This is a genomic window from Variovorax sp. efr-133-TYG-130 (assembly GCF_030208835.1).
Taxonomy (GTDB): Bacteria; Pseudomonadota; Gammaproteobacteria; order Burkholderiales; family Burkholderiaceae_C; genus Variovorax.
This window is the reverse complement of record NZ_JARVTD010000002.1, coordinates 112,024-223,161: the sequence shown is the minus strand read 5'-3', so window position 1 is coordinate 223,161 and position 111,138 is coordinate 112,024. Positions and strand designations below refer to the sequence as shown.

General features: G+C 67.5%; 108 protein-coding genes, 3 tRNA genes and 4 pseudogenes (2 of these 115 cut by a window edge). 57 read left to right on the top strand and 58 right to left on the bottom strand.

Going from position 1 to position 111,138, the window contains the following annotated elements; all coding sequences use genetic code 11:
• The 6 genes in view from QRN67_RS01965 to secA are tightly spaced (at most 30 nt apart) and all read right to left on the bottom strand, a layout consistent with a single transcriptional unit that may run on beyond the window.
• Positions 1-907, bottom strand: the start of a protein-coding gene (locus QRN67_RS01965) for an acyltransferase family protein (protein WP_285410118.1). It extends 1,061 nt beyond the left edge of the window; 907 of the gene's 1,968 nt are visible here — the first part of the coding sequence; it begins with the start codon at positions 905-907; its stop codon lies beyond the left edge, outside the window.
• A 17-nt stretch (positions 908-924) separates the two neighbouring features.
• A complete protein-coding gene (locus tag QRN67_RS01960) occupies positions 925-2,895 on the bottom strand; it encodes an acyltransferase family protein (protein ID WP_285410116.1) in 1,971 nt (656 codons plus the stop codon).
• Positions 2,896-2,898: 3 nt separating this feature from the next.
• Positions 2,899-3,345, bottom strand: a complete 447-nt coding sequence (locus QRN67_RS01955; RefSeq protein ID WP_081267921.1) for an NUDIX domain-containing protein — start codon at positions 3,343-3,345, stop codon at positions 2,899-2,901.
• On the bottom strand, positions 3,342-4,217 hold the full coding sequence (locus QRN67_RS01950; protein WP_285410113.1) for an ATP-binding protein: 876 nt from the start codon (positions 4,215-4,217) through the stop codon (positions 3,342-3,344). Before QRN67_RS01950 ends, QRN67_RS01955 begins: the two co-directional genes overlap by 4 nt.
• On the bottom strand, positions 4,214-5,443 hold the full coding sequence (argJ, locus tag QRN67_RS01945; RefSeq protein WP_081267919.1) for a bifunctional glutamate N-acetyltransferase/amino-acid acetyltransferase ArgJ: 1,230 nt from the start codon (positions 5,441-5,443) through the stop codon (positions 4,214-4,216). The genes QRN67_RS01950 and argJ overlap by 4 nt, the downstream gene beginning before the upstream one ends.
• A gap of 30 nt (positions 5,444-5,473) precedes the next feature.
• Positions 5,474-8,260 carry a preprotein translocase subunit SecA gene (secA, locus tag QRN67_RS01940; protein WP_106937020.1) on the bottom strand — a complete coding sequence of 929 codons (2,787 nt, stop codon included), beginning with the start codon at positions 8,258-8,260 and terminating at the stop codon, positions 5,474-5,476.
• A gap of 169 nt (positions 8,261-8,429) precedes the next feature.
• Between secA and QRN67_RS01935 the strand changes: the two genes are divergently transcribed.
• The gene (locus tag QRN67_RS01935; RefSeq protein WP_081267917.1) at positions 8,430-8,738 is read left to right on the top strand and encodes a hypothetical protein; all 309 of its coding nucleotides are present in this window, start codon (positions 8,430-8,432) and stop codon (positions 8,736-8,738) included.
• A gap of 51 nt (positions 8,739-8,789) precedes the next feature.
• Positions 8,790-9,776: an ornithine cyclodeaminase family protein gene (locus QRN67_RS01930; RefSeq protein ID WP_285410111.1), complete on the top strand. Its 987-nt coding sequence runs from the start codon at positions 8,790-8,792 to the stop codon at positions 9,774-9,776.
• Between the two features lie 22 nt (positions 9,777-9,798).
• Here the strand turns inward: QRN67_RS01930 and QRN67_RS01925 are convergent, their stop codons facing one another.
• Positions 9,799-10,944: a threonine synthase gene (locus QRN67_RS01925; protein ID WP_285410109.1), complete on the bottom strand. Its 1,146-nt coding sequence runs from the start codon at positions 10,942-10,944 to the stop codon at positions 9,799-9,801.
• Positions 10,945-11,038: 94 nt separating this feature from the next.
• On the opposite strand from QRN67_RS01925, the gene QRN67_RS01920 reads away from it, so the two are divergent.
• Positions 11,039-11,665: a helix-turn-helix transcriptional regulator gene (locus QRN67_RS01920; RefSeq protein WP_285410107.1), complete on the top strand. Its 627-nt coding sequence runs from the start codon at positions 11,039-11,041 to the stop codon at positions 11,663-11,665.
• A gap of 51 nt (positions 11,666-11,716) precedes the next feature.
• On the opposite strand, the gene QRN67_RS01915 is transcribed toward QRN67_RS01920, so the two are convergent.
• On the bottom strand, positions 11,717-12,961 hold the full coding sequence (locus tag QRN67_RS01915) for a pyridoxal-phosphate dependent enzyme (RefSeq protein WP_285410105.1): 1,245 nt from the start codon (positions 12,959-12,961) through the stop codon (positions 11,717-11,719).
• A 93-nt stretch (positions 12,962-13,054) separates the two neighbouring features.
• Here QRN67_RS01915 and QRN67_RS01910 point away from each other — a divergent pair, with 93 nt between their 5' ends.
• A complete protein-coding gene (locus QRN67_RS01910; protein ID WP_285410104.1) occupies positions 13,055-13,975 on the top strand; it encodes a LysR substrate-binding domain-containing protein in 921 nt (306 codons plus the stop codon).
• A 7-nt stretch (positions 13,976-13,982) separates the two neighbouring features.
• Here the strand turns inward: QRN67_RS01910 and QRN67_RS01905 are convergent, their stop codons facing one another.
• The 3 genes from QRN67_RS01905 to QRN67_RS01895 form a co-directional block, all read right to left on the bottom strand.
• Positions 13,983-14,693, bottom strand: coding sequence for a PA4824 family protein (locus QRN67_RS01905; RefSeq protein WP_285410103.1), 711 nt, complete (start codon positions 14,691-14,693; stop codon positions 13,983-13,985).
• A gap of 86 nt (positions 14,694-14,779) precedes the next feature.
• Entirely contained in the window at positions 14,780-15,817 is a 1,038-nt protein-coding gene (locus tag QRN67_RS01900) for a response regulator (protein ID WP_409196158.1), read from the bottom strand.
• Entirely contained in the window at positions 15,814-19,431 is a 3,618-nt protein-coding gene (locus QRN67_RS01895; protein ID WP_285410101.1) for a hybrid sensor histidine kinase/response regulator, read from the bottom strand. Before QRN67_RS01895 ends, QRN67_RS01900 begins: the two co-directional genes overlap by 4 nt.
• Positions 19,432-19,535: 104 nt before the next feature.
• Between QRN67_RS01895 and QRN67_RS01890 the strand changes: the two genes are divergently transcribed.
• From QRN67_RS01890 to ureC, 4 genes are read left to right on the top strand one after another with little or no spacing between them, the layout of a single operon-like run.
• Complete coding sequence (locus tag QRN67_RS01890; RefSeq protein WP_056512745.1) at positions 19,536-19,838, top strand: urease subunit gamma; 303 nt, start codon at positions 19,536-19,538, stop codon at positions 19,836-19,838.
• Between the two features lie 25 nt (positions 19,839-19,863).
• Positions 19,864-20,463 (top strand): HupE/UreJ family protein, encoded by a 600-nt coding sequence (locus QRN67_RS01885; protein WP_285410097.1) that lies wholly within the window; start codon positions 19,864-19,866, stop codon positions 20,461-20,463.
• 13 nt (positions 20,464-20,476) lie between these two features.
• On the top strand, positions 20,477-20,782 hold the full coding sequence (locus QRN67_RS01880) for an urease subunit beta (protein WP_081267911.1): 306 nt from the start codon (positions 20,477-20,479) through the stop codon (positions 20,780-20,782).
• Complete coding sequence (gene ureC / locus QRN67_RS01875; protein WP_285410094.1) at positions 20,782-22,500, top strand: urease subunit alpha; 1,719 nt, start codon at positions 20,782-20,784, stop codon at positions 22,498-22,500. Before QRN67_RS01880 ends, ureC begins: the two co-directional genes overlap by 1 nt.
• A 3-nt stretch (positions 22,501-22,503) precedes the next feature.
• Here the strand turns inward: ureC and QRN67_RS01870 are convergent, their stop codons facing one another.
• A complete protein-coding gene (locus QRN67_RS01870; RefSeq protein WP_285410092.1) occupies positions 22,504-22,908 on the bottom strand; it encodes a type II toxin-antitoxin system death-on-curing family toxin in 405 nt (134 codons plus the stop codon).
• On the bottom strand, positions 22,905-23,132 hold the full coding sequence (locus tag QRN67_RS01865; RefSeq protein ID WP_081267908.1) for an AbrB/MazE/SpoVT family DNA-binding domain-containing protein: 228 nt from the start codon (positions 23,130-23,132) through the stop codon (positions 22,905-22,907). Before QRN67_RS01865 ends, QRN67_RS01870 begins: the two co-directional genes overlap by 4 nt.
• A 71-nt stretch (positions 23,133-23,203) precedes the next feature.
• Between QRN67_RS01865 and ureE the strand changes: the two genes are divergently transcribed.
• The 3 genes from ureE to ureG all read left to right on the top strand — a co-directional run bounded on the left by ureE (position 23,204) and on the right by ureG (position 25,488).
• The gene (ureE, locus tag QRN67_RS01860; RefSeq protein ID WP_285410089.1) at positions 23,204-23,824 is read left to right on the top strand and encodes an urease accessory protein UreE; all 621 of its coding nucleotides are present in this window, start codon (positions 23,204-23,206) and stop codon (positions 23,822-23,824) included.
• Positions 23,825-24,150: 326 nt separating this feature from the next.
• The gene (locus QRN67_RS01855) at positions 24,151-24,822 is read left to right on the top strand and encodes an urease accessory protein UreF (RefSeq protein WP_285410087.1); all 672 of its coding nucleotides are present in this window, start codon (positions 24,151-24,153) and stop codon (positions 24,820-24,822) included.
• Between the two features lie 15 nt (positions 24,823-24,837).
• Positions 24,838-25,488, top strand: a complete 651-nt coding sequence (ureG, locus tag QRN67_RS01850; RefSeq protein WP_106937010.1) for an urease accessory protein UreG — start codon at positions 24,838-24,840, stop codon at positions 25,486-25,488.
• Positions 25,489-25,503: 15 nt separating this feature from the next.
• Here the strand turns inward: ureG and QRN67_RS01845 are convergent, their stop codons facing one another.
• The gene (locus QRN67_RS01845; protein WP_081267904.1) at positions 25,504-25,683 is read right to left on the bottom strand and encodes a DUF3606 domain-containing protein; all 180 of its coding nucleotides are present in this window, start codon (positions 25,681-25,683) and stop codon (positions 25,504-25,506) included.
• Between the two features lie 231 nt (positions 25,684-25,914).
• Between QRN67_RS01845 and QRN67_RS01840 the strand changes: the two genes are divergently transcribed.
• Both QRN67_RS01840 and QRN67_RS01835 read left to right on the top strand, forming a co-directional pair.
• Positions 25,915-27,396, top strand: a complete 1,482-nt coding sequence (locus QRN67_RS01840) for a DUF7125 family protein (protein ID WP_285410086.1) — start codon at positions 25,915-25,917, stop codon at positions 27,394-27,396.
• Positions 27,397-27,452: 56 nt separating this feature from the next.
• Positions 27,453-28,973 (top strand): hybrid sensor histidine kinase/response regulator, encoded by a 1,521-nt coding sequence (locus tag QRN67_RS01835; RefSeq protein ID WP_285410084.1) that lies wholly within the window; start codon positions 27,453-27,455, stop codon positions 28,971-28,973.
• Positions 28,974-28,992: 19 nt separating this feature from the next.
• On the opposite strand, the gene QRN67_RS01830 is transcribed toward QRN67_RS01835, so the two are convergent.
• The 8 genes from QRN67_RS01830 to QRN67_RS01795 form a co-directional block, all read right to left on the bottom strand.
• A complete protein-coding gene (locus tag QRN67_RS01830) occupies positions 28,993-29,520 on the bottom strand; it encodes a hypothetical protein (RefSeq protein ID WP_285410081.1) in 528 nt (175 codons plus the stop codon).
• A gap of 80 nt (positions 29,521-29,600) precedes the next feature.
• Positions 29,601-31,112, bottom strand: coding sequence for a tripartite tricarboxylate transporter permease (locus QRN67_RS01825; RefSeq protein WP_081267901.1), 1,512 nt, complete (start codon positions 31,110-31,112; stop codon positions 29,601-29,603).
• Positions 31,113-31,139: 27 nt separating this feature from the next.
• The gene (locus QRN67_RS01820) at positions 31,140-31,628 is read right to left on the bottom strand and encodes a tripartite tricarboxylate transporter TctB family protein (protein WP_081267967.1); all 489 of its coding nucleotides are present in this window, start codon (positions 31,626-31,628) and stop codon (positions 31,140-31,142) included.
• A gap of 135 nt (positions 31,629-31,763) precedes the next feature.
• On the bottom strand, positions 31,764-33,134 hold the full coding sequence (locus QRN67_RS01815) for a sensor histidine kinase (RefSeq protein WP_285410077.1): 1,371 nt from the start codon (positions 33,132-33,134) through the stop codon (positions 31,764-31,766).
• Complete coding sequence (locus QRN67_RS01810) at positions 33,131-33,814, bottom strand: response regulator transcription factor (protein WP_285410075.1); 684 nt, start codon at positions 33,812-33,814, stop codon at positions 33,131-33,133. The genes QRN67_RS01815 and QRN67_RS01810 overlap by 4 nt, the downstream gene beginning before the upstream one ends.
• A gap of 214 nt (positions 33,815-34,028) precedes the next feature.
• Entirely contained in the window at positions 34,029-34,640 is a 612-nt protein-coding gene (locus QRN67_RS01805; protein WP_285410074.1) for a sensor histidine kinase, read from the bottom strand.
• Positions 34,637-34,855 carry a hypothetical protein gene (locus QRN67_RS01800; protein WP_285410073.1) on the bottom strand — a complete coding sequence of 73 codons (219 nt, stop codon included), beginning with the start codon at positions 34,853-34,855 and terminating at the stop codon, positions 34,637-34,639. The genes QRN67_RS01805 and QRN67_RS01800 overlap by 4 nt, the downstream gene beginning before the upstream one ends.
• An 85-nt stretch (positions 34,856-34,940) precedes the next feature.
• Positions 34,941-36,101, bottom strand: a complete 1,161-nt coding sequence (locus tag QRN67_RS01795) for a porin (RefSeq protein WP_106937007.1) — start codon at positions 36,099-36,101, stop codon at positions 34,941-34,943.
• A gap of 202 nt (positions 36,102-36,303) precedes the next feature.
• Here QRN67_RS01795 and QRN67_RS01790 point away from each other — a divergent pair, with 202 nt between their 5' ends.
• Both QRN67_RS01790 and bamA read left to right on the top strand, forming a co-directional pair.
• Complete coding sequence (locus QRN67_RS01790) at positions 36,304-36,912, top strand: nuclease-related domain-containing protein (protein WP_285410071.1); 609 nt, start codon at positions 36,304-36,306, stop codon at positions 36,910-36,912.
• Positions 36,913-36,987: 75 nt separating this feature from the next.
• Complete coding sequence (gene bamA / locus QRN67_RS01785; protein WP_285410069.1) at positions 36,988-39,390, top strand: outer membrane protein assembly factor BamA; 2,403 nt, start codon at positions 36,988-36,990, stop codon at positions 39,388-39,390.
• Between the two features lie 70 nt (positions 39,391-39,460).
• On the opposite strand, the gene QRN67_RS01780 is transcribed toward bamA, so the two are convergent.
• Positions 39,461-40,312: an intradiol ring-cleavage dioxygenase gene (locus QRN67_RS01780; RefSeq protein ID WP_285410068.1), complete on the bottom strand. Its 852-nt coding sequence runs from the start codon at positions 40,310-40,312 to the stop codon at positions 39,461-39,463.
• The gene (locus QRN67_RS01775; protein ID WP_155742487.1) at positions 40,309-40,470 is read right to left on the bottom strand and encodes a hypothetical protein; all 162 of its coding nucleotides are present in this window, start codon (positions 40,468-40,470) and stop codon (positions 40,309-40,311) included. The genes QRN67_RS01780 and QRN67_RS01775 overlap by 4 nt, the downstream gene beginning before the upstream one ends.
• A gap of 159 nt (positions 40,471-40,629) precedes the next feature.
• Here QRN67_RS01775 and QRN67_RS01770 point away from each other — a divergent pair, with 159 nt between their 5' ends.
• Complete coding sequence (locus tag QRN67_RS01770; RefSeq protein WP_285410066.1) at positions 40,630-42,192, top strand: ATP-binding protein; 1,563 nt, start codon at positions 40,630-40,632, stop codon at positions 42,190-42,192.
• Complete coding sequence (locus QRN67_RS01765) at positions 42,189-42,887, top strand: response regulator (protein ID WP_106937002.1); 699 nt, start codon at positions 42,189-42,191, stop codon at positions 42,885-42,887. The genes QRN67_RS01770 and QRN67_RS01765 overlap by 4 nt, the downstream gene beginning before the upstream one ends.
• 33 nt (positions 42,888-42,920) lie before the next feature.
• Here the strand turns inward: QRN67_RS01765 and QRN67_RS01760 are convergent, their stop codons facing one another.
• Positions 42,921-44,138, bottom strand: a complete 1,218-nt coding sequence (locus QRN67_RS01760; protein WP_106937001.1) for an acyl-CoA dehydrogenase family protein — start codon at positions 44,136-44,138, stop codon at positions 42,921-42,923.
• Positions 44,139-44,268: 130 nt separating this feature from the next.
• Between QRN67_RS01760 and QRN67_RS01755 the strand changes: the two genes are divergently transcribed.
• From QRN67_RS01755 to QRN67_RS01725, 7 genes are all read left to right on the top strand, one after another.
• On the top strand, positions 44,269-45,585 hold the full coding sequence (locus tag QRN67_RS01755) for an NUDIX domain-containing protein (RefSeq protein WP_285410065.1): 1,317 nt from the start codon (positions 44,269-44,271) through the stop codon (positions 45,583-45,585).
• A 34-nt stretch (positions 45,586-45,619) separates the two neighbouring features.
• Entirely contained in the window at positions 45,620-47,842 is a 2,223-nt protein-coding gene (gene yccS / locus QRN67_RS01750; protein WP_106937694.1) for a YccS family putative transporter, read from the top strand.
• Between the two features lie 79 nt (positions 47,843-47,921).
• Entirely contained in the window at positions 47,922-48,326 is a 405-nt protein-coding gene (locus QRN67_RS01745; protein ID WP_253819846.1) for a hypothetical protein, read from the top strand.
• A 189-nt stretch (positions 48,327-48,515) separates the two neighbouring features.
• Complete coding sequence (locus tag QRN67_RS01740; RefSeq protein WP_285410063.1) at positions 48,516-49,211, top strand: Bax inhibitor-1/YccA family protein; 696 nt, start codon at positions 48,516-48,518, stop codon at positions 49,209-49,211.
• Between the two features lie 28 nt (positions 49,212-49,239).
• Positions 49,240-49,782 (top strand): Rrf2 family transcriptional regulator, encoded by a 543-nt coding sequence (locus QRN67_RS01735; protein ID WP_285410062.1) that lies wholly within the window; start codon positions 49,240-49,242, stop codon positions 49,780-49,782.
• A gap of 236 nt (positions 49,783-50,018) precedes the next feature.
• Positions 50,019-51,173: an efflux RND transporter periplasmic adaptor subunit gene (locus tag QRN67_RS01730; protein ID WP_285410061.1), complete on the top strand. Its 1,155-nt coding sequence runs from the start codon at positions 50,019-50,021 to the stop codon at positions 51,171-51,173.
• 13 nt (positions 51,174-51,186) lie between these two features.
• A complete protein-coding gene (locus QRN67_RS01725; RefSeq protein WP_503010843.1) occupies positions 51,187-54,312 on the top strand; it encodes an efflux RND transporter permease subunit in 3,126 nt (1,041 codons plus the stop codon).
• A 12-nt stretch (positions 54,313-54,324) separates the two neighbouring features.
• Here QRN67_RS01725 and QRN67_RS01720 read toward each other — a convergent pair whose 3' ends face one another.
• Positions 54,325-55,236 (bottom strand): LysR family transcriptional regulator, encoded by a 912-nt coding sequence (locus QRN67_RS01720; RefSeq protein ID WP_285410058.1) that lies wholly within the window; start codon positions 55,234-55,236, stop codon positions 54,325-54,327.
• A gap of 92 nt (positions 55,237-55,328) precedes the next feature.
• Here QRN67_RS01720 and tam point away from each other — a divergent pair, with 92 nt between their 5' ends.
• A complete protein-coding gene (gene tam / locus QRN67_RS01715; RefSeq protein WP_285410057.1) occupies positions 55,329-56,093 on the top strand; it encodes a trans-aconitate 2-methyltransferase in 765 nt (254 codons plus the stop codon).
• A gap of 19 nt (positions 56,094-56,112) precedes the next feature.
• Here tam and QRN67_RS01710 read toward each other — a convergent pair whose 3' ends face one another.
• From QRN67_RS01710 to QRN67_RS01700, 3 genes are all read right to left on the bottom strand, one after another.
• On the bottom strand, positions 56,113-56,283 hold the full coding sequence (locus QRN67_RS01710) for a hypothetical protein (protein WP_285410056.1): 171 nt from the start codon (positions 56,281-56,283) through the stop codon (positions 56,113-56,115).
• 6 nt (positions 56,284-56,289) lie between these two features.
• Complete coding sequence (locus tag QRN67_RS01705) at positions 56,290-56,493, bottom strand: HAD family hydrolase (protein WP_285410054.1); 204 nt, start codon at positions 56,491-56,493, stop codon at positions 56,290-56,292.
• Positions 56,494-56,569: 76 nt separating this feature from the next.
• Positions 56,570-57,412 (bottom strand): oxidoreductase, encoded by an 843-nt coding sequence (locus QRN67_RS01700; protein WP_285410053.1) that lies wholly within the window; start codon positions 57,410-57,412, stop codon positions 56,570-56,572.
• 157 nt (positions 57,413-57,569) lie between these two features.
• Here QRN67_RS01700 and QRN67_RS01695 point away from each other — a divergent pair, with 157 nt between their 5' ends.
• Entirely contained in the window at positions 57,570-58,520 is a 951-nt protein-coding gene (locus tag QRN67_RS01695; RefSeq protein ID WP_285410051.1) for an AraC family transcriptional regulator, read from the top strand.
• 10 nt (positions 58,521-58,530) lie between these two features.
• Here the strand turns inward: QRN67_RS01695 and QRN67_RS01690 are convergent, their stop codons facing one another.
• A complete protein-coding gene (locus QRN67_RS01690) occupies positions 58,531-59,511 on the bottom strand; it encodes a tripartite tricarboxylate transporter substrate-binding protein (RefSeq protein ID WP_081267964.1) in 981 nt (326 codons plus the stop codon).
• Between the two features lie 195 nt (positions 59,512-59,706).
• On the opposite strand from QRN67_RS01690, the gene QRN67_RS01685 reads away from it, so the two are divergent.
• On the top strand, positions 59,707-60,264 hold the full coding sequence (locus tag QRN67_RS01685) for a MarR family winged helix-turn-helix transcriptional regulator (protein WP_285410049.1): 558 nt from the start codon (positions 59,707-59,709) through the stop codon (positions 60,262-60,264).
• Between the two features lie 14 nt (positions 60,265-60,278).
• Here the strand turns inward: QRN67_RS01685 and QRN67_RS01680 are convergent, their stop codons facing one another.
• Together QRN67_RS01680 and QRN67_RS01675 are read right to left on the bottom strand one after the other, a co-directional pair.
• Positions 60,279-60,638, bottom strand: a complete 360-nt coding sequence (locus tag QRN67_RS01680; protein ID WP_285410047.1) for a FlxA-like family protein — start codon at positions 60,636-60,638, stop codon at positions 60,279-60,281.
• 72 nt (positions 60,639-60,710) lie between these two features.
• Complete coding sequence (locus tag QRN67_RS01675; protein ID WP_285410046.1) at positions 60,711-61,313, bottom strand: DJ-1/PfpI family protein; 603 nt, start codon at positions 61,311-61,313, stop codon at positions 60,711-60,713.
• 90 nt (positions 61,314-61,403) lie between these two features.
• Here QRN67_RS01675 and QRN67_RS01670 point away from each other — a divergent pair, with 90 nt between their 5' ends.
• Together QRN67_RS01670 and QRN67_RS01665 are read left to right on the top strand one after the other, a co-directional pair.
• Positions 61,404-62,744, top strand: coding sequence for an aminotransferase-like domain-containing protein (locus QRN67_RS01670; protein WP_285410044.1), 1,341 nt, complete (start codon positions 61,404-61,406; stop codon positions 62,742-62,744).
• A 22-nt stretch (positions 62,745-62,766) separates the two neighbouring features.
• On the top strand, positions 62,767-63,513 hold the full coding sequence (locus tag QRN67_RS01665; protein WP_285410043.1) for a hypothetical protein: 747 nt from the start codon (positions 62,767-62,769) through the stop codon (positions 63,511-63,513).
• Here the strand turns inward: QRN67_RS01665 and QRN67_RS01660 are convergent.
• The 3 genes and pseudogenes from QRN67_RS01660 to QRN67_RS01650 form a co-directional block, all read right to left on the bottom strand.
• A pseudogene (locus tag QRN67_RS01660) lies at positions 63,396-64,277 on the bottom strand (cytochrome c biogenesis CcdA family protein); the annotation flags it as partial. The gene QRN67_RS01665 and the pseudogene QRN67_RS01660 sit on opposite strands and share 118 nt — an antisense overlap.
• Before the next feature lie 43 nt (positions 64,278-64,320).
• Positions 64,321-64,830, bottom strand: coding sequence for a peptide-methionine (R)-S-oxide reductase MsrB (msrB, locus tag QRN67_RS01655; protein ID WP_285410041.1), 510 nt, complete (start codon positions 64,828-64,830; stop codon positions 64,321-64,323).
• A gap of 105 nt (positions 64,831-64,935) precedes the next feature.
• Positions 64,936-65,316, bottom strand: coding sequence for an STN domain-containing protein (locus QRN67_RS01650; RefSeq protein WP_285410039.1), 381 nt, complete (start codon positions 65,314-65,316; stop codon positions 64,936-64,938).
• Between the two features lie 228 nt (positions 65,317-65,544).
• On the opposite strand from QRN67_RS01650, the gene QRN67_RS01645 reads away from it, so the two are divergent.
• The 16 genes and pseudogenes from QRN67_RS01645 (at position 65,545) to QRN67_RS01570 (ending at position 83,981) form a co-directional block, all read left to right on the top strand.
• The gene (locus tag QRN67_RS01645) at positions 65,545-66,102 is read left to right on the top strand and encodes an RNA polymerase sigma factor (protein ID WP_234382352.1); all 558 of its coding nucleotides are present in this window, start codon (positions 65,545-65,547) and stop codon (positions 66,100-66,102) included.
• Positions 66,099-67,151 carry a FecR family protein gene (locus QRN67_RS01640; protein ID WP_285410035.1) on the top strand — a complete coding sequence of 351 codons (1,053 nt, stop codon included), beginning with the start codon at positions 66,099-66,101 and terminating at the stop codon, positions 67,149-67,151. Before QRN67_RS01645 ends, QRN67_RS01640 begins: the two co-directional genes overlap by 4 nt.
• 72 nt (positions 67,152-67,223) lie before the next feature.
• The gene (locus tag QRN67_RS01635; protein ID WP_285410033.1) at positions 67,224-69,758 is read left to right on the top strand and encodes a TonB-dependent receptor; all 2,535 of its coding nucleotides are present in this window, start codon (positions 67,224-67,226) and stop codon (positions 69,756-69,758) included.
• 1 nt (position 69,759) lies between these two features.
• Positions 69,760-71,193: an MFS transporter gene (locus QRN67_RS01630; protein WP_285410032.1), complete on the top strand. Its 1,434-nt coding sequence runs from the start codon at positions 69,760-69,762 to the stop codon at positions 71,191-71,193.
• 48 nt (positions 71,194-71,241) lie between these two features.
• Entirely contained in the window at positions 71,242-72,936 is a 1,695-nt protein-coding gene (locus QRN67_RS01625) for a serine hydrolase domain-containing protein (RefSeq protein ID WP_285410031.1), read from the top strand.
• Positions 72,933-74,372 (top strand): annotated as a pseudogene (locus QRN67_RS01620) (M81 family metallopeptidase); the annotation flags it as partial. The gene QRN67_RS01625 and the pseudogene QRN67_RS01620, both read left to right, overlap by 4 nt.
• Before the next feature lie 63 nt (positions 74,373-74,435).
• Positions 74,436-75,329: an alpha/beta hydrolase gene (locus tag QRN67_RS01615; RefSeq protein ID WP_350226804.1), complete on the top strand. Its 894-nt coding sequence runs from the start codon at positions 74,436-74,438 to the stop codon at positions 75,327-75,329.
• Positions 75,326-76,510, top strand: coding sequence for an alanine racemase (locus tag QRN67_RS01610; protein ID WP_285410030.1), 1,185 nt, complete (start codon positions 75,326-75,328; stop codon positions 76,508-76,510). Before QRN67_RS01615 ends, QRN67_RS01610 begins: the two co-directional genes overlap by 4 nt.
• Before the next feature lie 44 nt (positions 76,511-76,554).
• Entirely contained in the window at positions 76,555-77,400 is an 846-nt protein-coding gene (locus tag QRN67_RS01605; RefSeq protein ID WP_285410028.1) for a MotA/TolQ/ExbB proton channel family protein, read from the top strand.
• 37 nt (positions 77,401-77,437) lie between these two features.
• Complete coding sequence (locus QRN67_RS01600) at positions 77,438-77,866, top strand: ExbD/TolR family protein (protein WP_081267865.1); 429 nt, start codon at positions 77,438-77,440, stop codon at positions 77,864-77,866.
• A 16-nt stretch (positions 77,867-77,882) separates the two neighbouring features.
• Positions 77,883-78,317, top strand: coding sequence for an ExbD/TolR family protein (locus QRN67_RS01595; protein WP_106936979.1), 435 nt, complete (start codon positions 77,883-77,885; stop codon positions 78,315-78,317).
• Complete coding sequence (locus QRN67_RS01590) at positions 78,314-78,970, top strand: energy transducer TonB (protein ID WP_285410024.1); 657 nt, start codon at positions 78,314-78,316, stop codon at positions 78,968-78,970. Before QRN67_RS01595 ends, QRN67_RS01590 begins: the two co-directional genes overlap by 4 nt.
• A 164-nt stretch (positions 78,971-79,134) precedes the next feature.
• Positions 79,135-79,614, top strand: coding sequence for a hypothetical protein (locus QRN67_RS01585; RefSeq protein ID WP_285410023.1), 480 nt, complete (start codon positions 79,135-79,137; stop codon positions 79,612-79,614).
• 63 nt (positions 79,615-79,677) lie between these two features.
• On the top strand, positions 79,678-81,471 hold the full coding sequence (locus QRN67_RS01580) for an ATP-binding protein (protein WP_285410022.1): 1,794 nt from the start codon (positions 79,678-79,680) through the stop codon (positions 81,469-81,471).
• A gap of 259 nt (positions 81,472-81,730) precedes the next feature.
• The gene (locus tag QRN67_RS01575; protein WP_285410020.1) at positions 81,731-83,245 is read left to right on the top strand and encodes a deoxyguanosinetriphosphate triphosphohydrolase family protein; all 1,515 of its coding nucleotides are present in this window, start codon (positions 81,731-81,733) and stop codon (positions 83,243-83,245) included.
• Positions 83,229-83,981 (top strand): hypothetical protein, encoded by a 753-nt coding sequence (locus QRN67_RS01570; RefSeq protein ID WP_285410019.1) that lies wholly within the window; start codon positions 83,229-83,231, stop codon positions 83,979-83,981. Before QRN67_RS01575 ends, QRN67_RS01570 begins: the two co-directional genes overlap by 17 nt.
• Before the next feature lie 447 nt (positions 83,982-84,428).
• On the opposite strand, the pseudogene QRN67_RS01565 reads toward QRN67_RS01570, so the two are convergent.
• From QRN67_RS01565 to QRN67_RS01535, 7 genes and pseudogenes are all read right to left on the bottom strand, one after another.
• Positions 84,429-85,108 (bottom strand): annotated as a pseudogene (locus QRN67_RS01565) (phage portal protein); the annotation flags it as partial.
• Positions 85,109-85,315: 207 nt separating this feature from the next.
• Positions 85,316-85,403 (bottom strand) — tRNA-Ser (locus tag QRN67_RS01560).
• 32 nt (positions 85,404-85,435) lie between these two features.
• The gene (gene hemW, locus QRN67_RS01555; RefSeq protein ID WP_285410018.1) at positions 85,436-86,698 is read right to left on the bottom strand and encodes a radical SAM family heme chaperone HemW; all 1,263 of its coding nucleotides are present in this window, start codon (positions 86,696-86,698) and stop codon (positions 85,436-85,438) included.
• Entirely contained in the window at positions 86,698-87,303 is a 606-nt protein-coding gene (rdgB, locus tag QRN67_RS01550) for an RdgB/HAM1 family non-canonical purine NTP pyrophosphatase (RefSeq protein WP_106936935.1), read from the bottom strand. The genes hemW and rdgB overlap by 1 nt, the downstream gene beginning before the upstream one ends.
• 59 nt (positions 87,304-87,362) lie before the next feature.
• On the bottom strand, positions 87,363-88,097 hold the full coding sequence (gene rph, locus QRN67_RS01545; protein ID WP_285410017.1) for a ribonuclease PH: 735 nt from the start codon (positions 88,095-88,097) through the stop codon (positions 87,363-87,365).
• Positions 88,098-88,139: 42 nt separating this feature from the next.
• Entirely contained in the window at positions 88,140-89,048 is a 909-nt protein-coding gene (locus tag QRN67_RS01540) for a PP2C family protein-serine/threonine phosphatase (RefSeq protein ID WP_081269836.1), read from the bottom strand.
• A gap of 7 nt (positions 89,049-89,055) precedes the next feature.
• The gene (locus QRN67_RS01535) at positions 89,056-90,063 is read right to left on the bottom strand and encodes a serine/threonine protein kinase (protein ID WP_081269837.1); all 1,008 of its coding nucleotides are present in this window, start codon (positions 90,061-90,063) and stop codon (positions 89,056-89,058) included.
• 91 nt (positions 90,064-90,154) lie between these two features.
• Between QRN67_RS01535 and QRN67_RS01530 the strand changes: the two genes are divergently transcribed.
• From QRN67_RS01530 to QRN67_RS01515, 4 genes are all read left to right on the top strand, one after another.
• On the top strand, positions 90,155-91,078 hold the full coding sequence (locus tag QRN67_RS01530; RefSeq protein WP_285410016.1) for a YicC/YloC family endoribonuclease: 924 nt from the start codon (positions 90,155-90,157) through the stop codon (positions 91,076-91,078).
• A gap of 11 nt (positions 91,079-91,089) precedes the next feature.
• Positions 91,090-91,710, top strand: coding sequence for a guanylate kinase (gene gmk / locus QRN67_RS01525; RefSeq protein ID WP_081269990.1), 621 nt, complete (start codon positions 91,090-91,092; stop codon positions 91,708-91,710).
• Between the two features lie 40 nt (positions 91,711-91,750).
• Positions 91,751-91,954 (top strand): DNA-directed RNA polymerase subunit omega, encoded by a 204-nt coding sequence (gene rpoZ / locus QRN67_RS01520; protein WP_007835875.1) that lies wholly within the window; start codon positions 91,751-91,753, stop codon positions 91,952-91,954.
• 93 nt (positions 91,955-92,047) lie between these two features.
• Complete coding sequence (locus QRN67_RS01515) at positions 92,048-94,303, top strand: RelA/SpoT family protein (protein ID WP_081269839.1); 2,256 nt, start codon at positions 92,048-92,050, stop codon at positions 94,301-94,303.
• Between the two features lie 30 nt (positions 94,304-94,333).
• On the opposite strand, the gene greB is transcribed toward QRN67_RS01515, so the two are convergent.
• The 4 genes from greB to QRN67_RS01495 form a co-directional block, all read right to left on the bottom strand.
• A complete protein-coding gene (gene greB / locus QRN67_RS01510; RefSeq protein ID WP_285410008.1) occupies positions 94,334-94,909 on the bottom strand; it encodes a transcription elongation factor GreB in 576 nt (191 codons plus the stop codon).
• A gap of 55 nt (positions 94,910-94,964) precedes the next feature.
• A tRNA-Arg gene (locus QRN67_RS01505) sits at positions 94,965-95,041 on the bottom strand.
• 116 nt (positions 95,042-95,157) lie between these two features.
• Positions 95,158-95,234: transfer RNA gene (locus QRN67_RS01500), tRNA-Arg, on the bottom strand.
• A 35-nt stretch (positions 95,235-95,269) separates the two neighbouring features.
• The gene (locus QRN67_RS01495; protein ID WP_285410007.1) at positions 95,270-96,172 is read right to left on the bottom strand and encodes a LysR family transcriptional regulator; all 903 of its coding nucleotides are present in this window, start codon (positions 96,170-96,172) and stop codon (positions 95,270-95,272) included.
• Positions 96,173-96,247: 75 nt separating this feature from the next.
• Here QRN67_RS01495 and QRN67_RS01490 point away from each other — a divergent pair, with 75 nt between their 5' ends.
• The 6 genes from QRN67_RS01490 (at position 96,248) to QRN67_RS01465 (ending at position 103,250) form a co-directional block, all read left to right on the top strand.
• Entirely contained in the window at positions 96,248-97,117 is an 870-nt protein-coding gene (locus QRN67_RS01490) for an HpcH/HpaI aldolase/citrate lyase family protein (RefSeq protein WP_285410006.1), read from the top strand.
• Positions 97,118-97,182: 65 nt separating this feature from the next.
• Positions 97,183-98,175 (top strand): tripartite tricarboxylate transporter substrate binding protein, encoded by a 993-nt coding sequence (locus tag QRN67_RS01485; protein WP_285410005.1) that lies wholly within the window; start codon positions 97,183-97,185, stop codon positions 98,173-98,175.
• Between the two features lie 15 nt (positions 98,176-98,190).
• Positions 98,191-99,393, top strand: coding sequence for a CaiB/BaiF CoA transferase family protein (locus QRN67_RS01480; RefSeq protein WP_285410003.1), 1,203 nt, complete (start codon positions 98,191-98,193; stop codon positions 99,391-99,393).
• A 3-nt stretch (positions 99,394-99,396) separates the two neighbouring features.
• On the top strand, positions 99,397-100,272 hold the full coding sequence (locus QRN67_RS01475) for an amidohydrolase family protein (protein ID WP_285410001.1): 876 nt from the start codon (positions 99,397-99,399) through the stop codon (positions 100,270-100,272).
• A gap of 23 nt (positions 100,273-100,295) precedes the next feature.
• Positions 100,296-101,261, top strand: coding sequence for a Bug family tripartite tricarboxylate transporter substrate binding protein (locus QRN67_RS01470; RefSeq protein ID WP_285409999.1), 966 nt, complete (start codon positions 100,296-100,298; stop codon positions 101,259-101,261).
• Between the two features lie 141 nt (positions 101,262-101,402).
• Positions 101,403-103,250, top strand: coding sequence for a diguanylate cyclase (locus QRN67_RS01465; protein WP_285409997.1), 1,848 nt, complete (start codon positions 101,403-101,405; stop codon positions 103,248-103,250).
• Between the two features lie 39 nt (positions 103,251-103,289).
• Here QRN67_RS01465 and QRN67_RS01460 read toward each other — a convergent pair whose 3' ends face one another.
• Positions 103,290-103,508, bottom strand: a complete 219-nt coding sequence (locus QRN67_RS01460; protein ID WP_285409995.1) for a hypothetical protein — start codon at positions 103,506-103,508, stop codon at positions 103,290-103,292.
• A gap of 116 nt (positions 103,509-103,624) precedes the next feature.
• A complete protein-coding gene (locus QRN67_RS01455; RefSeq protein WP_159053693.1) occupies positions 103,625-103,828 on the bottom strand; it encodes a hypothetical protein in 204 nt (67 codons plus the stop codon).
• A 481-nt stretch (positions 103,829-104,309) separates the two neighbouring features.
• Here QRN67_RS01455 and QRN67_RS01450 point away from each other — a divergent pair, with 481 nt between their 5' ends.
• A complete protein-coding gene (locus QRN67_RS01450) occupies positions 104,310-105,629 on the top strand; it encodes a tyrosine-type recombinase/integrase (protein ID WP_285409993.1) in 1,320 nt (439 codons plus the stop codon).
• Between the two features lie 261 nt (positions 105,630-105,890).
• Here QRN67_RS01450 and tnpB read toward each other — a convergent pair whose 3' ends face one another.
• The 6 genes and pseudogenes from tnpB to QRN67_RS01420 form a co-directional block, all read right to left on the bottom strand.
• Positions 105,891-106,229 carry an IS66 family insertion sequence element accessory protein TnpB gene (gene tnpB, locus QRN67_RS01445; RefSeq protein WP_285409992.1) on the bottom strand — a complete coding sequence of 113 codons (339 nt, stop codon included), beginning with the start codon at positions 106,227-106,229 and terminating at the stop codon, positions 105,891-105,893.
• Positions 106,226-106,627: an IS66-like element accessory protein TnpA gene (tnpA, locus tag QRN67_RS01440; RefSeq protein ID WP_285409991.1), complete on the bottom strand. Its 402-nt coding sequence runs from the start codon at positions 106,625-106,627 to the stop codon at positions 106,226-106,228. Before tnpA ends, tnpB begins: the two co-directional genes overlap by 4 nt.
• A 54-nt stretch (positions 106,628-106,681) precedes the next feature.
• On the bottom strand, positions 106,682-107,059 hold the full coding sequence (locus QRN67_RS01435; protein ID WP_285409990.1) for an ATP-binding cassette domain-containing protein: 378 nt from the start codon (positions 107,057-107,059) through the stop codon (positions 106,682-106,684).
• Positions 107,049-107,294, bottom strand: a complete 246-nt coding sequence (locus QRN67_RS01430; RefSeq protein ID WP_285409988.1) for a hypothetical protein — start codon at positions 107,292-107,294, stop codon at positions 107,049-107,051. The genes QRN67_RS01435 and QRN67_RS01430 overlap by 11 nt, the downstream gene beginning before the upstream one ends.
• Positions 107,295-107,415: 121 nt before the next feature.
• Positions 107,416-108,096 carry a Crp/Fnr family transcriptional regulator gene (locus QRN67_RS01425; protein ID WP_285409987.1) on the bottom strand — a complete coding sequence of 227 codons (681 nt, stop codon included), beginning with the start codon at positions 108,094-108,096 and terminating at the stop codon, positions 107,416-107,418.
• Positions 108,097-108,158: 62 nt separating this feature from the next.
• A pseudogene (locus QRN67_RS01420) lies at positions 108,159-108,383 on the bottom strand (MFS transporter); the annotation flags it as partial.
• Positions 108,384-108,782: 399 nt separating this feature from the next.
• Between QRN67_RS01420 and QRN67_RS01415 the strand changes: the two are divergent.
• A complete protein-coding gene (locus QRN67_RS01415; RefSeq protein WP_285409986.1) occupies positions 108,783-109,001 on the top strand; it encodes a hypothetical protein in 219 nt (72 codons plus the stop codon).
• Between the two features lie 63 nt (positions 109,002-109,064).
• On the opposite strand, the gene QRN67_RS01410 is transcribed toward QRN67_RS01415, so the two are convergent.
• The 4 genes from QRN67_RS01410 to QRN67_RS01395 all read right to left on the bottom strand — a co-directional run.
• Positions 109,065-109,277 (bottom strand): aldehyde dehydrogenase family protein, encoded by a 213-nt coding sequence (locus QRN67_RS01410; RefSeq protein WP_285409984.1) that lies wholly within the window; start codon positions 109,275-109,277, stop codon positions 109,065-109,067.
• 38 nt (positions 109,278-109,315) lie between these two features.
• On the bottom strand, positions 109,316-110,311 hold the full coding sequence (locus QRN67_RS01405; RefSeq protein ID WP_285409983.1) for a Bug family tripartite tricarboxylate transporter substrate binding protein: 996 nt from the start codon (positions 110,309-110,311) through the stop codon (positions 109,316-109,318).
• A 63-nt stretch (positions 110,312-110,374) separates the two neighbouring features.
• Positions 110,375-111,130, bottom strand: a complete 756-nt coding sequence (locus tag QRN67_RS01400; RefSeq protein ID WP_285409982.1) for an amino acid ABC transporter ATP-binding protein — start codon at positions 111,128-111,130, stop codon at positions 110,375-110,377.
• Positions 111,127-111,138, bottom strand: partial view of an amino acid ABC transporter permease gene (locus QRN67_RS01395; RefSeq protein ID WP_285409981.1) — the 3' end only. Its footprint extends 750 nt past the window's final position; 12 of the gene's 762 nt are visible here — the last part of the coding sequence; the start codon falls outside the window, past its right edge; it ends in the stop codon at positions 111,127-111,129. The genes QRN67_RS01400 and QRN67_RS01395 overlap by 4 nt, the downstream gene beginning before the upstream one ends.

Sequence of the window (111,138 nt, the reverse complement as noted above, 5' to 3'; positions counted from 1 at the left end):
AGAGCAGCGGCCAGTGCCACAGGTACAGCGGGTAGCTGATCAGGCCGATCCACACCATGAGCCTGTTCGACAGCAGGTAGCGGTTCAGCACGCCGCCCGGGCCCGCCGCAATGCAGCTGACCGCACCGAGCACCGGCACCAGGGCCCACCAGCCCGGAAACGCCCTCGTGCTGTGAACCGCGAAGAGTCCCCAGGCGATCAGCCCGATGCCGACGACGGACTGCGCATGCCGCAGCATCGCGGTGCGTGAACTGTCCGAAGCCACGGCCGGCCGCAGCCGCATGGCCGCCAGCAGGCCGCCGGCCATCAGCTCCCAGGCCCGCGAGAGCGGAGAGTAGAAGGCGGCCGCGCGGTGCGGCTGCACCGTGAGCACATTGACCAGGAACGAAACCACGGCCACGGCCAGGGTCACCTTCAGGATCGGCCAGCGCTTTCGCCAGGCCAGCCCCAGCAGCAGGGGCCAGAAGATGTAGAACTGCTCCTCGATGCCCAGCGACCACAGGTGCAGCAGCGGCTTGGTCTCCGCCGACGCGTCGAAGTAGCCCGCCTCGCCGAGGAACACAAGGTTGGCAAAGAAGGCCGCGCCGCCGGTGGTCTGCTTGCCCAGCTGCGAGAACTCGCCCGGCAGCAGCACATACCAGCCGAACGCCAGCGTGGCGAGCAGCACGAGCACCAGCGCTGGAAAGATGCGCCGGATGCGCCGCGCATAGAAGTCGCGGTAGCTGAAGTCGCCCGCCGCCAGGCTCTGCAGAAGGATGGTCGTGATCAGGAAACCCGAGATCACGAAGAAGATGTCGACCCCTATGAAGCCGCCCGGCAGCAGACTCGGGAACGCGTGATAGACCAGCACCGAGCCGACCGCGATGGCACGCAGGCCGTCAATGTCCGGGCGGTACTTGGGATGCATCGTGCGCGGCGCCTCGCTCAACGCGGCTGCGCTGCGGCCGCGGCCGGCGCGGTGCGGACGGTGCGGTCGAAATAGCTCGCCTCTTCACGGGTGTAGCGCGGCCGAAGGTGATCGGCGTCCTTGTAGGCGGGCGATCCGTCGGGCATCGTGCGCAGGCACTGGTCGTTCTTGCAAAGCACGGCCATCGCGTCGATGGGCTCCGCGCCGCTTGCTTCGGCAATCGCACGCAGCCGGTCGTTGAGCTGCTTCTGGTCGGCCGGCAACGGGGCCGTCGGCGTCGAGCTCATCGCTTCCATGCGCGTCAGGCGGCTGCCTTCGATCAGGCGCTTGGGCGTGAATTCCTCGCCGCCCGGGTTGTCGAGCAGCAGGTACACCTTCTTGTGCCGCGCCAGCTCTCGCAGCGTGGCTTCCAGCGACGCGAGGGAGCGTTCGATGCCGTCGCCGCCCTGGAACGGATGGACCTTGTTGTCGGCATCGCGGAAATAGTATTCCAGCGCGCCGTGGCCGACGAAGTAGCAGTTCCAGCAGCCGCCGATGACCACCGAGTCGACCTCGGGGACCATCGCATAGGCCAGCATGGCGTCGCGCCGCTCGGCGCAGCCGATGTTCTTGTCGGCCTGAACGCCGGGCACCGCCGGGCACGCCCCCTGGGTGACGAACCAGGCCGACTTGTCCGGCATCGCCAGCGTGCGCGACAGCTCCATCACCCGCGGCGCGTACTGCTGCACGTGGCTGTCGCCCACGAACAGCACGCGCTTCGGCCCGTTGCCGGTCTTGTAGACCAGCTGCTCGCCGATCTGGTCGAGCTTGAAGCCCGCGTAGTAGTCGGCGTCCAGCGTGGCATTGGCGACGATCTGCAGCCTTTCGCTGTCATTGCGGGGCCCGGGCACGCCCAGGAAGATCGCGACGCCTGCCGCTGCCACCAGCACCATGCCCGCACCCAGCACCTTGATGGTGCCGGGGCCGGGGCGATTCCTGGCGAAGCGTTCGATGAAACGGTAGGTGCCCCAGGCCAGCAGCACGCTCGCCACCATCGCACCGGCGCGATATACCGGCGACGGATGCAGCGGATCGGCCTCCACGATGCGCACGAACGCCAGCAGCGGCCAGTGCCACAGGTACAGCGGATAGCTGATGAGGCCGATCCACACCATCACCCGGTTCGACAGCAGGTACTTGTTCAGCACGCCGTTAGGCCCGGCTGCGATGCAGCTCACCGCGCCCAGCGTGGGCAACAGCGCCCACCAGCCCGGGAACGACTTGTTGCTGCGGATCATGACCAGCCCGAGAACGATCAGCCCCACGCCCAGCACCGACTGCGCATGGCTGCGCCAGGCATTCGGCGCAGGCGGCTTCAGCCGCATGCAGGCCAGGATGCCGCCCACCATGAGCTCCCAGAAACGGGAAGCCGGCGAGTAGAACGACGCCGCCGGCAGCGGATGGACCGTGGTCACGTTGACCAGCAGCGACACCGCCGCCACCGCCAGCACCACGCGCACGATCGGCCAGCGCCTGCGCCATGCCAGCCCCAGCAGCAGCGGCCAGAAAATGTAGAACTGCTCCTCGATGCCCAGCGACCACAGGTGCAGCAGCGGCTTGGTCTCGGCGGCCGTGTCGAAGTAGCCCGATTCGCTCCAGAACACCAGGTTGGCCACGAACGCCGAGCCGCCCACCGTCTGCTTGCCGAGCTCGGCAAACTCGTCGGACAGCAGCAGGTACCAGCCGGCGCACAGCGTTGCCAGCAGCACCACGATCAGCGCCGGGAAGATCCGCCGGATGCGCCGCTCGTAGAAGTCGCGGTAGCTGAAATCACCCGCCGCCAGGCTCTGGAGAATGATGGTCGTGATCAGGAAGCCCGAGATCACGAAGAAAATGTCGACCCCGATGAAGCCGCCCATCAGCGCCTTGGGGAAGGCGTGGTACACGACCACGGAGGCCACCGCGATCGCGCGCAGCCCGTCGATATCCGGACGGTACTTGGGGTGCATCAATCAGTCGGCCGGCGCGGCGGCCGGCTGCGGCGCGAACGGCAGCCCACGCTCCTCGGACAGCCACTGCAGCACGGGCAGCGCGCCCGGCAACACCGGCGTCACGTCCAGCGGCAACTGCTGCCAGGCCATCTGCTGGCCTTCGCGCATCTCGAATTCACCGGTCCAGGCCGTCACCTTGCACCAGTGCAGGCGCACCAGCGCATGCGGATAGTCGTGCTCGGTGATCTTCCAGACCTCGGCGCCGCCGATGGTGATGCCGAGCTCTTCCTGCAGCTCGCGCCGCAGCGCCTGCTCGACCGTTTCGCCCGCCTCGATCTTGCCGCCGGGAAATTCCCAGTAGCCCGCGTAGGCCTTGCCTTCGGGCCGGGTCGAGAGCAGCAGTGCGTCGTCCGACAGGCGGATCAGCACGCCGACGGCGACCTCCGTGTGCTTGCGCGGCTCGCTCACGCGTTGCTCCGACCCGCGTAGTCCCGCGCGAACTGGTAGGCCACGCGTCCGCTGCGCGAACCGCGCTCCAGCGCCCAGACCAGCGCCTCGGGCCGCGCCGCGGCAATGGCGGCCTCGTCCACGCCGAACGACGAGAGCCACTGGCCCACGATCGTCAGGTACTCGTTCTGGCTGAAGGGATAGAAGCTCACCCAGAGGCCGAAGCGCTCCGACAGCGAGATCTTTTCCTCGATCGCCTCGCCCGGATGGACTTCGCCGTCTTCCGTGTGGGTGTACGAGAGGTTGTCCTTCATGTACTCGGGCAGCAGGTGGCGCCGGTTGCTGGTCGCGTAGATCAGCACATTGGGCGTCGACGCCGCGATCGAGCCGTCGAGGATCGACTTCAGCGCCTTGTAGCCCGGCTCGCCCTCGTCGAAGCTCAGGTCGTCGCTGAACACGATGAATTTCTCGGGCCGCTGCGAGACCACCTCGACGATGTCCGGCAGGTCGGTCAGCTCGGCCTTGTCGACCTCGATCAGGCGCAACCCCTGCGGCGCATAGGCCTGCAGGCAGGCACGGATGAGCGACGACTTGCCGGTGCCGCGCGCGCCCGTCAGCAGCACGTTGTTGGCGGGCTTGCCTTCGACGAACTGCTGCGTGTTGCGCGCGATCTTCTCCTTCTGGACGTCGATTTCCTTGAGCGAGTCGAGCGACATCGCGGCCACGTGCTTCACCGGCTCGAGCACGCCGTGGCCCGAGCTGCGGCGGCGGTAGCGCCAGGCGATAGATGCGTTCCAGTCGGCCGGCTCCGCCAGCGGTTGCGGCAGGATCGATTCGATGCGGTTGATCAGCTGCTCGGCGCGCTCGATCAGCCTCTGGAACTGCTCGTTCATGACCGGTAGTCGGCGTTGATGGTCACGTATTCGTGGCTGAAGTCGCAGGTCCACACGGTTTCGCTGGCGTCGCCGCGGCCCAGGCCGATGCGCACCGTGATCTCGCTCTGCTTCATCACGCGCTGGCCGTCTTCCTCGCGGTACGACGGATTGCGCCCGCCCTTGACCGCCACGTGCACGTCGTCGAGGAACAGGTCGATGCCCGTCTGGTCGAGGTCGTCGATGCCCGCGTAGCCCACAGCCGCCAGGATGCGACCCAGGTTCGGGTCGCTGGCGTAGAAGGCCGTCTTGACCAGCGGCGAATGCGCCACGGCGTAGGCCACCTGCCTGCACTCCGCGGCATTGCGGCCGCCATCGACCTGCACGGTGATGAACTTGGTCGCGCCTTCGCCGTCGCGCACGATGGCCTGCGCCAGCTGGCGCGCCACGTCCTGCATGGCGGCCACCAGCGCCTTGCCGTCGGCCGAGTCGAGCGAGGTGATGGCGGCGTTGGCCGCCTTCTGCGTCGCGATGACCACGAACGAGTCGTTCGTCGAGGTGTCGCCGTCGATGGTCACGCGGTTGAACGAGGCATCGGCCAGCAGCTTGGCCAGCGGCTGGATCAGCGAGGGATCGATCTTCGCGTCGGTCGCCATGAAGCCGAGCATGGTCGCCATGTTCGGGCGGATCATGCCGGCGCCCTTGCTGATGCCGGTGATGGTGACCGTCGCACCGCCGACCTGGGCCCGCTGGCTGAAGGCCTTCGGGATGGTGTCGGTGGTCATGATGCCCTCGGCCGCGCGCGCCCAGTGGTCCGCGGAAGCATCGGCCAGCGCGGCCGGCAGGCCGGCTTCGATGCGATCGACCGGCAGCGGCTCCATGATCACGCCGGTGGAGAACGGCAGGATCTGCTCGGGCGAGATTTCCAGCTTGCGCGCCAGCGCGATGCAGGTGGAGCGCGTGCGCATCAGCCCGTCTTCGCCCGTGCCGGCGTTCGCGTTGCCGGTGTTGATCACCATCGCGCGGATGCCGTGGTTCGCGGCCAGGTGCTCGCGGCAGACCTGCACCGGCGCGGCGCAGAAACGGTTCTGGGTGAACACGCCGCCGACGGCGGAGCCTTCGTCGATCAGCACGACGGTCAGGTCCTTGCGATTGGCCTTGCGCACGCCCGCTTCGGCCACGCCGATGCGGACACCAGGCACCGCGAACAGCGCGGCGGGATCGGGAGCAGACAGGTTCACGGGCATGGGATGTCTCTTCTTAGGTTCCGGGTCTGGTCAGGTCAGCTTGCCGTGGCATTGCTTGTACTTCTTGCCGCTGCCGCAGGGGCACGGGTCGTTGCGTCCGACGCGGGCGAAGGCCAGGGCCTCGGCGCTCAGGGCGCCCGCACCCGCGGCCGCCGCGCGGCGCTGGCTTTCCTCGTCGACGCGCACCTCGACCTCGCCCGTTTCCGTCGGCGCGGTGTAGGTGATGTTGGTGACGTTCTCGCCGCGGCTCTCGAGCGCCTCGGCGGCTTCCTCGAGCTGCTCGCCCGATTGCACGCGCACCGTCATCAGCTGGCGCGTGACTTCGTTCTTGACCGAGTCGAGCAGCTGGCCGAAGAGCTCGAAGGCTTCGCGCTTGTATTCCTGCTTGGGCTGCTTCTGCGCATAGCCGCGCAGGTGGATGCCCTGGCGCAGGTAGTCGAGCGAGGCCAGGTGCTCGCGCCAGTGCGTGTCGATGCTCTGCAGCAGCACCATGCGTTCGAACTGGGTGAAGTTCTCCTGGCCGATCAGCGCCACCTTCGCGTCGAAGGTCTCGTTGGCGTGCTTGAGCACCTTCTCGACGATGTCCTCGTCGGCGATGGCCTCCGAGGCCTCGACTTCCTTCTTGAGCGGCATGTCGATGCCCCACTCGGCGAAGAGCGTCTTCTCGAGGCCTTCCAGGTCCCACTGCTCCTCGACCGATTCGCTCGGCACGTACTGGCGCACGAGGTCGGTGAAGCAGCCTTCGCGCAGTCCGGCGATCTGCGCCGTGAGGTCGCCCGCGTCGAGGATGTCGTTGCGCTGCTGGTAGATCACCTTGCGCTGGTCGTTCGACACGTCGTCGTACTCGAGCAGTTGCTTGCGGATGTCGAAGTTGCGCGCCTCGACCTTGCGCTGCGCGCTCTCGATGCTGCGCGTGACGATGCCGGCCTCGATGGCTTCGCCGTCGGGCATCTTGAGGCGGTCCATGATCGCCTTGACGCGGTCGCCCGCGAAGATGCGCATCAGCGGATCGTCCAGGCTCAGGTAGAAGCGCGAGGAGCCCGGGTCGCCCTGGCGGCCCGAACGGCCGCGCAGCTGGTTGTCGATGCGGCGCGATTCGTGGCGTTCGGTCGCGATGATGCGCAGGCCGCCGAGCGACTTCACGAACTCGTGGTCCTTGGTCCATTCGGCGCGCACGTGCTCGATGTCGGCCTTCTTGGTGGCTTCGTCGCGGCCTTCGTCGTTCTCGATGGCCTCGATCATCTTCTCGATGTTGCCGCCCAGCACGATGTCGGTGCCGCGGCCGGCCATGTTGGTCGCGATGGTGATCATCTTCGTGCGGCCGGCCTGCGCCACGATGTCGGCCTCACGGGCGTGCTGCTTGGCGTTCAGCACCTGGTGCGGCAGGCCCGCCTGGGTCAGCAGGCCGTCGATGATTTCGGAGTTCTCGATGGACGAGGTGCCCACCAGCACCGGCTGGCCGCGCTCGTAGCACTCGCGGATGTCCTGGATGGCCGCTTCGTATTTCTCGCGCGTGGTCTTGTAGACCCGGTCGAGCTGGTCGTCGCGCTTGCTGACGCGGTTCGGCGGAATGATCATGGTCTCCAGACCATAGATTTCCTGGAACTCGTAGGCTTCGGTGTCGGCCGTGCCGGTCATGCCGGCGAGCTTGCCGTACAGGCGGAAATAGTTCTGGAAGGTGATCGAGGCCAGCGTCTGGTTCTCGGCCTGGATTTCCACGCCTTCCTTGGCTTCCACGGCCTGGTGCAGGCCGTCGCTCCAGCGGCGGCCGGTCATGAGGCGGCCGGTGAATTCGTCGACGATGACCACTTCGCCCTGCTGCACCACGTAATGCTGGTCGCGGTGGTACAGGTGACGCGCGCGCAGCGCCGCGTTCAGGTGGTGCATCAGCGTGATGTTGGCCGGGTCGTAGAGCGACGCGCCCTCGGGCAGCAGCTTGAACTCGCCCAGGATGCGCTCGGCGTTCTCGTGGCCGTCCTCGGTCAGGAACACCTGGTGGGTCTTCTCGTCGACCGTGAAGTCGCCGGGCACCGTGACGCCTTCGCCGGTGCGCGGATCGGCCTCGCCTTCCTGCTTGGTCAGCAGGGGCACCACCTTGTTGATGGCCAGGTAGAGGTCGGTGTGGTCTTCGGCCTGGCCGCTGATGATCAGCGGCGTGCGGGCCTCGTCGATCAGGATCGAGTCCACTTCGTCGACGATGGCGTAGTTCAGCCCGCGCTGGACCCGGTCGCCGGGCTCGTAGACCATGTTGTCGCGCAGGTAGTCGAAGCCGTACTCGTTGTTGGTGCCGTACGTGATGTCGCTGCCGTAGGCCTGCTGCTTCTCCTCGCGCGGCATCTGCGGCAGGTTGATGCCGACGGTGAGGCCGAGGAAGTTGTAGAGGCGGCCCATCCAGGTCGCGTCGCGGTTGGCCAGGTAGTCGTTCACCGTGACCACGTGCACGCCCTTGCCGGACAGCGCGTTCAGGTACACCGGCAGCGTGGCGGTCAGCGTCTTGCCTTCGCCGGTGCGCATTTCGGAAATCTTGCCGTTGTGCAGCGCCATGCCGCCCAGCAGCTGCACGTCGAAGTGGCGCATCTTCATGACGCGCTTGGAGCCTTCGCGCACCGTGGCAAAAGCCTCCGGCAGCAGGGCGTCGAGGGTCTCGCCCTTGGCGATGCGGTCCTTGAACTCCTGCGTCTTGGCGCGCAGTGCGTCGTCGCTGAGCTTTTCGAACTCGGGTTCGAGCGCATTGATGCGTTCCACCGTCTTGCGATACTGCTTGAGCAGCCGATCGTTGCGACTGCCGAAAATCTGGGTCAGGAAGTTGGTTGCCATGGGTGGAGATGGGCGGGCGCCTGACGCGACAGGCACTTCGACCGGATTCCCTAAGATATGGTGAAAGCAGTTGGGCGCGCTTTCAATGAAAGCAAGCGGCCCTTTTTCCGGCGCGAACGTCGGCAAACCGGGCATTTTAGCTGTCTTGTTTCTAACCCCTGGATTACCCATGTATCGCCGCACTCCCCCCGCCATTTCGCTGCAGCAAGCTGCCGAAGGCTCGCCCACGCTGGGAAGCCTGATGGCGCGCGCCCGCGACACGGCGGAGCGGCTGAAAGCCGTGGAAGGCCTGATTCCACCCGCCATGCGCGGGGCTATACAGGCCGGGCCGGCCGAAGGCGACGTGTGGTGCCTGCTGGTGCAAGGCAGCGCCGCCGCCGCCAAGCTGCGCCAACTGGCGCCGATGCTGGTGACGCGGCTCAAGAACCGGGGCTGGGACGTCGCGAGCATCCGCATCAAGGTGCATACGGGGCGCTGACTTCGGCGGCTGAGCCTATATTTTTCGTCTGAAAATAGATAATATTTCCAGATGACGCCATCTCCAGCCCCCGCCGACGCCCGGCTCCTCCTGCTCGACAAGAACCATGTCGACGCCCTCCTTTCTCCCGATGACGTGCTGCGGGCCGTCCGCGAGGCCTTCGTCCTGCACAGCGAGCGAGAGGGCCGGGTGTTCCCGGTCGTGCGCGAACCGCTGAAGACCGGCGGCGTCTTCGGCATCAAGTCGGGCGACGTGCAGGCCAAGGGCCTGCTCGGCTTCAAGGCGGCCGGCTTCTGGCCCGCCAACCGGCAGCGCGGCGGCGAGCCGCACCAGGCCACGATCCTGCTGATCGACCCCGCCACCGGCCGCCCCCTGTGCGTGATCGACGGCAACGCGGTCACGACCGTGCGCACCGGCGCGGCGGGCGGGCTCGGCCTGCAACAACTTGCGCGGCCCGACAGCACGCGCCTGTGCCTGTTCGGCACCGGCGTGCAGGCGCGCATCCAGCTCGACTTTGCGCTGCGCCTGCTGCCCTCGCTGAGCGACGTTCTCTATATGAGCGCCGACGGCCAGCGCAAGCCGGCATTCGAAGCTGCATTCGCGGGGCGCTGCAACATCGCCCCCGCCAGCGACCGCAATGCGGCCGTCGCACGCAGCGACGTGGTGATCACCGCCACCCCGGGCGGCGGCGCCCTCTTCGACCTGGAGGCCGTGCAGAGCGGCACGCACCTGAACTGCGTCGGCGCCGACACCCGCGGCAAACGCGAACTGCCCCAAGGCCTGCTGCCGCGCACGCGGCTGTTCGTCGATGACGCCACCCAGGCGCGGCAGATCGGCGAGACCCAATGGGCGCCCGACACGCAAGGCACCGAACTCGGCGACCTGCTGAGTGGAAAAACGCCCTTCCATCGAGGGCCCGGAGACATCACGGTCTTCGATATGACCGGCCTCGCGCTGCAGGACCTGACCGTCGCGCGCCTGCTGCAGGCGCGGGCGGACGAAACAGGATCGGGCACGCGCATCGCGTGGCCGTGGTGAGCCGGGCCGTGGCGGCGCGCTGTTAGGAAGCGCCTCCGAACAACCCGGTCATGAACTGGGTGGACTTCAGGCCCGTGCCGGTCAGCAGCGCAACCGTCGTCTCGCCGGCGCGGATGTCGCCGCGCTGCGCCAGCACCTCGATGGCCGCCGCGGCCGAGGCGGATGTCGGCTCCGCGTAGAGACCGATCGCGGCCAGCTGGCGCACCGCCGCCGCTATCTGCTCTTCGGTCAGCGCCACTGTCTTGCCGTTGGTCTCGCGCAGGGCCTGAATGATTTCCGGCAGGCGCACGGGCCGCTTGATTGCCGTGCCTTCGGCAATGGTCGGCTGCACGACACGCTCCACCAGCGTGTCCGTGCCTGCCGTGAAGCTCGCATCGATGGGCGAGCAGTTCAGCGGCTGCGCCACAAAGATGCGCGGCAGCTTGCCGATCCGACCCGCAGCCAGCAGCTCCTTGAAGCCGATCCAGCACCCCAGCACGTTGCTGCCCGCCCCGGTCGGAATCACCACGTTGTCGGGCGCGGCGAAGCCCAGGTCTTCCCACAGCTCATAGGCCAGCGTCTTCGTGCCCTGCAGGAAGAAGGGGTGCCAGTTGTGGCTCGCATAGAAAATCGATTCCGATTGGCGCACCGCCTCGTACTCGGACGCCTCGCGCGGCCCCGGCACCAGTTGCACCTCGGCCCCGAAGGCGCGGATCTGCGCCACCTTGGGCGCCGGCGTGTAGCTCGGCGCCAGCACCTTCACGCGCATGCCCGCCGCCGCGCCAGCCGCGGCAATGGCCGCGCCGCCGTTGCCCGAGCTGTCTTCCAGCACCGCATCGACGCCGATCTGGCGCAGGAACGACATCATCACGGCCGCGCCGCGGTCCTTGAAGCTGCAGGTCGGATTGAACCATTCGAGCTTGAAGTACGGCGCGAGCCCGCCCCAGCGCTTTTGCACCAGCGGCGTAAACCCCTCGCCCATGCTCGCCGGGTTCTCGATGGCCACCGGCAGCGACGCGCGGTAGCGCCAGAGCGAACGCGCGCGCGAATCGATGTCGTCGCGCGAGATGCCGGGCAGCGGCGTGACGAGCATCGGGTTGCCGTCGTCGGAGCGCCAGCGGCGCTCCGACAGTTCGTGGTGCCTGCCGGTGCGCGGATCGACGTAGCGCGCGCGTTCTTTCGAGGTCATTCGCGACTCCATGGACAAAACTGGATAATACATCCAACTCTATACTTTTTGTATAAGTTGGATTATTAGTCCAGCGCTGGATACATTCCATGCGATGAAAAAGAAGTCGAACAAGCAGGTGCTCGAGATGCTGCGCAGCATGGCCGAAGGCCTGGGCGAAACCTTCGCGCCCTTCTGCGAAGTGGTGGTGCACGACCTGAGCAATCCGAAGAACGCGATCTACGCCATCGAAAACAGCCTGAGCGGCCGCGAAGTGGGCGAGTCGGTCACCGAGCTGGGCCTGGCGCGCATCCGCGACCCGGAGTTCCCGGCGGTGATCTCGAACTACGCCAACACTTTTCCGGACGGGCGCAAGGTCAAGAGCACCTCGATCGGCATCAAGGACGAGAGCGGCGAGTACGTGGCGGCGCTGTGCCTGAACGTCGACCTCACGCTGTTCCAGAGCTTCCAGGGCGCGATCTCGCAGTTCATCCGCATCGACGACAAGGAAGTGCACGAGCACATCGAGGCCGGCGGCAACCACACGGACCGCATCCATGCGCGCATCGACGAATTCGCGGCCGCGCGCGCGACCACCTCGCGCTCGCTCAAGCCGGCGGACCGCAAGCAGCTGGTGCAGGAACTGAAGAAGGCGGGCCTGCTGGAAGTCCGCCGCGGCGCCGAGATTGCCGCGGCGCACATGGGCGTGTCGCGCGCCACCGTCTACAGCGACGCCAGATAGCCGCGCCGGCGGCCCGCCGCTGGAACCGATGGCGCGAAATCGGGCCGCGGGTCAGGCCACTGGATCAGGCCAGCTCGGGTCGCTCGACGCGCTGGCGGTCAGCATCAGCACCACACGTGCGTCGGCCGCGACGGCGTTGCTCTCGCGCAGCTTCTTCAGCGCGGCAAGGCCACCTGCGGAACACAGCTCGGCGCTCACGCCGGCCGCGGTGAGCAGGCGGCGCGCCTCGCGGGCTTCTTCGTCGCCCACCACCACCGCGCCGCCGCGGGTGGCGGTCGCGGCCTGCCATTGCAGGTAGGTCACGGTGGCGCCGGCGGTCGAGAACTGCGCGGTGTGGCCGGGGTAGCTGCCGTTGATCGCGCCGCCCGCCAGCACCCGCGACAGCCGCGCGAAGGGCTCCACGAGCCACAGTTGCGGCAGGCGTGCAATGCGCCCAGCCGCCAGCAGGTCGCGAAAGCCCGCGTAGATGCCCCAGGCCAGGTCGCCCCGTGCGGTGGGAATGACGATGTGATCGGGCAGGCCGCCTTCGGTCACGCATTCGAGGGCGATGGGCTTGTAGCCCTCGATCGCCAGCGGTGCGCTGCCCAGCGCGGGCAACCGGTAGTTGGTCAGCGCGAAGTAGCCCGGGTGCTGCGAGCGCTCGCGCACGAAGGCCCAGCGGCCCGCGTTGTCGGCGAACACATAGCGCCGCGCGCCCAGCGCATCGAGTTGGCGCGCGTAGGTGGCGGGCAAGCCCTCGTAGGTGGCCACCTCGCAGCCCAGGCCCGCGGCCCAGGCATAGTGCGCCGCCGACACGGCCGCGTTGCCCGAAGAGGCCAGCACCAGCGTGTGCGCATCGAAGTCGAAGGCCTGCGCCACCCCTACCGCGGTCATGCGGTCCTTGTGAGAGCCGGTCGGATTGCACGACTCGTCCTTGAGCGCCAGGCCCGCGATGCCGAATTGCCTTGCCAGTTCAGGCATCTCCTGCAGCGGCGTGTTGCCCTCGCCCAGCGTGAAGCCCTGCCCATAGGGCATGGGCAGGGTATCGGCCGGGCCGTCGGGCAGGTAGCTGGCGCGCAGCGCGACGTGAACGCCCTCGCGCTTGCAGGCCGGGCAGCCGTCGTGCGTCAGCGTGACCGGGTAGAGCGCGTCGCATCGCAGGCACTGCAGGCCACGCAGGCGTGGGTTGCGCAGGGGCTTGGGGGTGCGGTCCCGGACCATGCCCGGCGAAGCGCCCGAATGGGGGGCTGAATGGGGGGCCGAAGGATCCGCTGGCGGTGCTGCGAACTTGAAGTCCAGAACTGGCGATGTCGTCACGAGCGTCTTGCGTTGTAGGTTGTGCCCAAATCTTATGCAATAAGAAATAAAATTACGCAGCCCCAGATACTCAACCGATAACAAAACTTATCGATGCGCTTCGCCGAAATCGAGACCTTCCGGGCCCTGATGCGCGGCGGTTCCACGCGCAAGGCGGCCGCCCTGCTGCAGCTGACGCAGCCTGCCATCAGCCAGTCGCTCAAGCGTTTCGAAGCACAGGCGGGCATGCTGCTTTTCGAGCGAACGGGCGGCCGCCTGGTGCCCACGCCCGAGGCGCGCGCCCTGTGGATCGAGGTCGAACGGGTGTTCATCGGCATGGACGCCATCGAGCACCGGGTGCGCAGCCTGCGCGACTTCGGCGTGAGCCAGCTCGAGCTGAGCTGCTTCCCGGCCTACGGCCTGGGCTTCATGCCGCGCGCACTGGCACGGCTGAAGGCGCACCGCGGCGCAAGCCCCTGGCCGCAGGTGTCGCTGCAGGTGCTGAGCTCCAAGGACGTGCGCGACCGCGTGGCCATGGGCATCTCCGACTTCGGCCTGATGGCCGACGAGTTGTCTCTCGAGGGCATCGACCATTCGACATTTGCGCGCTTTCCCGGCGTGGTGGTGATGCCGCCGGACCACGCGCTCGCGCGCTTCAAGACCATCAAGCCGGAGCAACTCGCCGAAGCCCCCTTCATCGCGCTGAACCCGGAAGACCCTTCGCACCAGCGGCTCGAGGCCGCACTGGCGCCCCACGGCGTGGCGCTGCGCGTGCTGGTGCAGACGCCCTACGCGGCAAGCGTGTGCGAAATGGCCCTGCGCGGCCTGGGGGTGGGCATGGTCAACCCGATCACCGCACTCGACTATGCGGAGCACGGCCTGGTGGTGCGCAAATTCTCGGTCGACGTGTACTTCACCTGCCTGCTGGCCATGCCCGCGGGCAAGGTGCTGTCGGCCACCGCGCGCGACTTCATCTCGCTGATGCGCCAGCAACTGGCCGAAGACGAAAAGCGGATCCTGCGCTACCTGCGCTGACGGCGCCTCACTTCCAGGTGAACTCGTGGTTGAGCCCGACCACGAAGCCGCGCACGCCCTGCGAGCCGGTGCGCGAGGTGCTCACATCCACGCTGATGAGCGGCGTGAGGCTGAAGCGCCCGCCGATGCGCGAGCTCCACTCGCCCGCCGCGCGGTTGCGCTCCGCGATGAGCGACACGGTGTCGTTCAGCGCCCATTCGACGGCGGCGCCGCCGCGGGGTGTGCGAACGCCGGTGCCCGGCGCCCAGTCGGCACCTAGGTTCACATGCACCTGCAGGCTGCTGGCGGGCCGCCAGGTCATCGGCACGACGAACTGCCCGCCGGTGCGGCCGCCGCGCTTCAGGTCGGAAACGGTGCTCGCGGACAAGGCCGCGCTGAACGGCGCGTCCGGCGCCTGTCCGAGGAAGTTCCATTTGAGCTGCAATCCCCCGGTGAGCGAATGCACGCCCGCCACCGAACTGCGGTCGAAGTTCAGGCCCAGTTCGACCGGTCCGACCCGGCAGGCCGGCCCGAAGTGAAAGCCCGTGACCGGCTCCGCGCCGGCGCGGCCCCACCAGGTTTCGTATTGGCATTGGCCCGGGTCGAGCATGCCTGCGTCGTCGACATCGAAATGCCCGGACGCCTGCGCGCCCAGGCTCGCGAATGCGAGGCAGGAAGCGGCAAGCGCTGCGCCGCGGTGCGGCGGTGGAGTCGTGGTTCTTTGCCTGTTGTTCTTCATGGAGCGCATGCCTGTGGCCCTCGAACCATTCTAGGGACGCCGAAAGTCGACGCCATGACGCGGCGCAACCGGCCCCGCCGAAGCGCTCAGATCTCGAACTGCGGCTGCAGCTCCCGAATGCGCTTGATGGCCACGCCCGCGGCGGCCGTGCGCGTCTCGACGCCGAGCTTCACGTACACCCGCTCCAGGTGCTTCTTGGCGGTGGCCGGGCTGCTGCCCAGGATTTCGCCGATGTCCTTGTTGGTCTTGCCCTTGACCACCCAGTAGAGCACCTCGGCCTCGCGCGCCGTGAGCTTAAGGCTCAGGCTCATGGCCTCGATCACGCCGGTGCCGGACACCTCCCGCATGATGATCATCCACTCGTCGCCGTCGTCGTCGCTGCCGGTCTGCTGGTGCAGCCGCAGCGTGAGGCTGCCGGCGCCCTGCGCAATCGACAGCGGAGGCGGCTCGATGCCGCGCTGCCGCGCATCGGGCGCATGCCTGCGCAGCCACTCGAGCACGGCGGGCGGCGTCTCCGGCGCGCGGGTCTCGCAGTAGCGCTCCAGCAGGTCGCGCGCCAGCGCCGTCTGCCAGATCAACCGGCCCTCGGGCAGCCTCACCGTGATGCTGGCGTAGCCGAAGGCGTCGAGCGCATTGCGCGCCTGGCCGGCCTGCTGCGCGTCCTGCCGGGCGCGTCGCGCGCCCTGCAGGTGCACGTTCATGCGCGCCAGCACCTCCTTCGGCTTGATGGGCTTGGTGACGTAGTCGACACCGCCCGCCTCCAGCGCGGCCACCAGGTGCTCGGTCTCGGTCAGGCCGGTCATGAACACGATGGGGATGTGCGCCGTGGCGGCATCGGCCTTGAGCCGGCGCGCCACCTCGAAGCCGTCGATGCCCGGCATCATCGCGTCGAGCAGCACGATGTCGGGCCGGGCCTGCGCGGCGCGCTGCAGGGCCTGCTCCCCGTTGGTGGCGATCAGCACCGTGTAGCCCGATTCGTCGAGCGCGTCGTGCAGCACCGCGAGGTTGTCGGGCACGTCGTCCACGATCAGCACGAGGTCGCTGTTGGCGCCCTGCTGCTCGCGCAGCGTGCGGGCAAGCGGCGATGTTTCCATGGTCGGGTTCGAAGGGTTGGTCGTGGTCATGGCGCGCTCACTGCCGCCTCGGCCAGCGCGCGGCTCATGGCCTCGAACTGGAACTGCCGGGCCAGCACGCGCTGGGCTTCGGTCCACGCCATGCATTCTGGCTGCGCGGCGTCGATGTCGTCGAGCTGGTTCATGATGCCGCGGAAGTAGCCGAGGCTCACCGCTTCCTCCAGCGCTCGCAGGCGGGGCAGCGACGGCGCCTGCAAGGCGCGCGGCGGCACCGCGGCGGCCGGCGTGGCGGCGGCGGTGTCGGTCCATTGCAGCCCCAGCCTGCGCTCCAGCCAGTCGAGCAGTTCGGTATGCCGCACCGGCTTGACGAAGAAATCCTCGGGCGCGATGCCGACGTCGTTGTCGAGCCCCTTGTCGAAGGCGTTGGCGGAAACGATGGCCACCGACGCCCCGGTCAGCCCCAGCTTGCGCGCGCGGCGGATGGTCTCCCAGCCGTCGATGCCGGGCATCGCGAGGTCGACGAACATCGCGTCGGGCCGGTAGCCGGCGGCAATCAGGTCCAGCGCGTCGTGCCCGCTGGCCGCGCTGCGCAGCTCGAAGCCGAGCGGCGCGAGCACATGGCCCAGCAGGTCGCGGTCGGCCTCCTCGTTGTCGACCACCAGCAGGCGGCGGCGCGGTCCCTGGTAGCCGCGCCGCGCGCGCTGCACCGGCACCGGCCGCCCGGTGCCGGCCGCCGTGTCATGCACGCGCGGCAGGAACAGGCGCACGCAGAACAGCGAGCCCTCGCCCGGCGTGCTTCGCACCTTCATCTCGCCGCCCATCAGGTCGGTCAGCATCTTCGCGATGGTGAGCCCCAGCCCGGCGCCCGGCGCGGCCGCGGCGCCCACCGCGTTGCCGCGCGCAAAGGGCTCGAAGATGCGCTCGATGTCCTCGGGCGGCATGCCGGGGCCCGTGTCCTCGATCTCGACCGAGGCGAATTCGCGCGCATAGGCCAGCCGCAGCGTGACCTGCCCCGCCGCCGTGAACTTGATCGCGTTGCCCAGCAGGTTGATGAGGATCTGCAGCACGCGCTTTTCGTCGGCGCGCACCACCTCCGGCAAGGGGCCCGCCGCCTCGAAGCGGAACTGCAGCCCCTTCTCCGCCGCCTGCAGCTCGAACATGTCGGCCAGTTCGCGCAGCGTGTCGGCAAAGCGCATCGGCCGCGCATGCAGCGTGAGCTTGCCGGCCTCGATGTGCGCAATGGCCAGCGTGCCTTCGATCAGCGACAGCAGATGCTCCCCGCCGCGCTTGATGACCGCCACCGCCTGCTGCCGGTGCGGCGGCACCGACTGGTCCTCGCCCATCAGCTGCGCATAGCCCAGGATGCTGTTGAGCGGCGTGCGCAGCTCGTGGCTGATGGCGCTGATGTAGCGGCTCTTGGCCTGGTTGGCCTGGTCGGCGGCCTGCTTGGCGAGTTCGGCCGCGAGCTTGGCGTGCTCCGCCACTTCGCGCGCCTCGTCGGCCGCCTGCTTGGCCGCCTGCAGCGCGCGGTCGGTCTCGCGGTGCAGCTCGATCTCGCGCACCAGCAGGTGCGTCTGGCGGTTCGACTCTTCCTGCGCCACCTTGCGGCTCTGGTGCGCGAGCACCAGCCACCACGCCACGATGCCCGCGATGACCAGCAGCGCCATGTAGGCCTTCAGGAAGCCCGAGCGCAGGGACAGCTTCTGCGCGCCCGCCAGCGCCGCGGCCACGTCGGCCTGCGAGGCCAGCTCCAGCGCGCCTTCGCCGAACGCGCGCAGCTCCTGCTGGTAGAGCACGCCGAATACCACCGCCAGCAGCGGCACGATGATGAGCATCAGCAGCAGGAAATGCCCGAGCCCGGTGTCCAGGTAGCGCCAGCTGCGCCGCGGCAGCAGCCAGCGCAGCACCGCCGACCACTGCGCCGACAGGCTCGCATGCGGCTTGCACAGGTCGCCGCAGCGGGCGTCGAGCGTGCAGCACAGCGAGCAGATGGCGCCCTGGTAGGCCGGGCAGTGCGCCATGTCGGGCCCTTCGTACTCGCGCTCGCAGATCACGCAGTGCTGCACCTTCAGGCGGCGATAGCTGTCGTCGTGCGCCACCTTCGCCCAGCGCACCGCGCGCGGGCCCGGCGCGGGCGCGAAGGCCACGGCGCCGTTCGCCCACGAGCCGCGCGCCAGGTAGTACTTGCCGCCCGTGGCCCACGCCAGCAGCGGCGACGCCACCAGCGCCGTGCCGAGCGCGATCAGCGCCGAGAACGCCTGCGCCAGCGGCCCGAACACGCCCAGGTGCGCGGTGATCGACAGCACGGAGGCCAGAGCCATCGCGCCCACGCCCACCGGGTTGATGTCCCACAGGTGCGCCCGCTTGAACTCGATGCCCGGCGGCGACAGCCCCAGCGGCTTGTTGATGACGAGGTCGGCCACCACGGCCATCATCCAGGCGATGGCGATGTTGGCGAACAGGCCCAGCACGTCGCCCAGCGCCTCGAACACGTTCATCTCCATCAGCATGAAGGCGATCAGCGCGTTGAACACCACCCACACCACGCGCCCCGGGTGGCTGTGCGCCACGCGCGAGAAGAAGTTGCTCCAGGCCAGCGAGCCCGCATAGGCGTTGGTCACGTTGATCTTGAGCTGGGAGATCACCACGAACAGCGCCGTGGCCGCCACCGCCCATCCGTAGTTCGGAAACACGTACTCGTAGGCCGCGAGGTACATCTGATTCGGGTCGACCGCGCGATCGGCCGGCACCATGTGCGTGATCGCCAGGTAGGCCAGCAGCGCCCCGCCCAGCATCTTGAGCACGCCCAGCACCACCCAGCCCGGACCGCCGGCCAGCACCCCGGCCCACCAGCGGCGCGCCGTGGCCGCGGTGCGCGCAGGCATGAAGCGAAGGTAGTCGGCCTGCTCGCCCATCTGCGTGATCAGCGCGATGCCGACGGTGAGTGCGGCGCCAAAAAGGTGCAGATTGAAGCCCTGCGTGCCCGACCTGACACCGTTGTAGTGCACAATGCCCGCAAAAGCACCAGGATCGCGCATCAGCACATAGCCGAAAGGCACCACCAGCATCAGCAGCCACAGCGGTTGCGTCCACAGCTGCAGCCGGCTGATGGCCGACACCCCGTGCGTGACCAGCGGAATCACCACCAGCGCGCACACCAGGTAGCCCCATACCGGCGGAATGCCCAGCGCCAGCTCCAGCGCATAGGCCATCACCGCCGCCTCGAGCGCGAAGAAGATGAAGGTGAAGCTCGCGTAGATCAGCGAAGTGAGCGTGGAGCCGATATAGCCGAAGCCGGCGCCTCGCGTGAGCAGGTCCATGTCGACGCCGTAGCGCGCCGCGTACACGCTGATCGGCAGGCCGGCCAGGAAGATGATGAGCCCCGTCGCCAGGATCGCCCAGAAGGCGTTGGCAAAGCCGTACTGCACCAGCAGCGTGGCGCCCACCGCCTCCAGGATCAGGAACGACGCCGCCCCGAAGGCCGTGTTGGCCACCCGCCATTCGGACCACTTGCGAAAGCGCTGCGGGGTGTAGCGCAGGGCGTAGTCTTCCAGCGTTTCGCTGGCGACCCAGCTGTTGTAGTCGCGCCGCACCTTGACGATGCGCTGGGGGGCGTCGTCGGGAGTGGTGGGTACGGCATCAGGGTTCACACCGTTTCGGTGCATCTTCCGTGCCATCCGTACGGCTTTTGGCGAACAGGGCACGACTGTTGCAAAGAAGCCAGCTTGCCCATAATGGCCGCCTCTCCCCGCCACCCGATGCCAATCCCATGGAACTGACCCCGCGCGAAAAAGACAAGCTGCTGATCTTCACCGCGGCGCTGCTCGCCGAACGCCGCAAGGCGCGCGGCCTGAAGCTGAACTACCCCGAAGCCATCGCCCTGATCTCCGCCGCCGTGATGGAAGGCGCGCGCGACGGCAAGAGCGTCGCCGAACTCATGAGCGACGGGCGCAGCGTGCTGACCCGCGCCGACGTGATGGACGGCATCGCCGAGATGATCCCGGACATCCAGATCGAAGCCACCTTCCCGGACGGCACCAAGCTCGTGACTGTCCACCAGCCCATCGTCTGAAACTCGAAGAACAAAAGGACTTTCCATGCGCCACAACATTTCCAGAACACTTGCCCTCGCCGCCTTGCTGCTGCCGCTAGCGGCCGGCGCCCACACCGGCGTCGACGGCGGCATGCATCACGGCTTCACCACCGGCTTCCTGCACCCGCTGACCGGCGCCGACCACCTGGCCGCGATGGTCGCGGTCGGCTTCTGGAGCGCGCTGGCCGCGCGCCGCGCCTGGCCCGACCTGCTCTGGGCGCCGCTGGCCTTCGCCGGCATGCTGCTGGTGGGCGCGCTGATGGGCCTGGCCGGCGTGCAGCTGCCGGCGGTCGAGCCGATGATCGCGGCCTCGCTGCTGGTGCTGGGCCTGCTGGTGGCCACGCGCGTGCGCCTGCCGGCGGTGGTGGCCATGGGCGTGGTCGGCGTGTTCGCCGTCTTCCACGGCGTGGCCCACGGCTACGAACTGGCGAGCGAAGAAGGCGCCGCCCTCACGCTGGCCGGCATGGTCAGCGCCACGGTGCTGCTGCATGTGGCGGGCATCGCGGCGGGCTGGGCGCTGCGCCATGCCAACGCATGGCTGCCGCGCGTGGCAGGCGCCGCGGTGCTCGGCCTGGGCGCGACGCTGCTGGCGCAAGCCATCTGAGGCAAGGCTGGCCATGACCCCCGGCGAACTCCTCACCGACGACGGCGAGCACACGCTCAACCCCGGCCGACGCACCCTCACGCTGGTGGTGCAGAACACCGCCGACCGGCCGATCCAGGTCGGCTCGCACTATCACTTCGCCGAGACCAACGGCGCGCTCGGCTTCGACCGCGAGGCCGCGCGCGGCATGCGGCTGAACATCGCCTCGGGCGCCGCGGTGCGCTTCGAGCCGGGGCAGCAGCGCACGGTCGAACTGGTCGATTTTTCGGGCGATCGCATCGTCTACGGCTTTCGCGGCCTGGTTCAAGGGAAACTCTGATGGCGACCATTGGAAGGCGTGCCTACGCCGAAATCTTCGGCCCCACCGTGGGCGACCGCGTCCGTCTTGCAGACACCGAACTGCTGATCGAAGTCGAGGCCGACTACACGCTGCGCGCGGGCGGCTACGGCGAAGAGGTGAAGTTCGGCGGCGGCAAGACCATTCGCGACGGCATGGCGCAGTCGCAGCGCACCAGGGCACAGGGCGCCGTCGACACGGTGCTCACCAACGCGCTCATCCTCGACCACTGGGGCATCGTCAAGGCCGACATCGGCCTGAAGGACGGCCGCATCGCCGCCATCGGCAAGGCCGGCAACCCCGACGTGCAGCCGGGCGTGGACATCGTCATCGGCCCGGGCACCGAGATCATCAGCTGCGAAGGCAACATCGTCACCGCCGGCGGCATCGACAGCCACATCCACTTCATCTGCCCGCAGCAGATCGAAGAAGCGCTGTCTTCCGGCGTGACCACCATGCTCGGCGGCGGCACCGGCCCCGCCACCGGCACCTTCGCGACCACCTCCACGCCCGGCCCCTGGCACATCGAGCGCATGCTGCAGGCGGCCGACGCCTTTCCGATGAACCTGGGCTTCCTCGGCAAGGGCAACGCCAGCCTGCCGGGCGCGCTGCATGAGCAGATCGAGGCCGGCGTCATCGGCCTGAAGCTGCATGAAGACTGGGGCACCACGCCCGCGGCCATCAGCAACTGCCTGGACGTGGCCGACGCCACCGACACGCAGGTGGCCATCCACAGCGACACGCTCAACGAATCGGGCTTCGTCGAGAACACCATCGCCGCCGTGGGCGGGCGCGCCATCTGCGCATTCCACACCGAAGGCGCGGGCGGCGGCCATGCGCCTGACATCCTGCGCGTGGTGGGCGAGGCCAACTTCCTGCCCTCTTCCACCAACCCCACGATGCCCTACACCGTGAACACGCTCGACGAACACGTCGACATGCTCATGGTGTGCCACCACCTCGACGCCGGCATCGCCGAGGACCTGGCCTTTGCCGAGTCGCGCATCCGCAAGGAGACCATCGCCGCCGAGGACGTGTTGCACGACCTGGGCGCCATCAGCATGTTCAGCTCCGACAGCCAGGCCATGGGCCGCGTCGGCGAGGTCATCATCCGCACCTGGCAGACCGCGCACAAGATGAAGCTGCAGCGCGGCAGCCTGCCGGAAGACAGCGAGCGCAACGACAACTTCCGCGCGAAGCGCTACGTCGCCAAGTACACGATCAACCCCGCCGTCGCGCACGGCATCGCGCACGAGGTGGGTTCGCTCGAAGTCGGCAAGTGGGCAGACATCGTGGTCTGGAAGCCGGCCTTCTTCGGCGTGAAGCCCTTCACCATCCTGAAGGGCGGCACCATCGCGATGGCCGCGATGGGCGACCCGAACGCATCCATTCCCACGCCGCAGCCGGTGCACTTCCGCCCGATGTTCGGCGCCTACGGCGGCTCGCTCGCCGGGAGCTCGCTCACTTTCGTCTCGCAGGCCGGGCTGGCCTCGGGCATCAAGGAGCGCTACGGCCTGAGCAAGCACCTGAGCGCGGTGAAGAACATCCGCAACGTGCGCAAGCAGGACTTGATCCACAACGGCTACACGCCGAAGATGGAGATCGACGCGCAGACCTACGCGGTGCGCGCCGACGGGCATCTGCTGACCTGCGAGCCGGCGAAGCTGCTGCCCATGGCGCAGCGGTATTTCCTGTTCTGAATGTCAGGCGCTGCGCTGTGCGAGGTGCTCGCGAATCCACTGGGCAAAGGAGTCTTCATCGATCTCCCCCGCCGCGAGGCCGAGCGTCTTCAGTACGCAGTCTTCGTCGGACGCGAGGAGCTCGAAGCCGTTGAGACCGAGAAAGGTCTCCATCGCGACGAACGCGGTTCTCTTGTTGCCGTCGACGAACGGGTGGTTGCGTGCGATGCCGAATGCGTAGCTCGCGGCCAGCGTGGCCGCGTCGGGAGACTCGTACATCGCGCGGTTCTGCGGCCGACCCATGGCGGACGCGAGCATTCCCTCGTCACGCACGCCAGCCGGGCCGCCGTGCTCGGCGAGCTGCTCTTCATGGACAAGCTGAATCACGGCCAGGCTCAGCCAGACCCATTGCTGGTTGGCCGCGCTCACTTGGCAAGCTCGCGCAGGACGTTGCGCCGCTTTTTCATGACGCGGCGCGCCGCTTCCATCTGCCGCTCGAACTCGTCGTCGTACGGCGAGATCGTCACGCCGCCGTTGGCGGCCTGCGTGAGATAGACGGTATCGCCCTTGCCCACATTCATGCTCGCCAATACCTCCTTGGGCAAGATGACGCCGACGGAGTTACCGATCTGGGTCAGTTTGAGGGCGGCCATGGAACGCTCCGTTGAACAGAAGTTATAACAAGCGTTATATTAATCCGCCTCATTTGGAGCCGCAAGCCACCATGCTCACCGCCAACAAACTCATGCCCCAGGGCCGCGGCCTCGCGCCCGTGCTGCTCAAGCGCGCCGCCACCATCGAGCTCGACTGGGACGTCCGCCAGAAGAGCCGCTTCGACGCCACCGATTCGCAGGGCCGCCAGATCGGCGTGTTCCTGCCGCGCGGCACGGCGGTGCGGGGCGGCGATGTGCTGGTGGCCGAAGACGGCTCCCTGGTTCGCGTGATCGCGGCGCCGCAGCCGGTGCTGCGCATCACGCACTGCACCGCCCACGGCACGCCCTTCGACCTGACGCGCGCGGCCTATCACCTGGGCAACCGGCATGTGCCGATCGAGCTCAAGCCCGATCACCTGAAGATCGAGCCCGACCATGTGCTGGCCGACATGCTGCGGTCGATGCACCTGATCGTCGTGGCGGTCGAGGAGGCGTTCGAGCCCGAGGGCGGCGCCTATGGCTCGCACGAGCATTCGCATGGCGGCGGTCATAGCCATGACCATGATCACGGGCACGCTCATGGCAGCAGCAAAGGCCCGAAGCCGCTGGTGCTCGCGCCGGAGCTGCTCGACGACCACTCGCACGATGATCATGACCACGGCCATCATGGCCACCACGGCCACTCGCACTGACATGCGGGCCTGCTTTTCGATTCGTCGCGCTGGATGTTCGGGGCGCGCTCACGCCGACGGGGTACCTTGCTCCGCGAATGTCCCCCGCCCTTCGGGCTCCTCCTTTATTTCGCTGCGCAAGGCACCCCATCAGCGCGAGCGCCGGACAGAGCAGTCGTCGATCGGCCGAGCACCAGCGGCGTGCCCCGTGCACAGGCCGCCGGGTGCTCCCCGCAGCGAAATAAAGGAGGAGGCCGCAGGCCGGGGGACATTCGCGGAGGGGAGTACCCGGCGGCCTGTGCACACGCCCCGAACAGCAGCGCCCCGAACAGCCGCGAGCCACTGAAATGACGGCCCCCAACAGCCTCCTGCAGCTGATCTGGCTCGCCTCCCCCGCCCTGCCGGTAGGCGGCTTCTCCTACTCCGAAGGCGTGGAAGCGGCTGTCGAATGGGCCGGCATCGACTCCGAGCCTCAAGCCGCCGAATGGCTCGCCGACCAGTTGCACCTGAGCTTCGCGCGCGGTGACCTGGCAGTCTTCGCACAGGCTGTGGAAGCCTGGCGCAACAAAGACGCACAACGCGTGCGCCAGCTCAACCAATGGGTGCTGGCCACCCGTGAATCCGCCGAATTCTTCCTGCAGACCGAGCAGATGGGCCGCTCCTTCGTCGAGTGGCTCAAGCTGCACCACGCCGACACGGCTGAAGCCTTCGCCGACCTGCCCGCCAGCTACCCCATCGCCTTCGCCTTCGCGGCCAGCCGCACCGACGCCGCGGTGCACGACTGCTGCCTCGCCTTCGCCTTCGGCTGGGCCGAGAACATGGTCGCCGCCGCCGTCAAGGCCGTGCCGCTGGGCCAGAGCGCGGGCCAGCGCATCCTCGGACGGCTGGCCAACGAAATCCCCGATGCAGTGACCCGCGCCATCGCCCTGGGCGACGACGAACGCCAGGCCTTCGCGCCCCTGCTGGCGGTGCTGTCGGCCCGCCATGAAACACAATATTCCCGCCTATTCCGAAGCTGAACCGGACACCTCCCCATGACCTCCGCCCTGCACCACATTCCCCACCGCACCAAGAAACTGCCGCCGCTGCGCGTGGGCATCGGCGGCCCGGTCGGCTCAGGCAAGACCACGCTGCTGGAAATGCTCTGCAAGGCGATGCGCGACAAGTACGACCTCGTCGCCATCACCAACGACATCTACACCAAGGAAGACCAGCGCCTGCTCACGGTGGCCGGCGCGCTGCCGGCCGAGCGCATCATGGGCGTGGAAACCGGCGGCTGCCCGCACACCGCCATCCGCGAAGACGCCTCGATCAACCTCGAGGCCATCGACCGCATGCTCGAGGACTTCCCGAATGCCGACGTGGTGTTCGTCGAATCGGGCGGCGACAACCTCGCGGCCACCTTCAGCCCCGAGCTGTCGGACCTCACCATCTACGTGATCGACGTGGCCGCCGGCGAGAAGATTCCGCGCAAGGGCGGCCCCGGCATCACCAAGAGCGACCTGTTCGTCATCAACAAGACCGACCTCGCACCGTACGTGGGAGCCAATCTCGACGTGATGGAGCAGGACACGCAGCGCATGCGCCGCCAGCGCCCCTACGTGATGACCAACCTCAAGACGCTCACCGGCGTGGCCGAGGTGGTGGCATTCATCGAAGAGCGCGGCATGCTCGCCGCGGGCTGAGGCGGCCCGCAAGCATCAAGGCAGGCCGAGGTAGACCCGCAGGTCGTCCTTGACGGTGCCCGCCGACGCCACGGCGGTGCGCAGGCGCTCCTCGCTCACGCCGAACCACTGGGTCCAATAGTCGACCTCCTTGAGGTCAGTGACGTCGATCCGTTCATCGTCCTGGGGAATGCGGATCTCTGTGTCTTCGCGCATCGTCTTCTCCTGAAGAACAAATTAAGAAGGAAAGAAGGGCGGCCGCGGCCGGAAGGGCAGTTTCTCCAGCCGCCCCAGGCGGCCAGCCGGACGAATCCGCTGCCCCGTGCAGGACATTTCCCATAGTCGCTCCCGCGGCCCGCCACGCGGCGCCGTCCTGCACGAGCCGCCAGGGCTTCGATGCTTGAATGCGGCATTGACCTCATTCACTCATGGAATGGAGAAGCCACCATGGAGCCTGACCATCAGCGACTGCTGAGCCTGGGCGTACCCGGACTGAACGACGTGCTCGGCGGCGGCCTCGAGCCCAACCGGCTCTACCTGCTCGAAGGCACGCCCGGCGCTGGCAAGACGACCATCGCGATGCAGTTCCTGCTCGAAGGCGCGGCGCGCGGCGAGTCGGTGCTTTACGTGACGCTGTCCGAGACCGAGCACGAGTTGCGCGGCGTGGCTGTCTCCCACGGCTGGGACATCGACAACGTGCACGTGCGCGAGATGCTGCCCACGCAGGACAGCCTGCAGCCCGAAGAGCAATACACCATGTTCCATCCCTCCGAGGTGGAACTGAGCGAAACCACGCTGCGCATCCTGAGCGACGTGGAGGCCATCAAGCCCTCGCGCATCGTGTTCGATTCGCTGTCCGAGCTGCGGCTGCTCTCGGGCACCTCGCTGCGCTACCGCCGGCAGATCCTGGCGCTCAAGCAGTTCTTCGCGGGGCGCCAGTGCACGGTGCTGCTGCTGGACGACATGACCGCCACCGAGCACGACCTGCAGGTGCAGAGCATTGCGCACGCGGTGGTGCGGCTGGAGCAGTCGAACTCCGACTACGGTTCCGCGCGCCGCCGCCTGCTGGTCGTGAAATACCGGGGCCAGTCGTTTCGCGGCGGCTACCACGACTACAAGATCCATCGCGGCGGCCTTCAGGTGTTTCCGCGGCTGGTTGCGGCCGAGCACGTCAGCGACACCGCGTTGACCAAGCTGCCCAGCGGCATCGAGGCTCTGGACGCGCTGCTGGGCGGCGGGCTCGAGAAGGGCACCAGCACCCTGCTCGTCGGCGCGCCGGGCACGGGCAAGTCGTCGGTGGCGGTGCAGTTCGCCATCGCCGCGGCCGAGCGCGGCGAGGCTGCGGCGCTCTTCGTCTTCGACGAGAGCGTCACCACCCTGCGCACGCGCAGCGCCGGCCTGGGCATGAAGCTGGAGCCGCATATCCAATCGGGCCGCATCCGCATCAAGCAGGTCGACCCGGCGGAACTTTCCCCCGGCGAGCTGGTGCACGAGATCCGCCAGGCCGTGACGCTGCACGGCGCGAAGGTGGTCGTCATCGACAGCCTGAACGGCTACCTCAACGCGATGCCGGACGAACGCTTCCTGATCGTGCAGCTGCACGAGCTGCTCACCTACCTCGGGCAATCCGGCGTGGCCACGCTGCTGGTCGGCGCGCAGCACGGGCTGATCGGCATGCAGATGCAGACCCCCGTGGACGCGAGCTACCTGGCCGACGCCGTGGTGCTGCTGCGCTACTACGAGGCCGAGGGCGAAGTGCGCCAGGCCATCTCGGTGCTCAAGAAGCGCGGCGGCACGCATGAGCGCTCCATCCGTGCGTTCTCGATGGACGGGCGAGGCCTGATCGTGGGCGAGCCGCTGCGCCATTTCCGCGGCATCCTCACCGGCGTGCCCGTGCCGATCGACGGCGTTGCCACGCCCCCGACGTGACGGACGGCCACACTATCCAGCCGCCGCTGCCGCGAGATCCGCAGCTGCGCGTCCTGATGAGAACGGCCACCGCGAAGGACGCCGTGATGGCCACCGCCGTGCTGCAGCAGGCGGGCATAGAAACACACGTGTGCGCCAATCTCCCGGAGCTGCTGCGCGAGACGGAACGCGGCGCCGGCGCGCTGCTGATCTCCGAGGAAATGCTCGCGGGCAGCGGCGCCACCGAACTCGCCGCGGCCGTGGCGGTGCAGCCACCATGGTCCGACCTGCCGGTGCTGATACTCGCGCGGCAAGGCGCCGACTCGCGCGCCATCACCAACGCCATGGAAGGCATGGCCAACGTCACCGTGCTGGAGCGCCCGATCCGCGTGGCCTCGCTGGTGAGCGCATTGCGCAGCGCGCTGCGTGCACGGCGGCGGCAGTACGAGCTGCGCCGCATCCTGGAAGACCTCAACGAGGCCGACCGGCGCAAGACCGAATTCCTGGCCACCCTGGCGCACGAGCTGCGCAACCCCATGGCGCCGCTGAGCACCGCACTGGCCATCCTCAAGCGCAAGCCGCTCACGTCGGAAGCCGCCCGGCCCTACTACGACCTCATGGGCCGCCAGCTGGACCACATGGTGCGGCTGGTGAGCGACCTGATGGAGGTATCGCGCATCACGCGCGGCAAGATCGAGCTGCAGCTCGACGAGCTGGTGCTGGAACAGGTGATACGCGGCGCGGTGGAACTCAGCCGCCCGCTGATGGACGCTGGCCGCCATGCGCTCGAAGTGCACGTCGCCGATGGCTCGCTGGCCGTGAAGGGCGACAGCGTGCGCCTCACGCAGGTGTTCGCGAACCTGCTGAACAACGCCGCCAAGTACACGCCCGAGGGCGGACGCATCGACGTGTTCGTCGAGAACGATGGCCAGGGCCATGCGGTGGTGCGCGTGAAGGACACCGGCGCAGGCATTCCAGCCGGCATGCTGGGCGCGATCTTCGACATGTTCGTGCAGGTGAGCGGCACCGCGCGCGCCGCGCAGGGCGGCCTGGGGATCGGCCTCACGCTGGTGAAGAGCATGGTGGAGCTGCACGGCGGCACGGTCACCGCAAGCAGCGAGGGCGCGAACCGGGGCAGCGAGTTCACGGTGTCCCTGCCGCTGCTCGACCACGGTGTGCAGACCGGCGCGAAAGCCGACGCCTCGCAGGCCACGATGGCCGTGCAGCACCGCATCCTGGTGGTGGACGACAACCGCGACGCGGCCGAGTCGCTCGCTGCGCTGCTGGGCCTGCTCGGTGCGCAGGCCACCGTGGCGTTCAGCGGCCTGGATGCGCTGGCGAAGGCCGAGCACTTCCATCCGTCGGTCGGCATCCTGGACATCGGCATGCCCGGCATGGATGGCTGCGAGCTGGCGCGCCGGCTGCGGGCGCATCCGCGGCTGCATGGCATCGGGCTGATCGCGCTGACGGGCTGGGGCCAGCCCGACGACCGGCTGCGCATTGCGCAGGCCGGCTTCGACCACCACCTGTTGAAGCCGGTCGATGTGGAAGAGCTCGCAGTGGCGCTGCAGAAGCTCGAGCGGCGCGGCCCGGCCTGACGCAGGCCGGGCCGCCCGTTCAGAGTTCGCTGCCGTCGCGCAGCTGCCGCGCCTTGTAGACCAGCCGCACGCTCGCACGGCGCGGGTCGCTGACCTGCTGCACGTAGACGTCGGTGTCGTTGCTCACCCATGCGGCATAGGCGCTGCCCGGGTCGCGCGAGGCCAGCTCGTTGCCGAATGCGCCGCGGCCCCATTGCACCAGCGCGGCGAAGGCAGCCGCGCCGCTGTCGGGGGTGCCTTGCGCCGCCGCCACGTACTCGACGCGGCGCAGCTCGGAAGCGGCAAAGAAGAAGGTGGGCTCGAACAGCAGGCCGGCCATCTGCACGGGTTCCCCGCGCCAGCTGCCGAGCAGCCCGCCGCCCAGGCGCTGGGGCCGCTGCACGCGCTCGGCGGCGGGCAGCGCGGCCTGGAGTTCGTCGGCCGTCATGCCGAGCCGCACGCCCGGCGGCAGGGCCTGCGCATGCAGGGCGCCGGCGGCGAGGAAAAGGGCGCTCGCGGCGAGCGCCCGCAGAAGGGTCAGGGAGGCTGTGGATCGCACGTTTGGCATCGGGGGAAGGCAGCGGCACCGTGGGACCGCGAGTATGACGCGGAGTTCCGCACCGGGCGCTGCCTCGCTGCCTCGGTGCTTCAGTCCTCGACGAAGGCTTCTTCGCGCTTGGCCTTCACCGAAGGCAGCAGCACCACCACCAGCAGCAGCGCGGCGGCGGCCAGCAGGCCTGCCGACAGCGGCCGCATCACGAACACGCTCCAGTCGCCGCGCGACAGCAGCAGCGCGCGGCGCAGGTTCTCTTCCATCATCGGCCCCAGGATGAAGCCCAGCAGCAGCGGCGCGGGCTCGCACTTGAGCTTGAGGAAAAGGTAGCCCACGATGCCGAAGATCGCCACCATCCACACGTCGAAGGTGTTGTTGTTCTCCGAGTACACGCCCACCGCGCAGAACAGCACGATCGACGGGAAGAGCCACTTGTAGGGAATGGTCAGCAGCTTGATCCAGATGCCGATCATCGGCAGGTTCAGCACGATCAGCATCAGGTTGCCGATCCACATCGAGGCGATCAGCCCCCAGAACAGCTCGGGGTTGCTGGTCATGACCTGCGGACCTGGCTGGATGTTGTGGATGGTCATGGCGCCCACCATCAGCGCCATCACCGCGTTGGGCGGAATGCCCAGCGTCAGCAGCGGGATGAAGGAGGTCTGTGCACCGGCGTTGTTGGCCGATTCGGGGCCGGCCACGCCGCGGATGTTGCCCTTGCCGAAGGCGGTCTCGCCCTGCTTGAGCTTGATCTTCTTCTCGATGGTGTAGGCCGCAAAGGCCGACAGCAGCGCACCGCCGCCCGGCAGGATGCCCAGGGCCGAACCCAGCGCCGTGCCGCGCAGCACGGCGGGCGTCATGTCCTTGAAGTCCTGCTTGGTGGGCCACAGGCCCTTCACCTTGGCGGTGAACACTTCGCGCTCATGCTCGGGCACGGCCAGGTTGGCAATGATTTCGCCGTAGCCGAACACGCCCATGGCGATGGCGATGAAGCCGATGCCGTCGGTCAGCTCGGGAATGTCGAAGCTGTAGCGCGCCACGCCGGAGTTCACGTCGGTGCCGACCAAACCCAGCGCCAGGCCGAGCAGGATCATCGTGATGGCCTTGAGCAGCGAGCCGGAGGCCAGCACCACGGCGCCGATCAGGCCCAGGATCATCAGCGAGAAATATTCGGCAGGCCCGAACTTGAAGGCCAGCTCGGTCAGCGGCGGTGCGAACGCAGCCAGGATCAGCGTGCCCACGCAGCCCGCGAAGAACGAGCCCAGCCCCGCGGCCGCGAGCGCAGGCCCGGCCCTGCCCTTTCGCGCCATCTGGTAGCCGTCGATCACGGTCACCACCGAAGAAGACTCGCCCGGCAGGTTCACCAGGATGGCGGTGGTGGAGCCGCCGTATTGCGCGCCGTAGTAGATGCCGGCCAGCATGATCAGCGCCGACACGGGCGGCAGCGCATAGGTGGCGGGCAGCAGCATCGCGATGGTTGCCACGGGGCCGATGCCCGGCAGCACGCCGATCAGCGTGCCCAGCAGGCAGCCCACGAAGGCATAGACGAGGTTCTGCGCCGTGAAGGCGACGCCGAAGCCGATCGAGAGATTGGTAATCAGGTCCATTTGTCTTGTCTTGTTCTTCTATGTGAATCAGCCTGCGATGAAGGTCGGCCACACCTGGAACTGCAGCTTGAGCGCCACCACGAAGGCCAGGTAGCTGCCCAGCGCGAGAATGGTCGCGAGGATGGTTACGCCCTTCCAGCCGAAGTTGTCGCCCGCCAGGCTGGCGATGAAGGTCAGTGCGTAGATCGCCACGATGAGCCCCATCGACGGCAGGCCGATGCTCGGCAGGCCGCCCAGCAGCACGCCGAACATCAGGTTCGCGCCGATGATGAAGGCCAGCGGCTTCCATGCGATGCGGCCGACGGGCTCGCCGTCTTCGGTTTCCACGCTGAGCGCCTTGAGCGTGATCAGCACGCCCATGAAGGCGATGAGGATGCCCACGATCAGGGGAAAGTAGCCCGGGCCCATGCGGGCGCCGCTGCCGACGTTGTAGGTCGTGGCGCCCCATGCGAAGGCCACGCCGAAGGCGCTGAAAAGTACGCCCGAGCAGAAGTCTCTCTGACTCTTGATTCTCACCGTTGATGTCTCCTGGAACTGCATTGATCGGCACAAGACGTGCGCAGCCGATCCTAGGAATTCAGGAGCCCGGTGTGTATGAACAGAACATTGCCGTTCGGCAATGTGTGGAAGCCGGCCGAGCCTGCGTGCGCGTCAGTCGCCGGCCACCGGCAGGTCGATGCGCACGCGCAGGCCCGGCGCGGCGTCGCCCAGCTGCAGCCGCCCGCCGTGCAGCGCGACCACCGCCTGCACGCTCGCCAGCCCCAGGCCGTGCCCGGGCGTGCTGCGGTCCAGGCGATGAAAGCGCACGCCGATGCGCTCGAACTCGGCGGGCGGAACGCCCGGCCCGTTGTCCTGCACGAACAGCTGCGCCCTGCCGTCCACCGTGTGCGTGCCGATGCGCACCGTGGCGCCGTCGCCCGCGTACTTCAGCGCGTTGTCCAGCAGGTTGGCGGCCGCGCCGGCGAGCAGGTCGCGGTCGCCCAGCGCGAAGGCCATGTCGGCCGGCTCGCGCAGCAGCGTGATGTTGCGCATCTCGGCCACCGCCTCGTACAGCTCGGCCACGTCGTCGGCTATGACGTGCAGCGCCACCTGCGCGAACTGCTGCCGCCGCGCGCCCGCCTCCACCTCGGCGATCTGCAACAGCTTCTCGAACACCACGGCCAGTTCCTCGAGTTCGCGGATGGCGGTGCCCACGGCCTCGCGCTGCGGGTCGTCGGCGCCCAGCCCGTGCTCCGCCGCGCGCAGCCGCACCAGCACGCGCGTGAGCGGCGTGCGCAGGTTGTGCGCGATGGTGTCGGACACATGCCGCACTCCGTCCATCAGCGACTGGATGCGGTCGAGCATCGCGTTGATGTCGTGCTCCAGCAGCGCGAACTCGTCTTCCTCGCCCGACGGCTCCACCCGCTCCTGCAGCTCGCCGGCCGCTATGCGCGCCGCGGTACGCCGCACCGCGCCCACGCTGCGCTCCAGCTCCTGCCGGAAGACGAAGGTGCCGCCGATCAGCAGCAGCACCGCCACGATGCCCGCCGCCGCGCTCGCACTCGCGACCAGCGACTCGATCGACTCCTGGTCGCGCAGGTCGTGCCCCACCACCAGCAGGCCGCCGTCGGGCAGGTGCTTCATCACGATGTAGCCGATGGCGCCCTGGCCCGAGCGCACCACGCGCCGGTGCACGCCGTCGCCGGCGTCCGGCGCCAGCGAGGGAATCTGGTCGAGGTTGCCCGCGAGCTTGCGGCCCTCGCGGTCGGTGAGCAGGTAGATCTCGTTGTCGGAGTTGCGTCCGTCGGCCAGCGCGTAGCCGATCTCGCCGGCCACGCCGTCGGCGCCGCGCGCGTCGTAGCGCACCATCAGCTGCTGCATGCTGGCCGACACCTGGCGCACCATGCGCTGCTGCAGCACGCCCACCGTCTGCATGTAGACGATGGCCAGCGCCGCGAGCATGGTGATCGCGACCAGCAGCCCGTAATAGAAGGCCAGCCTGAAGCCGACCGAGCGCCACAGCTGGCGCAGCGTGCGGATCATTGCGGCGGTGCCAGCGTGTAGCCCACGCCGCGCACGGTGTGGATCAGCGTCGGCGCGCCGCCCACATCGAGCTTGCCGCGCAGCCGGCTCACCTGCACGTCGATCACATTGGTCTGCGGATCGAACTGGTAGTCCCACACGGCCTCGAGCAGCATGGTGCGCGTGACCACCTGGCCCGGATGCATCATCAGGTAGGCCAGCAGCCTGAACTCGCGCGGCTGCAGCGCGATGGGCCGGCCCGCGCGCTCCACGTGGCGCCGCGCGAGGTCGAGCGTCAGGTCGGCAACCTGCAGCATGCGGATCTCGGGCCCGGTGCGCGAGCGCCGCACCAGCGCTTCGGCCCGCGCCGAGAGTTCCGAGAAGGCGAAGGGCTTGGCAAGGTAGTCGTCGCCGCCGGCCTTGAGGCCGCGCACGCGCTCGTCGAGCGCGCTCAGTGCGCTGAGCACCAGCACCGGCGTCTTCTTGCCCAGTGCGCGCATCGTCGAAAGAATCGACAACCCGTCGACCTCGTTGGGCAGCATGCGGTCGAGGATCACCAGGTCCCACGACTCACCGGTCGCGCGCGCGAGCGCGTCGGTGCCGTCGCGGCTGATGACGGCCACGTGGCCGAGCGAGCGGAAGCCCTCGGCGATGTAGCGGGCGTTGTCGGCGTCGTCCTCGACGATGAGGCAGCGCCACATGGCGGTGGCGCCTAGCACTTGGGCGCCGCGCCATCGTGCGAGGCAGCGGAGTGGGCCGGCGAAGGAAGGAGAGCGGGGAGTGACTGCGTTCTGGTGCTCATGGCGATGGAGTCGGCCGGCCCACCGTCCATCCGGGCGCCGCCGGAACGATCCTAGCCGCGATTCAACCAGAGAACGCGCCGCCGCTTCATTACCATTTGTCCATGTTGGGTCGCTATGCCCGCGGCTGCAGGAGCGGCAGGCGCAGCGTGAGCCCCAGCACGCCGCTTGCGTGCGGTGCCGAATAGATGCGCCCGCCGTGGTGGCTGGCAATGCGTTCGCAGGCATCGGCGCTGGCCCTGACGATCGCCGCATGGGTGCGGTCGAAGAACCGCGCAAGAGGCGGCCTCGCATCGGCGGCATCGAGGTCGCGCCAGTGGATCACGGCATGCTTGCCGTCCGCATGCGCGCACACCTGCAGCGTCGCGTCGGCGCGCATCACGCTGGCCGCATAGGCCGTGACCTTCGCGAACAGCTCGCCGAGCTCCGAGCCGATCGCGAGCACGGGCACTGCCTCCCGCGGCAGCTGGATGTCCACGCGGATGGTCTCGCGAGCCGTTTGGCCCGAGGCCGCGTCGAGCAGCGGCCGCAGGTCTTGCACGCGGCTGGCGCCCAGCCGCTGCCGCATGTCCTGCATGGACTGCGCCGCGCGCTCGCGCGCCCTCGCGCCCTGCCGCATGTTGGCGACGAACAGCGAGCCCATCATGCAGAGCACGCCGCCCAGGCCCAGCAGAATCACGCCGGCGATGATGGTGCCGAGATGGCCGGTCTGCAGTCCGCCGGTCATCGGCGGGCTCCCTCGGGCGGTGCCTCGGCACCGCGTGCGCATTCGTTGCCGGGGCCGCCGCGCGGCGCTTCGCAGGCCTGCCAGCCCGGCGGCGGCATGCGGGGACCGAACTGCGGCGGCGGCCGGTGGTAGGGCATGGGCGGCGGGGGCAGCACGATGCAGCCCGCAAGGCTTGCGCCCGCCAGGGCGCCCACGAGGAGTCGGAGTCGGTTCATTGAAAACTCGTTGCTGTGGATAGACGAACGGGCAACGAAGAAAGAGGGCATGCGCCCTCTTTCCCCGCACAGTGCGCGCCGCGCGTCAGAACGCGTGGCGAATGCCGAAGTCGTAGCCGGTCGACGAACGCGGCAGGCCCGAGAAGCCCACGCCGGTGCTGCCGTAGCCCGTGGTGCTGGCCGACACCAGGCTGCCGGTGTAGTTCACGTCGTTGCGGTTGTTCACGCGTGCCACCGTCGCGTACAGCGCCGTGCGCTTGGAGAGGTTGTGCACGTAGCCGACCGCGAGCTTGCGGGCCAGCGGGTCCTCGCCCGTGACGCCCGCGGCGCCTTCGTTGTAGCGAACCTGCGAGTACGCCACGCGGATCAGGCCGGCGCCCACCGGAACGGTCGCGCCGATCAGGTAGCCGTTGTAGCTGTCGTGCGTGTCGGCCGCGGCCGAGTAGTCGAACTTGTTCTTCACGTTCGACAGCTCGCCGAACAGCTTTACCGGACCGAAGTCGTACGAAGCGCCCAGGTTGATGGTCTGCACGCTGCGCTCCAGCGCGGCGGTGTCCACGGCGGTGCTGCGGCCCACGCCCAGTGCGATGTCCAGCGGACCGTTGGCATAGCCGAAACGCCCGCCCACGTAGCGCCCGGCGCTGCTGCTGGTCGCGGCCGTGGTGCTGGTGGCGCTGGTGCTGGTGTTCTCGGCAAAGCTGTACTGCAGCTGGCCGTAGAAGCCGCCCAGGTTCGGCGGCAGGAAGTAGCCCACCGAGTTGCTGGCGCGCACGTAGTTGGCGTTGTTGATGGTGGTGTTGCCGCTGACGGTGCTGATCACGTTGGTGCCCGAGCCGTTGGTGCCGAACGGATCGAAGACGGTGTCGTTCCAGAAGGTGGGCGTGTAGTCGCGGCCCAGGCGCAGCTCGCCGAAGCCACCCGACAGGCTCACGGTGGAGCGGCGGTTGAAGGTGGACACGCCGGTGGCGCCGTCGTCGTTGGTGATGGGCGCTTCGAGCCAGAAGCTCGCGGCCAGGCCGCCGCCGAGGTCTTCGGTGCCGCGAAAGCCGATGCGGCTGGAGTTGTAGCCGGAGTTGCCCAGGCTCCACTTGCTTTGCTTGTTCGACAGGCCCGTGACGGTGTCGCGCGCGGTGTTCGACTGGTAGGTCACGCCGGCGTCGACGACACCGAACAGCGTGACGGACGATTGGGCAGAGGCCAGGCCGCAGACGGCCAGGGCAGCGAATGCCGTGAGGGATTTCTTCATTCAGGTTCTCCGGTTTCAACCGCTCTACATCGAGCGGCAGGCACGCATGGTCTCGTTCAAATTCGGAGGAATCTTGTGAATGCCTCGTCTTTGCGCGAACTGTTGTTTGCGTGCACACCGCATGCGGCGACCGGCCGAAACACCTCGTACGAAAAGTCTCCCAAAAGCCGCGCAATGCTCCGGGGCCGAAGGAGCCCCATCCATGACCATTGCCTTGCAAAGCACCATCGCATCGTCGCTGGGCGTGCAACAGCTCGCCAACGCATTCAGCCCCGCCTTCTCGCACCTGCGCATTCTTCGCAACCTCGTCATACCCATGCCCGAGGGCCACGCGGTGCGCACCGCGCGCATCGACGCCGTGGTGGTGTGCGAGACCGGCGTCTACCTGTTCGAGATCAAGGCCTGGCGCAATGCCTTCGTCTACCGCAAGAAGTCGGACCAGTCGCCGCCGCGCTGGTTTCTTCAGGTGAACGGCTGCAAGAACGCGCGTGAAGTGAAAGACCCCGCATGGCAGGGCGGGCGCAAGACCACGCAGCTGCGCAGCCTGCTGTCCGACGACCTGCGCCTGCAGTACTTCGTGCTGCTGCCCTGCGAGGGCATCGAGCTGGAAGGCGTGATGCCCGCCGCGGTCATCACGCAGCAGGACCTGCCCTACATCGCGCGCCTGGTGCGCAACAACGGGCGCACCGCGCGCACCTACCGCCTGCTGGACGCGCAGGGCATCGACCGCACGGTGGAGCGCCTGCTGGAAATACAGGGATCGCTTTCGCTCGAGGACCACGAGCAGAACTGCCGCGAGAGACTGCAGTAGCGCCGGGAAACGGCACAACCCCGGTGGACGCGGGGAGTCCCAAATTTCTACGACATTGACGCAGACCATGCGGCGATGCACTTACCGAAGTCACTCGCAACGGCCGCCGTTCTGCTTGCCTCGCTGGCGGCCCTCCCCGCATGGGCCACCGATCCGTTCACCGTCAGGGACATCCGCCTCGAAGGCCTGCAGCGCGTTGAACCCGGCACCGTGTTCGCCACCATGGGACTGCGCACCGGCGACACCTACAGCGACGAGCGCGGCGCCAACGCCATCCGCGAGCTGTTCAAGCTCGGCCTGTTCAAGGACGTGCGCATCGACGTGAACGGCAACGTGCTGGTGGTGATCGTCGAGGAGCGCCCCACCGTCGCCGACGTCGACTTCGTCGGCGCCAAGGAGTTCGACAAGGCCGCGCTGCAGAAGGCGCTGCGCGAGATCGGCCTGGCCGAGGGGCAGGCCTTCGACAAGGCACTGGCCGATCGCGCCGAGCAGGAACTCAAGCGGCAGTACATCAGCCGCAGCCTCTACAACGCGCAGGTGATCACCACCGTCACGCCGCTGGAGAACAACCGCGTGAACCTGACCTTCACCGTGACCGAAGGCGAGCCCGCGCGCATCAAGGAAGTGCACGTGGTGGGCAACAAGGCTTTCAGCGAAAGCACGCTGCTCGACCTGTTCGACCAGGACACCGGCGGCTGGCTCGAGTGGTACACGAAGTCGAACCAGTACTCGCGCACCAAGTTCAACGGAGACATGGAAACGCTGCGCTCCTACTACCTCACGCGCGGCTACCTGGAGTTCCGCATCGACTCGACGCAGGTGGCCATATCGCCGGACCGCAAGACCATCGCGCTGACCATCAACATCACCGAGGGCGAGAAGTTCGCGGTGGCCGGCGTGAAGCTCTCGGGCGACTACATGGGCCGCGACGACGAGTTCAGGACGCTGGTCACCATCCGTCCCGGCCAGCCCTACAACGGCGACGACGTGGCCGCCACCACCAAGGCCTTCACCGACTACTTCGGCACCTTCGGCCATGCCTTCGCGCGCGTGAAGGCGGAGCCGGAGATCGACCGGGCGAACAACCGCGTCAGCATCGTGCTGAAGGCGGAAGCCTCGCGTCGCGCCTACGTGCGGCGCATCAATATCGGCGGCAATGCCAGGACGCGCGACGAGGTGATCCGCCGCGAGTTCCGCCAATACGAAGGCGCCTGGTACGACGGCAACAAGATCCGCGCCTCGCGCGACCGCATCGACCGCCTGGGCTTCTTCACCGACGTGACCATCGACACCGTCGACGTGCCCGGCTCGCCCGACCAGGTCGACCTGGTCGTGAACGTGACGGAGAAGCCGACCGGCTCGCTGCAGCTGGGCGCTGGCTACTCGTCGACGGACAAGGTGTCGCTGAGCTTCGGCATCACGCAGGAGAACGTGTTCGGCAGCGGCAACTACCTGGGGCTGAACGTGAACACCAGTTCGTACAACCGCACCATCTCGCTCACGGCCACCGACCCGTACTTCACCAAGGACGGCATCTCGCGCACGCTGAACGTGTTCCACACCACCACGCGGCCCTACTACGAGGCCGACGGCAACTACAAGCTCGCCAGCGACGGCGGCTCGGTGCGCTTCGGCTTGCCGGTGGGCGAGCAGGACACGGTGTACCTGGGCATCGGCGTGGAGCGCTATTCGTTCACGCCCGGCACCAACGGCACCTATGCGCTGGTCGACGGCTCCTACGTGTACACCGCCACGCCGCAGGCCTACCTCGACTACTTCAAGTGCACCGGCACCGCGCCGAGCGTGACCTGCGCGAAGTCGAGCGTTGTGGGCATTCCGGCCACGCTGGGCTGGTCGCGCGACGACCGCGACAGCGCGCTGGTGCCCACGCGCGGCAAGCTGCAAAGCGCCAACCTCGAAGTGGGCGTGGGCAGCGAGCTGCGCTACCTGAAGACCAACTACCAGTACCAGCAGTACTTCCCGCTGTCGAAGCAGTACACGCTGGCCGTCAACGGGCAGCTCGGCTATGCGCGCGCGCTGGGCGACAGCACCTACCCGATCTTCAAGAACTTCTATGCCGGCGGCCTGGGCTCGATCCGCGGCTTCGAGCAGAACTCGCTCGGCCCGAAAGACTCGGTGACCGACGGCGCACTGGGCGGCACGCGCAAGGCGATCTTCAACATGGAGTTCAGCACGCCCTTCCCGGGCGCGGGCAACGACAAGACGCTGCGCCTCTACAGCTTCTTCGACGCGGGCAACGTGTTCGCCGACCGCACCGCCAGCATGACGGACGCGCAGTGGAAGGCGCAGAACCGCCTGCGCGCGTCGGCCGGCATCGGCATCAGCTGGATCTCGCCGCTGGGGCCGCTGCGGCTGGCGTATGCGGTGCCGCTGCTCTACCAGAAGGAAGACACGGCCAACAACATCGCGGCCGACCGCACGCAGCGCTTCCAGTTCCAGATCGGAACGTCTTTCTGAAGCCGGTGGCCGAAGCCTTGGGTCGCATCCTGCTGGTGGAGGAAGCGCTCGACGTCAATGAACGCCGGGCTCAGCCCGTGGTGCGAGGCGGCACCAGCGCCTTGATGCGCGCGGCGCCTTCCAGTGCGCGGGGGTGCACGGGCCTTCCACCGACGCCCATGGCCGGCATCCCGGGCGTGCCTTGCGCGCCTTGCGGTGGCGGCATGGCGCCCGGGCGGGGCGGGCGATCCACCACCGGTTCGGCGGCGGGGTCGACCACCAGCGCGAGCGTGGCCACATAGCGCTGGCGCTCCTCGCGCACCGCGCCTAGCACCGTGTCACCGGCCCTCAGGGCGATGCCATCGACGCTGTTGAGCGTGTCGCGCACGCGGGATCGCTGGTAGAGCGGGACCTGCGTGTAGAGAAACTCGCTGAGCGCGTCGGCCAGGAAGAACTGCGAGGTGAGCACGGCGCGGGTTCCTTTGAACACCTTCATGTGGATGTGGGTGGTGCGCCCCGCGTACCAGCCCGGATAGACGGTGGCGAAGGCGGCGGTGCCGTCGCGGCCGGTGAACTGGCTGCCGCGCAGGAAGGTCTTGCCGTCGAAGGCGCCCGAGCGGTCGTCGCCCTGCGCCGGGAAGCCCGAGTAGCGGCCCTGCGCGTCGCAATGCCAGATGTCCACGCGCAGCCCGGGCAGCGGCTTGCCCGCCGCATCGCACACGTTGAAGCGCACGTCCAGCGGCACGCCCTGGAGCCCTTCGGTGATGTCGCGGCGGACCTGCGCCACGTCGAGGTAGTAGGGGCCCTCGGTGGTCTGCGCGGTCAGCGGCAGCCTTGGCGCGGCGGCCTCCGCGGGACGCGTGGAGGCGGCAGCCAGCGTGGCGGCGCCCAGGGTGGCCAGCAGGCCGCGGCGGCCGATGGAGGATGTGTCGTGGTGGGTCATTGTTCTTGCTCGTGCTCGGTGGGGCCGGCGGGCCGTGCGCCGGACGGCCGCGTCGCGCGGCCCTCGGCCCAGCGGACCAGCAGCCACCATGCCGGGGCTACGAGGCCCAGGAACAAGGTGATCGCACCCAGCAGCGCAAGGCTCGGTTCCGGATTCATGGCCCTATGCTGCGGCCCCATCTGGGAGGAAAGATGGAGAAGCCCGGCCGGAATTCCTCCCAATTTCCTCCAAATTCCGCCTGCATCATCGGCTTGCCACCTCCTCTTCTCTCCTCCGCCAGGCGTGCCGCAGAATGCGGCCATGCCCTCGCCTTGCCCATGCCGCAACTGACCCTCTCCCGCAAGATCTTCCTGGCGCTGGCCGCCCTGCTGATCGTGCTGCTCATCAGCTTCGCGGGGCTGTCGATCGTTGCGCTGCAGCGGGGCCTGGGCTCCTACGTGGCCGAGATCGAAATCCGGCGCATGGACTGGCTTGCGCAGCTGGTGCTCAAGAACTACGTGGCCAACGGCGACTGGAAGCACCTGCGCGACAACGACGACGCCTGGCAGCGCCTGCAGATGGGCCGCTTCGCCAGCCTGCTCGACAGCACCGCCGCCAGCGGCGACGAGCGGCGGCTGCCGCCCTGGTACGAATACCGCGCCATGCGCCCCGAACCGCCGCCGGACAGCGGCCCGGGCGGCGGTCCGCCGCCGCAGCTCGACCTGATGCCGCGCCGCATGCTCGGCGCACCGCCGCCCTGGGTGTTTCCGGACCCGCGCGGCATGCACGACTCCATCTTCCAGCGCCTGGCGGTGCTGGACGCGGGCGGCAAGCGGGTGGTGGGCGCCGACATCGACATGGCGAACGCCGCGCGCATGCCGATCCGGCACAACAAGTCGGTCGTCGGCTACCTCGCGCTCGCCCCGCTGGAGGGGCTGGAAAGCGAGGCCGACCGCGCCTTCGTCGCGCGCCAGTCGGGCGTGATCGTGCTCACCGGCCTGTGCGGCCTGGGCTTTGCGCTGGTGCTGTCGTGGCTGCTCGCGCGCCGCTGGTTCAGGCCGATCGACGAACTCACCCAGGCCGCGCAGGACGTGGCGCGCGGCCGGCTGTCCACCCGCGTCGCGGTGCAGGGGTCGGACGAACTCGCCCTGCTGGGCAAGACCTTCAACGACATGGCGCAGCGCCTGGACACCGTCGAGGCCTCGCGCCGCGCCTGGCTGGCCGACGCGGCGCATGAACTGCGCACGCCGCTGGCCGCCATGCGCGCCGAGATCGAGGCGCTGCAGGACGGCGTTCGCACCTTCGACGAGCGCACGGCACTGCGGCTGCACCGCCAGGTCATACGCCTCGGCCAGCTGGTCGACGACCTGCGCAGCAGCATGCGCGAGCCGCAGGGCGACCTGCAGATGACCACGGTGTTCCCGCTGTCGTTGCTGAAAGAGGCGCTGGACCACACGCGCGACCGCTTCGCCAAGCGCGGCATCGAGGTCGACCGGCATGCGGTCGACCGTGTCACGGGCCCGGCGCAGCCCGTGATCGAAGGCAACGCGCACCGGCTGCACCAGGTGTTCATGAACCTGCTGGAGAACACGCTGGCCTACACCGACGAAGGCGGCGAGCTGCGGCTGGACGTGATCGTCGAAGGCGCCCGCACGGGCAACTGCCTCACGCTGCTGTTCGACGACAGCACGCCCGGCGTGCCCGACGAGGAACTGCCGCGCCTGTTCGACCGGCTGTTCCGCGGCGAGACCTCGCGCAGCCGCGAGCTCGGCGGTTCCGGGCTCGGCCTGTCGATCTGCCGCGCGACCATCGAGGCGCACGGCGGCACCATCGAAGCGTCGGCATCGCCGCTCGGCGGGCTGCGCGTGACCATCACCCTGCCACTGGCCACCTCCTCATGACACGCATCGTCATCGTCGAAGACGAAACCGACATCGCCTCCGTGGTGCAGGACTACCTGCGCCATGCCGGCTACGAGACCACGCACTTCACCGACGGGCAGAGCGCGCTCGAGAGCATCGTGGCCACGCCGCCCGACCTCACGCTGCTCGACATCATGCTGCCGCGGCTGGACGGCATCGAGGTGCTGCGCCGCGCGCGCGAACACACCGCGCATCCGATCATCATGCTCACCGCGCGCATCGAAGAGGTCGACCGCCTGCTGGGCCTGGAGCTCGGCGCCGACGACTACGTGTGCAAGCCCTTCTCGCCGCGCGAGCTGGTGGCGCGCGTGCGCGCCGTGCTGCGGCGCACCGCGCCCGGCAACATGCCCGGCCAGGGCTCTGCGCAGAACGATGCGCCGGGCCTGGTGATGGACGACGTGCACTGGCGCGCGTCGCTCGAAGGCACGCCGCTGAACCTCACGCGGCGCGAGTTCGGGCTGCTGCAGGTGCTGTCGCGGCACCCGGGCCGCATCTTCTCGCGCGCGCGGCTGCTGGAGCTGGCCTACGACGACACCGTGGACGTGACCGAACGCGCCATCGACAGCCACGTGAAGAACCTGCGCCGCAAGCTCGGCGCGGTGACGCCCGAACACGACTGGATCCGGTCGGTGTACGGCGTGGGCTTTGCGTGGGAAGCGCCCGTGCCGGCCTGAGCGCCGGACATCTTCCCGCCGCTCGCCGTTACCTTAGCGGTACGCCGCCAGCTCCTGCTTGGCGATGGCGTTGCGGTGCACCTCGTCGGGGCCGTCGGCCACGCGCAGGTGGCGCTCGTAGGCGTAGAAGTGGGTGAGCAGCGTGTCCTGGCTCAGGCCCATCGCGCCGAAGGCCTGCATGGCCCAGTCGATCACCTTCACGCAGTTGTTGGGCGTGAGCACCTTGATCATCGCGATCTCCTTCGCGGCGACCTTGTTGCCCACGGTGTCCATGCGGTAGGCGGCGTTGAGCACCATCCAGCGCGACTGCTCGATGAGCATGCGCGACTCGGCAATGCGCTCGCGCCACACGCCCTGCTCCGACAGCGGCTTGTGGAACGCGGTGCGGGACACCAGCCGCTGGCACATCATCTCCAGCGCCGACTCGGCCATGCCGATGGCACGCATGCAGTGGTGGATGCGGCCGGGGCCGAGGCGGCCCTGCGCGATCTCGAAGCCGCGGCCTTCGCCGAGCAGGATGTTCTCCACCGGCACGCGCACGTTGTCGAACACGATCTCGGGGTGGCCGAAGGGCGGGTCGTACATGCCGAGCAATTGCATGTCGCGCACGATGGTCACGCCGGGCGTGTTCTTCGGCACCAGGATCATCGACTGCTGCTTGTGGCGGTCGGCGTTGTCGGGGTCGGTCTTGCCCATCAGCACGAAGATCTCGCAGCGCTCGTGCATGGCACCGGTGATGTACCACTTGCGGCCGTTGATGACGTACTCGTCGCCTTCGCGGCGGATGCTGCAGCGGATGTTGGTGGCGTCGCTCGATGCCACCTCGGGCTCGGTCATCGCGAACGACGAGCGGATCTCCCCGGCCAGCAGCGGCGTGAGCCAGCGCTCCTGCTGGGCCTTGGTGCCGTAGCGCGCCAGCACTTCCATGTTGCCGGTGTCGGGCGCGGAGCAGTTGAAGATCTCGGCGCACCAGTAGCGCCGGCCCATGATCTCGCACAGCGGCGCGTACTCGACGTTGGTCAGGCCCGGGCCGTGCTCGGCCTCGGGCAGGAAAAGGTTCCACAGGCCGCGCTCGCGCGCCTTGGCCTTGAGGCCGGCCATCATCGGCAGCTCGGCATAGGGACGGCCGGCGCGGGCGTTGGCGGCCAGCTCTTCTTCACGGCGTTTTTCGTTCGGGTAGACGTGTTCGTCCATGAACTTCAACAACTCGTCGCGCAGCGCGATCACCTTGGGTGTGAATTCGAAATGCATCAGGCGTCCTTCAACAAAGTGCATTGAAGTTAAGCGGCGCACCGTATTTCGCACGGTCCTTCGCGCGACAGCCGCGCGGTGCGGCTGTCACCTGTGTGCCAGCGGCCGGCCGGCGCGAGAATGACGGCCCATGAACACCCAGAACAATGAGACACGGCAAAAACCCGCCGCGTTGCGCCCCGTGCGCAACGCGGCCACGCTCATCGTGCTGCGCGACGGCACGCACGGACTCGAGGTGCTGATGCTGCGCCGCGCCGAGAAGGCCGACGACCAGAACAGCGGCGCGAGCGTGTTCCCCGGAGGCGTGATCGACGCGCACGACCGCAGCCTTCACGCGCAGTGCAGCGGGCTCGACGATGCCGCCGCGAGCGCGCGCCTCGCGGTGCCCGAAGGCGGGCTCGACTACTACGCGGCCGCGATCCGCGAATGCTTCGAGGAGGCCGGCCTGCTGTTCGCGACGGACAAGGCGAGCCCGGGTCGGCTGGTGGCGCTCGACAGCATGCCGGCCGGACAGCTTTCGGCCATGCGCCATGCAGCGGAACAAGGCACCGACGCGCTGGTTGCCATGTGCGAAGCCCACGGCTGGCAGTTGGCGGTGGACCGGCTCGCGTACTTCACGCACTGGCTCACGCCGCCGGGCATGCCGCGCCGCTTCGACACGCGCTTCTTCCTGGCATCGATGCCCGACGCGCAGACGGTGCGGCCCGACGGCCGCGAGACGGTCGAGCACCTGTGGCTGCAGCCTGCCGATGCCGTTTCCCCGGCGCGCGGACTCAAGCTGATGAACGTGACGCGGCGCATCCTCGAGCAGCTCGCGCAGTTCTCGAGCGTGCGGGAACTCATGGACCATGCGCGCGGGCTGAAGCACATTCCGCGCGTCATGCCCCGCCTCGCGGACGGACCCGGCGGACGGCGGCCGGTGAACATGGAAGAGCCTGCATATGACGAGGTCGGGCGCGTCGACCCCGACGGCCAGGGCGGCGGGCGCTATGCGCTGGAGACCGGGCTGGTGATGCGGCTGTCGCCACGGATCTGGCGGGTCACGGGGCCGGCCGATGCGGCTGGCGCGCTGCCGCACAGCTATTTCGCGGGCATCGAAGGCGGCGACTGCGTGCTGATCGACCCCTCGCCCGTGAGCCCCGGGCATATCGCGGCGCTGCGCAATGCCGCACCGGGCCGCGTGCGCCGGATCTGGTCGACGCTGGCGCTGCCGCTGGAAGATGCGGTGCGCGAAGCGTGGCCCGAAGCATCCGTGCTGCAACCCGCGCCCGGCGAATCGCTCGACCTCGGCGGCGCCACGCTGCAGGTGCTGAACGGCGCCGGCGGCCTGCAATTCCTGCTGGCCGAAGACAGCACGCTGTTCACCGGCACCGCCACCACCGCCGCCGGCACGGCCGACTGGATCGCCCCACGCCACGGATTCCTGCGCCGCCACGCCGTGACGTAAGAATCCCGTGGCATGCATCGTGCAAGATCGCGCCATGCTTCCCCTGTCTCCCGACGCGCTGCGCCAGCGGCTGCGGTCTTTTGCTTCCCGCGCGCAGCCGCTGCGCATCCTGCTCACGCTCGGCAGCCTGATGGCCGCCTGCGGCTACACCGGCCACCCCGACGCGGTCATCCCGTTGTTCCTCGGCGCCATCGCCAGCGCGCTCGCCGAGACCGACGACAGCTGGCGCGGCCGGCTTCGCGCGCAGATCGTCACGCTGGCCTGCTTCGCGGCGACGGCGTTCGCGGTGGAGGCTCTGTTCGGCCTGCCGTGGCTGTTCATCACCGGGCTCGCGCTCGCGGCCTTCTGCCTCACGATGCTAGGGGCCGTGGAGGCACGCTACAAGGCCATCGCCTATGCCACGCTGATCCTGGGGATGTACGCCACGCTCGGCATCGAGAACATGAGCTCGCACGGAACCACGGTCCACCGTGGCCGCGAGCCGCTGTTGCTGCTGGCCGGCGCGGCCTGGTACGGCGTGTTCTCGGTGCTCTGGTGCGCGGCCTTTCCGGCGCAGCCGGTGCAGGCGCGGCTGGTGACGCTGTTCACGGTGCTGGGCAACTACGTGCGCTTCAAGGCCTCGCTGTTCGAGCCGCTGCGCGGCATCGACATAGAGCGCAAGCGGCTCGCGCTCGCGCAGCTCAATGCGGAGGTGGTGAGCGAGCTCAACGCGGCCAAGGAAAGCATCTTCCGCCGCATCGGCGCGCGGGCGCCGACCGGGCGCATCTCGCGCTACCGCGGCCTCTACCTGATCGCGCAGGACGTGCACGAGCGCGCCAGCTCCTCGCACGACGACTACAACGCGCTGGCCGACGCCTTCTTCCACAGCGACCTGCTCTACCGCTGCCAGCGCGTGCTGGGCCTGCAGGGTCTGGCGTGCCTGCGGCTGTCCGAATCGATCGCGCGGCGCGAGCCCTTCGACACCGGAACCGAGACCGTGCTGGCGCTGGCCGACCTGCGCAGCGCCATCGAACACGAACGCGCGCGGGCCGCCACGCCCGAGCGGCTGGTGCTGCTCGCGTCGGTCGAGGCGCTGGCGCGCAACCTCGCGCAGCTCGACGGGCAACTGGCGGGCGCAAGCCAGCCCTCGGCGCGCGCCGGCCGTACCGAGATGGGCCTGTTCGACCGCTCACCGCGTTCATGGCGCGACGCCGTGGAACGCGTGCGGCGGCAACTCACGGTGCGCTCGCCGCTGTTCCGCCATGCGCTGCGGCTGTCGATCGCGCTGGTGGCGGGCTACGGCGTGATGCAGGTCATCCATCCGGCGCAGGGCTACTGGATATTGCTGACCACGCTGTTCGTGTGCCAGCAGAGTTACGGCGACACCATCGCACGCATGGGCCAGCGCATTGCGGGCACGGCGCTGGGCGTGGTGGCGGGCTGGGCGCTGCTGCAGCTGTTTCCCCAGCCGCTGGTGCAGTCGGTCATAGCGGTGGCGGCGGGCGTGGTGTTCTTCGCGACCCGCACCACGCGCTACCTGCTGGCCACCGCGTCGATGACGCTGCTGGTGCTGATGTGCTTCAACCAGGTCGGCGACAGCGGCGTGCTGCTGGTGCCGCGGCTGGTCGACACCGCCATCGGCAGCGCGATCGCCGGGCTGGCGGTGCTGCTGGTGCTGCCGCACTGGCAGGCGCGCCGCATCAACGAACTGGCGGCCACGGCCATGCGCGGCCACGCGGGCTACCTGCGGCAGATCGTCGAGCAATACCGCACCGGCGCGCGCGACCACCTCGACTACCGGCTGGCCCGCCGCAACGACCACAACGCCGACGCGGCGCTGTCCACCGCGGTGTCCGACATGTTCCGCGAACCGGGCTACGTGCGGCCGCGTGCGGGCGTGGCGCTGCGCTTCCTGATCCGCTCGCACACGCTGCTGAGCTATCTCTCGGCGCTGGGCGCGCACCGCGCGGCGCTGCCCGATTCGGCGCAGATGGCGGTGCTGCGCAGCTCGGCGGAAGGCGCCATCGCGGCACTCGAAGCGCTGGCGGCGGGGCTGGACAGCGGCTCGGTGGACGGGCCGCGCGACACCGCAGCCGAGCAGGCCGCGCGCGCCGCGCTGGCCCAGGCGGCAGCGGCCGCCGGCGGCGAATCGAACCCGCAGGCGCGAACTTTCCACACCGAACTGGCTCTGATATGGCTGCAGATCGATGCCTTGCGCACCCACGCAAGCGAATGGCTGCAGCCCTCGGGCAGCGAAACGCCGACCGCGCCTGCCTGAGGGAGCATCCGTGCGATCAGGTCGGTTGAAAGTGGCCGCGCCGGACAGCCCCTGGCGCGGCAGGTAAAATTACCCCTTCATGTACCGCTGGTTTGCCGCTACTGTCCTTGCCATCATGTTGTCCTGCTACGGTTTTGCCGTGCTTGCCCACAACATGATCGGTGCCGGCCATTCGCATGCCCAGCAGGCGCAGTCCTCGCAAACCACCCTGACCTCCAAGACGCTCGTCGCCGCCGCATCGCTGGCCGACGGCGCCCTTTCCGACGGCAAGGCCCTGGTCGCCGATGCCGACACGGCACCCGACGATGCCAATTCGCTCGATGAAGCCGGCTCCGAACACGCCGAGCTGGTCGACGCCCGCAACGACATTCCCCTGCCGCTCCTTCTTTCGGAGCAGCCACCCAAGCTCGGCCTGACCACCACGGTCTCGCCGTTCCTCGCCCGGCCCAAGCGGCCACCCCGCGCCGCGCTCTTCGTCGCCTGAGGCCGCAAGGCCCTGCGCGACCGGGAGCCGCCACGGCTCCCGCCTCCCCTGATCCGGGCCTGCCGCCCAATCGGCGGCACCCGGCATCGCCCAGACAGCAATTTCGTTTTTTTCGGCCATTCGCCGCTGCGCACGCCAATTCGCACCGCACGGCGCCGGTCGTCCAACAAGCATCAAGGAATCATCACAATGAACAACAGCCCTCCCGTCTACGCCAGCGCCGACCTGCCGCTGGCCTCGTCCCAGGAACGCAACCGCGTCCTGCGCAACACCTACTGGCTGCTCGCGCTGTCGATGCTGCCCACCGTTCTCGGCGCCTGGATCGGCGTTTCGACCGGCTTCTCGCGCGCCATGTCGCCGGGCATCGGCCTGATGGTGTTCCTCGGCGGCGCCTTCGGCTTCATGTACGCCATCGAGAAAACCAAGGAATCCGCCGCCGGCGTGCCGGTGCTGCTGGCCTTCACCTTCTTCATGGGCCTGATGCTGTCGCGCCTGGTCGGCACGGTGCTCGGCCTGCAGAACGGCGCCAGCCTGGTCATGACGGCCTTCGCCGGTACCGGCGCGATCTTCCTGGGCATGGCGACGCTGTCGTCGGTCATCAAGCGCGACCTGTCGGGCATGGGCAAGTGGCTCTTCATCGGCGCCATCCTGCTGCTCGTGGCGGGCATCGCCAACTTCTTCCTGAAGTCGAGCGCGCTGATGATGACGCTGTCGGTGCTGGCCATCGGCATCTTCTCGGCCTTCATCCTGCATGACCTCAAGCGCGTGAAGGACGGCCTGGAGACCAACTACATCTCCGCCACGCTGGGCGTCTACCTCAGCATCTACAACGTGTTCCAGTCGCTGCTGGCCCTGCTGGGCATCGCCGGCGGCCGGGACGAATAACACCACCCAGGAAGGAAAGGAACTCCCCATGCGCCTCACCACCAAGGGCCGCTTTGCGGTCACGGCGATGATCGACATCGCCCTGCACGGACGCTCGGGTCCGGTCACGCTGGCGTCGATCAGCATGCGCCAGCGCGTCTCGCTGTCCTACCTGGAGCTGCTGTTCGGCAAGCTGCGCCGCAACGACCTGGTCGAGTCGACACGGGGCCCGGGCGGCGGGTATTCTCTGAGCCGGAAGGCTGCGGATATTTCCGTGGCCGACATCGTCCTCTCGATCGAGGAACACGATGCCGAATCCAACCGCCAGCGCGGCGCCGACGCGTCTGGCGAACCCGGCCGCTGCGAAATCGACGAGCTCTGGGCCACCGTGAACCTGCGGGCGGTCGAGTTCCTCAAGTCGATCTCGCTGCAAAGCCTGGTCGACGAACAGAAGGCCAAGGGCGTCCAGGCCGCCGTGCGGACCGACAGTCGGCGCACGCCGGCCGGCCAGCCGGCCGCGCGCAAGCCTTTCGTCGTCGACGCGCCGAACTCGGTGTTCGCACTGGGACGGCGTCAGCAGAGCGCCAGCTAGCTCCAAGCCAGCCACCGCCATAGCGGCCCATGCGGCAGGGCCCGCCGCCACGGATCGACGTGGCGGCGGGCTCGTGCCTGCATGGGCTTTTTGTCGTTGGTTTCAGCCCTTGGACGGCTAAGGAATTCTTCATGTTGCGACGCAACACGAGCAGCACAATGCACCAACATTGTGCAAATTACACCCGCGCGACCCGGACGACCCCGGCTCGCGCCGCACCGCGTTTCTCGACGGCCATGACCTCCAAGCTCCTGTTTTCCCTTTCGCTGCTTCCCTTGCTCGTGCTCGCCGCATGCGGCGCCAAGCAGCCTCCCGCCACCGCCGACACGCCGCCGCCCGAAGTCGGCGTGGTCACGCTGCACACCGCCGACGTGCCGGTGCACACCGAGCTGGCGGGCCGCACCGCCGCTTTCCGCGTGTCCGAAGTGCGGCCGCAGGTCAACGGCATCGTGCGCAAGCGCCTGTTCGAGGAAGGCAGCATGGTCCGCGCGGGCCAGGTGCTTTACGAGATCGAGCCCGGCCCCTTCGAGGCGGCGCATGAACAGGCCCAGGCCGCGCTCGCCACCTCGCAGGCCGGCATCGCGAGCCTGCGGGGCAAGGCCGGGCGCTTCGGCGAACTGGTCAAGGCCAATGCGGTGAGCCGCCAGGAGCACGAGGAGGCGCAGGCCGCGCTGGTGCAGGCAGAGGCCGGCGTGAAGGCCGCGCAGGCGGCGGTGAAGGCGGCGCGCATCAACCTCGGCTTCACCCGCATCACCGCGCCCATCGCGGGACGCATCGGGCGCTCCAGCGTGACCGAAGGCGCGCTGGTGGCGCCGGGCCAGACGGTGGCGCTGGCCACCATCCAGCGGCTGGATCCAATCTATGTCGACGTGGTGCAGTCGAGCCTGGAGCTGACGCGGCTCAAGCGCCGCTTCATCTCCGGCGACATGGCGCCCGCCAGCGCGCGGGTGGGCCTGCGCATGGAAGACGGCCTACCCTATTCGCACACGGGCACCATGAAGTTCTCCGAAGTCGCGGTCGATCCGGCCACGGGCTCGGTCACGCTGCGCGCGGAGTTCCCGAACCCGCAGGGGCTGCTGCTGCCGGGCATGTACGTGCGCGCGCAGGTCGAGTCCGGCGTGGAGCGGCAGGCCATCCTCGCGCCGCAGCGCGGCGTGGCACGCAACGAGAAGGGCGAGCCCACCGCCCTGGTGGTCGGCGCGGGCGACAAGGTCGAGCTGCGCGCCTTGGAGCTGCGCACCACCACGGGCGACCAGTGGATCGTGAGCAAGGGCCTGCGCGAAGGCGACCGCCTGGTGGTCGACGGGCTACAGCGCGCCCAGCCCGGAGCCAAGGTGAAGCCGGTACCGGTGACGGCGGCGAACACCGCCACGGCTTCTTCCGCAGATTGAGCAACCCGACGTGATCGCGAATTTCTTCATCCACCGGCCCGTGTTCGCATGGGTCATCGCCATCCTCATCATGCTGGCGGGCGGCGTGGCCATACGCACGCTGCCGGTTTCGCAGTACCCGGACATCGCGCCGCCCACCGTCGTCGTCTCGGCCAACTACCCCGGCGCATCGGCACAGGCCGTGGAAAACAGCGTGACGCAGGTGCTCGAGCAGCAGCTCAAGGGCATCGACGGCCTGCTGTACTTCAAGTCGACGAGCAGCTCGGCCGGCTATGCCGACATCAGCATCACCTTCCGCCAGGGCATCGACCCCGACACCGCGCAGGTGCAGGTGCAGAACAAGGTCAGCCAGGCCACCAGTCGGCTGCCGCAGGCGGTGCAGCAGCAGGGCGTGACGGTCTACAAGTCGCAGAACAACTTCCTGCTGATCGTGGCGCTCTACGACGAGACCGACCGCCGCACCGACACCGACGTGGCCGACTGGATGGCCAGCAACCTGCGCGACCCGGTGAGCCGCGTCGACGGCGTGGGCTCGGTGCAGGCCTTCGGCGCGGCGTATGCGATGCGCATCTGGCTCGACCCGCACCGGCTGGCGAGCTACCAGCTGATGCCGTCGGACATCACCGCCGCCATCACCGCGCAGAACACGCAGGTGTCGGTCGGCGAGATCGGCGCGCGGCCGTCGCCCGCCGGCCAGCAGCTCAACGCGACCGTGACCGCGCTCTCGCGGCTGCAGACGCCCGAGCAGTTCCGCGGCATCGTGCTCAAGACCCAGGCCGACGGCGCCGTGGTGCGCCTGGGCGACGTGGCGCGCGTGGAAATCGGCAACGAGTCGTATGCCGAAACCACGCGCCTGAACGGCCACCCCGCAGCCGGCGCGGCCATCATGCTGGCGCCCGGCGCCAATGCGCTGACCACAGCCAGGGCGGTGAAGGCGCGCATCGCGGAGATGGAGCCCTCGCTGCCCGCCGGCCTGCGCGTGTCCTATGCGGAGGACACCACGCGCTTCGTGAAGATCTCGATCCAGTCGGTGCTCAAGACGCTGCTGGAGGCCATCGCGCTGGTGGTGGTGGTGATGTTCCTGTTCCTGCAGAACTGGCGCGCCACCGTGATCCCGGCCATCACCGTGCCGGTGGTTCTGCTGGGCACCTTCGGCGTGCTCGCGGCCTTCGGCTATTCGATCAACGTGCTCACGCTGTTCGGCATGGTGCTGGCCATCGGCCTGCTGGTGGACGACGCCATCGTGGTGGTGGAGAACGTCGAGCGCGTCATGCACGAGGAAGGGCTCGACGCGAAGGCCGCCACCGTCAAGTCGATGAAGGAGATCACCGGCGCGCTGGTGGGCATTGCGGTGGTGGTGTCGGCGGTGTTCCTGCCGATGACTTTCTTCGGCGGCTCGGTGGGCGTGATCTACCGGCAGTTCTCGGTGACGATCATCGCGTCGATGGCGCTGTCGGTGGTGGTGGCCATCGTGCTGATCCCGGCGCTGTGCGCGCGCTTCCTGAAGCCGGGCGTGCCGCCGCGCACGCGCGGTTTCCTCGGTGCGTTCAACCGGCGCTTCGACGCCGCGCAGGGCCGCTATGTGGGCCTGCTGGGCCGCATGCTGCGCAAGCCGCTGCGCTTCACCGCCGTGTATGCCGCCATCGTGGCGGGCATGGGCCTGCTCTACCTGGGCCTGCCCGGCGGTTTCCTGCCGGAGGAAGACCAGGGCAGCGTGATGGTGCAGGTCTCGCTGCCGGCCGGCGCCACGCAGAGCCGAACCGACGCCGTGAACAGGGCGGTCGAGAAGCACTTCCTGGAAACCGAGAAGGACACCACCGACACCATCTTCACGCTGGCGGGCTGGAGCTATGCCGGCTCGGGGCAGCACACGGGCATGGCCTTCGTCTCGCTCAAGGACTGGTCGCAGCGCAAGGACCCGGAAAAGCGTGCGCACGCCATCGTCGAGCGCGCGAGCGCCGCGCTCTCGAAGCAGCAGCGCGACGCCGAGGTCTACGGCATGGTGCCGCCGCCCATCGAAGGCCTGGGCCAGTCCAACGGCTTCGAGTTCTGGCTGCAGGACACCTCCGGCATGGGCCCCGACAAGCTGGTGCACAAGCGCGAGGCGCTGGTGCGCGACGCCAACAAGGACAGGCGCCTGCAGTCGGTGCGCGCCAACAGCATCGCCAACACGCCGCAGCTGCAGGTCGACATCGACCAGGTCAAGGCGTCGGCGCTGCGGCTGTCGCTGGACGACGTGAACACCACGCTGGGCATTGCCTGGGGCGGCAACTACGTCAACGACTTCATCGACCGCGGCCGCGTGAAGCGCGTGTACGTGCAGGCCGACGCGCCCTACCGCTCGGCACCCGAGGACATGGGCCAGTGGTTCGTGCGCGGCAGCACCGGCGCGATGACGCCGTTCTCGGCCTTCGCCACCACGCGCTGGTCGCAGGGCGCGTCGCAGCTGGAGCGCTACAACGGCCTGCCCGCGGTGCAGATCCAGGGCGCGGCCGCGCAGGGCACGAGCTCCGGCACGGCCATGTCGGCGGTCGAGGCCATCGCCAGGAAGCAGGCGGGCACGGGCCACGCATGGAGCGGGCTCTCCTACCAGGAGCGCCTGTCGGGCGGGCAGGCGCCGCTGCTGTTCGCGGTGTCGATCCTCGTGGTGTTCCTGTGCCTGGCCGCGCTGTACGAAAGCTGGTCGGTGCCGTTCTCGGTGATGCTGGTAATTCCGCTGGGCGTGCTGGGCGCGGTGATTGCCGCGTCGCTGCGCGGGCTGTCGAACGACATCTACTTCCAGGTCGGCCTGCTCGCGACCATCGGGCTGTCGGCCAAGAACGCGATCCTGATCATCGAGTTCGCGGAAGCGGCGCTGCGCCGCGGCGTGCCGCTGCTCGACGCGGTGGCCGAGGGCGCGCGCCTGCGGCTGCGGCCGATCCTGATGACCTCGCTGGCCTTCCTGGCCGGCGTGGTGCCGCTGGCGCTGGCCACGGGCGCGGGCTCCGCGAGCCAGGTGGCCATCGGCACCGGCGTGTTCGGCGGCGTGCTGACGGCCACCGCGCTGGGCATCTTCTTCGTGCCGCTGTTCTACCTGCTGGTGAAGCGGCTGGCGGCGCGCTGGGGCGGCAGCAGGCTGGGGACGAAACAGGCGGCCTGAGCAACCGTGCCGTCAGCGCCGGCGCGGAACGGTCGCCACCGAGGCCTGCGCCTCGATCAGGTCATACAACGCCTGCGCGGCTGGCGAGAGCCGCGCCGTCTTGCGCGTCATCAGCACCAGCGTGCGCGACACCTTGGGCTCCGTGAGCTCGACGATCCGCAGCGTGGGGTAGGCACCTTTCTGCAGCGCAAGCCGCGGCACCACGGCGGCCGCCACGCGCTCGGCGACCAGCCCCACTGCCGTCGAGCTGCGCTGCACTTCGTAGAAGGGCTTCAGGTTGGCGGCGGCCGCGCCCAGCGCCAGGTCGAGCAGCGGCCGGTTCTCGCTCGCATGGCCCGCGAAGATCAGCGGATGCGGCTCCAGCTGCCGCCACGCGATGCGCTTGCGCTGCGCCAGCGGATGCGCTTCGTGGCAGATGAGCACGTATTCGTCCTCGATCAGCGGCACGCTCTGCAGCTCGGGCGCGTGCGCACCCGCCATGCCGATGCCGAACTCGACCTCGCGGTGCAGCACCGCATTCGCCACCGCCGACGACGAGTGGTCCAGTATCTTGATGCGGTTGTGCGGATGCCTGGCCGAATAGGCCTGCATGATGCGCGGCAGGAACTGCACGCCCGCGGTGGGCACGCAGGCGATCGAAACGTCGCCGCGCTCCGCCTTGCCGGTCTCGCGGATCTCGAGCAGCGAATCGGCCAGCTCCACCAGCAGCCGCCGCGCGCGCGGCACGAAGTCGCGGCCGATGGTGGTGAGCGCCACCGAGCGCGTGGTGCGCTCCACCAGCGCCACGCCCAGGAATTCCTCGAGCTTGCGCAGCCGCTGCGTGATGGCGGTCTGCGTGACGTTGAGCGCGCCGGCCGCCGCCTGGAAGCTGCCTTCGTCGGCAATGGCCACGAAAGCCTGGATGCCGAGGATGTCGATCTTCATCAGATTTATGAATCAATGGCCAGAATAAATTCATTTTACGTAGCGCTCCCTGCTCGGCAAACTCGCCGCCAGAACAGCAAAGGAACCCCGCGATGACCTGGTCAGCCAAGCAATATTCAGCCTTCGAAGAAGAACGCACACGCCCCGTGCGCGACCTCGTGGCCGCCCTGCCGCAGCGCGAAGTGCGCAGCGCCGTCGACCTGGGCTGCGGCCCCGGCAACTCCACCGAAGTGCTGGCGCAGCGCTTTCCCGGCGCGCTGGTCAGCGGCATGGACAGCTCCGACGACATGATCCAGGCCGCACGCAAGCGCATGCCCGGCGTGAGCTTCGAGGTGGCCGACATCGCGAGCTGGCGGCCCGCGCAGCCGGTCGACGTGATCCTGGCGAACGCCTCGCTGCAATGGCTGCCCGACCACGCCACGCTCTACCCCCGGCTGGCGCAGCAGCTCGCGCCCGGCGGCAACCTCGCGATCCAGACGCCCGACAACCTCGAAGAACCCGCGCACCGCCTCGCCCGCGAAACAGCGAAAGACCCGCGCTGGGCCGACCGCATCGGCGACGTGCGCCACCCGGCGCGGCACGGCGCCATCGACTACTACGAGATGCTGCAACCGCATTGCAGCCGCGTGGACGTGTGGCGCACCACCTACTACCACCCGCTGGCGGGTGGCGCGCCGGCGGTGGTCGAATGGTTCAAGGGCTCGGCGCTGCGGCCTTACCTTGCGCTGCTCGATGCGGCGCAGCAGGCCGGCTTTCTCGCGAGCTACCTGGCAGCCGTCGCGAAGGCCTATCCGGCGCTGAAGGACGGCAGCGTGCTGCTGCCGTTTCCGCGGCTCTTCATCGTCGCGACGCGCTGACGCGTCTCAAGGCTGGCGCTCACTGCGGCGCCAGGACACCGAACTTGCGCAGATGGGACTTCAGCACGGCGGCTCCACTTCGCCCGTCGTACAGGAAGGCGTGCAGCCCTGCCCAGCGGGCTCCTTCCACATTCTCGAGCCTGTCGTCGATGAACAGCGTCGTGCTTGCATCGGCGCCAACCGCCTTCAATGCTCGCTAGAAGTGGAGCATGCTGGGTTTCGCGGCACCCAGCGCGCATGAGTACAACTCTCCATCGAACATCGACGCATAGCCCAGTTCGGTCGACATGAACCTCGCACGCAGGGCCTGCTGGTTGCTGGCGATGCAGCACCGCTTTCCGCTCGACCTCACAGCGCTTATTGCCTCCTGCACATCGGTGTGCGGCAGGATGGACAGCATGGCTTGGAGAATGGACGGCTCGTGCGCCACGCGATCCCAGGACTTCAGCACATCGAGAAGCGCTTCGTCGAAGCCGTCAGTCGTGGTCCGTCGAGGCCGACAGCGGTTCCCACGCATCGATCTCGCTCGACATGACCGCCAGCTTGTCCCGTACCAACCGGAGCGCGTCCCTGCCGAGCAACAGATGCACTGGCGGGTTCTCGTCGGCCACGATGCGCAGCAAGGCTTGCGCGGCTTTGGCGGGGTCGCCCGCCTGCTTGCCGTCTTTCTCCTGGCGCGCCTTGCGGATCGGTTCGAACAGCGCGTCGTAGTCGGGCAGCGTGCGTTCCGTGCGCACCATCGAACGCCCGGCCCAATCGGTGCGAAAGGAGCCTGGCGCAACCGCGGTCACTTTCACGCCGAAGCCTGCGACTTCCTTGGCCAGCACTTCCGAAATACCTTCGAGCGCGAACTTGCTGCCGCAGTAATACGCGATGCCGGGCATCGTGATGAAGCCGCCCATCGAAGTGATGTTGACGATATGCCCGCTGCGGCGCTCGCGCATTGACGGCAGGACGGCCTTGGTCATGGCTACGGCGCCGAAGACGTTGACGTCGAACTGGCGACGCATCGCATCGAGGCCGGATTCCTCGAGCGTGCCCTCGTGGCCGTAGCCAGCGTTGTTCACGAGTACGTCGATAGGCCCGACCCGTTGCATGACGGCGGCTACAACCGGCTCGATGGCGTCGAAGTCGGTCACGTCGAGCATCACGGCATGGGCGCGGCCGGGGGCGAGTGCTTCGAAGGCGCCGCGCGCAGCCTCGCCTCGCACGGTGCCGACGACGACGTGGCCGTCCGCGAGCGCAGCCCGCGCGAAGGCGTCACCAAAGCCGGAGCTGACGCCGGTGATGAGGAATGTCCTGGAGGAAGATGCAGCCATGTGGGCTCCTTGAGAAATGGATGCCTCATGCTATGAAACGGGGCCTGCAACAGGAATGCCCGTCTCGCTGAGTTGCTTGCCTGAAACTCCAGCCCGCTGGAAAGAGGCGGCCCGATCTGGCAAATTGGCCGCATCGAACACCCCGCCCCCACCCACGATGACCGCGCCTCCGCTCCCGCCATCGGCCATGCAGGCACGCATGGTCGAACTGCTCGGCTCCCTCGCGCCGACGGAAGGCTACAACCTCACCGCCCTGCCCGATGTGCGCTTCCTGCGCTCGAACCGCCCCTTGAGCCGCGCGCCGGTGCTGTATGACCCCGGCATCGTGATCGTCTGCCAGGGCCGCAAGCGCGGCTTTCTCGGCGACGAGGTGTATCTGTACGACGCACAGCACTACCTGGCAGTGTCGGTGCCGGTGCCGTTCTCGATGGAAACGGACGCCACCGCCGAAGAACCTTTGCTGGCCATCTATTTCCGGCTCGACTTCAGCGTGGCCGCCGAGCTCATGCTCCAACTCGACGAACAGGGGCTGGCGGCGCAGGCCGCACCCCGGGGCCTGATGTCCACGCCGATGGACGCCATGCTCGCTCAGTCGGTGCTGCGCTTTCTCGAAGTCATGCGCGTCCCTTTGGAAGCAGTGGTGCTCGGTCCGGCGCTGGTGCGCGAGATCTACTTTCGCGTGCTCACCGGCGAGCAGGGCGCCTCGATGCGCAATGCGCTCACGCGGCAAGGACAGTTCGGCAAGATCGCGAAAGCCATCCGGAAGATCCACGCCTCTTTTGCGGAAGCGCTCGACATCGGTCAACTGGCCGGCGAGGCCGGCATGAGCCCGCAGTCGTTCCATGCGCACTTCAAGACGGTCACGGCCACTTCGCCCATGCAGTACCTCAAGTCGACGCGGCTGCATCAGGCACGGCTGATCATGGCCCGCAGCGAGGTGACTGCAGCCGTGGCCGGTTCGCAAGTCGGCTACGAGAGCGCGTCGCAGTTCAGCCGCGAATTCAAGCGCATGTTCGGACGCGGCCCCGCCGAAGAAGCGGAGCGCATGCGCAAGGCGTTCGCGCTGCCCGACCCGTTGCCCTCATCTGTCTACGTCGCTTCGCACTGACAGCCCGCCCTCAGGGCGAGAAGCCCGAGCGGCGCACCACCGGCTCCCACTGCTGCCTGTAGGCCTTGAGCATCTGCGCGGTCTCGGCCGTCGAGCTGACCACGGGCGTGATGTAGGCCGCCTCGGCCGCCTTCTGCAGCCCCGGATCGCGCATCGCTTCGCGGATGGCGCCGGCCACCAGCTGCACCTTGGCCGGTGACATGGTGCTGGGCGCGAAGAAGGTGTTCCAGCCGTCGGCGTCGATCTTCATGCCGGCCTCGCGGAAGGTCGGAATCGCTGGCGCGAAGCTCGCGCGCTTCTTGCCCGACACCGCCAGGATGCGGATCTTGCCGGCCAGGTGCTGCGCGTAGAGCGAATCCAGCGTATCGATGGCGATCGGCAGCGTGCCGCCGATCAGGTCGGCCGACAACGGCGCCGATCCGCCGTAACCCTTGATCTGCGGCTGCACGCTCAGCGCGTCGCCCACCATCAGGCCGAAGAAGTGAGGCAGGCTGCCGGTCGCGGGCACGCCGAACACGGCCTCTTCCGGATGCGCCCAGAGCCGGCCGACCAGGAACATGGCGCGGTCGAGCTGCAGCTTCTGGCCCACGGCCAGCGCGAAGTCGTAGCTGCTGACCTGCGAGACCGGCACGAAGTCCTTGTCGGGGTCGTAGCCCACGTCCTTGATGACCAGCGGCGCGACCACCATCACGGCGGGGTTGCCGAGCATCAGCACGTTCTGCCCCGCCGGCGTGCGCCGCACTTCCTTGGCCGCGAGCCGTCCGCCCTCGCCCGGCTTGTTCTCGACCGTCACGGCCACGCCGAGCTTGGCGCCCAGCCGCTCCGCAACCAGGCGCGCGATGCGGTCCGTGGTGCCGCCGGCCGCGTAGCCGACCACCAGGGTCAAGGGGCCGTCCAGCGCCTGCTGCGCCTGGACCTGGGCAACGGAAATGCAGGCGGCGAGCCCGAGGCCCCACGCCAAGAGCCTGCGCCTGGAAAAGAATGCAACCATGGGGGTTTCCTGAGAGCGGTGGTCGTGAGCGGTCATGCGCGATGCCGTCGTGGCGAAAATCGCCTGCCGTTCCTGATCGCTGTTTGTGAAAATTTGTGAGCGGTTTATACGCAGGTAACAAACAGTTGATCTAATCCATCACCTGCTTTCGAGGCCGGTGGACCACACAACGCCCAGTACCCTTAACCCATCCGTATGCAAGCCTTTCCCGATGCGGGTTCGTTGCGCGAGCCGCGCTCCCTGGACGACCTGCTGCTCTACAGGTTGTCGCGCGCCATGCGCACCAGCAGCGGCATGGCGACCCGCATGGTCGAGGGCGGCTTCGGCATCACGCGGCGCGAGTGGGGAATGATCGGCACGCTCGCGCAGCGCGGCGAGATGACATCGTCCGCGCTGGCCGCGCACCTGCACCTGGACCGGGTGCGTACCTCGCGCGGGCTGCGCAGTCTCGTCGAGAAGAAACTGGTGGTGCGCCGGCAGGATGCCGAGGACCGGCGCGAGGTTCACGTACGCCTGAGCGCCTCTGGCGAGCAGCTGTACGGCAAGCTGTTCCCGCGCATCGCGGGGCTCAACACCGAACTGCTCGAGGGCATCACGCCCGCGAACCTGGAAATCTTTCTCCAGTGCCTGCGGCACCTGGAGCAGCGCGGCAATGAACTGAGCGCGCAGGGCGTGGTCATGGAAAAGGCCGACCGGCGCTCGGGCGGCACGCGCCACCGCTGGCCCGAGCGGGAGGCCGGCGGCGGCAGCTGAAGGCAGCGGCGGGCTCAGGCCTGCACGTCCACCGTGCCGCCGATGGGAACGCCTTCGGCATTGGTGCGGATGCCGCCGTTCTTCTTGGCGCCGTCCACCGCGTTGGAGACCGATTCCAGCGCCTCCTTCTGGACCTGCGAGGTCCGCAGCATGTTGATCTGCTGCTGCAGCATGAGGACCTGCGCGGCCATCGACTGGAGCTGCATCTGGATCGCCTTGCGCGCTTCGTCAGTGGGCGCCTCGATCAATTCGCCCTGCGTTTCCGCGATCTTCTTCTGCGTGTCGGTGATCTGCCGCTGGATCCTTGCGATCTGGGCGTTCACGTCATTCCCACCGCCGCTCGCGGGAGTCGTCGCTCCAATGGCTGCAACCATGTTTTCCTCCGTCCTTTGTGTGTCGACCAGAGGCTTATCGGCAGCGTGCCGAAAAAATGAAGGCCCGCGTCGTCATTCCGGCAGGTACGGCGCGATGTACCTGAAGGCATTGGCCACGTAGGCCTCTTTCTCGCCCACCGGCGCCACGTAGTGCAGCGCCGCCTCGGCGGCCTCCCGCCCCTCGGCGCGGGCGATGATCCACGCGGCCAGGTAGGGCGAGGCGAAGCAGCCGCCCGCCGTCGCGACATTGCCGCTGGCAAAGAAGGGCTGGTTCAGCACTTCGACGCCGGCCGCCTGCACCCATGGCTTGGTGGTCAGGTCGGTACAGGCCGGCACGCTGCCCAGCAGGCCCAGCTTGGCAAGGATCAGGGTGCCCGAGCACTGCGCCGCGATGAGCTGGCGGCCCGGGTCCAGCGCCAGGCGCTCCATCAGCTCCGCGCTCTCGACCACCTCGCGCGTGCGCACGCCACTGCCGACCACCACCGCCTGCGCCGAGCGCGCCTCCTCGAGCAGCGACTGCGCGCGCACGGTGACGCCGTTCATCGAAGTGACCTCCGGCGTCGGGCAGCAGAGCGTCACGCGCCAGCCGGGCTTCCTGATCCGGTTGAGCACGCCCAGCGCGATGAGCGAGTCGAGTTCGTTGAAGCCGTCGAATGTGAGGATGGCGATGTGCATGGCGTTCTTGTGTGTGCGGGAAAACGGTTTCGTCCATCGTAGGCAAGACGATCAATACAATCAAAAAATTGTCATGCATACATCGCACCGATGGCCGAAGCCCGCTACAAGCAACTGGTCGATGAACTCGCCGCCGAGATACGCGCGGGCCGGTTGAAGCCCGGCACCCGCCTGCCCACGCACCGGCGGCTGGCCGAGCGCCACGGCCTCGCGCTGGTGACGGCGTCGCGCGTCTATGCCGAACTCGAAGCCATGGGCCTGGTCAGCGGCGAGGTCGGCCGCGGCACCTTCGTGCGCGAAGCGACCATTCCCCGCGACAAGGGCATCGACCAGCAGGCCGTGGCGGCAGGCCAGGTCGACCTGAACTTCAACTACCCCTCGCTGCCCGGGCAGGCCGAACTGCTGCGCGGCGCGCTGCGGCAGCTGGCCGCCGGCGGCGAGCTCGACGCGATGCTGCGCTACGCGCCGCACGGCGGCCGCATGCACGAGCGCGCCTGTGTCGCGCGGCATCTCGCGTCACGCGGGCTCGACGCGCTCGACCCGTCGCGCGTGCTGCTGGTCGACGGCGCGCAGCACGGCCTCGCGGTCACGGCCATGGCGCTGCTGCAGCCCGGCGACGTGGTGGCGGTCGATGCCCTCACGTATCCCGGTTTCAAGGTGCTGGCCGAGGCGCACCGGCTGGAACTGACGCCCATCCCGGCATCGGGCGCAGGCCCCGACCTCGACGCGCTGGAGCGCCTGTGCGCGCGCCGCCGCGTGCGTGCCATCTATGCGATGCCGACGCTGCACAACCCGCTGGGCTGGGTGATGGGCACGAGCCGCCGGCGCCGGCTGGCAAGCATCGCCCGCAGGCACGGCCTGCTCGTCATCGAGGACGCGGCCTACGCCTTCCTGGCCGACGATCCGCAAGACATGCCGCCGCCACCGCTGGCCACGTTGCTGCCCGAATCGACCGTGTACGTCTCGGGGCTGTCGAAGAACGTGGCGACCGGGCTGCGCGTGGGTTTCGTCGTTGCGCCGCAGGCCTGGGTGCCGAAGATCGAACGCGCCATCCGGGCCACGACCTGGTGCACGCCCGGCGTGACAACGGCCATTGCCTGCGCATGGCTGGAAGACGGCACCGTCGAGCGGCTCGAATCTGAAAAGCGGCACGACGCCGCGGTGCGCCAGGCCATCGTCGACGAAACGCTCGCGGGCATGCGCTTCGTGCGCCATCCGTCGTCGTACTTCGTGTGGCTGCCCTTGCCCGAGGAAACGCGCGCCGATCACGTCGCGGCGGCGCTGATGCGCGAAGGCATCTCGGTATCGACGGCCGAGCCCTTCGCCACGTCGAAACACGTGCCGCATGCGCTGCGGCTGGCGCTGGGCTCCGTCGGGCTGCCGAGCTTGCGCAGTGCGCTGCTGACGGTGCGGCGGGTGGTTGGCGAGTAGCCGGCGTCACTACACTGCCCCGATGTCCACCGCCCAGTCGCCACGCAGCGTACGAGACCGCCTGACTGCCTGCTACCGCAGCGGCGACGCCATGCGCAGCCGCAGCGTGAGCGACCTGGTGCTGACGGGCACGCTCGACGTGCCCATGCCTCCCGCGCGCCTGACCGCGGACTGGGAGCGCGAGATCTCCACGCAGCTTGCGCTGGAGCCCGGCGACGTCGAGCAATTGCCGCTGGCGCGCGCACGCACGCGCTGGCCGGACTACAGGCAATGCGCGCAGGCCGCGACGGACTGGACAGAGGCACTCGGACTGCCCGGCGTGCTCGCCGCGAGCGACGTCGCGCTCATGGCTTGCCGCGGCGCGCGGTATCACCACGACGGCGCGCAATACGGCGGCGCGGCCTTCTGCAATCTCTTCATGAGCGAAGACAAGGGTCTCGACCTGCACTTTCCCTGTGCGGACGTTCGAATTCCGCTGGTGCGCGGCACGGCGGTGGTCTTCGATACCGGCCAGCCGCATGCCGTGATTCCGCGCGGCGGCAGCAACGGTTTCGATGCAGCCGCCTTCCCGCCCGAACGCGATTGCACGCTGGTGTTCCTGACGTGGGAGCTGCCGATCGAAGACGCGCTCGTGGGCAAGGCGCTTCAGATCGCCTTCGACGTCGATCCTTCGGCTGCCTCGCTGCTCGACGAAGAACAGGTCTTGGTGAACGGCGCGCCGGCGGCGCTTTGCCCGTCGTCAGGCCGGTGGCTCGTGGGCACCGGCTGAGTCCCGACCGGCGGGCCGGGCTTCTTCGGGCGCACCTTGTCGATCAGCCTCTGCTCCACCGACGAGGTGCCCGACACCGACAGTTGTGCGAGCACGCCGGTGTCCAGCCCCAGGGCGATGGCCGCGACGCCGCACAACAGCGCCGCGCCGATGCCGCGGCGGATCCATTCGCCCGCGCCCAGCGATTTCTTCATGGCCCTGAACAGGCGCCCGCCGACCAGCAGCGCACACGCCAGTGAAGTCGCCGCGCCCGCTGCGTAGGCCAGCAAAAGCAGCGAGGTCTGCGCGCTCGCACCGCCCAGTGCCGCGCCGGTCAGCACCAGGCCGAGGATCGGCCCGGCGCAAGGCGCCCACAGCAGTCCCGTGGCCACGCCCAGCAGTACCGATGCGACGAAGGACGAGCGCCCGCCTTGCCCCGCGCTGCCGTTGCCGCCGGCCGTTGCCGACAGCCGCTCGCCCCAGTTCACCAGCGGCCGGGCGAGCCGTTGCGCCAGTTGCGGAAAAAGAAGCGTGACGCCGAACAGCGCCATCAGCACGATCGCTGCCATCCGCCCGTACTGGTTGGCCTCCACCGCCCAGCCACCGCCCACCGCGGCCAGCGACGCCACGCCGGCGAAGGTGAGCGCCATGCCGAGCAGCAGCGGCAGGCCGCCCTTGAGAAAAGGCCGGTCGCCGCGCGCGAACACGAAGGGAAGCACCGGAAGAATGCAGGGGCTGAGGATGGTCAGCACCCCGCCGAGATAGGCGACGGCGAACAGAAGCATGGGGCGGGCCGTTCAGGCGAGCAAGCGATGAGCAATCAAGCGATCACGCAGCGCCCGGGTTGAACTTCATGGCCACGCCGTTCATGCAGTAGCGCAGGCCGGTCGGCTTGGGTCCGTCGTCGAACACATGGCCCAGGTGGCCGCCGCAGCGGCTGCAGTGCACCTCGGTGCGCGTCATGCCGGCGGTGGTGTCGACCTTCTGGCCGACGGCATCGGGCAGCGGCTGCCAGAAGCTGGGCCAGCCGGTCCTGCTGTCGAACTTTGTCTTCGACGAGAAAGCCTCGAGCGAGCAGCCCGCGCAGGCGAAGCGGCCTTCGCGGTGCTCGTCGTTCAGCGGGCTCGAGTAGGGCCGCTCGGTGCCTTCCTGGCGCAGCACGGCGTACTGGTTGGGCGTGAGGAGCTTGCGCCACTCGGCATCGGTGCGGGTGATCGCGAACTTTCCGGGTTCGGCGGCGTGCGCCAGGCCGGCGCTCCAGCCAAGGCCATTGAAAAGCGCCAGGCCGAGCGTCGATGAGCCGGCCTTGAGAACGAAACGGCGTCCGTGGTGGTTCATGGCAGATCCTTGGAGTGATGACCCTTGAATACGCGGCATCGGCATGTCTGCGCATCCGCGCCCCATGCAGCGTAGTTCGGTCGCTCCCGCGCGAAAGTTACGCCGTCACTGTTTCTTTTCGGCGGCGCCGGCCGCCGCAGCCGCGGTGGGCGCCGGCGCGATGAGCACCATCGCCCCGTCCTGCCCCCGCCGTATGCGCAGCCGCGTGCCGTCCAGCAGGCGCTCCAGCGCCGCGTCGGGCGCGATCCTGCCCTTGACGCCGCGCGTCGACAGGCCCTTCACGTCTTCCATCTTGTAGATCAGCTGCACGCCCGACTGCGCGATGTAGACGTCCAGCGCGGGCCGCAGTTCGCCGCCGCCGACGTCGAAGTCCCGCGCGTTGGCCCATGCGAGGCCCCCGATCAGTGCGCATCCGAGGCCTAAGGCGAGGTGCCGCCTGGCCATTGCGGCGCGAAGGATGGGGTTCTGCCTCCCGATTCGATTCATGTCTTTGTATTTCCAGCGAGCTGTTTTTTCTCGTACTCCCATGAGACGAGCGCGCGCGCGCTTTCCGGTAACGCCGCGCCCCATTTCAGTGCTCCTAGAATTCGCGCCGCATCGCGCGTTACCGGAAATCTTCTGGCCGTTCGTCTCAGTGTGTGTCGCCATTCCCGGCGACGCGCCGTATCCCCATCCGGCCATTTTTCCAGGAGCGCTTTTTTGGTTCTCAGTGACTTGGACAACTGGTTCGTCAGCGAAGTGCTGCCGATGGAGGCGGCGCTCACGCGTTTCCTTCGCCGCAACTGGCGCGACGAAGCCGAAGTACCCGACCTGCGCCAGGATGTCTATGTGCGCATCTACGAATCCGCCGCCAAAGCCGTGCCCGAACTGGTGAAGCCCTTTGTCTTCGCCACGGCCCGCAACCTGTTGATCGACCGCGCGCGGCGCGCGCAGATCGTGTCGATCGAAATCATTGCCGACCTCGACGCGCTCGATTTCTCGGCCGACGAGCTCACGCCCGAGCGCCATGCCGCGGGCCGCGGCGAGCTGCGGCTGCTGCAGACGGCGCTCGACGCCCTGCCGCCCAAGTGCCGCCGCGTGGTGGAGCTGCGTAAGATCGACGGCCTGCCCCAGCGCGACGTCGCCATCTTGCTCGGCATCACCGAGGACACGGTCGAGCGGCAGGTGTCGCGCGGCGTGCGCGCGCTGGCAGACGCCATGCTCTCCAGCGGCGTGCAGCTCGACACCAAGGCTTTCGGCCGGGCACAGAACGAAAAGAAGCTTTCACCATGACCGAAGCCGAACGCATCGAATCCGCAGCCGCCGACTGGCTGGCGCGCCGCGACAGCGGCAGCTGGACCGACACCGACCAGCAGCAGCTCGACGCCTGGATTGCCGAGTCCGTCGCGCACCGCATCGCGTGGCTGCGGCTGTCCAGCGTCTGGGAGCGCGCCGACCGGCTCGGCGCCCTGCGCACGCCGGCGGCACCTGCGGCCGCTGCGGCGGCGCCCGGGGTCATTCCCATCCCGCTGCCGGCAACCGCGCCCGCGCGCCCCGGCGCTCGTGGGCACCGCGCGTTTCAGCTGCCGCGTTTTTCAACCCAGCGCATCGCGGCCAGCATGCTGATCGCGGCCGCCGGCTGCAGCTGGCTGGGCTGGAAGTACACGCAGGACTGGCGCAGCGAGCACTACGCCACCGCCGTGGGCGCGCGCCAGTCGGTCTCGCTGCCCGACGGCTCGGTGCTCACGCTGAACACCGCCACCCACCTGCGCACTGTCGTGAATGCCAGCGGACGCAAGGTGTGGCTCGAAGACGGCGAGGCCTACTTCGACATCGCGCACGACAAGGCGCACCCCTTCGTGGTGATCGCCGGCGACCGCCGCATCACCGTGCTGGGCACGCGCTTCGTGGTGCGGCGCGACGGCGAACAGGTGAACGTGGTGGTCGAGGAAGGCCGCGTGCAGATCGCATCGGCCAGCAGCGACCGCGGCACCGACAAGAGCGCGAAGAGCGGCGAGCCCACCGTGCTCGTGCGCAACCAGGCGGCTGTTGCCAGCGCGAACAACGTGCTGGTGATCTCGAAGGCGCCGAAGCAGATCGACGACGAATTGAGCTGGCGCAAGGGCAAGCTGGTGTTCGACCAGACCTCGCTGGGCGACGCGGCCGCGCAGTTCAACCGCTACAACACGCGCAAGCTGGTGATCGCCGATCCCGCGCTCGCGCGCATCCGCATCGGCGGCAGCTTCGATGCCAACAACATGGGCGGCTTCGTGGCATTGCTGAAGCAGGGCTTCGGCCTATCGGTGCAGGAAAGCGGCAACGAAACAAGAATTTCAAACTAGCTTATTACCGGAATGTGACCGGGCATTCGTCTCAGTGAATACCGAACAAAGCCACACTGGAGACCGACACCCATGACCCGAATCGAGCAAGCCGCAAGCCTGCCCTCCAAGAAAAAGAAGCAGCAGAAAAAAAACAGGCCGGCGGGCCTTCCGGTGGCGATCCGCCACTGGGTCATCGGCGGCACGTGCGCACTGATGACAGGGCTGCCCGCGATGGCACAGGCACAGCCGCAGGTCCAGGCGCAGCAGGTCTTCGACGTGGGTGCCGGCGACCTGAAGGCGGCGCTCGACGCCTACATCGCGCAGGGCGGCGTGCAGCTGCTCTACAAGGTCGACGACGTGAAGGGCATGGTCACGCGCGGCGTGAAGGGCGCGCTGCCACCGCAGGAGGCGCTGTCGCGCATTCTCGAAGGCACGCCGCTGCTCACGCGCCGCGGCGACGACGGCGCGATCGTGATCTACACCGCCGCGCCCGTCGTGGCGAAGCCGACCACCGACGAGCCCCAGTCGCTCGACAGCGTCACCGTCACGGCCACGCGCCGCCGCGAGCCGGTGCGCGAGGTGCCGATGCAGGTCAACGTGATGAAGGCCGAGACGCTGGAGCGCGCCGGCGCCAAGAACCTCGCCGACTACGTGGCCGAGCAGCCGGGCGTGAACATGACGAGCAGCGGCAGCGTGGGCGGCATCCTGACCATGCGCGGGCTGACCACCGGCCCGGTGCAGGGCATTGCCACTGTCGGCGTGTATGTGGACGACGTGGCCACGGGGCTGAGCTCGTCCGGCGCGCTCGCCGGCTTCACGCCGCTGGACATGGGCATGCTCGACCTGAACCACATCGAGGTGCTGCGCGGCCCGCAAGGCACGCTGTACGGCGCCGGCGCCATGAGCGGCGTGCTCAAGTACGTGACCAACCAGCCCGACACGATGGAGTTCGCGGGCTCGGTGAAATTCGGCACCTCGTGGACGCAGGGCGGCGGCCCGGGCTTCACGACCGGCGCGGTGCTCAACGTGCCGCTGAAGGAAGACGTGGCGGCCGTGCGCTTCGCCGCCTTCACCGACCAGCTCGGCGGCAGCTATGACGCGTCCGGCCCGGCACGGGGCCGCAACGTCGACCGCGGCCATACCGACGGCGGCCGGGTCTCGGTGCTGCTGACGCCCACCAGGGAACTCACGGTGCGCCTGACGGGCACCGTGCAGGACGTGAAGCGCCAGGGCCTGGGCTTCGAGGACATCGACAGGCGCACCCTTCGCCCGTGGGGCCTCGACCGCACACGCCAGCTGTCGTCCCGCGAGCCCTACACCAACAAGACGCAGCTGTTCGGCCTGGACGTGGAGTACGACTTCGGCTGGGCGCGCCTGAACTCGATCACCTCCGCGCAGGACGTGAAGATCACCAACTCCGTCGACCTCACCGCCCTCTATGCGCCGGCGCTCGCCGCGCTGCGCCTGTCGGCCGCCTCGGCGCCGCTGGCCAGCGCCGTGGAGCAGCACCGCGTGAGCCAGGAGTTCCGCCTGACCTCGCGCTCCGGCACCACCATCGAGTGGCTCGCCGGCATCTACCTGAACCGCGAACGCGGCGCCAACGACGGCACCCTCAGCGCGAACCTCAACGGCGGGCTGGGCAGCAAGACCTTCCTCGCGTCGACGCAGTCTTCGCGCTACCGCGAGGAGGCCTTCTATGGCGACGTCACCTGGAACGCGACGCCCGCGCTGTCGTTCACCGGCGGCATGCGGCTGGCGCGCAACAACCAGCGCTACGCCAGCAAGCAGTCGGGCACGCTGGTCGGGCCGGTCGATGCCAACGCCAGCGGCACTTCGTCGGAAAGCCCCACCACCTACCTCGCCGCGGCCAAGTACACGCTGTCGGAGACCAGCAACGTCTACTTCCGTACAGCCAGCGGCTACCGCCCCGGCGGCCCGAACGTGCTGAAGGCCGACACCGACCGCAGGATCGTGCAGCCGATGTACAAGTCGGACTCGCTGTGGAGCTACGAGCTCGGCTACAAGGCCGACCTGCTGGACCGCAAGCTGTCGCTGGAAGCCGCGCTCTACGACATCGAATGGCGCGACGTGCAGCAGCCCACCAGGAGCGGCGGCTTCGTGTTCGTCACCAACGCCGGCGGCGCCCGCGTCAAGGGCGGTGAGCTCACGCTCGCCTGGAAGCCCAGCAAGGAATGGCGCTTCACAGCCAACGCCGCGCTCATCGACGCGCGCCTCACCGAAGACGCCAAGGGCCTGGACGCCAAGGCGGGCACCCGCCTGCCCCAGACGCCGCGCTTCGCGACCACGCTGGGCGTGACGCGCAACTTCAGCATTGCCGAGCACCCGGCCTACTTCGGCGTCAGCGCACGCTATACCGGCAAGCGCGACGCGGGCTACGCCGGCAGCTCGACCATTCCGAGCATCAAGATGCCGGCCTACACGCTGGTCGACCTGCAGGCGGGCATCGACTTCCAGCGCTTCAGCCTCTCGGCCTATGTGCGCAACCTGACGAACAAGCGCGGCTTCCTGTCGATCGACACCGGCCTGACGGCGAACCCGAACCTGGTGCAGGCGGCACTGGCGCCTTCACGCACCGTCGGCCTGGCCGTCAACGTTCCCTTCTGAGATGTCAAGCATCAATCCGCTGGCGGCCGCGTTGCCGCCGGATGCGGCGAGCCCCGCCGCGCCCGGAACGGCTCGAAAAGCACCGGCCAGCGCCTGGTATGCGCTGGCGGTGCTGGTCATCGCGACCGTGCTGGGCTCGATCGACAAGGTCATCCTCACGCTGCTGACGGAGCCGATGCGCATTGCGCTGTCGCTCTCCGACACGCAACTGGGCCTGCTGCAGGGCGCGGGCATCGTGCTGTTCACCGGCATCGCCACGCTGCCGCTGGGCTGGCTCAGCGACCGCTACGACAGGCGCGTGGTGCTGGCCGCCTGCGTGCTGCTGTGGAGCGCCGCCACGGCCATGCGCGGCACCGCCATGGACTACGGCGTGCTGTTCATCGCCTCCATCGGCCTGGGTGTGGGCGAAGCGGGCCTCGGCCCGATCACCAACAGCATGATCCCCGACCTGTTCCCGCGCGCGCAGCGGGTGCTGGCCAACGCGGTGTTCGCGCTCTCGGCCATCTTCGGCAGCGCCTTGGGCGCCCTGCTGGGCGGCACCGTGGTGCACCTGACGGACGACCTGCGGCACTGGCTGCCCGCATCGATGCAGCAGCTGGAGGCATGGCGGCTGACCTTCTTCGTGATGGCCTCCGCCGGCATCCCGGTGACGCTGCTGGTGCTGTCGATCCGCCGGACCCGGCGCGGGGGCGCGCAGCCCGCTTCTCCAGCGGCTGGCGCCATGCCCGCAGCCGCACCCGCCGCCATTCAAGCCGCTGCCGGCGATGTTGACGATGCCATCAGCACCATCAGCTTCCGCGACCACCTGCGCCAGCACTGGCGCACCTTCGCGGGCCTGGTCATCGGCGCGGGCCTGGCGAGCATCGGCATGAGCTCCATCGGCACCTGGCTGCCGATCATGGCGGCGCGCCAGTACGGCGTCACCCCGGCGCAGATGGGGCAAGGCATGGGCATCGCCTTTCTGTGCGGCACGGTGATCGGCGGCCTGCTGGGCGTGGCGGCGATGCGCTACGTGCAGCCCCGCATGGGGCCGGCGGCCGCGCTGCGCATCATCATGCTGGGCAACCTCACGGCCGCGCTGCTGTCGTCGCTGCTGCTCTTCACGCGCTCGGCGACCGACGCCTTCACGCTGCTGGCGCTGCTGGTCGTGCCGCTCATCAGCGGCGCGGTGCTGCTGCCCAACGTGCTGCAGGACGCGGCGCCGCCGCACCTGCGCGCCCGCACCATCGCGCTGCTCTCCGTGGCCGGCCTGCCGTTCGGCGTGGTGGGGCCGCTGGTGGTCGGCATGTTGTCGGACGCCCTCAAGTCGGTGCCCAACGGGCTGGCGGTGGCCATCGTCGCCACGACCTTGATCGGCGGCGTCATGGGCGCCATGGTGCTGCGCGCCACCGAAGGCCCGTTCGTACGCCTGATGCGTGCGGCGCGGCCCACCTGAGCCCGCCCGGCTTTCTTATTTCTTCCCTCCCTCTTTCGTCGTCCTTCCATGCCACAACAACCCTCGCCTTCATTACCTGACACCCCATCTTCGCCAGCCGCCGCGGAGGCCGCAGCGCTGGCCGCCATCGACGCACTGGTGGCGCCTTTCAGCCGCAGCGACGCGCCCGGCATGGTCATCGGCATCGCGCGCAACGGCCGCCTGCTGTACCGCCGCGCCGTCGGCATGGCCAGCCTGGAAATGGGCGTGGCCAACACGCCGGCCACGCGCATGCGCATCGCCTCCACCAGCAAGCACTTCACGGCAATGGCCATCCTGCTGCTGGCGGAAGACGGCCTGCTCGACATCGACGACGCGGTGCACAAGCACCTGCCCGAGATGCCGCGGCTGAGCGCCAACGGCCCCACGCTGCGCCACCTGATGACCCACACTGGCGGCTGGCGCGCCCATGACGAGCTGTGGGCCATGGCGCACGGCCTCACCTTCACGCAGCCCGGCCCGGGGCTGCCCGCGATGGTCCGCCAGAGCGAGCTGAACTTCGAGCCCGGCACGCAGATGGTCTACAGCAACGGCGGCTACTTCCTGCTGGCGAAGATCATCGAGCGCGTGAGCGGACAGAGCTACGGCGACTTCCTGAAGGCGCGCCTGTTCGGGCCGCTGGGCATGCCCGACACCGCATCGGTCGCGACCGATCTCGACGTGGTTCCCGGCCTGGCCGGCCTCTACATCGCGTCGCCGCGCGGCGGATGGCAACGCGGCCTGTACCCGTGCGAGCTCGACGGCGGCGGCTCGCTGGTGTCGACGGTGGACGACATGCTGCGCTGGCTCGCGCACATGCGCAGCAGCGAGAAGATCGTGGGCAGCCCGCAGAGCTGGGCCATGCTGTCGGAACCCACCACGCTGTCGTCGGGCTCGAAGGTGAGCTACGGCTTCGGGCTCGCGCGCCATCCCTACCGCGGGGTGGAGATCGTCCACCACGCGGGCGCGGTGCTCGGCGCCCAGTCGCAGATGCTCAGCGTGCCCAGCCACGGGCTGGACATCATCGTCATGGTGAACGGCGCCCCGGTGGCGCCGTCGCCGCTGGCCCTCAAGGTGGTGGAGCTGCTGCTGGGCGACGCGCTGCAGCCGCCTGAAGTGCGCCCCCAGGCCAGCGCCTTCCCCGCGCTCGTCGGCCAGAACTACCACGAGCCGTCCACCGGCAGCGTGATGGGCTTTTCCGATGTCTCGGGCAGGCTTTGCATGTCGTGGCAGGCCGGCGATGCAAGGCCGATGCACCAAGGCGAAGGCAAGCTGTGGCTGGGCCTGCAGGACCTGCCGCTCAACGACCTTGTGCTCGACGCCAGCGACATCGATCCGCAACGCGCGCCCGACACGCTGGTGCTGCACGAAGGCGGCCAGCCGCGCCGCTTCGAGCGCATTGCAGCGGCCGCGCCCGAGCTCGCCACGCTGGCAGAACAGCTGTGCGGCGACTACACCAGCCCCGACCTGGACGCCACCGCGCAGGTGGCGCTCGACGGCGGCCGGCTGCTGCTCACGGTGCACGGCAGCCACGGCCAGCACGTCTGTGCCCTGACGCCGCTGTCGGCCGACGTGATGACGCTCGTCTCGACCGACCCGGTGCTGGGCCAGATGGGCAAGTCGGTCCTCACCGTGGAGCGCAAGGAAGGCCGGGTCGCGGGACTGCGGCTGAGCACCCTGCGCACCCGCAACATCCAACTCGCACGCCAGGAGCCACGCGCATGAAGTTCTTCACCACCCTCTTCGCCACCGAAACCAACACCTTCGTCTCCGCCCCCACCGGGCTGGGCAGCTTCGAGGAATACGGCATCTTCCACGGCGACTCCAGCACGCGCGACGCATCCGGCTACGGCATGTTCGCGGTGGAAGTGCGCAAGCAACTGGCGGCCGAAGGCCACGAGCTGGTCGAGAGCCTGCTGGCCTTCGCGCAGCCGCTGGGGCGCACCGTGCGCCCCGTGTACGAAAGCCTGCGCGACGAGATCCTGCACGACCTGCGCAAGGCCGGCCCGGTGGACGGCGTGATCCTGGTGCTGCACGGCGCCATGGTGGCCGACGGCTACGACGACTGCGAAGGCGACCTGATCTCGCGCGTGCGCGCCATCGTCGGCCCGAAGGTCACCATCGGCGTGTCGCTCGACCTGCACTGCCACTTCACGCAGCAGATGCTGACCGAGTCGGACGTGATCATCTGCTACAAGGAATATCCGCACACCGACGCGCTGGACCGCCTGCAGGAGCTGGTCCGCATCGTGGTGGACACCGCGCAGGGCCGCGTGCAGCCGGTCACCGCCGTGCACGACTGCCGCATGGTGGGCAAGTGGCACACCACGCGCGAACCCATGGCCGGCTTCGTGCGCCGCATGGAAGCCTGCGAGAAGCTGCCCGGCGTGCTGTCGGTATCGCTGGGCCATGGCTTCCCCTGGGCCGACGTGCCCGAGTCCGGCGCCAAGCTGTGGGTGGTGACGGACAACGACCCCGCGCTGGCCGCCAGGCTGGCCGACGAACTGGGCCGCGAGTTCTGGGCGCTGCGCCACCAGACCGGCGTGCCTTCGCTCTCCATCGACGAGACGCTGGAGCGGGCCATGGCCACGCAAGGCGGCCCGGTGGTGATTGCCGACACCGCCGACAACGCCGGCGGCGGCGCCACCAGCGACAGCACCTTCGTGCTGCGCGCACTGCTCGAGCGCGGCATCGGCAACGTGGCCTTCGGCGGCGTCTGGGACCTGGGCGCGGTGCAGCTGTGCCGCGACGCGGGCGTCGGCGCCAGCTTCGAGCTGCGGCTGGGCGGCAAGTGCGGCCCGGCCTCGGGCGACCCGATCGACCTGCACGTGACCGTCAAGGCCGTGCGGGAAGCGCATTCGCAACGCGGCCTCGTGCCCGGCAACCACACGCCCATGGGCCCCTGCGTGTGGGTGCAGGCCGCGAACGGCGTGGACATCGTGCTCATCAGCAAGCGCAACCAGGTCATCGGCTCCGACCTGTTCACTGGCCTGGGCATCGACCTGGCGGCCAAGAAGCTGGTGGTGGTGAAGTCGGCGCAGCACTTCCATGCGGAGTTCGGGCCGATCGCCAAGTCGGTGCTGTACGTGTCGACGCCGGCCGCGCTGAGCACCGACTTCGCCAACCTGCCGTACCGCGTGCGCGACCTCGACTACTGGCCGCGCGTGGAAGAGCCGAAGCGCGGTGGCGCCGGTGCACTGCCGTCGTCGGTGGACGGGCGCGGCATGCCCGCGCCGGGCGAGCTGTACATCGTCGACGGCCGCCGGATGCACCTGCAGCGCAGCGGCCCCGCGCCGGCCAGTGCGTCGCATCCCACGCTGGTGCTCGAAGCCGGCGGCGGCTGCGCCTCGCCTGTCTACGCACGCCTGCAGCAAGCGCTGTCGGCCAAGTACCCGGTGATCAGCTACGACCGCGCCGGCATGGGCTGGAGCGAGGCAGACGACGCGCCATTCGACGGCAAGCGCAACGCGCAGAATCTGCATGCGCTGCTGGCCGCGGCCGGCGTGACCGGCCCGATCGTGCTGATCGGCCATTCGCTGGGCGGCCTGCTGAACCGCATCTACACCGGCCTTTATCCGGAGCAGGTGGCCGGCGTGGTGATGCTCGACGCCAGCCATCCGGAGCAGTTCGAAGTTTTCAAGGGCCTGCCGGCGGAAACGTTGGCACCGGAGCGCAAGAAGCGCGCCGAGTTCCAGGCCGGCGGCCTGCCGCCGCCGGAGTTCGCGCCGGTCCAGGCCATCTTTGCCGACATGCCCCATGTGCTGCGGCAGATGGCCGCGAACTACACGCCGGAAACCGTCGACACGATGATGAAGGAACATGAAGGCCTGCAGCACGTCGCGCGGCAGGCGGGCGCGTCGCCGGACCTGGGCACGCGGCCGCTGTCGGTGCTTTCGGCCACGGTCATGCAGAAGCTGCCGCCGGGTGCCGAGGAAGGCGCCGAAGTGCAGCGGCGCTGGCCCGAGTACCAGGAGGCGCATGCGGCGCTGTCGAAGCGAAGCCGCCTGCATCGCATAGAAGGCGCCGAGCACATGACGCTGGTGGTGCTGCCGCCTTTCGTGAACCGCATTGCCGAAGAAGTCGACTGGGTCATGGCGGAGCTCGGATGCGCCCGATGACGCAGCTCTCGCACACGGCGCTGGCCGAGCTGAACACGCCGGCGCTGCTGCTCGACAGCACCGTCCTCGAACGCAACTGCGACGCGATGGCGCAGCGCGCGGCGCGGCACGGCGTGGCGCTGCGCCCGCACCTGAAGACTTCCAAGTCGGCCGAGGTGGCGCGCCTGGCCACACGCGGGCACAGCGGCGCCATCACCGTGTCCACCGTGGCCGAGGCCGACTACTTCGCGCGCTACGGCTTCCTGGACCTGACCTACGCGGTAGGCATCAGCGCCGGCAAGATCGATGCGCTGCATCGCGTGCAGCGCATGCACGGCGCCCGCGTGAACCTGCTCGCGGACTGCGTCGGAGCGGTGCGGGCGGTGGCCGCGCGTGCGCGCGCCCTGGGCGCGAGCTTCGGCCTGCTGATCGAGGTCGATACCGGCGGCGGCCGCGGCGGTGTCGCGCCCGGTGATGAAGAAACGCTGCTCGCCATCGCGGCCGAAGTGCAACGCAGCGAATCGCTGACGCTGGCCGGCGTGCTCACCCACGCCGGCCACAGCTACCACGCCGAGGGGCTGGATTCGATCCGCGCCATCGCCGAGGCCGAGCGTGCCGGCGCGGTGCGTGCCGCGGAGTGCCTGCGCGCGGCCGGCTTCACGGTGGATGTGGTCAGCGTGGGCGCCACGCCGACCGCGGTGTGTGCCGAGCGGCTGGACGGCGTCACCGAAATGCGCCCCGGCGTCTACACATTCTTCGACCTGGACCAGGCCGCGCGCGGCATCTGCGGCATCGAGGACATCGCGCTGTCGGTGCTGGCCACGGTGATCGGCCACAACCCGCGTTCGCGCCGCGTGCTCATCGACGCCGGCGCGCTCGCGCTGTCGAAGGACGAGTCGGCGGCCGAGTTCCGCCGCGGCCTGGGCTTCGGGCTGGTGTGCCGCGCGGACGGCACCACGCCGTTGCCCGGACTGCGCGTGGCCGAGCTGCACCAGGAGCACGGCCTGATCGCCACCGAAGGCGATGGCGACGACGACCTGCGGGCCATGTTCGAGGCACTGCCCATCGGCAGCCGCGTGCGCATTCTTCCGCATCACGCCTGCATGACCGCGGCCCCCTACGACCGCTACCACGTGGTGCGCGGCAGCAGCGCGAGCGTGTACGCCGTGTGGGGCAAGGCCCTTGGCTGGCGCGCGGCCTGAACGCGCGCCCGCATCGCCCTCCGTTTTGTTTTTTGGAGTCACTCATGATGAAGACCTTTTTCGCGAAGCTGATGGCCGTGGCCGCTCCGCTCGCCCTGGCGCTCTGCCTGACCGCCGCGCCGAATGCCGCCAACCCCCAGGCCGCGCCGGAACCCTCGCCCGCCGTTGCGCCCACGGCCACTGCTGCCCCCACGGCACCGGCCACGGTGCCGGCGGCAGCGGCCACCAAGGTCGACAACCCCTACGGCATCGGCGCGCTCTGGGCGCAGAGCGACCTGGTGGCCAAGGCCGTGCTGGCCATCCTGGCGATCATGTCGATGGGCAGCTGGTACGTCATCGTCACCAAGCTGCTCGAGCAGATGCGCATGGGCCGGCAGGCGAAGGAAGTCGACAACGAGTTCTGGAACCAGGGCAGCGTGCAGGCCGGCACCGCCAAGCTCGCCGAAGGCAGCCCCTTCCGCTTCATCGCCGATGCGGGCGTGCATGCCACGCGCAAGCATGACGGCCTGCGCGGCAAGGTCGACTTCGCGGACTTCGTCGACCTGTGCATCCACCGCGCCACCGAACGCGTGAACCGGCGCCTGAGCAACGGCATGTCGCTGCTGGCCACCGTGGGCTCCACCGCGCCTTTCGTAGGCCTGTTCGGCACCGTCTGGGGCATCTACCACGCGCTCACCGCTATCGGCATTGCCGGGCAGGCGTCTATCGACAAGGTGGCCGGGCCGGTGGGCGAGTCGCTCATCATGACCGCCATCGGCCTGGCCGTGGCCGTGCCCGCGGTGCTGGGCTACAACTGGCTCCTGCGCCGCAACATCACGGTGATGGACGACGTGCGCGAATTCAGCGGCGAGCTGCACTCTGTGATCCTGTCGGGCCGGGCCACCGCCTGAGCGCCGCGCCACCACCGCACGCGAAGCGAGCCACACCATGGCGATGAACATCCCATCCGGCGGCGGCGACGAGGAACAGGCCATCGCGGCCATCAACACCACGCCGCTGGTCGACGTGATGCTGGTGCTGCTGATCATCTTCCTCATCACCATCCCGGTGGTCAATTACTCGGTGCCGGTGGAGGTGCCGAAGCAGCGCAACGAGGTGCGCGAGAGCAAGCCCGACACCATCGTGCTGTCGGTGGACACGGCCGGGCGCATCTACTGGTACGACACGCCGGTGCGCGACGTGAACAGCCTGGCCGAGCGGCTGAAGAAAGTGGCCGCCCTCAACCCGCAGCCCGAGGTGCACATCCGCGGCGACTGGCACTCGGTGTACGAGCCGGTGGGAAAGATCATCTACGCGTGCCAGTCGGCCGGCATCGTCAAGGTCGGCTTCATCACCGAGCCGCCCGCGCGCAACTGAGAACACACACACAGCCATGCGAAAAGAAAAACAGGGGCGCCGCAGCGGCACCCCCACCGACGAGCCCATGATGGACATCAACACCACGCCGCTGATCGACGTGATGCTGGTGCTGCTGATCATGCTCATCATCACCATCCCGATACAGCTGCACGCGGTGAACCTGAACATGCCCAACGGCAACCCACCGCCCAGCGACATCAAGCCCGAGGTGCTGCGCGTGGACATCGACGAGCGCAGCACCGTGCTGTGGAACGGCGAGGCCGTGGCGGAACTGTCCGAGGTCGAGCGGCGCTTCGAGCAACTCGCGGCACAACCGGTGCAGCCCGAAGTGCACCTGCGCCCCGACAAGCAGGCCCGCTACGACGTGGTGGCCGGCGTGATGGCCTCGGCCCAGCGGTCGGGCCTGACCAAGCTGGGCATCATGGGCTCGGAGCAGTTCGTGCCATGAGCCGCGCCAACGACTTCGACCCCAAGTCCCGCTTCGGCCCCGTGGGCATCGGCGTGATGGTGCTGTTCCACATGCTGGTGGGCTACGCGCTGGTCTCGGGCCTGGCGCGCAAGACCATCGAGATGATCAAGAAGCCGATGGACGCGACCATCATCACGGAGGTGAAGGTGCCGCCACCGCCGCCCCCTCCCCCGCCGCCTCCACCGAAGAAGATCATCCGGCAGGAGACGCCGAAGGCACCGCCGCCGCCACGCCCGGCCTACGTGCCGCCGCCGGCGGTAACGCCACCGCCGAGCACCGCGCCCGCCATCACCGCCGTGCAGAGCACCGAGCCGGTGGCGCCACCGCCCGCCGCGCCGCCGGCACCGCCCGCGCCTCCCGCACCGCCGCAAGCCGCGTCCACCGACATCGCGGTGGCCTGCCCCAGGCAGGTGAAGCCCGAGATGCCGCGCAAGGCGCTGGACGAAGGCATCGGCGGTGTCGTCAAGGCCGAGGTGCGCATCAAGGGCGGGCACGTGACGGAGGTGCGCTTTCTCTCCGGGCCCAAGGTCTACCAATCGGCAGTGCGCTCGGCGATGATGCGCTACGAATGCCAGACCACGGGCGATGCCGAGGTCGTGGCAACGCAGGAGTTCGTCTTCAGGATCGAATGAGCGAGAAGGCCCGGCGCTAATGCCGGGCTAATCCTTCTCGCGCACCGATACCTTTGCGCCACCAGCGGTTTCGTAAATTCAACGCAGCTTTACGGTCCGTTCATCAAAACGGCTCGGCTGCGGGACGAACATGCAGGGTCCGGCACGCAAAGGAAGACGACGCCATGGCCTCCAATCCATCGCAACCCACAGGCCGCACGGCCGCATCACCATCCCCCGAACCCACGTCCGACGAAAACGCGATCCCCGCGCTGGTGGCGCAGGTGTACGAGTCCGCACCCACCGACGAACGCCGCCGCCTCGTGGAGACACTGCTGCGCCCGCTGGGCGTGCTCTCTCTCGTGGCGATTGCCAACGGCATCTTCGCGAAGATCCGCTTCCGCAGCGCGGGGCAGGACCTGAACGTGCGCATCGACGACCTGCAGAACGTGCACGCCGCCGACATGGTGGCGCTGGTGCATCACGCGCAGCAGGTCAGCGTCGAGACTGTGGACAGCCTTGCGCAGTTGCTGGGTAGTTCGGGGGCGCTGGCGGGTTCTGCGGCGGCGGCGCTGCTTATCGGGCTGCTGGTGCGGCGTGCGCGTTCGCGGCATGGCTCGCAGCAGGCGCAGCAGATTGACGACGGCTCGCTGGATCCGCTGTGAGCAGCGAGGCGAAAGCCTCACATGCAGAATCGGTGCAACGTCGCATGATCCGCCGGCCTCCCATTGAACAACCCCACCATCGACACCCCCAACGACCTGCGTGTTCTGCGCGAGCATCTTTCTTCCGTCTATGCAGCGCGAATGGCCGGCGTTTGCGGCCACCTTTGCTTTACCTTCATCGGCGGAGCGATGGGGTACTTCTATTTGAAGTTGCCGTTGGTGCTGCCCTTCGTGGCGATGCTCGCCTGCGCGAATTTGTACGTGCTGTTGTCGCCGCGCTGGGATGCCGGCGTACCGCTGGCCGATGGTCCACGTTGGGCGCGCAGGCACACGTTCCAGATGACACTGATCGGGGTGGCCACCGCACCCGTGCCCTGGTTTTTCGTTTCGACGCAAGACCCGCAAGTCACGGCCCTGATGGCCATACTGATCATGGTCGGCTGCGGCCTTGCCATGCAATCCTTGTGGCCCATGACCGCCTCGCTGTTCGGCTATGGCATTCCGATGATGGGAGGGCTGATCGGTGCGTTGCTCTGGCACAGCGACGGAATCAACCTGTTCTTGGCTGCGGTAGGCAGTGCGTATCTGCTGTTTGCCCTGCGCCGCGGCGTCCTGCAGAACAAGCAATTGACCGACGCGCTGATTCTGCGCTTCGAGAACGAGTCGCTCGCGACCCGCCTTGGCGAGCAGATTGCGGCGACCGAACGCGCCAGCGCGGAGAAGACGCGCTTCCTTGCCGCGGCCAGCCACGATCTGCGCCAACCCCTGCACGCCATCGCGCTTTTCGGAGCGGCGCTCCAGAAGGCGCTCCATGACCACCCCGAAAGTCAGAACGCGGAGCGGCTCATGCGCTCGGTCAATGCGCTCGGCCACTCGCTGGACACCATGCTCGACGTCTCGCGTCTCGACGCAGGCGTGATCACGCCGGACATCCAGCCCATTGCGCTCGACGCACTCCTGGTGTCGCTCAATCACGTGTTCCTGGCCCGCGCCGAGCAGGCAGGTCTGCAATTGCGCGTACGTGCTGGCGGTGTGTGGGTACGCAGCGACCAGCTGCTGCTGCAAAGGATGCTCTCGAACCTGGTGGACAACGCTCTCAAATACACGCCGCGCGGCGGCGTCGTCGTCCGCGTGCGTTCGCGAGGCGAGCGCATGTGGATCGAAGTGCGCGACACGGGCATCGGTATGGCGCCCGAACAACTGGAGCGCATCTTCGAGGAGTTCTATCAGATCAACAACTCGGAGCGCGACCGTGCACGCGGCCTTGGCATCGGGTTGTCCATCGTGCAACGGCTATCGCGGCTTCTGGATCATCCCGTCGAAGTGCAGTCGCAGGTCGGTCGCGGCACGCGCTTTCGTGTGTATGTGTCTGCAACGCGCCGTCCAGCCGGCACGCCAATCAGCCACGTGCCGGCCACGCGTCCGCAGGAAGAGTCGATGCGGCAGCTGCCGGCCCAGCCTCCATCACGCGCTATGCCTCGGCGCGTACTGCTCATCGACGACGAAGCCGAAATCCGCAGCGCAATGAGCGCCTTGCTGCGCGCGCACGCATTCGATGTCCAGGCGGTCGTCGACGAACGCGCGGCGGCCATGGCTCTGGCTCAGGCGGAATCAGATGGGCGGCCGTTCGAACTGCTGTTGTGTGACTTCCGACTGGCCGACGGCGGCAGCGGGCTTGAAGCCGGCCTGCGCCTGCATCGGCGCAATGGCAAACCAATTCCACTGCTTCTGATCACTGGCGAGACCGCGCCGGAACGCCTTCAGCGCGTGCGCGATTCAGGCGTGCCGGTCTTGTTCAAGCCGGTGAATGCGGACAGGTTGTTGCAGGCCATCAATACGGCGCTGGGAGCCGGCTAGGCGCGAAGATGCTGCAGCGAGGAGTAGTCTGCCAATGAAAAAGTCCCTTCACAGAGGCTGCGCGGGACTTTCAAAAACTGCCAAAGATTGGTTCTGGCGGAGAGTGTGACCGCCAGAAATGCAGCAGAAATGGGGAAATCGCGGTGTTTTCTTCTCCTACCGGCCATTAAAAAGGCTGATTGAACAGACGTCATATGCCTTCGAAGAGCATGCAACGAACCCGACAACGATCTCCTCAGAGGCTGGGTAAGATGACTTTATGGTTGCATCCACTTCTTCACCGAGCATCTGGTCGTCCGCGGCCCGGCCCCGTCCCCGCCCCGCTTCCACGTCAGAGAAATCTGCTGCAAGCCAAGCCTCTTCTACCGATGACGGCACGCCCGACAGCCCCGGCTCGGGCGATCTGCGTTCGCGGTTCCAGCACGACTACGACCGTCTCCTGTTCTCAACGCCGGTTCGGCGCTTGGCGGACAAGACACAGGTCTGGCCCATGGATGAGAACGACAGCGTGCGCACGCGCCTCACGCATTCACACGAGGTCGCCAACCTCGCGCGCTCAATCGGGGCGCGCGTCTACCTAAAGAGTCCCGGTGAATTCGAGCGCAGCGGCATCGCTTCCGATGCCCTGCTCAACGTCATTCAGCCGATCCTGATGGCGACTGGACTTGGGCACGACCTGGGCAATCCGCCTTTCGGCCATCAGGGCGAGGCGACCATTGGCCGCTGGTTCGAGAATCGCCAAGACTGGATCTTTACCAAGTCCGCTCTGAACGGCCATGAGCTGGAATCTTCACAGGCTGTCCCCGAAGCACTTCGTCTGGAGTTCACGCGGTTTGACGGCAACCCACAGGCCTTGCGCCTGCTGACGCGCCTGCAGACGCACGTGGATGGGATCGGTCTCGACCTGTCAGCAGCGACGCTGGCCGCAGGGCTTAAATATCCGGTCTCATTTGCCGCTGCTGATCCGAATAACGCAATCCGCAAAAAGGGCGGCTATTTTTCCTCGGAGAAGGACGTAGTCGACTGGGTTCGTGAGAAAACTGGATTGGAAGAAGGTCAGCGCCACCCGCTGACGTGGATCATGGAAGCGTGTGACGACATCGCCTACTCGGTGCTGGACGTCGATGACGTACTCAAGAAGATGGTCATGTCGCCCGACGATGTGATCGTCGTCCTGCAACGCGACCTGAAGGATGACCCGGCGGTAGTCAAACTAGTTTCGCGTTTCACAGACGTTGAGCAAAAGCCGCTGCGCCCCGATGCGCAGCGCGATATCAAGATCCAATATCTGCGGGCGACATTTATCGAAGCTCTGGTCTCCCACGCAAGCGAAGAGTTCATTCGGAATTTGCGCCCCATTTTCGATTTCAGCCATCAACTACCCTTAATGGACAGCTCTCCGCTTTGCAATAGCCTGAAGAAGATTGCGAAGAGGTACGCGTTCAACAACCCCTTGGTCCTAAGGACGGAGGCGCTCGGCGCGGCCGCGCTGGACGGGTTGATGTCTGCCTTCTGGTCGGCGATTTCTGATCGTGAGAAAGTAAGCGACATCGAATCTAGAAAGCGAAGCGCGCGCTCGAGCTACGTCTTTTCATTAATCAGTCCGAACTACGTCCAGCAGGCCTGTACGCTTGGCACGCCCGACTCGGGAGCCAACGGACTGCGCTATCGAGAACTGCGTCTGCTAACGGACATGATCTCCGGCATGACCGATACGTATGCGATGCGCCTCTGGAGCGAGATCAAGGCTCTGCCCCATGTCAGTAGCACCTAACAACCTCGCACTGAAGCGCCGGCTTGATCGATACTTCTGGGCAAACAATACCGGCGAAATGATCTTCCTGCGCCAAGTGCTCGAGGATCGATTCACCGTGTTTGATCGGATCGCTGTTATCGGCGGGCTCGTGCGCGACTTTGCGCATGAGGGACGCGAAGGGTTTCGTTCCGATCTCGACCTTGTGATCGACGCGCCAGCCGGTCATGTTGCGGCTCTTGCCGCCGAGTTGGGCGCCACTTCGAACCGCTTCGGCGGATTTGGCTGTAAACAAGGTCCGTGGAAGATCGATTTTTGGGCGCTGGAGACCACTTGGGCGCGCCGTTACGTGCCAGTGCAGAGACTGGAAGACATCGTTGCATGCACGTTTTTCGATTGGGACGCTATTGCCTACGATTTGAAGGAGCGGCACTTGATCTGCGATGACAGCTACTTGAGCCGTATTCGCAAGAGAACTTTGGACATCAATCTGCTGCCAAATCCGTCCCCGATGGGCAATCTGGTGCGCGCCGTGCGCCGCTTGGTGCTTTGGAAACTACAAGCGGGACCGACGCTGCAACGCTTCATCAGTGAGCACTTAGATCAAGCGGCATTGCATTTCCTCCATTCAAAAGAAGTGGAACTCTATGCGTCACCAGTCTCTACCCGCTGGAACACGGCCGACGAGGCCCGAGCGGCGCTGCTCTCGAATGTCCGCGGCCGCAAAGCGGCGCAGTTCGAATTGCATCTTGACTAAGGCCAGACGCTTTAGCGTCGCATATGCGTAGTGGTGGCACAAACCACGCACCTCGGTCCAAACATCAGCACTCATATTCGCCTCCAATTTCTAAGCCGCTTTATATCCCCGAGAAATAGAAACTCGTAAAAAGTCGATACTGAAGCAGCCTTCTGGAACCGTGCGGCCAGCCAATACTGGCGCGGCAGAGCATGGCGGTGGCCAGTTCGTAAAAACCGCTACCCGAAGCGAGCAGGCTCGGTGGGGGCTAGACCGCGCGCCAGGGGGTGGGGCGGCCTGATGGCACGTGGCGGGGGAGGATCGGGGCAGGGATGCATCGCCGAGGCCACTGGCAGGCCCGTGGACGCATCGAGCAGCGCGAGGCAGGGCGCGAGACACCGGGACGAAAAAAAGGGCGCTGTGCGCGCCCTTGGGTCTGTTCAGTGCGCGGTCTCGGACCGCGCTGGGCTACTCCGGCACGTCGATGAACCGCACCAGTTCCTCACCCACCATGTCGTTCAGTTCGCGGAAGCGCTGCATCAGCGGTGCGATCTCGTACCGAATGAACACCTTCAACGCGTCGGGCGCGTTGCCGAAGCCGCCGGCGTTGGTGGGCACGATGCCGAGCAAGCCAGGCGGCACGCGATGCGCTGCGAGCACGTCGTCCTTGCTCACGTTCTTGATGGCCGAGAAGTCATCCTTCGCCGCCACCTCGCTCACCGGGATCAGCTTCAACCCGTCCGACTTGCCGCCTGGCATGTGCAGGAAGAGATTGCGGAAGTTGCCCGGACCCTTCGCGTTCTTCAGCGCCGTGCGCAGCGCGTTGGCGTCGTCGTTGTCGATCTGCCCGTCGGTCATGTAGAGGATGAAGCCGGCGTGCGAGCCGTTGGCGCAGTACTTGCGACGAACATCGTGGCCGCCTCGCTGAGCCAGGCCGACTGCAGGACGCTGATGTACTCGGGCAAACCGTAGATTTCTTGGTTGATGTCATCCTCGCGCAGATGGAACACCGACCCCGCCGGGAACTCGTGCTCTTCGTGCCAGCCGCGAATGAAGAAATAGCGGCCCGCCTCTTCGCCGCGCCGGGTGAACTTGGCGAAGGCGTGCCGCAGCTCCAGCGGCCGGCTCGTGAGGGCGCGCGGCTGCTCGCTTCAGCCGGATCGCAAAGCCGTGATCAGGCCACGCATGAAAGACGCTCGCCAGCACTTTCCATTCGAGCAGCTCGACGCTGCTCACCGGTTCCCCGAAGAACTTGCACGGCGCATTACGGCTGCTTTGGGGCGGCCAAGCATAGCTACTCCCCCAATGAAAAACGCGCCCTGAGGCGCGTTTCGGTGTCTTGAAAAAGCTGTTCTTGGCGGAGAGTGTGAGATTCGAACTCACGGACGCTTTCACGTCGGCAGTTTTCAAGACTGCTGGTTTAAACCACTCACCCAACTCTCCGGGACCGCCGATTTTAAGCCGACGGCGGCGCCCTACTCTCCGTCCGGCAGGAACATCGCCTGCAGATCGCTCAGAAAGTCCAGCCCGCGTTCCGTGGGCCACACGCGGAACAGGTCGCGCGCCAGGAGCCCCTTGCGTTCGGCCTCTTCCAGGCCGCGCTGGATGGCGGTCATCGCGAGCCCCGTGCGTTCGCTGAACTGGGGCAGCGTGAAGCCGGCCTTCAGCCGCAGCGCATTGAGCATGAACTCGAACGGCAGGTCGGCCAGCGCCACTTCGTCGCTCTGCGACACAGCGGCGCCGGCGCGCGCGTTTTCCATGTACAGCCGCGGCTCGCGGTAGCGCACCTGACGCACGATGCGGTGCGCAAAGCTCAGCTTGCTGTGCGCGCCTGCGCCTATGCCAAGGTAGTCGCCAAACTCCCAGTAGTTGCGGTTGTGCCCGCAGGCATGGCCTTCGCGCGCATAGGCCGACACTTCATAGCGCGTCATGCCGACGGCGCTGGTGCGTTCGGTGATGCGGTCGAGCATTTCGTAGGCGATGTCGTCCTCGGGCAGCGTCGGCGGAAACTTGGCGAACCAGGTGTTTGGCTCGATGGTCAGGTGGTACACCGACAGGTGCGGCGGCGCGAGCGACAGGGCTTGCGAAAGGTCCGCTTCCAGGCCCTCGAGCGTCTGGCCCGGCAGGGCGTACATCAGGTCGAGGTTGAAGGTGTCGAAGGCGCTCGCGGCCTCTTCGACTGCGGCAATGGCTTGTGCGCGGTCGTGCACGCGGCCCAGCGCCTTCAGGTGCTCGTCGTTGAAGCTCTGCACGCCCACCGACAGGCGCGTGACGCCCGCGGCGCGGAACGCACGGAAGCGGTTGCGTTCGAAGGTGCCGGGGTTGGCCTCGAGCGTGATCTCGCAGTCGGGCGCGAGCTTCAGCCGCGCGCGCACGTCGCCCAGCAGGCGGTCGATGGCTTGTGGCGAGAACAGGCTCGGCGTGCCGCCGCCGATGAAGATGGTGTGCACGGTGCGCCCCCAGATGAGGGGCAGCGCCGCGTCGAGGTCGGCCACGAGCGCGTCGATGTACGCCTGCTCGGGAATGCCGTCGATGTCGGCCTCGCTGGCGGCGCGCCATTCGTGCGAATTGAAGTCGCAGTACGGGCACTTGCGCAGGCACCACGGCAGGTGGATGTAGAGCGACAGCGGCGGCAGCGCGCTGAGCTGCAGCGGGCCGGGCCGCATCCAGTGCAGCACGTCGTTGGCCTGCGGCGCGCCCGTGGGCTGCGCCGGCTGGATCGGGAAGACGGTGGCCATTACGCGGGCAGCCAGCGTTCGCGCATCAGGGCCAGCATGGCCTGCGCCGCGCGGCCACGGTGGCTGTTGGCGTTCTTGATCTCGGGCGTCAATTGGGCAAAGGTCTTGCCGAAGCTCGGCAGGTACATCACGGGGTCGAAGCCGAAGCCGTTCTCGCCCACGGGCTCGGGCGCTATCTCGCCGACGACGCGGCCCACGGCGATGAGCGGCTCGGGGTCGTCGTGGCTGCGCAGCGCGACCAGCGTGCTGACGAGCGCGGCGCGCCGGTTGACGACACCGCTCATCTGTTCGAGCAGCGCCTTCACGTTGTTGGCGTCGCCCTTGGCGTAGCCGAACTGGGTGGCGTAGTAGGCGGTGTCGACGCCCGGCAGGCCGCCGAATGCGTCGACGCACAGGCCGGCGTCGTCTGCGATGGCAGGCAAGCCGGTGGCGGCGCTGGCGTGGCGCGCCTTGGTCAGCGCGTTCTCGACGAAGGTGCGGAAGGGTTCTTCAGCCTCGCCCACGCCCAGTGCCGATTGCGGCACGAGCGTGACGGCCAGTTCCGCGAACAGTTGCTGGAGTTCGGCGAGCTTGCCTGCGTTGTTGGAAGCCAGAACCAGTTTCATAGAAAGTCAAAGTGGCTGTGGCGCCCGCCTTGAAGGCAGGCGCCAGTAGCTGGAGGTGGTCAGTTGGCGGCGAGCAGCGCCTGCTTCTGCAGGGTCACGAGTTCGCCGATGCCCTTTTCGGCAAGGCCGAGCAGGCTGTTCATTTCTTCGCGGGTGAAGGCCACGCCTTCGGCGGTGCCCTGCACTTCCACGAAGTGGCCGGCGCCGGTCATGACGACGTTCATGTCGGTGTCGCAGGCGGAGTCTTCGGTGTATTCGAGGTCGAGCAGCGGCGTGCCTTCGACGATGCCCACCGAAATGGCGGCCACGTGGCCCTTGATGGGGGATGCGGCCAGGGTGCCGGCGGCGATGAGCTTGTTGACCGCGTCCTGCGCGGCCACGAAGGCGCCGGTGATGGCCGCGGTGCGCGTGCCGCCGTCGGCCTGCAGCACGTCGCAGTCGAGGTGGATGGTGCGCTCGCCCAGGGCGGCCAGGTCGAACACGGCGCGCATCGAGCGGCCGATGAGGCGCTGGATTTCCTGCGTGCGGCCGGTCTGCTTGCCCTTGGCGGCCTCGCGGCTGCTGCGGGTGTGGGTGGCGCGCGGCAGCATGCCGTATTCGGCCGTGACCCAGCCTTCGCCGCTGCCCTTCTTGTGCGGCGGCACTTTCTCTTCGACCGAGGCGGTGCACAGCACGCGGGTCTGGCCGAACTCGATCAGCACCGAGCCTTCGGCGTGGATGGTGAAGCCGCGGGTAATGCGCACCGGGCGCAGCTGGTCGGCGGCACGGCCGCCGCTTCGTGTGAAAGCAGTCATTGTTTGAGACTCGAAAGAGGAAAAAAGGAACGAACGGCGCGCTCAGGTCTTGCGGGCGGCCGAGCGGCGAATGGCTTCGTTGATCTCGGCGATGGAGCGCTCGATGGCGTCTTCGTCGAGGTCGTCGATCTCGTTGTCCGACGGCATGCCGGCCTGGATGGTGGAGGCGAACACGCCGTCTTCTATGGTTTCGGTGGACACGCCGCTGCGGTCGTCGCCCGTGCTGTCGGGCATTTCCCATTCGAGGGCGATGAGCGTGACGTTGTCGCTGTGGGCGCCGCCCTTGCGCAGCGCCATTTCGGCGAGGTCGGGGGCGGCGTCGGACACGGGCTTGCCGGAGGAAAGCGTGTGCACGATGAGCGCGTCGTCGAGCACGCCCCACACGCCGTCGGAGCACAGCATGAGGCGGTCGCCGCGCTGCAGCTGCAGCGGGCTGGACACGTCGAACAGCGGCGTGGTCGGCGAGCCGAGGCAGGTCAGCAGCAGGTTGCGGTTGACGGGCGCGTCGGAGCCGTGCGGCTTGGGGCGCTCGGCGTGGGAGTGGTCGCGCGTGCGGGTCAGCAGGCGGCCGTCGCGCACCACGTACAGGCGGGAGTCGCCGCAGTGCATCCAGGTGGCGGTGGTGCCCTGCAGCACGGCCGCGACGACGGTGGTGCGCGGCGTGTCGAGCATGGCCTTGTGGCTGGCGTACCGCATGATCTGCTGGTGCGCGGCCATGGCCGATTCGGCCAGGAAGGCTTTCACGTCCTTCACGATCGGGCGTGCTTCGCGCTGGTAGAGCGCGGCGATGGTCTGCAGGGCCAGCTGCGCCGCCACTTCGCCTTCCGGATGGCCGCCCATGCCGTCGGCCAGCACGAACAGGCCCGATTCCCGCGTGTAGCAATAGCCCATGCGGTCTTCGTTCTTGAGACGGCCGCCCTTGCGGCTGACCTGGAAGACGGAAAATTTCATGGTGATGTCATGCGGGCCGCGTGGTGGGCGCGGCGGCCTTGGGCAGGCCCTTCTTGTCGAAGGAGCGGATGTTGTCGATGGACAGCCGCACCTTCTCGCCCACGGTGAGCTTGGTGTAGCGGCGCTCTCCCTCGCGGCTGAGTTCCTTCTGCAGCGCGAAGACCGATTGCGGGCGCGACAGGGGGTCGAGCGACATGCACCACTCGACCACCTCAATCAGGTTGTCGGAATACACGCCGCGCAGGCGCGACAGCGACAGGCTGAGGCGGTCTTTCTCGATGCGGCGGGGAGCGTCGTTGGGCGGGTAGCCCTGCATGCAGGCGTAGATGCAGGCGCCGATGGCGTAGATGTCGGTCCAGGGGCCCATGGAAGAGTCGCGCCGGTACATCTCGGGGGCCGCGAAGCCGGGGGTGTACATGGGGCGGATGAAGATGCCTTCCTTGCTGAGCACCTCGCGCGCGGCGCCGAAGTCGATCAGCACGGCGCGGTCGTCGTCGGTCACAAAGATGTTGGCCGGCTTGATGTCCAGGTGCAGCATCTTGTACTGATGGACGATGCGCAGCCCGCGCAGGATTTCGTCGAACAGCGACCGGATGGTGGACTCGCGGAACACCTTCTGCTTCTTCAGGTCGCGCGCCGTGACCACGAAATCCTGCAGGGTGGCGCCCTCCAGGTAGTTCATGACCATGTAGACGGTCTCGTTCTCGCGGAAGAAATTGAGCACGCTGACCACCGAGGCATGCGAGATCTGCGCGAGCGAGCGGCCCTCTTCGAAGAAGCTCTTGAGCCCCAGGCGGTAGAGGGAGAGCTTCTCGGGCGGCACCTGGGGCGCCAGTTCGTCGGGGCCCCGGGTGGCGAGCGACGAAGGCAGATACTCCTTGATGGCGACCTGCTGTCCGGCAGGGTCGATGGCCAGGTAGACGACACCGAAACCACCCGCGGAAAGCCGGCGTACAACGCGGTATCCGCCAATGACCGTATCGGGCAGCAGGGGCGAAGGCTTGACCTTTGACATAATCCGGGAGTTTCGCCCGAAGGCGATGGTGCGGCAAGCGAACGCCGTGCCGACGCCTCGGTGCTTGCAAGCAAAACCACAGTGAGGCGCAATGCCAGTTTACAGCATGACCGGCTACGCCAGCGGCCAAAATGGGTCCGCAGGCAGCCACTCCGAAGCCGAAGCACGGCCCTCCGCGGCGGGCCGGCTCGGGGTCGAAATCCGCTCGGTCAACAGCCGCTTCCTCGATCTCACCTTCAAGTTGCCGGAGGAACTGCGCCAGCATGAAACCGCGCTGCGCGAGCTGCTCACGGGCAAGCTCAAGCGCGGCAAGGTCGAGGTGCGCGCGGCCATCGAGAACACCGCCCAGGCGGGCGTCGTCGAGCCCTCCGTGAAGCTGCTCCAGCGGCTCAACGGGGTGCAGGACAGCATCAAGGCCTGGCTGCCCGGCGCCCGCGACCTGAGCGTGGCCGACGTGCTGCGCCTGGCCGGCGGCGACAGCGCCGCCCGCGGCGACTGGGGCCCCGATCTGCTCGAGGTGACCGGCAAGGCAATCGACGGCCTGATGTCGGCCCGCCAGCGCGAAGGCGCCCGGCTGGCCAAGATGCTCGAGGCCCACCTGGCCCAGCTGCGCACCCTGGTGCAGCAGGCCGGGCCGCTGGTGCCGCAGCTGGTCGAACAGCAGCGCACCCGCTTCCTGGAGCGCTGGAAAGAGGCCATGGGCCTGACCGAAAGCACCGGCGGCACCCTGCCCGAGGCCGCCCAGGACCGCGCGCTGACGGAAGCCACCGCCTTTGCGATCCGCATCGACGTGGCCGAGGAGCTGACCCGCCTGAACTCGCACCTCGACGAGATCGAGCGCCTGCTCAAGAAGGGCGGCGAGATCGGCAAGCGCCTCGACTTCCTCATCCAGGAACTGCACCGCGAGGCCAACACCCTGGGCTCCAAGTCGGCAGCCCTGGAGCTCACGCGCATTGGCGTGGACATGAAGGTCCTGATCGAGCAGATGCGAGAGCAGGTCCAGAACATCGAATGACGAGCGAAAGCATGGATTACCCCGGCAATATCTTCGTGGTGGCGGCGCCCAGCGGCGCCGGCAAATCGAGCCTGGTCAAGGCGCTGATGGAGCTGGACGCAGCCGTCCAGCCCTCTGTTTCCCACACCACGCGCTCGCCGCGCGGGCAGGAAAAGCACGGCCGCGAGTACTTTTTTGCCTCGCCGACGGAGTTCGACGCCATGGTCGCGGCCGACGGCTTCGTGGAATGGGCGCACGTGCACGGCCACAAGTACGGCACTTCCAAGAAGGCCATCGAGGAGCGGATCGCCCAGGGGGCCGACGTCATCCTCGAAATCGACTTCCAGGGCGCGCTGCAGATCCGCAAGACTTTTGCCAACGCGGTCATGATCTTCATCCTGCCGCCCAGCTGGGAAGAACTGCGCTCCCGCCTGGAGCGGCGCGGAGAAGACAGCGCCGCGGTGATCGAAACCCGCCTGAAGAATGCCGCCGAGGAGATGGCGCAGGCGGGGAAATTCGACTTCGTTATAATCAACGAGTTATTTGAGCGCGCGCTTTTCGATCTCAAGGCGATCGTCCACGCTCAGCGGCTCCGGTACTCCGCACAGCGCCGTGCGCGTGCCGACACATTCGCCGCACTGAACATCCCCTGATATCCGAGTTCATCCGCTCACAGACAGAAAGATCCTCATCATGGCCCGCATCACCGTCGAAGACTGTCTCGTCAATATTCCCAACCGCTTCCAGCTCGTGCTGGCCGCCACGTACCGTGCGCGCATGCTGAGCCAGGGCCACGCCCCCAAGATCGAGAGCAAGAACAAGCCCGCCGTCACGGCGCTGCGCGAGATCGCCGAAGGCAAGATCGGCCTCGAAATGCTCAAGAAAGTGCCGGGCTGATCTGACGCAGCCCTGCAACGAAAAGGCACCGCAATGCGGTGCTTTTTTTATGTCCGGACGCGTCCACGGAGCGGTCACGCTAAAGTGGTAGCCATGAGCGCGGTAGCCAAACATCAGTCCCATGCCCCCAAAGGCACGCCGAAGCCGAGCCCGGCGGCGCTGAACGCGGCCGCAGCAAGCTTTGCCGCATTGACGGCGCGGCTCGATTACCTGAGCCCCGAAGACACCGAGCTGGTCCGCCGCGCCTACCGCTTCGCGGACGAGGCCCACCTCGGGCAGTTGCGCAACAGCGGCGAGCCGTACATCACCCACCCCATCGCGGTGGCGGCGCAATGCGCCGAGTGGAAGCTCGACGCGCAGGCCCTCATGGCCGCCCTGCTCCACGACGCCATCGAGGATTGCGGCGTCACCAAGCCCGAGCTGATCGAGCGCTTCGGTGCCCCGGTGGCCGAGCTGGTCGACGGGCTCACCAAGCTCGACAAGCTGCAGTTCAACACGCGCGAAGAAAACCAGGCCGAGTCGTTCCGCAAGATGCTGCTGGCCATGGCGCGCGACGTGCGCGTCATCCTGGTCAAGCTGGCGGACCGCACCCACAACATGCGCACGCTGGCCGATGCGCCGCGCGAGAAATGGGCGCGCATCTCGCGCGAAACGCTCGACATCTACGCGCCCATCGCGCACCGGCTCGGGCTGAACCAGACCTATCGCGAGCTGCAGGAACTGTCGTTCAGGCACCTGAAGCCGTGGCGCTACGCCACGCTGTCCAAGGCCGTGGCCAAGGCACGCGGCCGGCGGCGCGACCTGATCCAGAAAGTGCAGAAAGAGGTCGAGACCGCCTTCTCGGCCGCCGGCATGACGCTTCGGATCGCGGGGCGGGAGAAAACGCTCTATTCCATCTACCGCAAGATGGAGGAAAAGCACCTGAGCTTCGCCCAGGTGACCGACATCTACGGCTTCCGCCTGATCGTGCCGAACGTGATCGCCTGCTACACCGGCCTGGGCATCCTGCACCAGATGTACAAGCCGCTGCCGGGCAAGTTCAAGGACCACATCGCGATCGCCAAGCTCAACGGCTACCAGTCGCTGCACACCACGCTCGTGGGGCCGGCCGGCGTGAGCGTCGAATTCCAGCTGCGGACCGAGGCGATGCACGTGGTGGCCGAATCCGGCGTGGCCGCGCACTGGCTCTACAAGGCCGCCGAGCCGAACGCGGCCAGCAACGACCGGCTGGGCACCAAGTGGCTGCAGTCGCTGCTCGACATCCAGGACGAGACCCGCGACGCCGCCGAGTTCTGGGACCACGTCAAGGTCGACCTGTTCCCCGACGCGGTCTACGTGTTCACGCCCAAGAGCCAGATCATGGCGCTGCCGCGCGGCGCCACGGTGGTCGACTTCGCCTACGCCATCCACAGCAACATCGGCGACCACACCTCGGCCGCGCGCATCAACGGCGACCAGGTGCCGCTGCGCACCGAGCTCAAGAACGGCGACGTGGTGGAGGTCATCACCGCACCGGTGTCGACGCCCAACCCGGCCTGGCTCGGCTTCGTGCGCACGGGCCGCGCCCGCTCCAAGATCCGCCACTACCTCAAGACGCTGGCGCACGCCGAGTCCGAAGGGCTGGGCGAGAAGCTGCTGGCGCAGGCCTTGCGCGCCGAGGGCCTGAGCAAGCTGCCCGAGAACGACGAGGAACACCAGGCGCTGTGGGAAAAGCTGCTGCGCTTCACCGGCAACCGCACCCGTGCCGAGCTGCTGACCGACATCGGCCTGGGCAAGCGCATTGCCAGCATCGTCGCCAAGCGGCTCGTGGCCATGCTGTCGGAGCTGGGCGAGCGCCCCGACGCGCTGCTGCTGAGCCGCGAACGCTTCATCTCGCACGAGACCGTGTCGCAGGGCGCGGTCACGCTGGACGGCAGCGAGAACTCATCGGTGCGCTTTGCGCTGTGCTGCCGCCCGATTCCCGGTGACCAGATCGTCGGCTACCTCGGGCATGGCGAAGGGCTGGTGGTGCACACCGAAGAATGCGGCGTGGGCCAGCGCCTGCGCCACAAGGACAGCGAACGCTTCTTCGCCGTCGAATGGGCCGACGAGCCCACGCGTGCCTTCGAGACCGGCGTAGTCATCACGGTGCGCAACGACAAGGGCGTGCTGGCGCGGGTCGCCGCCACGCTGGCCGATGCCGAAGCCGACATCACGCACGTCGAAATGGCCGATGAAACGCCGCAGGATTCGACCGACCTGCGCTTCGTGATCGCGGTGCGCGACCGCGCGCATCTCGATGCGGTGCTGCGCGCCGCGCGCCGGACCGCGTCGGTGCTGACGGCATCGAGGACCGTGCCCGTCCCCTGAGCGGGCATTGATTGGAGCGGCGTGGCGTTGTTACGCCGCGGCCGGGCGCGGCGCCGGATAGCTCACCGACAGGATCTCGACCTCGTGCGCGCCGCCCGGCGTCACGAGCTTCACCACGTCGCCCTCGCGCGCCTTCAGCAGCGCCCGCGCGATCGGTGAAATCCAACTGACCTGCGACTTGGCGCTTTCCGCCTCGTCGATGCCGAGGATCGTGACGCTCCGCTCGTCGCCGGTTTCGTCGGCATAGCGGACCGTGGCGCCGAAGAAGACCTGGTCCCGGCCATGATGCACCGACGGATCGGTGACCTCGGCGATTTCGAGCCGCTTGGTAAGAAAACGGATGCGGCGGTCGATTTCGCGCAGGCGCTTCTTGCCGTAGAGATAGTCGCCGTTCTCGGAGCGGTCGCCGTTCTTGGCAGCCCAATGCACTGTTTCGACGATCTTCGGCCGCTCTTCGTCCATCAGGTGCAGCAGCTCGTCGCGCAGCCGCGCGTAGCCGTCGGGGGTGATGTAGTTCTTGCCGCCCGCGGGCAGCGGAGGCGATGCGCCATCGGCGCCGTCGTCGTCCCCGTCTGTTTCGGTTTCCTTGGTGAATGCCTTGCTCACGCAGATCCTCCAAATGAAAAAAGCCCGCAACTTGCGTTGCGGGCTTTCCTTGTAGTGGTGCGGCTGGCAGGAATTGAACCCACGACCCCTTGGTTCGTAGCCAAGTACTCTATCCAACTGAGCTACAGCCGCACAGCTTGCAATTATAGCCTGCCTTTTTCACCCGATTCTTGGTTTTCCGGAGCGAACAAGGCGGAGCCCACAAAGAAAAAAGCCCGGAAGACGAATCTTCCGGGCTTTTCAACAGGTGGTGCGGCTGGCAGGAATTGAACCCACGACCCCTTGGTTCGTAGCCAAGTACTCTATCCAACTGAGCTACAGCCGCTAAGCTCTCGATTATAGCCTGCTTTTTTGAGCCTCTCAGGTTGCGGCACTTCTGCGTGAAGTTCTCTTGCCTCCGCTGACCTGCCCCGCGCTGTCCACGAAGCCCTCGATCAGCCTCAGACGCGGCGATGCGCGCAGCCACAGCACACCGAAGCGCCGAGGCTCCGAAGGCAGCGGCAACGCGATCTTGGCGATGCGCTGGCCTTCCAGCAGCGGCGATGCGATGTCCGGCACGATCGAAACGCCGAGCCCGCGGTCGACCATCATTGCAATCGCCAGCAGCGAGCTGAGCTCGAAGCGCTCCTGCGGCACGATGCCCGCGGCGCGCAGGTAACGGTCGGCCTGCTTGCCGCCGCCAAGGTTGCGGTCGTAGCGGATCAGCGGCGATGTCCTCAGCAGTTCGTGCGGATCGCGCCGCGCCAGGCGGCTGGGCGCGAGCAGCACCAACGGCTCTTCGCGCAGCAACGACCAGTCGAAGGTCTTCGGCAGCGCGAAGGTCGGATGGAGGCACACGGCCGCGTCGAGCTCGCCCTGCGCCAGCGCCTTGTGCAGCGTGGCGGTGGTGCCCGACTGCAGGAACACCTTGGCGCCCGGGTGCGCCTTCACGAAGTGCGCCAGGATGTCCGGCAGCAGGCTGTGAATGGCGGTGTTGATGGTGCCCACCAGCAGCTCGCCGCCGGCCGCATCGCTGCCGAGCAGCGCCTTGATGTCGCTCACCTCCCTGAGCAGGTTGCGACCGCGCTGCACCAGCTGGTGCCCCGCCTCGGTGGGTTGCACCGTGCGGCCGGCGCGCGCGAGCAGCGGCGCGCCGAGCTCGCGCTCCAGCGCGCGGACCTGCTGTGCCACGGCGGCGGGCGTGAGGTCGAGCCGGCGCGCGGCCTCAGACATCGAGCCGGACTCCACCACCAATAGAAAGCTGTGCAGGTAGGCGGTTTCCATGAAGATAGATTTTCTATGATCTGATCATAGAAAGCATGTGTTTTTCTAATCTCATGGACTGCGGACACTGCAGGCATGAGAAGCAAGCTTTTTGTTCCCGGCACACGCCCCGAGCTGTTCGCCAAGGCGCTGGAGAGCGCCGCCGACGGCATTTGTCTAGACCTGGAAGATGCGGTCTCCGAAGCGCGCAAGGACGAGGCGCGCGACCGTGTGCGCCAGCTGCTGGCGGGCGTCGATGCGGCAGCAGCCGGCAAGACCCTGATCGTGCGCGTCAACGCGATGGACACGCCGCACTTCGAGCACGACGTGGCCGCGGTGGCGATGCCCGGCGTGCACCTGGTCAACCTGCCCAAGCCCGAGAGCCCGGCGCACGTGCAGGCTGCGGCACAAGCCATCGAGCGTGCCGAGCGAACGCATGGCGTGACAACACCCATCGGCCTGCTGCTGAACATCGAAACGCCATCTGCCCTGCGCATGGCCTCGCAGCTCGCGCTCGCGCATCCCCGCGTGAAGGGGCTGCAGCTGGGCCTCGGCGACCTGTTCGAACCGCTGGGCATTGCGCGGCGCGCGCCGGAAGCGATCCAGCAGGCGATGTTCGCGGTGCGCATCGCCGCAGGCGAAGCCGGTGTCTACGCCTACGACAGCGCATTCGCCGACATCCGCGATGCCGAAGGCTTTCGCGCCGAAGCGAGGCTCGCGCGCAACCTCGGCTTCCTCGGCAAGACCTGCATCCATCCGAGCCAGGTCGCCATCGCGAACGAAGTGTTCCGCCCCACCGACGAGGAAATCGCGCACGCGTCCAAGGTGGTCGAAGCGGCCCGCGAGGCGGACGCCAAGGGCATCGGAGCCTATGTGGTGGACGGAAAGATGATCGACATCCCTTTCGTGCTTCGCGCACGCGCCATCGTCGAGAGCGCGCGCGGGCTCGGGCTGCTGCCCGGCTGAACGCACGGGCCTTGCCCCCTCGGCGAGGCACGCATACACACAAGAACCAGGAGACAAGACACACCATGCGCATTCCCACCATCCTTCGACCAGGCGCCCTCGCAGCCATTGCATTCGCCGCTGCATGCCTGCCCGGCGGCACGGCGTTCGCACAGCAGGCGGCCTATCCGTCCAAGGCCATCACCATCGTCGTGCCCTACCCCGCGGGCGGCTCGAACGACACCTTTGCGCGCCAGATCGCCAAGGAACTCGGCGACGAGCTCAAGCAGCCCGTGATCATCGACAACCGGCCCGGCGCCAGCGGCAACACCGGCACCGCGCAGGTGGCGCGCGCCACGCCCGACGGCTACACGCTGGTGGCGGTGTCCTCCAGCATGACGACCAATGCGGCCGTGCAGTCGAAGCTGCCTTTCGATCCGGTGAAGGGCCTCGCGCCCGTGGCGATGTTTGCCAAGGGCCCGTTCATCGTCGCGGTCAACAACGAGTTTCCCGCGAAGACGCCCGCGGAGCTGATCGCAGCCATCAAGGCGAAGCCGGGCCAGTACAACTACGCCTCCTCGGGTTCGGGCAGCGTCAACCAGTTCGGCACCGAGCTGCTCAAGGCCAAGGTAGGCGACTTGCAGATCGCGCACATCCCCTACAAGGGCATGGGCCCGGCCGTGACCGACCTGATCGGCAACCAGACCCAGCTGCTGATTTCCAGCGGGCCGTCGCTGCTGCCGATGGTGCGCGCGGGCAAGCTGCGCGCCGTCGGCATCACCAGCCTGAAGCCGAGCCCCGTCGCGCCCGACCTCACGCCGATGTCCGCCGCGGTGCCCGGCTACGAGTTCGAGCTCTGGTGGGGACTGCTGGCGCCGGCGGGCACGCCGGGCGACGTGGTCGCGAAGCTCAACCAGGCCGTCAACCAGATCCTGGCCCGCCCCACGATCGCGGCCAACTTCCTGCGCGAAGGCGCGATCGCCACGCCGCTCACGCCGGCGCAGTTCGGCACTGTGATCGCCGACGACGTGGAGCGCTGGAAGAAGCTGGCCAGGCAACAGAACATCACCGCAGACTGAGAAGAGAGAAGACCCATGAGCCTCGCCCCACCCCACGATGCCGGCAACGACGCGCGCCTGCCCCCGCGCAGCGGCCCCGCGGGCCCGCTGAGCGGACTGCGCGTGCTCGACCTGAGCGCCTACATCGCGGGTCCGTACGGCTGCTCGCTGCTGGCCGACCAGGGCGCGGAGGTCATCAAGATCGAGCCGCCCACGGGCGACAACCTGCGCAAGTACCCCTCGACGCTGGAAGCGGAGAGCCGCGCCTTCATCGGCGTGAACCGCAGCAAGCTCGGCGTGGTGCTCGACCTGAAGAACGCGGACGACCTCGCCGCGCTGAAGACGCTGGTGGGCACGGCCGACGTGCTGGTGCACAACTTCCGGCCCAGCGTGCCGCCGCGGCTGGGCATCGGCTACGAGCAGCTGAAGGCGCTCAACCCGCGCCTGATCTACTGCGCCGTCACCGGCTATGGCGAGACCGGCCCGCTGCGCGAGAAGGCCGGCTACGACCAGGTGCTGCAGACCATGACCGGCATGTGCGCGCTGCAGGGCCAGCGCGGCGGTCCGCCCGAGATCCTCTACGGCTCGGTGGTCGACTACTACGCGGCCGCGCTGGTGGCCGCCGGCGTGGCCTCGGCCCTGTACGAGCGCGAGAAGAGCGGCGTCGGCCAGTATGTCGGCGTGTCGCTGCTGCGCTCCGCGCTCACCATGCAGTCGGCCCGCATGGTGTGGGCCGAAGGCGAGCCCAAGGACGTGGGGCGCGACATGCGCTCCGGCGGCATCACCGGCCTGCATCCCACGCGCGAGGGCTACCTGTACATCTCCGCCAACACGCCGCATTTCTGGCAGGCGCTGTGCGCCAAGGTCGGGCTGCCCGAGCTGGCGGTCGACGAGCGCTACGACTCGGTGCGCAAGCGCGCGCAGCATTCCGCCGAGATCGTCCCCCGGCTGCGCGCGGCGCTGGCCGAACGCAGCGCGCTGGAGTGGGAAGAGCGCTTCGGCGAAGACGTGCCCTGCGCCGCCGCGCGCACTGTCGAGGACATGTTCGACAACCCGCAGGTGCTGGCGGAAGACATGGTGACGAAGTTCGCGCACCCCACGCTCGGCAGCTACCGCGGCTTCACGCGGCCCGTGCAGTTCGGCCGCACCCCGGGCCCGGAGCCATTCGCGGCGCCGACGCTGGGCCAGCACACTGGCGCCGTGCTGGCCTCTCGCGGCAAAGGAACCGGCCAGGGCTGAGCCATGGGCCTCGAGATCGCCTGCGCCAACAGCGGCGGCACGCAGCGGCCCATGAGCAACGCGCCGGAGGGCGCCTGCGATGCGCACATGCATGTCTACGACCGCCGCTTCGCGCTGCATGCCCCGCCCGATGCGATGGTCGACGACGCCACCGCAGACGACTACCGCCTGCTGCAGCGGCGCATCGGCACGCAGCGCACCGTCGTCGTGCAGCCGCGCATCCACGGCACCGACAACAGCGTGACGCTCGCGGCCATCCGCGCGCTCGGCGCCTCGCGTACGCGGGGCGTGGCGGTCGTGCGTCCCGAGGTGGGCGACGACGAGCTCGTGCGGCTGCACGCAGGCGGCATTCGCGGCATCCGGTTCACGCTCTACACACCGACCCACGCGACCACCGATTTCTCCATGGTCGAGCCGCTCGCGCACCGCGTGCACGCGCTCGGCTGGCATGTGCAGTTGCACTGGAGCGCCGACCAGATCGCCGAACACGCGGCCCTGCTCGAGCGGCTGCCCTGCACCATCGTCCTCGACCACCTCGCGCGGCTTGCGCTGCCGGATGCGCAGGCGCACCCCGCCTTCGCGGTCGTGCGCCGGCTGCTGGACAACGGCCGCACCTGGATCAAGCTGTCCGGCGCCTACCTCGATTCGAAGCTGGGCGCCGAAGGCGGCTACGCCGACACCACCGCCGTTGCCCGGGCCTGGGTGCGGCATGCGCCCGAGCGCGTGGTTTGGGGCAGCGACTGGCCCCACCCCACCGAGCGCGGCGCCAAGCCCGACGACGCGCAGTTGTTCGACCTGCTTCACCAATGGGTGCCCGACGAAGCCGTGCGCCGCCGCGTGCTGGTCGACAACCCGGCGCGGCTCTACGACTTTTCCTGAACCAAGAACATCGAGACATCGGCATGAAGAAGACAACACGCGTCCTGAAGACGATCGCGGCCATCGCCGCCTGCGCGCCCCTGCTGGGCTGGGCGGCATGGCCCGACAAGCCGATCCGCATGGTCGTGCCCTACGCGGCCGGCGGCGGCGCCGACAACACAGCGCGCATCGTCGCGCAGCAGATGAGCGCGGCGCTGGGCCAGCAGATCGTCATCGACAACAGGCCCGGCGCGGGCGGCGTGATCGGCGAAGACAACGTGGCCAAGGCGGCGGGCGACGGCTACACGGTGCTCTACGACGCATCGGCGTTCTCGGTGAACCCTGCGCTGCGCAAGCTGCCCTTCGACGCGGCGAAAGACTTCATTCCAGTGTCGCTGGTGGCCACCGCGCCGCAGATCCTGGTGGTGCCGGAGAACGCGCCCTACAAGACCGTGGCCGAGTTCCTGGACTTCGCGCGCAAGAACCCCGGCAAGCTGAGCTTCGCATCGGCGGGCGGCGGCACCGGCTCGCATCTTGCAGGCGAGGCGCTGAACGAGCAGGCCAAGGTCAACCTGATGCACGTGCCCTACAAGGGCGGCGCACCCGCGCTCACCGACCTGATGGGCGGGCAGGTGTCGGCGTACTTCGGCAACGCGGCCTCCACCCTCGGCTATGTGAAGTCCGGCAAGCTGCGCGCGCTGGCCGTGAGCTCCACCCGACGCGTGACGGCCCTGCCCGACACGCCGACGCTCGGAGAGTCGGGCCTGCCGGGCTACAACGTGGTCGAGTGGAACGGCGTGTTCCTTCCGAAGGGCACGCCGCCCGACATCGTGCAGAAGCTCGACAAGGCGGTGCAGGCGGCGGTGAACGATCCCACGGTGCGCCAGAAGCTGCTGCAGCTCGGCCTCGAACCCGCGGGGACCACGCCGGAGGCATTCGCGAGGTTCGTGCAGGACGAGACGGGCCGGGTGAGTGCCCTGGTCCGGGCACGCAACATCAGGGTCGATTGAACCAAGGGTTTACCCTTGGTCATTGCCACTATCTCGCAAAAGAGAGGCAGATAGTGATGCCGCGCAGCCGGCCGGTGCGAACAAGCGCCATGCTTTTCCCCGAGAATCCGCCGTTTTGCCCGCTCCGCTGCAGCACATCCCATGATGTCCCGCCTCTTCCTACGCGGCGCCGCCGATACGCGCCTTGTTTGGCGCCTGCTGGTGGCCGCCGCGCTCGCGCTGTTCCTGTCAGCCGTCGCCGCCGCCCAGCCGGCCGGTGACGCGCAGCGCGGGCCGCTGCTGATACGGCACCAGCCGAACGGGCTGCCGGCCGTGCGGCATCTGCAGGTGTTCGAGGACAAGACGCGGTCGCTGAGCATCGAGCAGGTGCGCACGCCGCCGCAGGAGGCCAGGTTCGCCTTCCCGGACGACCCGCTGCGGGGCAAGGAATCCGACCGCGTGCTCTGGTTCAAGCTGCAGATGCGGCTGGCCGACCCCGCCGAAGCCTCGCGCGAGTGGCTCATGCTGGTGCCGACGGTCTCGACGCACGACCTGCGCTTCTACGGCCCCTACGACGCAGACGGCCACGCGCTGGCCGCTCCGGTCACCACCGGCATGCGCTACCCGTGGGCGAGCCGCCCGGCCGCGTCCGAACAGATGGCATGGCGCTTCCGGTTGCCCGGCCCGGGCACCTACGACGTGTACTTCCGGGTCGAATCGACCTTCGCGCGCATCTACGACGTTTCGGTCTGGGACCCGGCCGACTACCTGCAGTCCACGCAGGACAAGCGCATGTTCGACGGCGTGACCTACGGCGTGCTGATCGGCCTGATGGTGTATGGGCTGGTCCTGTTCAAGGTGTTCGGCGAGGGGCTGTACGGCTTCTACATGCTGTCTTGCGCCTGCGGCGTGCTGGCCCTCGGCAGCATCAACGGCCACGCCTTGCGCTACCCCTTCGCCCACTGGCCCGCGGCGGCAGGCTTCGCCTACACCGCGGGGCCGGCGCTGTGGGCCATCTGCAAGCTGCAGTTCGGCAGGCGGCTGCTGCGGCTGCGCCATTTCGCGCCGCCGCTGGACTGGCTGGTGCAGGCCTTCACCGTCGCGCTCGCGCTGGCCATTCCGTACGCCAACTGGGGCGCACATCCGCTGATGACCTTCCGGCTGGTGCAGATCTCGGTGATTGCATCGACCGTGGTGATGGTGATCGGCGCGCTGATCGCGATGCGGCGGCGCTACTGGCCGGCGGTGCTCTACTTCTTCGGCGTGGCGCTGCTGCTGGGCGGCATCGGCGCGATCGTGGTCGCGAGCTGGGGCTGGATCGAGTGGGCGCCGAACCAGATGAACGTGTCTCAGGGCGCGCTGGTGGCCGAGCTGATCGTGTTCGCCGTGGCCATGGGTTCGCGGCTGCAGCTCGTGCTGCGCTCCGAGCAGGCGCTCACCGCACGCACGCAACAGTTGGTGGAGGCCCTGGGCACCGACGCGCTGACCGGCGCCGCCAGCCGCGCCGGCTTCGAGAGCCGCGGCGAGGAACTGCTGGACAAGGGCCAGCCTTTCGCCCTGATGCTGCTCGACCTGGACGGGTTCAAGGGCGTGAACGACGCGCACGGACACGCGGCCGGCGACCAGGTCCTCATCGCCATCGCCCAACGGCTTCGCGCGCAATTGCGCAAGGACGACGTGGTTGCCAGGCTGGGCGGCGACGAGTTCGCGGTGCTGGTGCTCGGCACGCCCTCACGCGACGCCATGAGCCTCATGGCCCGCCGCATGATCGAGGCGGGCTCGCAACCGGTCGAATACGAGGGCCGCAGCGTCACGGTCGGCATGAGCCTGGGGATTGCCTGCCGCCCTGGCGACGGCGACACCCTGGCCCGGCTGCTGCGCGCGGCGGACAGGGCGATGTATCACGTCAAGCAGCACCGTGCGGGCCCGGCGTTCACCTTCGCATCGGACCTTGCCGCCCAGCCGGGTTCGCTGAGCGCCGATGTGATCCCGCTCGAACGTACGGGTTGAAGGCTGGAATAGCCCCGGGCCGCCCTCGAGGCGGCTTTTTCATGTGCATTGCTTTCGCAACCGGTTCAGTTCTGCTCGACCCTGCGGAGTGATGCGCAGGATGACGGCGGGGGGCTTCGAACCGTCGCTGGGCACCGGAAGATTCGCATCGATGAAGTTCGCCGCGGCGAGCACGGCCGCGCAATTGATGTCAGCCTCTTCGAGAACGGCGAGGGGAAAGTGCGCCTCCTCGATGCGACGCAGGAAATCCATCGGCATTGCAAATCCTCCACACAAGGTTTCGCTTGCGGGTATCGGTGCTCCCCGCTTTCAATCATTCCACGCTTCGTCCGGCCCGCTTGTAGGCTTGCGCCCACCGTTGCGGCCACCCCCGATCAGCACTGCTGCGGGTACGTGATCTCGAGAGGATGAAACGGCAGGCCGGCATCCGTCCCCTGGAGTTTCACTTTCACGAGATCCCCGCTCATTCCGGTGATGACACCGCGCCGGCCATTGATTTCGACTGCGCCACCACGGCGCGCCGGCACCCCGAATTTCGCCCGGATGGCGGCAAGGTTGTCGGGCTTCTTGATACGCACTATTGGTCTTCAGCCTGCGGGGAGGCTGCCTTTTGAGTTTTGTTAACCCAAAGTACTACTTTTCTTGAGTTTCAAAGTCGGACAAGCACCCGAGCCTTTGTGCTGGAGACCGCACCGGGGCAAGCCACGAGCCGAGGCGGCCGCAGGGCCTGCTCGGCCAAATGACTGAAGTCGGGAAGAAGGCGAAGCCGCTCCGCTGGGTTGCGGAGAGCGTTCATGGATTGCGGTGCAACGCCATGGAAATAGCGAAGCACGGAATCCGGAAGATACGGGGGGGTGGTAGGCCGTGAGTGGCTTGAACACTCGACCAACGGATTATGAGTCCGAAATTGCCGGATTCCATGGGAATCAGTCGGACACCAAAACACCTCTAAGTTATTGATTTATATAGAAACACCATCCGAGGCATTCCGATCCGATCCGAGGCCATCGGCAAAAAATCTGGCAATATTCTGGCAACGGCATTTTTGAGATCCCCCAGATGGCTGCTGCCTCACCCACTTTCGGCCAACTAATCAACGCACTCTCACCAGGCGTGTTCAAGACCATCGACAAGGTCAAACCCAGCGGCACTTTGCAGGCGCGAAAACAAAAAAACGGGGCCGTCAGTTTCTACTGGCGATACAGCATCGGCGCCAGCAGCGAGCGCGTTTCGATAGGCTTGTATGACTCTTCAGCCTCGCCGAAAAGCCTCACCGCGACAGCGAAGGGCTATTCGGTGGCTGCCGCAGTTCGCGCCGCGGAAACACTCTCGATCGAGCATCACGAGCACAAGGAGGAAGGAGGCCGTCCTGCTCTGCTCGAAGCAAAGCGAGCGGCGAAAGAAGCTGCAGCATCTGCGGCGAAGACAGCCACTGAAAACACGCTTGCGCAGCTCCTCGACCGCTATGCGGATCATCTGGAGAAGCTAGGACGGAGTTCACATCGCGACGCCCGCTCAATCTTCGACCTGCACGTGAAGCAGGCGTGGCCAAAGATTGCAGATCTTGCGGCCAACAAAGTCTCAGGGGTTCACATCGCCGGCATGATGCGAAGGCTCGCGCTCGCGGGGAAGGGCCGTACCGCAAACAAGCTGCGAAGTTACGTACGGGCGGCATATCAAACCGCCCGCGCCTGGCGCTCGAAAGCCAGCATCCCCGAGCACTTCAAAGTGTTTGAGATTGAGCACAACCCAGCCGCAGAGACTGAACCTGATGAGACGCAAAATCGGTCAGCAAAAGATCCACTCACGGCAGATGAGCTTCGCCACTACTGGGCCGCCATCCGAGAGATGAAAGATTTCAAAGGTGCCGTCCTTAGGCTCCATCTTCTGACTGGCGGTCAACGTATCCAGCAGCTTGTAAAGCTTCGCACCGCCGATTTCGATGAGGAGCAGATCATCTTGTTCGACGGCAAGGGCCGCCCTGGCAAGCCTGCACGAGAGCACTCGATCCCACTAGTACCGGAAGCCTTCAGCGCGTTGAAGTCGTGCGACCCACAAGGAATTTACGCTATCTCGACAGACGGAGGTAAGACACATCTTGCGGCCACAACTCTCAGCAAATGGGCGAAAGAGGCGGCTTGCGGCATTCCGGACTTCCAGGCCAAGCGAATTCGATCCGGAGTCGAAACACTTCTCGCCAGCGCAGGCATCAGCAGCGATATCCGCGGACGCCTTCAATCTCACGGCATTGCTGGCGTCCAAGCTCGCCACTATGACGGCTACGACTATCTTTCCGAGAAACAACTAGCCCTAGACACATTGCATTCACGACTCACTGAGCGCGGTGTTCGCATCAAAGCGACAAACAAGCGCAGCTAGGATATACGGACGTGAGAAGTGCAAGTGCCTGGTCGCGTTGCGCAAGGACACGGCCATGCTCGGCCAGCTGCTGCTCCTGGTCTTGCAGACGCTGGAGTAAACAACCAACCAGCGCTGCTGTCTCGGCGGAAAGTCCCGAAGGATTCGCTGTAGGAAGATCACGCACGCCAAGCATGCGTTGAATGATGCCAGTGCACGCCGATGCCAACATCGGCACATCCACCGTCAACGCTTGGGGCAGGTGGCGTTGGCGCCGGCTCCTCAGGCTCGCGTGATGACGCTCAGCTCGGGAAGCCGCTGCCACGGCAAACCCAGGACCAACGCATCGAACTGCGCAGGTGTGAGCGACAGCAAAGGCGTCGCATCGGTCGTGCCGGGCCAGACGAAGCGCCCCGCGTTGAGCCGGCGCGCCGCGCACCACACGCCGAAGCCGTCGTGCACCAACAGCTTGACGCGGGTGCCACGGGCGTTCGCGAACAGATAGCCATGATGCGCCTGCGCTGCGCCGAAGACTTGCACGACGCGCGCCAACAGGCGCTCGGCGCCGGCGCGCATGTCGATCGAATCGGCGGCCAGCCACATCGCGTCGATGCGGATCATCGAAGCAGCTCGCGCATCCAGGCCGCGCACTCGCTGGCGGCACTCGCCGGCCATGTCACGGTAACCGCTATCGGCCCACGTCGCAGCTCGATGCGAACGTCCGGGACATGAGCCGGCTGCCCTGGTGGCGGCAAGCTGACCGGGACGAACACTGTCTTGGCTTCTTGCGCCTTCGGGGTCTCGGCGGTGGTCGCGCTGACGACGGTGGTTGCCGAGTTCATCTCTGCGTCGCGAACCCATCGGCGCAGCAGATTCGCGTTGACGCCTTGAGCCATTGCCACCGCCGCCATCGACATGCCCGGCTGCATGCAGCTGGCCACAGCGTTCGCCTTGAATTCGTCGCTGTGAATGCGACGTCGCCGACGTGTGCCGGCTTGTTGATCGGGGATAGTGCTCACGTGTCCACCAAGAGTTGTTGATGGGGACTAGGCTCCTATGCTCCGAGCAGGCTTTCAAGATCGTTGGACTGGACGCTCACTCTTGCCGCGCGGCCCGCCGACGAGTTCGCCGACCGTCAGGTTCTCCGCCACCGTCATGCACGGGAACACCTCGCGGCCCTGTGGCACGTAGCCGATGCCGAGCCGCGCACGCGCATCGCTGGGCAGCGCCGCGATGTCGCGCCCCCGCAATTGCACGCTGCCGCCGCGCGTGCGCAGCAGGCCCATGAGGCAGCGCATGGTCGTCGTCTTGCCCACGCCGTTGCGCCCGATGAGGCTCACGATCTCGCCCTTGTGCACGCTCAGGTCCACGCCCTGCAGGATCGGCGTGGCGCCGTAGCTGGCCTTGAGTCCGCGAACGTCCAGCACCAGCGGTGCGTCTTCAGTACTCATTGGTTTTTCCCAGATAGATTTCGGCCACGCGCGGGTCGGCGATGACCTCACCAATGGAGCCCTCGGCAAACACCTTGCCGAAGTGCAGCACCGTCACGCGCTGCGCGATCTGGCGGATGAAGGCCATGTCGTGCTCCACGACCAGCGCCGTCATGCCCTGCGCGTTGAGCGTCTGGATGAGCTCGCCGGTCTTTCCCCGTGCAGGTGCAACGACCGTGAGGACGAATCCGACCAAGACCGCGAGGACTCTGAACTTGAAGGCGTTCTCAGCCGGTATCCCCCCGCGGGTTCCTCGTCGGCATTCTTCGTCCAATGCACAACGACGACAACCAGTCTGAAGTGACCACCTCTTTCGTTCAACCGTCCAGCGTTTGAGGATCATCGATAGACGAACCATCCGGCGCAGGCAACAGTTCGGGGGAATCTGTTGAGGCGAGATCAAGACGCACGTGAATTCCCAGCCCGTCCCGCCGGACGACGCCACGACTCTCCAGGTCGCGCATGGTCTTGTTAACCACTTCTCGTGAGAGTCCTGAATAGGAGGCAATCACCGACTGAGTGATGCGCTTGTCGTAGCCGCCCGAACTGACGGGCGCAAGTTCCGTCAATTCATGAAGCACCCCGCTGACCAATGCCGCTGCGGGTAAGGAGGAGATGCGTCGCATTTGCCTACGCAGCAAACCCATCCGCTTCGTAGTGAGGTCAATCAACGCCATCGCCATCTCGGGATTCTTCGAGCAGAGTGCGCGCACCGCCGCAACGGGCACGATGTACACCGACGAAGGCAGCGCGGCAACAAGCGAAGACACCGCTTGGTAAGAACCGTCGCTGAGCAGAGGTCCATAAAAAAGATCTCCCCCTCGGATGAAATCGGTGGTGACGTCACCGCTGCCGGCACTACAGCGTGCCACGACCCGCAGCAACCCGCCGGTTACCCAATACGTGCGATCAGTCCATTCGTCGGCTTCAATCACCAGATCGTTGCGTCGGTAAGACCGAAACTCACTGCATTGGATCAACGCCTTTCGATCCGTCATGCTCAAGCTGCTAAGAAGAGGATGCAGATACATGACTGAAGGGGAACACGGCCCGACTTCTGGATCGCGACGTCGAGCGGATCACTCACAGCGCTCGCCTTCACCAGACTGGGCAACCAAAAACTCACGCCGTAGAGGCCCATCGTGAAGAAGAAATAGATGCCGCTGAGAAGAAGCACCTTCGGGTTGGTGAGGACGTCCTTGGTCGAGTGCAGCTGATGGCCATGCTGCTCGGCAGCCAGATCGCTCTGGATGCTTGCCTTTTCGGTCGCGGCCAGCCACTTGGCCAATCCGGCTTTAAAGCAACCACGCTGCTCTTGATCCCATCAGGCCGCCGCGGGCCATGCACACGGTCGAGAACGGACACAAGGTCGACCGGGACATATTTCCCGTAATGAGCCTTAACGATGGCCAGTCGATATCTCTGACGGGGCATCGAACAGTTAATGCTCCCGAGACAAAGATAGAGGCTGTCTGCGACCGCAGCTTTGCCGGCTTCGCCATTCGCTATGCAGAATGAGCCAATCGGCATTCCTGGTCAGCACGGAATAAGAGTGATCATTTCAGCTGACACCCAGGGAACGTCTGATCAGGTGCACCGATAACCAATCTGAACGCTGATCACGCAGCTGAAGGAGCGCCAACGATGAGCCATCACCGTTGCCCGAGTCACGCAGGCAGGAGCAATGCCGATCGACACATTCGCGGTCATGTCTGAGTTGATGAACACTTGGGATCGTCCGGAGGCAATGGATTTCGCGAAGGTAATGGTTGATCACGTCGTTCCCGCCTATGGAGCGTTGATGGAACAACGGAGCTACTCACTGCGGCTTGTCGTCGTTGAAGGCGGTCATCCATGCATCGAAGAGACCAGCGAACGCAGCCTCTGCACCAGAGGGGCTTGATCGAGATCGCTTGGAGAAGCAATCACTCCTTGAGACTGATGACCCGCGATTGAGTCACAGACTTCAACCCGTCCATCCCGAACTCGCCCCGCACCCCGATCGCTTCACGCCGCCAAAGGGAACCATGGGATGCAAGGCGCCATGCTGGTTGATCCAAACGGCGCCGGCCTGGATCCGCTTCGCGACGGCCACGGCGCTCGCGCTGTCCGACGACCAGACCGAGGTCCCCGGGTCCCACGCGGAGCCGATTGACGCTGGCGATCGCCGTCTCGACATCACGGTACTTGATGATGGGAAGCACGGGGCCGGACAGCTCACTCCAGTTTCGCGCCCGACGCTCGCACAAGTTCCGCAGCTTCGGGCATCTGCTTTTTGACGAACCCCCAGAATTCATTGATCGACATCGGCTTGGAGGGAAAGGCTCCCTGTTCGACAAACTGCCTTTGCACGTCGGTGTTGGCCAGCGCCTTCGCGAGCGCAGCGTTCAAGGATTCGAGAACAGGCCTCGGCGTGTTTGCAGGCGCGACCAGGCCATACCAATTGTCGGTATAGAAGTTCTTTACGCCCGCTTGCTCGAAAGTCGGCACATCCGGCAACGAAGGCAATCGCTGACGCGCCGCAACGGCGAGCGCGCGGAGCTTGCCAGAACGCACGAATGGCGTCGCACCAGTCGTGATGATCATGTCCACGCGGCCAGCCATCAGTTCCGTCATCGCAGGTGCGGTGCCTTTGAACGGAATGTGAGCGACGTCGATACCGGCGAGATTCTTGAACGTCGCGGCTGCCATGTGCTGCGACGATCCAACTCCGCCGGAGCCGTAGTTCAGCTTGCCCGGATGCTGTTTGGCTGCGTCGATCAGATCTCGGACTGTCCTGTACGGTGAGCTTGCCGACACGAGAAGAGTGCCGGGCGAAGTATTGATGAGACCCACCGGCGCGAAGTCCTCAATGGGTTTGTAGCCGAGCATCGAATACAGGGCCGGATTCCATCCGTGGGAAGCGACTGTCGCCAGCATGATGGTGTAGCCGTCGGCCTTCGCCCTGGCCGTCAACTCCGAACCAATGTTGCCGCCGGCGCCTGGCCGGTTGTCGATGACGATCTGCTGGCCCAGCACGCTCGACATCTGTACCGCGATCGCCCGGGCCACGTTGTCGGCTGGTCCACCCGCGGGCCAGCCGACGATCATCGTGATGGGGCGCATCGGAAATGCAGCCGCTTGCGCGAGCGCATCGCCCCGAGAAATCAGGAGGCTCGCCGTCAGAAGGAGTGCCTGCCGGCGGTCGATTTTGATAAGGGTTCTGGGTCTCATGCAATGTCTCCGTATTCTTCCCATCGGCGCACGACGAACTGCGGGTCGGCTTCCCGCCGCTCGCTAGTGCGAGCGCAGATCCGCGAGAAACTTTTGCGCGCGTTCGCTGCGTGGATTGGAGAAGAACTCACCGGGCAGGCCCGTTTCCACCAGGCGACCTTGATCCATGAACCAGACGCGATCCGCCACTTCCCGCGCGAAGTTCATTTCATGGGTCACACACATCATCGTCATGCCGTCACGTGCCAGTGATTTCATCACCTGCAGCACCTCGCCGACCATCTCGGGATCCAGCGCGCTCGTCGGTTCATCGAACAGCATGGCTGGCGGGTCCATGGCAAGCGCCCGCGCAATCGCCACGCGCTGCTGCTGCCCCCCCGACAACTGACCCGGAAATGCGTTTGCCTTCGAAACCAGGCCCACGCGATCGAGCAATTCGAGCGCTCGAGCTCGCGCCTGTTCCCGCTTGTGCTTGCGAACGGTCATGGGGCCCAACATTATGTTGTGGGCGACTGATAGATGCGGAAACAGGTTGAAGCTCTGGAACACGAAACCAACCTGGCTTCGGAACATGTTGACGTTGACCGACGGCGCATGCACGTCCTGGCCGTTGAAACGGATCGTCCCGCCCTGGATGTTCTCCAGCCGGTTGACAGTGCGTATCAGCGTCGATTTGCCGGACCCCGAGGGTCCGCACACGACGACGACTTCTCCCTTGTGCACCTGGGCACTGATGTCATTCAACGCCCGGTACTCGCCGTACCATTTGTTCACGAGGTCGAAGGCGATGAGAGGGGTATGGCTGGGCGATGTATTCATGCGGCTTG

What these genes read in the sequence shown, in the direction of transcription:
- QRN67_RS01960 (WP_285410116.1), bottom strand. Translation starts at nt 2,895, where the DNA reads ATGCACCCCAAGTACCGTCCGGATATCGACGGGCTGCGCGCGATCGCG.
- QRN67_RS01950 (WP_285410113.1), bottom strand. Translation starts at nt 4,217, where the DNA reads ATGAACGAGCAGTTCCAGAGGCTGATCGAGCGCGCCGAGCAGCTGATC.
- argJ (WP_081267919.1), bottom strand. Translation starts at nt 5,443, where the DNA reads ATGCCCGTGAACCTGTCTGCTCCCGATCCCGCCGCGCTGTTCGCGGTG.
- secA (WP_106937020.1), bottom strand. Translation starts at nt 8,260, where the DNA reads ATGGCAACCAACTTCCTGACCCAGATTTTCGGCAGTCGCAACGATCGG.
- QRN67_RS01935 (WP_081267917.1), top strand. Translation starts at nt 8,430, where the DNA reads ATGTATCGCCGCACTCCCCCCGCCATTTCGCTGCAGCAAGCTGCCGAA.
- QRN67_RS01930 (WP_285410111.1), top strand. Translation starts at nt 8,790, where the DNA reads ATGACGCCATCTCCAGCCCCCGCCGACGCCCGGCTCCTCCTGCTCGAC.
- QRN67_RS01925 (WP_285410109.1), bottom strand. Translation starts at nt 10,944, where the DNA reads ATGACCTCGAAAGAACGCGCGCGCTACGTCGATCCGCGCACCGGCAGG.
- QRN67_RS01920 (WP_285410107.1), top strand. Translation starts at nt 11,039, where the DNA reads ATGAAAAAGAAGTCGAACAAGCAGGTGCTCGAGATGCTGCGCAGCATG.
- QRN67_RS01910 (WP_285410104.1), top strand. Translation starts at nt 13,055, where the DNA reads ATGCGCTTCGCCGAAATCGAGACCTTCCGGGCCCTGATGCGCGGCGGT.
- QRN67_RS01905 (WP_285410103.1), bottom strand. Translation starts at nt 14,693, where the DNA reads ATGAAGAACAACAGGCAAAGAACCACGACTCCACCGCCGCACCGCGGC.
- QRN67_RS01900 (WP_409196158.1), bottom strand. Translation starts at nt 15,817, where the DNA reads ATGACCACGACCAACCCTTCGAACCCGACCATGGAAACATCGCCGCTT.
- QRN67_RS01895 (WP_285410101.1), bottom strand. Translation starts at nt 19,431, where the DNA reads ATGCACCGAAACGGTGTGAACCCTGATGCCGTACCCACCACTCCCGAC.
- QRN67_RS01890 (WP_056512745.1), top strand. Translation starts at nt 19,536, where the DNA reads ATGGAACTGACCCCGCGCGAAAAAGACAAGCTGCTGATCTTCACCGCG.
- QRN67_RS01885 (WP_285410097.1), top strand. Translation starts at nt 19,864, where the DNA reads ATGCGCCACAACATTTCCAGAACACTTGCCCTCGCCGCCTTGCTGCTG.
- QRN67_RS01880 (WP_081267911.1), top strand. Translation starts at nt 20,477, where the DNA reads ATGACCCCCGGCGAACTCCTCACCGACGACGGCGAGCACACGCTCAAC.
- ureC (WP_285410094.1), top strand. Translation starts at nt 20,782, where the DNA reads ATGGCGACCATTGGAAGGCGTGCCTACGCCGAAATCTTCGGCCCCACC.
- QRN67_RS01865 (WP_081267908.1), bottom strand. Translation starts at nt 23,132, where the DNA reads ATGGCCGCCCTCAAACTGACCCAGATCGGTAACTCCGTCGGCGTCATC.
- ureE (WP_285410089.1), top strand. Translation starts at nt 23,204, where the DNA reads ATGCTCACCGCCAACAAACTCATGCCCCAGGGCCGCGGCCTCGCGCCC.
- QRN67_RS01855 (WP_285410087.1), top strand. Translation starts at nt 24,151, where the DNA reads ATGACGGCCCCCAACAGCCTCCTGCAGCTGATCTGGCTCGCCTCCCCC.
- ureG (WP_106937010.1), top strand. Translation starts at nt 24,838, where the DNA reads ATGACCTCCGCCCTGCACCACATTCCCCACCGCACCAAGAAACTGCCG.
- QRN67_RS01845 (WP_081267904.1), bottom strand. Translation starts at nt 25,683, where the DNA reads ATGCGCGAAGACACAGAGATCCGCATTCCCCAGGACGATGAACGGATC.
- QRN67_RS01840 (WP_285410086.1), top strand. Translation starts at nt 25,915, where the DNA reads ATGGAGCCTGACCATCAGCGACTGCTGAGCCTGGGCGTACCCGGACTG.
- QRN67_RS01835 (WP_285410084.1), top strand. Translation starts at nt 27,453, where the DNA reads ATGAGAACGGCCACCGCGAAGGACGCCGTGATGGCCACCGCCGTGCTG.
- QRN67_RS01830 (WP_285410081.1), bottom strand. Translation starts at nt 29,520, where the DNA reads ATGCCAAACGTGCGATCCACAGCCTCCCTGACCCTTCTGCGGGCGCTC.
- QRN67_RS01825 (WP_081267901.1), bottom strand. Translation starts at nt 31,112, where the DNA reads ATGGACCTGATTACCAATCTCTCGATCGGCTTCGGCGTCGCCTTCACG.
- QRN67_RS01815 (WP_285410077.1), bottom strand. Translation starts at nt 33,134, where the DNA reads ATGATCCGCACGCTGCGCCAGCTGTGGCGCTCGGTCGGCTTCAGGCTG.
- QRN67_RS01810 (WP_285410075.1), bottom strand. Translation starts at nt 33,814, where the DNA reads ATGTGGCGCTGCCTCATCGTCGAGGACGACGCCGACAACGCCCGCTAC.
- QRN67_RS01805 (WP_285410074.1), bottom strand. Translation starts at nt 34,640, where the DNA reads ATGACCGGCGGACTGCAGACCGGCCATCTCGGCACCATCATCGCCGGC.
- QRN67_RS01800 (WP_285410073.1), bottom strand. Translation starts at nt 34,855, where the DNA reads ATGAACCGACTCCGACTCCTCGTGGGCGCCCTGGCGGGCGCAAGCCTT.
- QRN67_RS01795 (WP_106937007.1), bottom strand. Translation starts at nt 36,101, where the DNA reads ATGAAGAAATCCCTCACGGCATTCGCTGCCCTGGCCGTCTGCGGCCTG.
- QRN67_RS01790 (WP_285410071.1), top strand. Translation starts at nt 36,304, where the DNA reads ATGACCATTGCCTTGCAAAGCACCATCGCATCGTCGCTGGGCGTGCAA.
- bamA (WP_285410069.1), top strand. Translation starts at nt 36,988, where the DNA reads ATGCACTTACCGAAGTCACTCGCAACGGCCGCCGTTCTGCTTGCCTCG.
- QRN67_RS01780 (WP_285410068.1), bottom strand. Translation starts at nt 40,312, where the DNA reads ATGACCCACCACGACACATCCTCCATCGGCCGCCGCGGCCTGCTGGCC.
- QRN67_RS01775 (WP_155742487.1), bottom strand. Translation starts at nt 40,470, where the DNA reads ATGAATCCGGAACCGAGCCTTGCGCTGCTGGGTGCGATCACCTTGTTC.
- QRN67_RS01770 (WP_285410066.1), top strand. Translation starts at nt 40,630, where the DNA reads ATGCCGCAACTGACCCTCTCCCGCAAGATCTTCCTGGCGCTGGCCGCC.
- QRN67_RS01765 (WP_106937002.1), top strand. Translation starts at nt 42,189, where the DNA reads ATGACACGCATCGTCATCGTCGAAGACGAAACCGACATCGCCTCCGTG.
- QRN67_RS01760 (WP_106937001.1), bottom strand. Translation starts at nt 44,138, where the DNA reads ATGCATTTCGAATTCACACCCAAGGTGATCGCGCTGCGCGACGAGTTG.
- QRN67_RS01755 (WP_285410065.1), top strand. Translation starts at nt 44,269, where the DNA reads ATGAACACCCAGAACAATGAGACACGGCAAAAACCCGCCGCGTTGCGC.
- yccS (WP_106937694.1), top strand. Translation starts at nt 45,620, where the DNA reads ATGCTTCCCCTGTCTCCCGACGCGCTGCGCCAGCGGCTGCGGTCTTTT.
- QRN67_RS01745 (WP_253819846.1), top strand. Translation starts at nt 47,922, where the DNA reads ATGTACCGCTGGTTTGCCGCTACTGTCCTTGCCATCATGTTGTCCTGC.
- QRN67_RS01740 (WP_285410063.1), top strand. Translation starts at nt 48,516, where the DNA reads ATGAACAACAGCCCTCCCGTCTACGCCAGCGCCGACCTGCCGCTGGCC.
- QRN67_RS01735 (WP_285410062.1), top strand. Translation starts at nt 49,240, where the DNA reads ATGCGCCTCACCACCAAGGGCCGCTTTGCGGTCACGGCGATGATCGAC.
- QRN67_RS01730 (WP_285410061.1), top strand. Translation starts at nt 50,019, where the DNA reads ATGACCTCCAAGCTCCTGTTTTCCCTTTCGCTGCTTCCCTTGCTCGTG.
- QRN67_RS01720 (WP_285410058.1), bottom strand. Translation starts at nt 55,236, where the DNA reads ATGAAGATCGACATCCTCGGCATCCAGGCTTTCGTGGCCATTGCCGAC.
- tam (WP_285410057.1), top strand. Translation starts at nt 55,329, where the DNA reads ATGACCTGGTCAGCCAAGCAATATTCAGCCTTCGAAGAAGAACGCACA.
- QRN67_RS01705 (WP_285410054.1), bottom strand. Translation starts at nt 56,493, where the DNA reads ATGCTGTCCATCCTGCCGCACACCGATGTGCAGGAGGCAATAAGCGCT.
- QRN67_RS01700 (WP_285410053.1), bottom strand. Translation starts at nt 57,412, where the DNA reads ATGGCTGCATCTTCCTCCAGGACATTCCTCATCACCGGCGTCAGCTCC.
- QRN67_RS01695 (WP_285410051.1), top strand. Translation starts at nt 57,570, where the DNA reads ATGACCGCGCCTCCGCTCCCGCCATCGGCCATGCAGGCACGCATGGTC.
- QRN67_RS01690 (WP_081267964.1), bottom strand. Translation starts at nt 59,511, where the DNA reads ATGGTTGCATTCTTTTCCAGGCGCAGGCTCTTGGCGTGGGGCCTCGGG.
- QRN67_RS01685 (WP_285410049.1), top strand. Translation starts at nt 59,707, where the DNA reads ATGCAAGCCTTTCCCGATGCGGGTTCGTTGCGCGAGCCGCGCTCCCTG.
- QRN67_RS01680 (WP_285410047.1), bottom strand. Translation starts at nt 60,638, where the DNA reads ATGGTTGCAGCCATTGGAGCGACGACTCCCGCGAGCGGCGGTGGGAAT.
- QRN67_RS01675 (WP_285410046.1), bottom strand. Translation starts at nt 61,313, where the DNA reads ATGCACATCGCCATCCTCACATTCGACGGCTTCAACGAACTCGACTCG.
- QRN67_RS01670 (WP_285410044.1), top strand. Translation starts at nt 61,404, where the DNA reads ATGGCCGAAGCCCGCTACAAGCAACTGGTCGATGAACTCGCCGCCGAG.
- QRN67_RS01665 (WP_285410043.1), top strand. Translation starts at nt 62,767, where the DNA reads ATGTCCACCGCCCAGTCGCCACGCAGCGTACGAGACCGCCTGACTGCC.
- msrB (WP_285410041.1), bottom strand. Translation starts at nt 64,830, where the DNA reads ATGAACCACCACGGACGCCGTTTCGTTCTCAAGGCCGGCTCATCGACG.
- QRN67_RS01650 (WP_285410039.1), bottom strand. Translation starts at nt 65,316, where the DNA reads ATGAATCGAATCGGGAGGCAGAACCCCATCCTTCGCGCCGCAATGGCC.
- QRN67_RS01640 (WP_285410035.1), top strand. Translation starts at nt 66,099, where the DNA reads ATGACCGAAGCCGAACGCATCGAATCCGCAGCCGCCGACTGGCTGGCG.
- QRN67_RS01635 (WP_285410033.1), top strand. Translation starts at nt 67,224, where the DNA reads ATGACCCGAATCGAGCAAGCCGCAAGCCTGCCCTCCAAGAAAAAGAAG.
- QRN67_RS01630 (WP_285410032.1), top strand. Translation starts at nt 69,760, where the DNA reads ATGTCAAGCATCAATCCGCTGGCGGCCGCGTTGCCGCCGGATGCGGCG.
- QRN67_RS01625 (WP_285410031.1), top strand. Translation starts at nt 71,242, where the DNA reads ATGCCACAACAACCCTCGCCTTCATTACCTGACACCCCATCTTCGCCA.
- QRN67_RS01615 (WP_350226804.1), top strand. Translation starts at nt 74,436, where the DNA reads ATGCCCGCGCCGGGCGAGCTGTACATCGTCGACGGCCGCCGGATGCAC.
- QRN67_RS01610 (WP_285410030.1), top strand. Translation starts at nt 75,326, where the DNA reads ATGACGCAGCTCTCGCACACGGCGCTGGCCGAGCTGAACACGCCGGCG.
- QRN67_RS01605 (WP_285410028.1), top strand. Translation starts at nt 76,555, where the DNA reads ATGATGAAGACCTTTTTCGCGAAGCTGATGGCCGTGGCCGCTCCGCTC.
- QRN67_RS01600 (WP_081267865.1), top strand. Translation starts at nt 77,438, where the DNA reads ATGGCGATGAACATCCCATCCGGCGGCGGCGACGAGGAACAGGCCATC.
- QRN67_RS01595 (WP_106936979.1), top strand. Translation starts at nt 77,883, where the DNA reads ATGCGAAAAGAAAAACAGGGGCGCCGCAGCGGCACCCCCACCGACGAG.
- QRN67_RS01590 (WP_285410024.1), top strand. Translation starts at nt 78,314, where the DNA reads ATGAGCCGCGCCAACGACTTCGACCCCAAGTCCCGCTTCGGCCCCGTG.
- QRN67_RS01585 (WP_285410023.1), top strand. Translation starts at nt 79,135, where the DNA reads ATGGCCTCCAATCCATCGCAACCCACAGGCCGCACGGCCGCATCACCA.
- QRN67_RS01575 (WP_285410020.1), top strand. Translation starts at nt 81,731, where the DNA reads ATGGTTGCATCCACTTCTTCACCGAGCATCTGGTCGTCCGCGGCCCGG.
- QRN67_RS01570 (WP_285410019.1), top strand. Translation starts at nt 83,229, where the DNA reads ATGTCAGTAGCACCTAACAACCTCGCACTGAAGCGCCGGCTTGATCGA.
- hemW (WP_285410018.1), bottom strand. Translation starts at nt 86,698, where the DNA reads ATGGCCACCGTCTTCCCGATCCAGCCGGCGCAGCCCACGGGCGCGCCG.
- rdgB (WP_106936935.1), bottom strand. Translation starts at nt 87,303, where the DNA reads ATGAAACTGGTTCTGGCTTCCAACAACGCAGGCAAGCTCGCCGAACTC.
- rph (WP_285410017.1), bottom strand. Translation starts at nt 88,097, where the DNA reads ATGACTGCTTTCACACGAAGCGGCGGCCGTGCCGCCGACCAGCTGCGC.
- QRN67_RS01540 (WP_081269836.1), bottom strand. Translation starts at nt 89,048, where the DNA reads ATGAAATTTTCCGTCTTCCAGGTCAGCCGCAAGGGCGGCCGTCTCAAG.
- QRN67_RS01535 (WP_081269837.1), bottom strand. Translation starts at nt 90,063, where the DNA reads ATGTCAAAGGTCAAGCCTTCGCCCCTGCTGCCCGATACGGTCATTGGC.
- QRN67_RS01530 (WP_285410016.1), top strand. Translation starts at nt 90,155, where the DNA reads ATGCCAGTTTACAGCATGACCGGCTACGCCAGCGGCCAAAATGGGTCC.
- gmk (WP_081269990.1), top strand. Translation starts at nt 91,090, where the DNA reads ATGGATTACCCCGGCAATATCTTCGTGGTGGCGGCGCCCAGCGGCGCC.
- rpoZ (WP_007835875.1), top strand. Translation starts at nt 91,751, where the DNA reads ATGGCCCGCATCACCGTCGAAGACTGTCTCGTCAATATTCCCAACCGC.
- QRN67_RS01515 (WP_081269839.1), top strand. Translation starts at nt 92,048, where the DNA reads ATGAGCGCGGTAGCCAAACATCAGTCCCATGCCCCCAAAGGCACGCCG.
- QRN67_RS01495 (WP_285410007.1), bottom strand. Translation starts at nt 96,172, where the DNA reads ATGGAAACCGCCTACCTGCACAGCTTTCTATTGGTGGTGGAGTCCGGC.
- QRN67_RS01490 (WP_285410006.1), top strand. Translation starts at nt 96,248, where the DNA reads ATGAGAAGCAAGCTTTTTGTTCCCGGCACACGCCCCGAGCTGTTCGCC.
- QRN67_RS01485 (WP_285410005.1), top strand. Translation starts at nt 97,183, where the DNA reads ATGCGCATTCCCACCATCCTTCGACCAGGCGCCCTCGCAGCCATTGCA.
- QRN67_RS01480 (WP_285410003.1), top strand. Translation starts at nt 98,191, where the DNA reads ATGAGCCTCGCCCCACCCCACGATGCCGGCAACGACGCGCGCCTGCCC.
- QRN67_RS01475 (WP_285410001.1), top strand. Translation starts at nt 99,397, where the DNA reads ATGGGCCTCGAGATCGCCTGCGCCAACAGCGGCGGCACGCAGCGGCCC.
- QRN67_RS01470 (WP_285409999.1), top strand. Translation starts at nt 100,296, where the DNA reads ATGAAGAAGACAACACGCGTCCTGAAGACGATCGCGGCCATCGCCGCC.
- QRN67_RS01465 (WP_285409997.1), top strand. Translation starts at nt 101,403, where the DNA reads ATGATGTCCCGCCTCTTCCTACGCGGCGCCGCCGATACGCGCCTTGTT.
- QRN67_RS01460 (WP_285409995.1), bottom strand. Translation starts at nt 103,508, where the DNA reads ATGCCGATGGATTTCCTGCGTCGCATCGAGGAGGCGCACTTTCCCCTC.
- QRN67_RS01450 (WP_285409993.1), top strand. Translation starts at nt 104,310, where the DNA reads ATGGCTGCTGCCTCACCCACTTTCGGCCAACTAATCAACGCACTCTCA.
- tnpB (WP_285409992.1), bottom strand. Translation starts at nt 106,229, where the DNA reads ATGATCCGCATCGACGCGATGTGGCTGGCCGCCGATTCGATCGACATG.
- QRN67_RS01435 (WP_285409990.1), bottom strand. Translation starts at nt 107,059, where the DNA reads ATGAGTACTGAAGACGCACCGCTGGTGCTGGACGTTCGCGGACTCAAG.
- QRN67_RS01425 (WP_285409987.1), bottom strand. Translation starts at nt 108,096, where the DNA reads ATGACGGATCGAAAGGCGTTGATCCAATGCAGTGAGTTTCGGTCTTAC.
- QRN67_RS01415 (WP_285409986.1), top strand. Translation starts at nt 108,783, where the DNA reads ATGCCGATCGACACATTCGCGGTCATGTCTGAGTTGATGAACACTTGG.
- QRN67_RS01410 (WP_285409984.1), bottom strand. Translation starts at nt 109,277, where the DNA reads ATGTCGAGACGGCGATCGCCAGCGTCAATCGGCTCCGCGTGGGACCCG.
- QRN67_RS01405 (WP_285409983.1), bottom strand. Translation starts at nt 110,311, where the DNA reads ATGAGACCCAGAACCCTTATCAAAATCGACCGCCGGCAGGCACTCCTT.
- QRN67_RS01400 (WP_285409982.1), bottom strand. Translation starts at nt 111,130, where the DNA reads ATGAATACATCGCCCAGCCATACCCCTCTCATCGCCTTCGACCTCGTG.